This window comes from Curtobacterium sp. PhB191 (assembly GCF_004346515.1).
GTDB lineage: Bacteria > Actinomycetota > Actinomycetes > Actinomycetales > Microbacteriaceae > Curtobacterium.
The window spans coordinates 54,832-162,583 of record NZ_SMBV01000011.1 but is presented as its reverse complement, the minus strand read 5'-3'; the positions used below and the strand labels follow the sequence as shown (position 1 = coordinate 162,583).

92 protein-coding genes and 1 tRNA gene are annotated in these 107,752 nt (G+C 71.5%); 34 read left to right on the top strand and 59 right to left on the bottom strand.

Going from position 1 to position 107,752, the window contains the following annotated elements; translation table 11 throughout:
• Nucleotides 1-442: 442 nt before the first annotated feature.
• The 13 genes from EDF48_RS17190 to otsA all read right to left on the bottom strand — a co-directional run bounded on the left by EDF48_RS17190 (nt 443) and on the right by otsA (nt 15,013).
• A complete protein-coding gene (locus EDF48_RS17190) occupies nt 443-1,213 on the bottom strand; it encodes a fumarylacetoacetate hydrolase family protein (protein WP_123292275.1) in 771 nt (256 codons plus the stop codon).
• A gap of 30 nt (nt 1,214-1,243) precedes the next feature.
• Nucleotides 1,244-2,353 (bottom strand): branched-chain amino acid aminotransferase, encoded by a 1,110-nt coding sequence (locus EDF48_RS17185; protein ID WP_131881492.1) that lies wholly within the window; start codon nt 2,351-2,353, stop codon nt 1,244-1,246.
• Between the two features lie 15 nt (nt 2,354-2,368).
• Nucleotides 2,369-3,439: a 3-isopropylmalate dehydrogenase gene (locus tag EDF48_RS17180; protein WP_123938754.1), complete on the bottom strand. Its 1,071-nt coding sequence runs from the start codon at nt 3,437-3,439 to the stop codon at nt 2,369-2,371.
• Nucleotides 3,439-5,028: a phosphoglycerate dehydrogenase gene (gene serA, locus EDF48_RS17175; protein ID WP_123938753.1), complete on the bottom strand. Its 1,590-nt coding sequence runs from the start codon at nt 5,026-5,028 to the stop codon at nt 3,439-3,441. Before serA ends, EDF48_RS17180 begins: the two co-directional genes overlap by 1 nt.
• A 78-nt stretch (nt 5,029-5,106) precedes the next feature.
• Nucleotides 5,107-5,487, bottom strand: a complete 381-nt coding sequence (locus EDF48_RS17170; RefSeq protein ID WP_123292271.1) for a hypothetical protein — start codon at nt 5,485-5,487, stop codon at nt 5,107-5,109.
• The gene (locus EDF48_RS17165) at nt 5,484-5,948 is read right to left on the bottom strand and encodes a hypothetical protein (protein ID WP_111085937.1); all 465 of its coding nucleotides are present in this window, start codon (nt 5,946-5,948) and stop codon (nt 5,484-5,486) included. The genes EDF48_RS17170 and EDF48_RS17165 overlap by 4 nt, the downstream gene beginning before the upstream one ends.
• Before the next feature lie 61 nt (nt 5,949-6,009).
• Nucleotides 6,010-7,200: a mannitol-1-phosphate 5-dehydrogenase gene (locus tag EDF48_RS17160; protein WP_123292269.1), complete on the bottom strand. Its 1,191-nt coding sequence runs from the start codon at nt 7,198-7,200 to the stop codon at nt 6,010-6,012.
• Between the two features lie 212 nt (nt 7,201-7,412).
• Nucleotides 7,413-8,438: a ketol-acid reductoisomerase gene (gene ilvC, locus EDF48_RS17155; RefSeq protein ID WP_111085939.1), complete on the bottom strand. Its 1,026-nt coding sequence runs from the start codon at nt 8,436-8,438 to the stop codon at nt 7,413-7,415.
• Between the two features lie 51 nt (nt 8,439-8,489).
• Complete coding sequence (gene ilvN, locus EDF48_RS17150; RefSeq protein WP_022907763.1) at nt 8,490-8,990, bottom strand: acetolactate synthase small subunit; 501 nt, start codon at nt 8,988-8,990, stop codon at nt 8,490-8,492.
• Nucleotides 8,987-10,810, bottom strand: a complete 1,824-nt coding sequence (locus EDF48_RS17145; protein WP_123292268.1) for an acetolactate synthase large subunit — start codon at nt 10,808-10,810, stop codon at nt 8,987-8,989. Before EDF48_RS17145 ends, ilvN begins: the two co-directional genes overlap by 4 nt.
• 47 nt (nt 10,811-10,857) lie before the next feature.
• On the bottom strand, nt 10,858-12,552 hold the full coding sequence (ilvD, locus tag EDF48_RS17140; RefSeq protein ID WP_123292267.1) for a dihydroxy-acid dehydratase: 1,695 nt from the start codon (nt 12,550-12,552) through the stop codon (nt 10,858-10,860).
• A 93-nt stretch (nt 12,553-12,645) separates the two neighbouring features.
• A complete protein-coding gene (gene otsB / locus EDF48_RS17135) occupies nt 12,646-13,428 on the bottom strand; it encodes a trehalose-phosphatase (RefSeq protein WP_131881489.1) in 783 nt (260 codons plus the stop codon).
• Complete coding sequence (gene otsA, locus EDF48_RS17130; RefSeq protein WP_123292265.1) at nt 13,421-15,013, bottom strand: alpha,alpha-trehalose-phosphate synthase (UDP-forming); 1,593 nt, start codon at nt 15,011-15,013, stop codon at nt 13,421-13,423. Before otsA ends, otsB begins: the two co-directional genes overlap by 8 nt.
• A gap of 135 nt (nt 15,014-15,148) precedes the next feature.
• On the opposite strand from otsA, the gene EDF48_RS17125 reads away from it, so the two are divergent.
• A complete protein-coding gene (locus EDF48_RS17125; RefSeq protein WP_131881487.1) occupies nt 15,149-17,653 on the top strand; it encodes a hypothetical protein in 2,505 nt (834 codons plus the stop codon).
• A 68-nt stretch (nt 17,654-17,721) separates the two neighbouring features.
• The gene (locus EDF48_RS17120; protein ID WP_123292263.1) at nt 17,722-18,693 is read left to right on the top strand and encodes a magnesium transporter CorA family protein; all 972 of its coding nucleotides are present in this window, start codon (nt 17,722-17,724) and stop codon (nt 18,691-18,693) included.
• 43 nt (nt 18,694-18,736) lie between these two features.
• Here the strand turns inward: EDF48_RS17120 and EDF48_RS17115 are convergent, their stop codons facing one another.
• A complete protein-coding gene (locus EDF48_RS17115; protein ID WP_123339000.1) occupies nt 18,737-19,888 on the bottom strand; it encodes an SLC13 family permease in 1,152 nt (383 codons plus the stop codon).
• A 93-nt stretch (nt 19,889-19,981) separates the two neighbouring features.
• Here EDF48_RS17115 and EDF48_RS17110 point away from each other — a divergent pair, with 93 nt between their 5' ends.
• Entirely contained in the window at nt 19,982-20,173 is a 192-nt protein-coding gene (locus EDF48_RS17110) for a hypothetical protein (RefSeq protein ID WP_111085947.1), read from the top strand.
• Nucleotides 20,174-20,255: 82 nt separating this feature from the next.
• On the opposite strand, the gene EDF48_RS17105 is transcribed toward EDF48_RS17110, so the two are convergent.
• From EDF48_RS17105 to EDF48_RS17090, 4 genes are all read right to left on the bottom strand, one after another.
• Entirely contained in the window at nt 20,256-21,419 is a 1,164-nt protein-coding gene (locus tag EDF48_RS17105; protein WP_123338999.1) for a mechanosensitive ion channel domain-containing protein, read from the bottom strand.
• 109 nt (nt 21,420-21,528) lie between these two features.
• Entirely contained in the window at nt 21,529-22,452 is a 924-nt protein-coding gene (locus tag EDF48_RS17100) for a glycine betaine ABC transporter substrate-binding protein (protein ID WP_131881485.1), read from the bottom strand.
• A 14-nt stretch (nt 22,453-22,466) separates the two neighbouring features.
• Complete coding sequence (locus tag EDF48_RS17095; protein ID WP_131881483.1) at nt 22,467-23,456, bottom strand: ABC transporter permease subunit; 990 nt, start codon at nt 23,454-23,456, stop codon at nt 22,467-22,469.
• Nucleotides 23,453-24,727 carry a glycine betaine/L-proline ABC transporter ATP-binding protein gene (locus EDF48_RS17090; RefSeq protein WP_131881502.1) on the bottom strand — a complete coding sequence of 425 codons (1,275 nt, stop codon included), beginning with the start codon at nt 24,725-24,727 and terminating at the stop codon, nt 23,453-23,455. Before EDF48_RS17090 ends, EDF48_RS17095 begins: the two co-directional genes overlap by 4 nt.
• Nucleotides 24,728-25,266: 539 nt before the next feature.
• On the opposite strand from EDF48_RS17090, the gene EDF48_RS17085 reads away from it, so the two are divergent.
• Together EDF48_RS17085 and EDF48_RS17080 are read left to right on the top strand one after the other, a co-directional pair.
• Complete coding sequence (locus EDF48_RS17085; RefSeq protein WP_131881481.1) at nt 25,267-26,829, top strand: amino acid permease; 1,563 nt, start codon at nt 25,267-25,269, stop codon at nt 26,827-26,829.
• A gap of 70 nt (nt 26,830-26,899) precedes the next feature.
• Entirely contained in the window at nt 26,900-27,217 is a 318-nt protein-coding gene (locus EDF48_RS17080; RefSeq protein ID WP_131881479.1) for a hypothetical protein, read from the top strand.
• A 19-nt stretch (nt 27,218-27,236) separates the two neighbouring features.
• Here the strand turns inward: EDF48_RS17080 and EDF48_RS17075 are convergent, their stop codons facing one another.
• The 8 genes from EDF48_RS17075 to EDF48_RS19220 all read right to left on the bottom strand — a co-directional run bounded on the left by EDF48_RS17075 (nt 27,237) and on the right by EDF48_RS19220 (nt 33,162).
• Nucleotides 27,237-28,076 (bottom strand): VOC family protein, encoded by an 840-nt coding sequence (locus EDF48_RS17075; protein ID WP_131881477.1) that lies wholly within the window; start codon nt 28,074-28,076, stop codon nt 27,237-27,239.
• Nucleotides 28,077-28,196: 120 nt separating this feature from the next.
• The gene (locus EDF48_RS17070) at nt 28,197-28,841 is read right to left on the bottom strand and encodes a PepSY domain-containing protein (RefSeq protein WP_131881475.1); all 645 of its coding nucleotides are present in this window, start codon (nt 28,839-28,841) and stop codon (nt 28,197-28,199) included.
• Nucleotides 28,842-28,889: 48 nt separating this feature from the next.
• A complete protein-coding gene (locus tag EDF48_RS17065) occupies nt 28,890-30,206 on the bottom strand; it encodes a HAMP domain-containing sensor histidine kinase (protein ID WP_207913287.1) in 1,317 nt (438 codons plus the stop codon).
• A gap of 34 nt (nt 30,207-30,240) precedes the next feature.
• On the bottom strand, nt 30,241-30,918 hold the full coding sequence (locus EDF48_RS17060; protein WP_123938742.1) for a response regulator transcription factor: 678 nt from the start codon (nt 30,916-30,918) through the stop codon (nt 30,241-30,243).
• A 68-nt stretch (nt 30,919-30,986) separates the two neighbouring features.
• Nucleotides 30,987-31,199, bottom strand: a complete 213-nt coding sequence (locus EDF48_RS17055) for a hypothetical protein (RefSeq protein ID WP_111085956.1) — start codon at nt 31,197-31,199, stop codon at nt 30,987-30,989.
• Between the two features lie 141 nt (nt 31,200-31,340).
• Complete coding sequence (locus EDF48_RS17050; RefSeq protein WP_131881471.1) at nt 31,341-32,267, bottom strand: hypothetical protein; 927 nt, start codon at nt 32,265-32,267, stop codon at nt 31,341-31,343.
• Nucleotides 32,264-32,725, bottom strand: a complete 462-nt coding sequence (locus EDF48_RS19225) for an ImmA/IrrE family metallo-endopeptidase (RefSeq protein ID WP_165932448.1) — start codon at nt 32,723-32,725, stop codon at nt 32,264-32,266. The genes EDF48_RS17050 and EDF48_RS19225 overlap by 4 nt, the downstream gene beginning before the upstream one ends.
• Entirely contained in the window at nt 32,722-33,162 is a 441-nt protein-coding gene (locus EDF48_RS19220) for a hypothetical protein (protein ID WP_165932447.1), read from the bottom strand. The genes EDF48_RS19225 and EDF48_RS19220 overlap by 4 nt, the downstream gene beginning before the upstream one ends.
• 70 nt (nt 33,163-33,232) lie before the next feature.
• On the opposite strand from EDF48_RS19220, the gene EDF48_RS17040 reads away from it, so the two are divergent.
• Entirely contained in the window at nt 33,233-33,889 is a 657-nt protein-coding gene (locus EDF48_RS17040; RefSeq protein ID WP_131881499.1) for a YigZ family protein, read from the top strand.
• A 103-nt stretch (nt 33,890-33,992) separates the two neighbouring features.
• Here EDF48_RS17040 and EDF48_RS17035 read toward each other — a convergent pair.
• Nucleotides 33,993-34,068, bottom strand: a tRNA-Lys gene (locus EDF48_RS17035).
• A 93-nt stretch (nt 34,069-34,161) separates the two neighbouring features.
• Here EDF48_RS17035 and bcp point away from each other — a divergent pair.
• Nucleotides 34,162-34,632: a thioredoxin-dependent thiol peroxidase gene (gene bcp, locus EDF48_RS17030; protein ID WP_131881467.1), complete on the top strand. Its 471-nt coding sequence runs from the start codon at nt 34,162-34,164 to the stop codon at nt 34,630-34,632.
• Nucleotides 34,633-34,706: 74 nt separating this feature from the next.
• On the opposite strand, the gene EDF48_RS17025 is transcribed toward bcp, so the two are convergent.
• Nucleotides 34,707-35,129, bottom strand: a complete 423-nt coding sequence (locus EDF48_RS17025) for a hypothetical protein (protein WP_131881465.1) — start codon at nt 35,127-35,129, stop codon at nt 34,707-34,709.
• A 260-nt stretch (nt 35,130-35,389) separates the two neighbouring features.
• Here EDF48_RS17025 and EDF48_RS17020 point away from each other — a divergent pair, with 260 nt between their 5' ends.
• A complete protein-coding gene (locus tag EDF48_RS17020) occupies nt 35,390-35,638 on the top strand; it encodes a WhiB family transcriptional regulator (RefSeq protein ID WP_017888820.1) in 249 nt (82 codons plus the stop codon).
• A gap of 226 nt (nt 35,639-35,864) precedes the next feature.
• Here EDF48_RS17020 and EDF48_RS17015 read toward each other — a convergent pair whose 3' ends face one another.
• Nucleotides 35,865-37,364: a PAS domain-containing sensor histidine kinase gene (locus EDF48_RS17015; protein ID WP_111085963.1), complete on the bottom strand. Its 1,500-nt coding sequence runs from the start codon at nt 37,362-37,364 to the stop codon at nt 35,865-35,867.
• 118 nt (nt 37,365-37,482) lie between these two features.
• On the opposite strand from EDF48_RS17015, the gene EDF48_RS17010 reads away from it, so the two are divergent.
• Nucleotides 37,483-37,923: an Rv3235 family protein gene (locus tag EDF48_RS17010; RefSeq protein WP_123938738.1), complete on the top strand. Its 441-nt coding sequence runs from the start codon at nt 37,483-37,485 to the stop codon at nt 37,921-37,923.
• A 151-nt stretch (nt 37,924-38,074) separates the two neighbouring features.
• Here EDF48_RS17010 and secA read toward each other — a convergent pair whose 3' ends face one another.
• From secA to mtrA, 6 genes are all read right to left on the bottom strand, one after another.
• Entirely contained in the window at nt 38,075-40,855 is a 2,781-nt protein-coding gene (gene secA, locus EDF48_RS17005) for a preprotein translocase subunit SecA (protein WP_131881463.1), read from the bottom strand.
• 171 nt (nt 40,856-41,026) lie between these two features.
• A complete protein-coding gene (gene raiA, locus EDF48_RS17000; protein WP_123338985.1) occupies nt 41,027-41,728 on the bottom strand; it encodes a ribosome-associated translation inhibitor RaiA in 702 nt (233 codons plus the stop codon).
• A gap of 160 nt (nt 41,729-41,888) precedes the next feature.
• Complete coding sequence (locus EDF48_RS16995; RefSeq protein WP_131881461.1) at nt 41,889-42,557, bottom strand: phosphoribosyltransferase family protein; 669 nt, start codon at nt 42,555-42,557, stop codon at nt 41,889-41,891.
• A gap of 100 nt (nt 42,558-42,657) precedes the next feature.
• Nucleotides 42,658-44,352 (bottom strand): GerMN domain-containing protein, encoded by a 1,695-nt coding sequence (locus EDF48_RS16990; protein WP_123292247.1) that lies wholly within the window; start codon nt 44,350-44,352, stop codon nt 42,658-42,660.
• Nucleotides 44,352-46,073, bottom strand: coding sequence for an MtrAB system histidine kinase MtrB (mtrB, locus tag EDF48_RS16985; protein ID WP_243692441.1), 1,722 nt, complete (start codon nt 46,071-46,073; stop codon nt 44,352-44,354). Before mtrB ends, EDF48_RS16990 begins: the two co-directional genes overlap by 1 nt.
• A gap of 5 nt (nt 46,074-46,078) precedes the next feature.
• Complete coding sequence (gene mtrA, locus EDF48_RS16980) at nt 46,079-46,753, bottom strand: MtrAB system response regulator MtrA (protein ID WP_123292246.1); 675 nt, start codon at nt 46,751-46,753, stop codon at nt 46,079-46,081.
• 316 nt (nt 46,754-47,069) lie between these two features.
• Here mtrA and EDF48_RS16975 point away from each other — a divergent pair, with 316 nt between their 5' ends.
• The 5 genes from EDF48_RS16975 to EDF48_RS16955 are packed head-to-tail and all read left to right on the top strand — an operon-like array spanning nt 47,070 to nt 52,534.
• On the top strand, nt 47,070-48,290 hold the full coding sequence (locus EDF48_RS16975) for a glycerophosphoryl diester phosphodiesterase membrane domain-containing protein (protein WP_165932446.1): 1,221 nt from the start codon (nt 47,070-47,072) through the stop codon (nt 48,288-48,290).
• The gene (locus tag EDF48_RS16970; protein WP_131881457.1) at nt 48,287-48,928 is read left to right on the top strand and encodes a DUF4129 domain-containing protein; all 642 of its coding nucleotides are present in this window, start codon (nt 48,287-48,289) and stop codon (nt 48,926-48,928) included. The genes EDF48_RS16975 and EDF48_RS16970 overlap by 4 nt, the downstream gene beginning before the upstream one ends.
• Nucleotides 48,925-50,157, top strand: coding sequence for a DUF4350 domain-containing protein (locus tag EDF48_RS16965; RefSeq protein WP_131881455.1), 1,233 nt, complete (start codon nt 48,925-48,927; stop codon nt 50,155-50,157). The genes EDF48_RS16970 and EDF48_RS16965 overlap by 4 nt, the downstream gene beginning before the upstream one ends.
• The gene (locus tag EDF48_RS16960) at nt 50,154-51,182 is read left to right on the top strand and encodes a MoxR family ATPase (RefSeq protein WP_131845592.1); all 1,029 of its coding nucleotides are present in this window, start codon (nt 50,154-50,156) and stop codon (nt 51,180-51,182) included. Before EDF48_RS16965 ends, EDF48_RS16960 begins: the two co-directional genes overlap by 4 nt.
• Nucleotides 51,182-52,534 carry a DUF58 domain-containing protein gene (locus EDF48_RS16955; RefSeq protein ID WP_131881453.1) on the top strand — a complete coding sequence of 451 codons (1,353 nt, stop codon included), beginning with the start codon at nt 51,182-51,184 and terminating at the stop codon, nt 52,532-52,534. Before EDF48_RS16960 ends, EDF48_RS16955 begins: the two co-directional genes overlap by 1 nt.
• Before the next feature lie 13 nt (nt 52,535-52,547).
• Here EDF48_RS16955 and EDF48_RS16950 read toward each other — a convergent pair whose 3' ends face one another.
• Nucleotides 52,548-53,546 (bottom strand): stage II sporulation protein M, encoded by a 999-nt coding sequence (locus EDF48_RS16950; RefSeq protein ID WP_111085975.1) that lies wholly within the window; start codon nt 53,544-53,546, stop codon nt 52,548-52,550.
• Between the two features lie 42 nt (nt 53,547-53,588).
• Here EDF48_RS16950 and EDF48_RS16945 point away from each other — a divergent pair, with 42 nt between their 5' ends.
• On the top strand, nt 53,589-54,458 hold the full coding sequence (locus tag EDF48_RS16945) for an RDD family protein (protein ID WP_131881451.1): 870 nt from the start codon (nt 53,589-53,591) through the stop codon (nt 54,456-54,458).
• Between the two features lie 16 nt (nt 54,459-54,474).
• Here the strand turns inward: EDF48_RS16945 and ahcY are convergent, their stop codons facing one another.
• Together ahcY and EDF48_RS16935 are read right to left on the bottom strand one after the other, a co-directional pair.
• Complete coding sequence (gene ahcY, locus EDF48_RS16940; RefSeq protein WP_131881449.1) at nt 54,475-55,953, bottom strand: adenosylhomocysteinase; 1,479 nt, start codon at nt 55,951-55,953, stop codon at nt 54,475-54,477.
• 104 nt (nt 55,954-56,057) lie between these two features.
• Entirely contained in the window at nt 56,058-56,273 is a 216-nt protein-coding gene (locus tag EDF48_RS16935) for a DUF3499 family protein (protein ID WP_131881447.1), read from the bottom strand.
• Between the two features lie 78 nt (nt 56,274-56,351).
• Between EDF48_RS16935 and EDF48_RS16930 the strand changes: the two genes are divergently transcribed.
• Complete coding sequence (locus tag EDF48_RS16930) at nt 56,352-56,792, top strand: metallopeptidase family protein (RefSeq protein ID WP_123938728.1); 441 nt, start codon at nt 56,352-56,354, stop codon at nt 56,790-56,792.
• Nucleotides 56,793-56,829: 37 nt separating this feature from the next.
• Here EDF48_RS16930 and EDF48_RS16925 read toward each other — a convergent pair whose 3' ends face one another.
• The 5 genes from EDF48_RS16925 to manA all read right to left on the bottom strand — a co-directional run bounded on the left by EDF48_RS16925 (nt 56,830) and on the right by manA (nt 63,931).
• The gene (locus EDF48_RS16925; RefSeq protein ID WP_123938727.1) at nt 56,830-58,233 is read right to left on the bottom strand and encodes a DUF5719 family protein; all 1,404 of its coding nucleotides are present in this window, start codon (nt 58,231-58,233) and stop codon (nt 56,830-56,832) included.
• A complete protein-coding gene (locus tag EDF48_RS16920) occupies nt 58,230-61,067 on the bottom strand; it encodes a glycosyltransferase family 2 protein (protein ID WP_131881445.1) in 2,838 nt (945 codons plus the stop codon). Before EDF48_RS16920 ends, EDF48_RS16925 begins: the two co-directional genes overlap by 4 nt.
• A gap of 96 nt (nt 61,068-61,163) precedes the next feature.
• Nucleotides 61,164-61,487 (bottom strand): WhiB family transcriptional regulator, encoded by a 324-nt coding sequence (locus EDF48_RS16915; RefSeq protein WP_111085981.1) that lies wholly within the window; start codon nt 61,485-61,487, stop codon nt 61,164-61,166.
• Nucleotides 61,488-61,684: 197 nt separating this feature from the next.
• Nucleotides 61,685-62,647, bottom strand: coding sequence for a UDP-glucose 4-epimerase GalE (gene galE, locus EDF48_RS16910; protein WP_123292353.1), 963 nt, complete (start codon nt 62,645-62,647; stop codon nt 61,685-61,687).
• Between the two features lie 75 nt (nt 62,648-62,722).
• Nucleotides 62,723-63,931: a mannose-6-phosphate isomerase, class I gene (gene manA / locus EDF48_RS16905; RefSeq protein WP_131845599.1), complete on the bottom strand. Its 1,209-nt coding sequence runs from the start codon at nt 63,929-63,931 to the stop codon at nt 62,723-62,725.
• A 65-nt stretch (nt 63,932-63,996) separates the two neighbouring features.
• Here manA and EDF48_RS16900 point away from each other — a divergent pair, with 65 nt between their 5' ends.
• Nucleotides 63,997-65,376 (top strand): O-antigen ligase family protein, encoded by a 1,380-nt coding sequence (locus EDF48_RS16900; RefSeq protein ID WP_131881443.1) that lies wholly within the window; start codon nt 63,997-63,999, stop codon nt 65,374-65,376.
• 44 nt (nt 65,377-65,420) lie between these two features.
• Here the strand turns inward: EDF48_RS16900 and EDF48_RS16895 are convergent, their stop codons facing one another.
• Nucleotides 65,421-66,779, bottom strand: a complete 1,359-nt coding sequence (locus tag EDF48_RS16895) for a hypothetical protein (protein ID WP_131881441.1) — start codon at nt 66,777-66,779, stop codon at nt 65,421-65,423.
• Nucleotides 66,780-66,910: 131 nt separating this feature from the next.
• Between EDF48_RS16895 and EDF48_RS16890 the strand changes: the two genes are divergently transcribed.
• The gene (locus EDF48_RS16890) at nt 66,911-68,197 is read left to right on the top strand and encodes an O-antigen ligase family protein (protein WP_123938722.1); all 1,287 of its coding nucleotides are present in this window, start codon (nt 66,911-66,913) and stop codon (nt 68,195-68,197) included.
• A 256-nt stretch (nt 68,198-68,453) separates the two neighbouring features.
• Here EDF48_RS16890 and EDF48_RS16885 read toward each other — a convergent pair whose 3' ends face one another.
• Nucleotides 68,454-69,200: a polyprenol monophosphomannose synthase gene (locus tag EDF48_RS16885; RefSeq protein ID WP_123938721.1), complete on the bottom strand. Its 747-nt coding sequence runs from the start codon at nt 69,198-69,200 to the stop codon at nt 68,454-68,456.
• On the bottom strand, nt 69,197-71,686 hold the full coding sequence (locus EDF48_RS16880; protein WP_123938720.1) for a glycosyltransferase: 2,490 nt from the start codon (nt 71,684-71,686) through the stop codon (nt 69,197-69,199). Before EDF48_RS16880 ends, EDF48_RS16885 begins: the two co-directional genes overlap by 4 nt.
• 137 nt (nt 71,687-71,823) lie before the next feature.
• On the opposite strand from EDF48_RS16880, the gene EDF48_RS16875 reads away from it, so the two are divergent.
• Entirely contained in the window at nt 71,824-73,140 is a 1,317-nt protein-coding gene (locus tag EDF48_RS16875) for a glycosyltransferase (protein WP_165932445.1), read from the top strand.
• A gap of 173 nt (nt 73,141-73,313) precedes the next feature.
• Here the strand turns inward: EDF48_RS16875 and EDF48_RS16870 are convergent, their stop codons facing one another.
• Together EDF48_RS16870 and EDF48_RS16865 are read right to left on the bottom strand one after the other, a co-directional pair.
• Nucleotides 73,314-75,863: a hypothetical protein gene (locus EDF48_RS16870; RefSeq protein ID WP_131881437.1), complete on the bottom strand. Its 2,550-nt coding sequence runs from the start codon at nt 75,861-75,863 to the stop codon at nt 73,314-73,316.
• On the bottom strand, nt 75,863-76,456 hold the full coding sequence (locus tag EDF48_RS16865; protein ID WP_131881435.1) for a hypothetical protein: 594 nt from the start codon (nt 76,454-76,456) through the stop codon (nt 75,863-75,865). The genes EDF48_RS16870 and EDF48_RS16865 overlap by 1 nt, the downstream gene beginning before the upstream one ends.
• A 190-nt stretch (nt 76,457-76,646) precedes the next feature.
• On the opposite strand from EDF48_RS16865, the gene EDF48_RS16860 reads away from it, so the two are divergent.
• The 5 genes from EDF48_RS16860 (at nt 76,647) to EDF48_RS16840 (ending at nt 81,920) form a co-directional block, all read left to right on the top strand.
• On the top strand, nt 76,647-77,549 hold the full coding sequence (locus tag EDF48_RS16860) for an ABC transporter permease (RefSeq protein WP_131881433.1): 903 nt from the start codon (nt 76,647-76,649) through the stop codon (nt 77,547-77,549).
• A gap of 3 nt (nt 77,550-77,552) precedes the next feature.
• On the top strand, nt 77,553-78,782 hold the full coding sequence (locus EDF48_RS16855; protein WP_123292226.1) for an ABC transporter ATP-binding protein: 1,230 nt from the start codon (nt 77,553-77,555) through the stop codon (nt 78,780-78,782).
• Nucleotides 78,701-79,840, top strand: coding sequence for a glycosyltransferase family 2 protein (locus EDF48_RS16850; RefSeq protein WP_207913286.1), 1,140 nt, complete (start codon nt 78,701-78,703; stop codon nt 79,838-79,840). Before EDF48_RS16855 ends, EDF48_RS16850 begins: the two co-directional genes overlap by 82 nt.
• A 74-nt stretch (nt 79,841-79,914) precedes the next feature.
• Nucleotides 79,915-81,069: a glycosyltransferase family 1 protein gene (locus EDF48_RS16845; RefSeq protein WP_243698132.1), complete on the top strand. Its 1,155-nt coding sequence runs from the start codon at nt 79,915-79,917 to the stop codon at nt 81,067-81,069.
• Entirely contained in the window at nt 81,066-81,920 is an 855-nt protein-coding gene (locus tag EDF48_RS16840) for a glycosyltransferase family 2 protein (RefSeq protein WP_131881429.1), read from the top strand. Before EDF48_RS16845 ends, EDF48_RS16840 begins: the two co-directional genes overlap by 4 nt.
• 424 nt (nt 81,921-82,344) lie before the next feature.
• On the opposite strand, the gene EDF48_RS16830 is transcribed toward EDF48_RS16840, so the two are convergent.
• The 3 genes from EDF48_RS16830 to rfbC are packed head-to-tail and all read right to left on the bottom strand — an operon-like array spanning nt 82,345 to nt 85,694.
• Nucleotides 82,345-84,192 carry a glycosyltransferase gene (locus tag EDF48_RS16830; RefSeq protein ID WP_131881427.1) on the bottom strand — a complete coding sequence of 616 codons (1,848 nt, stop codon included), beginning with the start codon at nt 84,190-84,192 and terminating at the stop codon, nt 82,345-82,347.
• An 8-nt stretch (nt 84,193-84,200) separates the two neighbouring features.
• The gene (gene rfbA, locus EDF48_RS16825; protein ID WP_111085998.1) at nt 84,201-85,064 is read right to left on the bottom strand and encodes a glucose-1-phosphate thymidylyltransferase RfbA; all 864 of its coding nucleotides are present in this window, start codon (nt 85,062-85,064) and stop codon (nt 84,201-84,203) included.
• Nucleotides 85,065-85,085: 21 nt separating this feature from the next.
• On the bottom strand, nt 85,086-85,694 hold the full coding sequence (rfbC, locus tag EDF48_RS16820) for a dTDP-4-dehydrorhamnose 3,5-epimerase (RefSeq protein ID WP_111085999.1): 609 nt from the start codon (nt 85,692-85,694) through the stop codon (nt 85,086-85,088).
• 98 nt (nt 85,695-85,792) lie between these two features.
• Here rfbC and EDF48_RS16815 point away from each other — a divergent pair, with 98 nt between their 5' ends.
• The 6 genes from EDF48_RS16815 to EDF48_RS16790 all read left to right on the top strand — a co-directional run bounded on the left by EDF48_RS16815 (nt 85,793) and on the right by EDF48_RS16790 (nt 93,118).
• Nucleotides 85,793-86,734 carry a glycosyltransferase family 2 protein gene (locus EDF48_RS16815; RefSeq protein WP_111086000.1) on the top strand — a complete coding sequence of 314 codons (942 nt, stop codon included), beginning with the start codon at nt 85,793-85,795 and terminating at the stop codon, nt 86,732-86,734.
• The gene (locus EDF48_RS16810; RefSeq protein ID WP_131881425.1) at nt 86,724-88,283 is read left to right on the top strand and encodes a glycosyltransferase family 39 protein; all 1,560 of its coding nucleotides are present in this window, start codon (nt 86,724-86,726) and stop codon (nt 88,281-88,283) included. The genes EDF48_RS16815 and EDF48_RS16810 overlap by 11 nt, the downstream gene beginning before the upstream one ends.
• The gene (locus tag EDF48_RS16805; protein WP_131881423.1) at nt 88,280-89,965 is read left to right on the top strand and encodes a glycosyltransferase family 39 protein; all 1,686 of its coding nucleotides are present in this window, start codon (nt 88,280-88,282) and stop codon (nt 89,963-89,965) included. Before EDF48_RS16810 ends, EDF48_RS16805 begins: the two co-directional genes overlap by 4 nt.
• Complete coding sequence (rfbB, locus tag EDF48_RS16800) at nt 89,962-90,948, top strand: dTDP-glucose 4,6-dehydratase (RefSeq protein WP_111086003.1); 987 nt, start codon at nt 89,962-89,964, stop codon at nt 90,946-90,948. The genes EDF48_RS16805 and rfbB overlap by 4 nt, the downstream gene beginning before the upstream one ends.
• Nucleotides 90,945-91,796, top strand: coding sequence for a dTDP-4-dehydrorhamnose reductase (rfbD, locus tag EDF48_RS16795; protein ID WP_131881421.1), 852 nt, complete (start codon nt 90,945-90,947; stop codon nt 91,794-91,796). The genes rfbB and rfbD overlap by 4 nt, the downstream gene beginning before the upstream one ends.
• Nucleotides 91,797-91,975: 179 nt before the next feature.
• Nucleotides 91,976-93,118 carry a glycosyltransferase family 1 protein gene (locus EDF48_RS16790; protein WP_123292216.1) on the top strand — a complete coding sequence of 381 codons (1,143 nt, stop codon included), beginning with the start codon at nt 91,976-91,978 and terminating at the stop codon, nt 93,116-93,118.
• 38 nt (nt 93,119-93,156) lie between these two features.
• Here EDF48_RS16790 and EDF48_RS16785 read toward each other — a convergent pair whose 3' ends face one another.
• From EDF48_RS16785 to EDF48_RS16760, 6 genes are all read right to left on the bottom strand, one after another.
• Nucleotides 93,157-93,912, bottom strand: a complete 756-nt coding sequence (locus EDF48_RS16785; RefSeq protein WP_123292215.1) for a glycoside hydrolase family 16 protein — start codon at nt 93,910-93,912, stop codon at nt 93,157-93,159.
• A 250-nt stretch (nt 93,913-94,162) separates the two neighbouring features.
• Nucleotides 94,163-94,450 carry a hypothetical protein gene (locus EDF48_RS16780; RefSeq protein WP_123292214.1) on the bottom strand — a complete coding sequence of 96 codons (288 nt, stop codon included), beginning with the start codon at nt 94,448-94,450 and terminating at the stop codon, nt 94,163-94,165.
• Nucleotides 94,451-94,662: 212 nt separating this feature from the next.
• Nucleotides 94,663-95,175 carry a 5-(carboxyamino)imidazole ribonucleotide mutase gene (purE, locus tag EDF48_RS16775; RefSeq protein ID WP_111086008.1) on the bottom strand — a complete coding sequence of 171 codons (513 nt, stop codon included), beginning with the start codon at nt 95,173-95,175 and terminating at the stop codon, nt 94,663-94,665.
• A gap of 9 nt (nt 95,176-95,184) precedes the next feature.
• Nucleotides 95,185-96,282, bottom strand: a complete 1,098-nt coding sequence (locus EDF48_RS16770) for a hypothetical protein (RefSeq protein WP_131881419.1) — start codon at nt 96,280-96,282, stop codon at nt 95,185-95,187.
• Nucleotides 96,283-96,507: 225 nt separating this feature from the next.
• Nucleotides 96,508-98,178 (bottom strand): glycoside hydrolase family 6 protein, encoded by a 1,671-nt coding sequence (locus tag EDF48_RS16765; RefSeq protein WP_165932444.1) that lies wholly within the window; start codon nt 98,176-98,178, stop codon nt 96,508-96,510.
• Nucleotides 98,179-98,302: 124 nt separating this feature from the next.
• Nucleotides 98,303-99,439: a 5-(carboxyamino)imidazole ribonucleotide synthase gene (locus EDF48_RS16760; RefSeq protein ID WP_131881415.1), complete on the bottom strand. Its 1,137-nt coding sequence runs from the start codon at nt 99,437-99,439 to the stop codon at nt 98,303-98,305.
• A 113-nt stretch (nt 99,440-99,552) separates the two neighbouring features.
• Between EDF48_RS16760 and EDF48_RS16755 the strand changes: the two genes are divergently transcribed.
• Both EDF48_RS16755 and EDF48_RS16750 read left to right on the top strand, forming a co-directional pair.
• Nucleotides 99,553-100,038, top strand: a complete 486-nt coding sequence (locus tag EDF48_RS16755) for a GtrA family protein (RefSeq protein ID WP_131881413.1) — start codon at nt 99,553-99,555, stop codon at nt 100,036-100,038.
• Nucleotides 100,035-101,588, top strand: coding sequence for a DUF2142 domain-containing protein (locus EDF48_RS16750; protein WP_165932443.1), 1,554 nt, complete (start codon nt 100,035-100,037; stop codon nt 101,586-101,588). Before EDF48_RS16755 ends, EDF48_RS16750 begins: the two co-directional genes overlap by 4 nt.
• A 180-nt stretch (nt 101,589-101,768) precedes the next feature.
• On the opposite strand, the gene EDF48_RS16745 is transcribed toward EDF48_RS16750, so the two are convergent.
• Together EDF48_RS16745 and EDF48_RS16740 are read right to left on the bottom strand one after the other, a co-directional pair.
• The gene (locus EDF48_RS16745; protein WP_165901173.1) at nt 101,769-102,800 is read right to left on the bottom strand and encodes a lysylphosphatidylglycerol synthase domain-containing protein; all 1,032 of its coding nucleotides are present in this window, start codon (nt 102,798-102,800) and stop codon (nt 101,769-101,771) included.
• A gap of 72 nt (nt 102,801-102,872) precedes the next feature.
• Complete coding sequence (locus tag EDF48_RS16740; RefSeq protein ID WP_131881409.1) at nt 102,873-104,744, bottom strand: hypothetical protein; 1,872 nt, start codon at nt 104,742-104,744, stop codon at nt 102,873-102,875.
• A 107-nt stretch (nt 104,745-104,851) separates the two neighbouring features.
• On the opposite strand from EDF48_RS16740, the gene EDF48_RS16735 reads away from it, so the two are divergent.
• Together EDF48_RS16735 and EDF48_RS16730 are read left to right on the top strand one after the other, a co-directional pair.
• Nucleotides 104,852-106,144 (top strand): acyltransferase, encoded by a 1,293-nt coding sequence (locus tag EDF48_RS16735; protein WP_165901172.1) that lies wholly within the window; start codon nt 104,852-104,854, stop codon nt 106,142-106,144.
• Nucleotides 106,145-106,287: 143 nt separating this feature from the next.
• Nucleotides 106,288-107,310: a GH25 family lysozyme gene (locus EDF48_RS16730; protein ID WP_207913285.1), complete on the top strand. Its 1,023-nt coding sequence runs from the start codon at nt 106,288-106,290 to the stop codon at nt 107,308-107,310.
• The last annotated feature ends 442 nt before the right edge of the window (nt 107,311-107,752 follow it).

Sequence of the window (107,752 nt, the reverse complement as noted above, 5' to 3'; positions counted from 1 at the left end):
CAAAGGGCATCAGACCGAGTTGATTCTGACTGTTGACTGTCTACTGACAATCTTCAATCCAAAAGGAATTGCATCATGACCTGAACAACCGAAGCCGCCCAGGCACGAGGTCAATCAATAAATTGGCATTGACAATGTGCACGCTGTTGAGTTCTCAAGGACCAGACGCACTCCCCCGCTCGACACCCGAAGATGCTCCGCCAGAGAGGCTGGTGAATCCGCTGCCCGGGGAAGAACCGTGGCGGACAAGATCCCCGGGTAAACCCAGTGACCGTCTCAGCCGTTCCGTTCTCCGCCGCCGTGGCAACGAGTGATTACTTTACGCAGGGACGAACGGCTGCGCCAAGCCAGGCCGCATCCCGGGCGTGTCGCCCGGAACGGCGCCGAACGCGGAACGGCCCGCTCCCCCGAGGGGGAACGGGCCGTGGGCTGACGAGCCGGGTCAGTGGCGCGCGATCACCGGGTTCTTGAGCGTGCCGATGCCCGAGATCGTCACCTCGACGACCTCGCCGTCGCGGATCTGGCCGACCCCGGCGGGGGTACCGGTCAGGATGACGTCACCGGGCAGCAGGGTCCAGATCGACGACACGAACTCGACCAGCGAGGGGATGTCGTGGACCATCTCGTTCGTCGAGCCCGCCTGGCGCAGGTCGCCGTCCACGCGGGTCTCGATGCGGATGTCCGACGGGTCGATCTCGGTCTCGATCACGGGGCCGAGCGGGCAGAAGGTGTCGAACCCCTTCGAACGGGTCCACTGGCCGTCGCGGGCCTGCAGGTCGCGGGCGGTCACGTCGTTGGCGATCGTGTACCCGAGCACGACGCTCGCGAAGTCCTCGCGCCGGACGTTCTTGGCGAGCGATCCGATCACGATGGCGAGTTCGCCCTCGTGGTCGACGCGGCCGATGTCCGCCGGCAGACGGATGGGTTCGTCGGGTCCGATCACCGAGGTGTTCGGCTTGAGGAACACCACCGGGTCGTCGCCGGCGCGCTCGTCCATCTCCGAAGCGTGCTCGAGGTAGTTGAGCCCCACCCCGACGACCTTCGACCGCGGGATGACGGGGGCGAGGAGCTTGGCGTCGGCGAGTGCGACGCGCTCCCCCGTGGTCTCGAACCCCTGGTACATCGGGTCTCCGGCGAGCACCACCAGGTGCCGCTCGTCGAGGATGCCGTACCGGGGGTCTTCACCCTTGCTGCTGAACCGTGCGATCTTCACCGTTCGACCCTACCCACGACCGAGCCTCGATCAGGACGCCTCGGTCAGCTTCGTCATCCACCCGTGCGGGTCGGGACGACGGCCGTACTGGATGTCGGTGAGCTCGTCGCGCAGGGACATCGTGAGTTCCCCGGCGCCCTCGGTCGGCGAACCGATCGTGAAGCCCTCGCCGCGGAGCTCCGCGATCGGCGTCACGACGGCGGCCGTCCCGCAGGCGAACGCCTCGGTGATGGAGCCGTCGGCCACACCGTCACGCCACTCGTCGAGGGTCACCCGGCGCTTCTCGACCGTGAGCCCGCGGTCCTCTGCCAACTGCAGGATCGAGTCGCGCGTGATGCCCTCGAGGATGGAGTCGGAGTCGGGCGTGACGAGCGTGCCGTCGGACTTCACGAGCACGACGTTCATGCCGCCGAGCTCTTCGAGGTACTTGCCCTCGACCGAGTCGAGGAACATGACCTGCTGGCACCCGTGCTCGTAGGCCTCCTGCTGTGGCAGCAGCGACGACGCGTAGTTGCCACCGGTCTTGGCGGCACCGGTCCCGCCCTTGCCGGCGCGGGCGTACTGGGTCGACAGCCAGATCGAGACCGGCTTCGGGCCCGAGGTGAAGTACGCCCCGGCCGGGCTCGCGATGCAGTGGTAGGCCACCGCCTGCGCCGCACGCACCCCCAGGAACGACTCGGTCGCGATCATGAACGGCCGGAGGTACAGGCTCGTCTCGGGCGCGGACGGCACCCAGTCGACGTCGGTCTGCACGAGCTGCCGGATCGACTCGACGAAGGCCTCGACCGGCAGTTCCGGCAGTGCCAGCCGACGGGCCGACCGCTGGAACCGACGAGCGTTGGCGTCCGGGCGGAAGGACCACACCGACCCGTCCGCGTGCCGGTACGCCTTGAGCCCCTCGAAGATCTCCTGCGCGTAGTGCAGCACGCTGGCGCTCGGGTCGAGCGAGAGCGGGCCGTAGGGGTGGATCGAGGCACCGTGCCAACCACCGTCGAGCGTCCACTCGACGGTGGCCATGTGGTCCGTGAAGTGCTTGCCGAAGCCCGGGTCGGCGAGGATCTCCTCGCGCTCGGCGGCGGCGCGACGGTCCGCGGACGGGGTGGTGGCGAACTCGAGTCCGAAGGCGGTGTCGGTGCTCATGGGGAGGGCTCCTTCTCAGGCGGTGGTGGTGCGTGCCGTGGCCGCGGCGGCGATGGCGTCGCCGATCTCGGCCGTGCGACGCTGCGTGGTGCCCCGGTCTGCCAGGTCCGCCTCGACGGCCCGCGTCACCGCCGTCGCCAGGTCGCTGCGACCGATGTGGTCGAGCAACAGTGCGACGGAGAGGATGGCGGCCGTGGGATCGGCCTTCTGCTGACCCGCGATGTCCGGCGCGGAGCCGTGGACCGGCTCGAACATGCTGGGGAAGGTGCCGTCCGGGTTGATGTTGCCCGAGGCCGCCAGACCGATGCCGCCGCTGATCGCGCCGGCCAGGTCGGTGATGATGTCGCCGAAGAGGTTGTCGGTGACGATGACGTCGAACCTAGCAGGATCCCGCACCATGTGGATGGTGACCGCATCGACGTGCTGGTAGTCCACCGTGACGTCCGGGAACTCCGCCCCGACGGCCGCGACCGTGCGTTGCCACAGGGCCCCGGCGTGCACCAGGACGTTGCTCTTGTGCACGAGCGTGAGGTGCTTCCGTGCACGACGGTTCGCCAGGTCGAAGGCGTAGCGGACGACCCGCTCGACACCGAACGCGGTGTTCAGCGAGACCTCGGTCGCGATCTCCTGGGGCGTGCCCGTCCGGATCGCTCCGCCGTTGCCGACGTACGGCCCCTCGGTGCCCTCGCGCACGACGACGAAGTCCACCGCGCCCGGGTCGGCGAGCGGCGTCGCGACGGCGTCGTGGACCTTGGTCGGTCGCAGGTTGACGTAGTGGTCGAACGCGAAGCGCAGCTTCAGCAGGAGCCCACGCTCGATGATCCCGCCGGCGAGCCGGGGGTCGCGGGGGTCCCCACCGACCGCTCCGAGCAGGATCGCGTCGTGCGACGCGATGGCGGACAGGTCGTCCTCGGTGAGGATGTCACCGGTCTCGAGGTAGCGCGTCGCACCGAGGGAGAACGGAGTCTCCTCGATGACGAGGTCGTCCGGGGTCACGGCGTGCAGGACCTTGAGGGCCTCGTCGACGACCTCTGGACCGATGCCGTCCCCGCGGATCACCGCGAGCTGGAGCGTCCGGACGGCCATCAGAGCGTGATGTCGATCTCGCGGAGCGAGGAGGCGTCGATCGCCCGGCCGACGTGCTCGAGGATCTCGGCGGGCACCGGCGAGTCGACGGTGAGGACGCTGAGCGCCTGGCCGCCGGCGGCTTCGCGCGAGATCTGCATCGCCGCGATGTTGATGCCGGCCTCGCCGAACTCCTTGCCGTAGACCGCGACGATGCCCGGGCGGTCGACGTACTCCATGACGACGTGGTGCCGGTCGAGCGGGACCTCGACGTCGTGCCCGTTGATCTCGACGAGCTTCTCGACCTGCTTGGGGCCGGTGAGCGTGCCGGAGACGCTGATCGCGGGGCCGTCGGACTGGGCGCCGCGGATCGTGAGCACGTTGCGGTACTCGGGGCTGTCGGTCTCGGTGATGAGCCGCACGGTGACACCGCGCTGCTCCGCGATGAGCGGGGCGTTGACGTAGGAGACCTGGTCGCTGACGACGTCGGTGAAGACGCCCTTGAGCGCCGCGAGCTTGAGCACGCTGACGTCGTACTCGGCGAGCTCGCCGTGGACCTCGACGTCGATGCTCGTGACGGGCGACGTCGCGAGGGCCGTGAAGACCTGGCCGAGCTTCTCGACGAGCGGGATGCCGGGGCGGACGTACGGGTCGATGACGCCGCCGGCGACGTTGACCGCGTCGGGCACGAGCTCGCCGCCGAGCGCGAGACGCACCGACTTGGCGACCGAGACGCCGGCCTTCTCCTGCGCTTCGTCCGTCGAGGCACCCAGGTGCGGCGTGACGACCACGTTGGGCAGCGCGACGAGCGGGGAGTCCTTCGGGGGCTCCGACACGAAGACGTCGAGACCGGCACCCGCGATGGTGTTCGCGGTCAGTGCACGGTGCAGGGCGTCCTCGTCGATCAGGCCGCCGCGGGCGACGTTCACGACGAACGCCGTCGGCTTCATGAGCGCGAACTGGTCGTCCGAGATCATGCCGAGGGTCTCGGGGGTGCGCGGCATGTGGATGGTGACGAAGTCGGCACGCCGCAGCAGGTCGTCGAGGGAGACGAGCTCGACCCCGAGCTGCTGGGCGCGGGCCGTCGTGACGTAGGGGTCGTACGCGATCACCTGGACGCCGAACGCCTGCAGGCGCTGCGTGATGAGCGCGCCGATGCGGCCGAGACCGATGATGCCGACGGTCTTCTCGTAGAGCTCGACGCCGGTGTACGACGAGCGCTTCCACGCACCGGCGGCCAGCGACGCGTGCGCGGCCGGGATGTGGCGGGCGAGCGACAGGATGTGCCCGACGGTGAGCTCGGCGGCGGAGATGATGTTCGACGTCGGCGCGTTCACCACCATGACACCGGCGGTGGTCGCCGCCTTGATGTCGACGTTGTCCAGGCCGACACCGGCACGGGCGACGACCTTGAGGTTCGGGGCCGCGGCGATCGCCTCGGCATCGACCTTGGTGGCGGAACGCACCAGCACGGCATCCGCGTCGGCGAGGGCCGACAGGAGCGCGGGGCGGTCGGTGCCGTCCACGTTCCGGATCTCGAAGTCGGGCCCGAGGGCGTCGACCGTGGCGGGCGAGAGTTCTTCGGCGATCAGGACGACCGGCTTCGACACAGCTGCTGTTTCCTCACGAGAGACGGTTGGTATCCCACCATGCTATCGACGTGCGCGGCCCGTTACGACCGCGGGCGCCTAGAACTGCAGCAGGCTCGGCACGAACAGCTGCAGGTCGAGCCAGAGGGCGCCCGCCGCCGCGAAGGCGAGGACGAACACGGCGAGGGTGACCGCGAGCCGCGCACGGCGCGTGATCACCAGGGCGACCACGAAGGCGACCGGGGCGATCAGGATGTCCAGGACCAACCACACCCAGGGCGTGCTGGCCTGCAGCGACTCGCCACCGGAGGTGGTCGCGAGGAACGCGTTGAACTCGTCCACCCGCTGCGAGATCTGCGTGAGGTTCCCCACCGCCTGCACCGTCATGTAGGCGAACAGCACGGCGAACACGAGCCAGACCGCGATGCGGCCGACGACCGGGCCGCGCGACCGGCGGCCGACCGGCGTCGCGGCGGTCACCCGAAGCTCCGCGTCAGCAGGAACGGCCACGGGAACAGCACCACGGCTCCGAGCAGCATCCAGAGCAGTCGTGTCCGGGTCCGGCTGCCGCGGGCGGCCCACAGCACCACCGTGAACCACAGCGCCGGCGCCAGGATGGCGAGGAACCGGAGCACCTCGACGAAGACCGTCAGGACGGTGTCGACACCCGAGACGTACGAGGTCGACGCCGTCAGCAGCCAGGCGACCGTGTAGAGCAGGTAGAGCCCACCGAACACGCCGAACCCGACGAGGGCGCCGGAGGTCTCCGGCGCCTCGGGGTCGCGGTCGCCACGGTCCTTGACGGCGACCGGGTTGTGCGCGGCGTCGACGTGGGTGGCGTCGTCGGCGTCACCCCAGCTGAGCGCCTCGTCGTCGTGGTCGACGGCGTTCGTCACGTCCGGGTCGACCGACCCGTCGGGTGGGGATGCTGCCGTGTTCATGCCTCGATCCTACGAGGGACCGGCGCACGGGGAGACCACGGGTTCCCGGTGGGACGTGCGCTCAGGCGTCGGCGGGCTGCGTCGCGAGCACCTCGGCGACGACGTCCCGCACGGCGGGGAAGAGCGGGTGGCTCTCCATCAGGCCGGTGAGGATCTCGGTGAGCGCGTGCGCCGTCGCGCCGGAACGGAGCAGCGCGTGCAGCTCGATCGACTCCGGGTCGTTCTCGTCGTCGAACGCGAGCGCGACGCGGACGGCCCCGAGCAGGTGCTCGACCGGCAACCCGCGTTCGGCGAGCTGCGCGGCGGGACCGACGAAGCGCTCGCGTCGGCCGAGCTTGCGGAGCGGGTTGCGGCCGACGCGCACGGTGGTGTCGGGCAGGTGCGGGTTCGCGATGCGCGACAGGTTCGCCGCGACGTACCGAGCGTGGTCCTCCGGGTCGAAGCCGTGCTTCGCGACGAGCAGCGCGGTGGTCTCGGCGAGCACGCCGTCGACCTCGGCACGGACGGCGTCGTCCTCGAGGGCTTCGCGGATGAGCCGGATGCCCCGGACGTAGCCGTGGTAGGCGGCCGTCGCGTGCGCGGTGTTCACCGTGTAGAGCTTGCGCTCGACGAAGGGCTGCAGGTCGTCGACCCAGGTGACGCCCTCGATCGTCGGGGGTTCGGCGTCGGAACCGAGGAACGGCGTGCGCTCGATGACCCACTCGTAGAAGGGCTCGAGCACGACGTCGAGGCCGCCGGACTGCCCGAGCACGCCGGACTGGTCGGGGACGATGCGGTCGATCGCGCAGTTCGCGAAGACCGCGGCGATGTCGCGGTCCTCGAGCACCGGCGCACGCCGGATGCTCGCGTGCAGGGAGTCGGTGGCGTTGAACGCGTTCTCGCACGCCACGATCGTGACGTCGCCGCGCTCGAGCGGACGTGCCGCGAGTCCCTCGGCGATGAGCGGTGCGACGAGCGGGAGCGTCCGGGCACCGACGGCGGTCGTCACGACGTCCGCCTCCGCGATCGCCTGGATCACGCGGTCGCGGTCGGTCTTGCTGCTGAGCGCCCGGAAGCCGTAGACGAGGTGCTCGACCGGCATCTCGCCGACCTCGTGCACCACGAAGCGTCCGGCTTCGTTCAACGCGGACACCACACGGTCGTCGACGTCGACGAAGGTGAGCTCGTAGCCGCTCGCCACGAGGAACTGGCCCACGAACCCACGCCCGATCTTGCCGGCGCCGATGTGGACCGCTCGTTTCGTCACCGCCATCCGATGATCATCCCATGCTGGTCGGTCCGCCCCTGACCGCTCGTGCGGACCGCGGACGACGGCTGTCGCACATCGTCCGGGCGCACGCCGACGGGACGCCGGTCCACGGCGTCGGGGCTGGAGAAGAGCTGCTGCATAACGTTCGGGTCACGTCGCGAGGCGGCGGTGCAAGGGCTGCACCGCCGCCTCGTCATCGAGTGTTCCTCGGAAGACTACCGCGCTGCCGAGCCGTCCACGTAGTCGCCGTCGTTCTGCTTCCACGCGAAGAGCGCGCGGAGCTCGCGGCCGGTCGCCTCGATCGGGTGGCCCTCGCCCTTGGCGCGGAGCGCCTTGAACTCGGGTGCGCCGGCGTCCTGGTCGTCGATGAAGCGCTTCGCGAAGGCACCGTTCTGGATGTCCGCGAGCACCGCCTTCATGTTCTCCTTGACGTCGGGCGAGATCACGCGCGGGCCGGAGACGTAGTCGCCGAACTCGGCGGTGTCGGAGATCGACCAGCGCTGCTTGGTGAGGCCGCCCTCCCAGATCAGGTCGACGATCAGCTTGAGCTCGTGCAGGACCTCGAAGTACGCGATCTGCGGCTGGTAGCCCGCCTCGACCAGGGTCTCGAAGCCGTACTGGATGAGCTGCGAGGTGCCACCGCACAGGACGGCCTGCTCGCCGAACAGGTCGGTCTCGGTCTCCTCGGTGAAGGTCGTCTTGATGCCGCCGGAGCGCAGACCACCGATGGCCTTCGAGTACGACCAGGCGAGGTCCCAGGCGGAACCCGACGCGTCGACCTCGACGGCGACGATGACGGGGACGCCGCGGCCGGCCTCGTACTCGCGACGGACGGTGTGACCCGGGCCCTTCGGGGCGACGAGCGACACGTCGACGCCCTCGGGCGCCTCGATGTAGCCGAAGCGGATGTTGAAGCCGTGGCCGAAGACGAGCGTGGCGCCCGGCTTGAGGTTCGGACGGATGTCGTCGGCGTAGACGATGCGCTGGACCTGGTCCGGCGCGAGGATGACGACGACGTCGGCCCAGGCGGTGACGTCGGCCGGGGTGAGGACCTCGAAGCCGGCCTCTTCGGCCTTCTGGCGGCTCTTCGAGCCCTCCTTGAGGCCGATCTTGACCTCGACACCCGAGTCACGGAGGTTGAGGGCGTGGGCGTGGCCCTGCGAGCCGTACCCGATGACGGCGACCTTCTTGCCCTGGATGAGCGTCAGGTCGGCGTCGGCGTCGTACACGATGTCAGTCACGAGGGTGTGTCTCCTTGGTTCTGGTGGATTGTGGGGGTGGCGGACCGCTGGTCAGCGCACCCGGTCGGTGATGCTCTTCGGTCCGCGACCCATGCCGAGGAGTCCCGCACGGGCGAGCTCCTTGATGCCGTAGGGCTCGAGGACGCGGAGGATCGCCTGGATCTTGCCGGGGTCTCCGGTCACCTCGACGATGAGCGAGTCGTTCGCGACGTCGACGACCTGTGCGCGGAACAGGTTCACTGCCTCGAGCACGGCCGACCGTGTCTGGTTGTCGACGCGGACCTTCACGAGCATGTGCTCGCGCTGGACGGACTGCGAGAAGTCCAGTTCGACGATCTTGATGACGTTGACGAGCTTGTTGAGCTGCTTCGTCACCTGCTCGAGCGGGAGGTCCTCGACGTCGACGACGACGGTGATCCGGCTGAGGCCGTCGACCTCGGTGTTGCCGACGGCGAGCGACTCGATGTTGAACCCGCGGCGGGCGAACAGGCCCGCGACGCGGGTCAGCAGACCGGGCTTGTCCTCGACGAGGAGGGACAGGACGTGGCTCATGCGGTTTCCCCCGTCATGTCGGCGTCCTCATCGTCCCAGGTGGGTGCGAGGGCCTGGGCGTACTCGATGGACGAGTTGCTGACTCCCTGCGGGACCATCGGCCAGACCATCGAGTCACGGCTCACGACGAAGTCGATCACCACGGGGCGGTCGTTCGTCTCGAGTGCGAGCTGGATGGCGGCGTCGACCTCGTCGGCCTTCTCGACGCGGATGCCGAGGGCACCGTACGCGTCCGCCAGCTTCACGAAGTCGGGCACTCGGCGCGAGTCGTGGCCGGTCTCGAGGTCGGTGAACGAGTGACGACCGTCGTAGAACAGCGTCTGCCACTGCCGCACCATGCCGAGCGACGAGTTGTTGATGATCGCGACCTTGATCGGGATGTCGTTGATGACGCAGGTCGCGAGTTCCTGGTTCGTCATCTGGAAGCAGCCGTCGCCGTCGATCGCCCAGACCACGCGGTCCGGCTGGGCGACCTTCGCGCCCATCGCGGCGGGGACGGAGTAGCCCATCGTGCCCGCGCCGCCGGAGTTCAGCCAGGCGTTCGGGCGCTCGTACTTGATGAACTGCGCCGACCACATCTGGTGCTGTCCGACACCCGAGGCGTAGACGGCCTCGGGTCCGGAGAGCTCGCCGATGCGCTTGATGATGGCCTGCGGGGCGAGCAGCCCGTCGGTCGGCTCGGCGTACCCGAGCGGGAAGTCGACCTTGAGCTGGCGGAGCTTCGTCCACCAGTCGGCCGTCGAGGCGCGGTCGTCGACGGCTATGCCGCCCCACGCGTCGAGCAGGTCGACCAGGACCTCACGGGCGTCGCCCACGATCGGGACGTCGGCGAAGCGGATCTTCGAGATCTCGGCCGGGTCGATGTCGACGTGCACGACCTTGGCGTTCGGCGCGAACTCGTCGGCCTTGCCCGTCACGCGGTCGTCGAAGCGGGCACCGAGCGCGATGATCAGGTCGCTGTCCTGCAGACCGAGCACCGCCGGGACGGTGCCGTGCATACCGGGCATGCCGAGGTGCTGCGGGTGCGAGTCCGGGAAGGCGCCGCGTGCCATCAGCGTCGTCACGACGGGCGCACCCGTCGCCTCGGCGAAGCGGAGCAGCTCGGCGGTCGCACGGGAGCGGATCACGCCGCCGCCGACGTAGAGCACCGGACGCTCGGCCTCGGCCAGGAGCTGCGCGGCCGCGGTGATCTGCTTGCCGTGCGCCTTGGTGACCGGTCGGTAGCCGGGCAGGTCGATCTTGGGCGGCCAGACGTAGGGCGCCGACTTCTGCTGGGCGTCCTTCGTGATGTCCACCAGCACGGGGCCGGGCCGACCGGTCGTCGCGATGAGGTGCGCCGCGGCCAGGGTCGCCGGCACGTCGGCCGGGTCCGTGACCAGGAACGAGTGCTTCGTGATCGGCATCGTGATGCCGACGATGTCGGCTTCCTGGAACGCGTCGGTCCCCATCAGCGTCGAGAACACCTGGCCGGTGATCGCGATGAAGGGCACCGAGTCCATGTAGGCGTCGGCGATGGCCGTGACGAGGTTCGTCGCACCGGGGCCGGACGTCGCGATGGCGACACCGACCTTGCCGGACGCCGAGGCGTAGCCCTCGGCGGCGTGGCCGGCGCCCTGCTCGTGGCGGACGAGGATGTGGCGGATCGTCTTCGACGCCATGAGCTCGTCGTAGAACGGGATGATGGCACCGCCCGGCAGGCCGAAGACGTCGGTGATCCCGAGGTGCTCGAGCGTCCGGAGGACGGCTCCCGAGCCGGTCAGGATCTCCGGCGACCGGCGTGCACCGGCGGCCGCGGACAGCGGAGTTGCTTCCGTGGGCATGAGGTGGTCCTTGCCTGGAGAGGTGGCGATGGTGCGTGTGTCGAACGCTAGCCCGTGACCGCGCCCTGGGCGGCGGACTTCACGAGCTTGGCGTACTTCGCGAGGACTCCGCGGGTGTAGCGCGGGGGCAGCGGGGCCCAGCCGTCACGGCGGGCCTCCAGCTCGGTCGGGTCGACCAGTAGGTCGAGCGAGCGAGCCGCGATGTCGACACGGATGCGGTCGCCATCGCGCACGAAGGCAACTGGACCTGCGTCCACTGCCTCGGGTGCGATGTGGCCGATGCACAGGCCGGTTGTGCCGCCTGAGAATCGTCCGTCGGTCAAGAGTAGTACATCCTTGCCGAGGCCCGCGCCCTTGATGGCTGCGGTGATGGCGAGCATCTCGCGCATGCCCGGGCCGCCCTTGGGGCCCTCGTAGCGGATGACGACGACGTCGCCCTTCTGGATCTTCCCCTCGGTGAGGGCGTCCATCGCGGCACGCTCGCGGTCGAACACCCGCGCGGGGCCCTCGAACACCTCGGCGTCGAAGCCCGCGGTCTTCACCACGGCACCCTCGGGGGCGAAGGTCCCCTGCAGGACGGTCAGGCCGCCGGTCTCGTGGATCGGGTTGTCGAGCGTGCGGAAGACCTCGCCGTCGAGCGCCGGCGGGTCGATCTCGGCCAGGTTCTCGGCGACGGTCTTGCCCGTGACGGTGAGGCAGTCACCGTGCAGCAGGCCGGCGTCGAGCAGCGCCTTCATGATCACCGGGATGCCGCCGTTGCGGTCGACGTCGACCATGACGTACTTGCCGAAGGGCTTCATGTCGGCCAGGTGCGGGACCTTCGAACCGATGCGGTTGAAGTCGTCGAGCGACAGCTCGACCTCGGCCTCGTAGGCGATGGCGAGCAGGTGCAGGATGACGTTGGTGGAGCCGCCGAGGGCCATCGCCACGGCGATCGCGTTCTCGAAGGCTTCCTTCGTCAGGATCTGGCGGGCGGTGATCCCGTGCTCGAGCATGTTCACCACGGCCTCGCCGGAGCGGTGCGCGTAGTAGTCACGGCGGCGGTCGGCGCTCGGCGGGGCGGCGGAGCCCGGCAGCGACATGCCGAGGGCCTCGGCCACGCTCGCCATGGTGTTGGCCGTGTACATGCCACCGCAGGCGCCCTCGCCCGGGACGATGGCGCACTCGATCTTCTTCAGCTCTTCCTCGGACATCGTGCCGGCCTTGCAGGCACCGACGCCCTCGAAGGAGTCGATGATCGTGACTTCCTTCATCGTGCCGTCGGCCTGCTTCACGTAGCCCGGCATGACCGAACCCGCGTACAGGAACACGCTCGCCAGGTCGAGGCGCGCGGCGGCCATGAGCATGCCCGGCAGGGACTTGTCGCAGCCGGCGAGCAGGACGGTGCCGTCCAGGCGCTCGGCGTTGACGACGGTCTCGACGCTGTCGGCGATGACCTCGCGCGAGACGAGCGAGAAGTGCATGCCCTCGTGGCCCATCGAGATGCCGTCCGAGACCGAGATGGTGCCGAACTGCAGCGGGTAGCCACCGCCGGAGTGGACGCCTTCCTTGGCGCCCTGCGCGAGGCGGTCGAGCGAGAGGTTGCAGGGCGTGATCTCGTTCCACGAGGACGCGATGCCGATCTGCGGCTTGCTCCAGTCCTCGTCTCCCATACCGACGGCCCGCAGCATGCCACGCGAGGTGGTTGCTTCGATCCCGTCGGTGACGACCCGGCTGCGCGGCTTGACGTCGATATCAGGCATGGAGCGAGTCTAGGACCGATTGGGATACCAGTCGCGCACCTTCATGCGTTCGCATGCTTCCGCGTGGCGGACGGGAGGCCCGGATCACCCTGGTCAGCGCGTCGCACGAAGGCGCGCGAGCTGCTTCAGGACGCCGGTCAGGGCCTCCGGGTCCGCGATGCGGTACCCGGCACGGGTCTCCCCCGGGCCCACCTTCACGCCGACGTCGCCGTCCCCGAGCACGCGGAAGCCGTCCTCGTCGGTGACGTCGTCACCGGCGAAGAACACCGCGTCGGCACCGTGGAGCTCGCGCAGCCGGGCGATCGCGTCGCCCTTCGTGACGTGCCGGACGGCGAACTCGACGATGTCCTTGCCGCCGCGCTCGAGCACGTCGGCGTCGGCCTCGTGCGCCGCACGGCTCGCGTCGGCGTTCGCCTGCGCGGCGACCTCGGCGCTCACCCGACGGGTGTGCACGCCGTGGCCGGCCGGCTTGTGCTCGATGACGACGCCCGGGTACCGCGCGCCGACCTCGTCGAGCGCCGCACCGATGCGTGCGACGCGGGCGACCTCGTCGTCGGTCAGGGCGGCCTCGTCGTGGCCGTCCACGCGCCACTCGACACCGTGCGACCCGACCAGCGCCATGTCCTGCGGCGCGTGCGACACGGCCGCGAGGCTCCCGAGCGGGCGACCGGAGACGAGCACGACCTCGGTGTCCTTCGCACGGTGCAGGGTCAGGACCGCTGCCCACGAGCCCGGCAGGGCGCCGACCTGCGACGGCTCGTCGGCGAACGGCGCGAGCGTGCCGTCGAAGTCGAGGGCGACGATGAGTCGCGGCGCAGCCGCGAGCGTCTCGAGAGCCGCGTCGATGGCGGTCTGGTCGGTGGTGGTCTCAGTCATCACGTGCCTCCCGGGTGTCCTCGGCAGCCCTGGCGGACTGGGCGTCCTGGTCGAAGATCGACATGTTGTCGGTCTGCGCCTCACGGTGTCGGTCCGCCGGGTCGGTGGCGGACGGGTCGAGCTGGGCGTTCCGCGGCGCGTGCCGGTCGAGCGCCTCGAGGAACGAGCGCGACCAGCGCGCCACGTCGTTGTCGCGCACCCGCTTGCGGAGCGCACGCATGCGTGTCGAGCGCTCGCGGCGCGGCATCTCGATCGCGCGCTCGATGCTGTCCTTCAGCGCGCCGATGTCGTGCGGGTTGACGATGACGGCCTGCTTCAGTTCGTCGGCGGCACCGGCGAACTCGGACAGGATGAGCACCCCGTCGCTGTCGAAGCGGGCCGCGACGTACTCCTTCGCTACGAGGTTCATGCCGTCGCGCAGTGCGGTGACGAGCATGATGTCGGCGGCCAGGTAGAGCGCCACCATCTCCTCGCGCGGGTAGCCGTGGTGCAGGTACGAGATCGGCTGGTGGCCGATGACCCCGAGGTCGCCGTTGATGCGGCCGACGCTCAGCTCGATCTCGTCGCGGAGCGTGGCGTAGGTGTCGACGCGCTCGCGGCTCGGGCTCGCGACCTGGATGAGGGCGGCGTCCTCGACCTTGATGCGGCCGTCCTCGACGAGCTCGCCGAAGGCCTTGATGCGGTGCCGGATGCCCTTGGTGTAGTCGAGGCGGTCGACCCCGAGCAGCACCGTCTTCGGGTTGCCGAGGCTCTCGCGGATCTCGCGGGCACGCTCCTGCACCTCGGGACGGCGCGCGATGTCCTCGAAGGCCTCGGCGTCGATCGAGATCGGGAAGTGCCGGGCCTCGACGTGGCGGACCGTGATCCCCTTGCGGCTGCGCGGTGCATCCGGGTCGTCGACCGGGACGTCGATCGTCTGGCCCTTCGTCGTGTAGCCCTTGATGTGACGGACCGCGCGGAGGAAGTCGCTCGCGTCGTCGTGGCGCTGGAAGCCGATGACGTCGGCGCCGAGCAGGCCGTCCAGGATCTGCGCGCGCCAGGGCAGCTGGGCGTAGATGCCGACCGGCGGGAACGGGATGTGGTTGAAGAAGCCGATCGTCAGGTCGGGACGCTTGGCCCGGAGCAGTGCCGGCACGAGCTGCAGCTGGTAGTCCTGCACCCAGACGATGCCGTCCTGCTCGGTGATCTCGGCGATCTGGGCGGCGAAGCGCTCGTTGACCCGCTTGTAGGCGTTCCACCAGTCGCGGTGGTAGCTCGGGTGCTCGATGACGTCGTGGTACAGCGGCCAGAGGGTGTCGTTGCTGAAGCCCTCGTAGTACTCCTCGACGTCGTCGTCGGACAACGGGACCGGCACGATGTGGATGCCCTCGTTGTCGAACGGCTCGACCTCGACCTCGGGCTGGCCGACCCAGCCGACCCAGGCCCCGTCGTTCGCGCGCATCACGGGCTCGAGGGCGGTGACGAGGCCACCGGGCGAGTGCCGCCATCCCTCGTTGCCGTCCTGGTCGACGACCCGGTCCACCGGCAGGCGGTTCGAGGCGACGACGAAGGCGTACTTGGTGGAGGAACGAGAAGGCGCAGACACGGTGGGAATCTACCAGCGCCCGGACAGCGGATTCACGGCGGATCGGCGGGTTCCGGTACGCTGCGGGTGCGTGTCGGGGGGACACGGGTGCTGGCGTGCGGCATCGGCCTCCCGGTCGGAGAGGACCCACCAGCCATGAGCGAGAACCCGCCGAACCCGCCCGTCCCGCCCGTCCCGCCGGGGCAGCCCGGCCCGCAGTCGTCGGATGCGTTCGGTCGCCTGCTGCGGTCCGTGTCCGGCCGTGACTGGCTGGCCGCCGTGCTCGCCGCCGTCGGCGGCTGGGTCGCCGCCTACGTGGTCGCTGCGATTTCACTGCTCCTCACCGTCGCCGTGCTGGCAGCGGGCGGATCCGGTTCCGTCGGGTCGGGGTCGACCGGCACCGGGACCGACCTCGGCGCCGGGAGCACCCCCGACGTCCAGTCGCTGCTGTCCGGGGTCAGCGTCCTGCTCGGCACCCCCGCCCAGCTCGTCGCCCTCGCCGACCTCGGCCGTCTGCACCTGTCCGGCTCGATCGGCTTCCTCGGGTCGGGGTCGGGCGCACTCGCGGTCGTCCCGGCGCTCGTGCTCGCCGCGCAGGTCGTGCTGGCCGTCGTGCTCACCCGTCGCATCCGCACCCGCGGCCTCGGGCGCACCCCGATCCTGCTGACCGCCGTCCTGTCCGGGCTGGTGACCACGGTGCTGACCAACGCCGCCGCGGGCATCCTCGCCATCCGGTTCCCCGCCGTCTCCGGCGCCTCCATCGACCCCGTGCACGCGGTCGGCCTCGGCAGCATCCTCGGGGCCTTCGTGATCGGCGCACTCGCCGCGGTGCTCGCACGCCCGTCGGCCCTGCTCGGCCGGAACGTGTTCGCCGGTCGCGTCCTCGGCACGCTGCGCGTCGCGGCGTCGCAGCTCACGGTGCTCGTCGTGCTGGTGACGGTCGTCGTCATCGTCGTCGCCCTGGTCGCACAGCCCTCATGGGGCGCAGCGCTGCCGGTGCTCGTCGGCAACGTCGCGGTCGGCCTCACCGCCCTCGGCTTCTTCGGCGGCGTCGGGCTGTCCGGCTTCGGGTCGGCGGGCAGCACGGCGTCGGTCTTCGGCGGCGCCGGCGGCTGGACCTGGCTCGTCGTCCTGCTCGTCGTCGTGACCTCGGTCGTCGCGGGCCTCGCACTCGCTGTCCGCCGCAACGACCGGTTCCGCACCACGCTGGACTGGGTCGTGACCCCGGTCGTCTGGTTCGCCCTCGGGCTCCTGCTCTTCGTGCTCGGCACCGGGCTGGTGTCCTACCAGGCGACGGGCATCAGCGCCGTCAGCGGGACCGGTTCGATCGGGATCGCACCGTGGACTCCGCTCGTGTTCGCGCTGTGGGGCGGCGCGATCGAGGCCGTGGCACGGTACCTCGCGCCCGTGCTGCTCCCCCGCCTCGGCGGTGGCGTCGTGCTGCGGACCTCGCGCCTCGTCGGAGCGGACCCGCGCCCGGCGGCCGCACCGACCTCCCCGGCAGCGACTCCGGCGTTCCCGCCGGCCGACCCGGCGTTCCCGCCGGCCGACCCTACGTTCCCGTCGGCCGACCCGGCGTTCCCGTCGGCGGCGCCCGCGGGCGACCCGGCGGCAGCAGCGTGGGCGGCGACGCCCGGCGTCGGCCACCCCGGTCAGCCGGAACAGCCCTTCGTCGGCGGCGGCGCTCCCACGCCCGCTCCGATGTCGCCGCGCGCCAAGAAGGTCCTGGTCCGCTCGCTCATCGCCGGCGGCGCCGTGGTCGTCGTCGTCATCGCGGGAGCCGTCACCACCGGTGTGCTCCGTGCCAACGTGTGGGGCCCGGCGCCGACCGTGAAGTCCTACGTGCAGGCCATCGCGAGCGGGGACGCCGACACCGCCGCCCGACTCAGCGAGGTGCCGTCCGACGCCGCCATGCTCGACACCGCGGTGCTGAAGAGCGCGAAGGACCGCCCGTCGGACATCCGCGTCGGCCGCGTCTCGACGAGCGGAGACAGCGCCCTCGCCACCATCAGCTACACCCAGGACGGCAAGAACCGCTCCGGCCAGGTCAGCCTCCGGCGCACCGGCACCTCGTTCCTGGTGAAGGACGAGTGGCGCGTCACCGAGCCGCTCGCCCAGACCGTCACCCTGACCGCGTCCGAGGTGCTCGAGGGCGCCCCGGTCACGGTCGGCGGCAAGGAGATCGGTGAGATCAGCGACGGCCGGTTCACCTCGCTCGCCTACCCCGGCACCTACGAGGTGCAGGTCGGCGGGACGAAGTACTTCACCGGCGGCACCGAGCAGGTGTCGGTCGGCGCGACGTCGTCCGGGTACGTCGACTTCACCCCCACCGCCACGAAGGCGCTGCAGCAGGACGCCGAGCAGTACGTGACCGACCTGATCGACGACTGCGCCACGAAGACCGACCTCAGCGCGCTGAGCGGGTGCCCCTGGTACGGCCCGTACGACGCTGATGGTGCCGTGCGCTACGACGTCACGACGATGCCCGAGGTCGAGGTCGAGGCCTCCGGTTCGGGCACGGTCATGGTGCAGAGCACGAAGGACGGTGTCGTCGAGTACGACTACACCTCGTACTTCGGGGACGAGGAGCACGGCGAGGACAGCTTCGATGTGTACCAGTACCTGAAGGTCGAGGACGGGAAGCTCGTCTCCGCCTACTGACGCACCACCGAACGCGACGACGGCCGGCCTGGGATCCCCGGGCCGGCCGTCTCACTAGGCTGACGCGCATGGTCAGGACACGGGCGTGGCGGAACGGCGACGCGGCGGAACGGGACTTCCCGGTCGACCGGGTCTCGGACCTCGTCGCCGACGCGGACACCTTCGTCTGGGTCGACTACACCGACCCGGTGCACGACGACCTCGTGCAGGTCGAACAGGAGCTCGGCATCCACGCCCTCGCCGTCGAGGACGCCGTCGAGCAGGGCCAGCGCCCGAAGCTCGACCGGTACCGCGACAGCCTGTTCCTCGTGGTCTACGACGTCGGCGGTCTCGGCGAGGACGGTGAGCTCGTCACCCACGAGGTGAAGGCGTTCGTCACCGAGCACGCCCTCGTCACCATCCACGGGGCCGACGTCGACACCGCCGCGATGGAGCACCGGCTCGACGCGAACGCGGACGTGGCCGAGCACGGTGTGCCGTGGCTCGTCTGGGCGTTGCTCGACGCCGTCGTCGACCACGCCACCGAGACCGTGGAGGACATCGAGCGACGGATCGACGACCTCGAGGACGACCTGTTCGAGCGGGGCAACGCCCGCGAACAGCAGATCCAACGCCGGTCGTTCCGCCTCCGCAAGGCCCTCGGCGTGCTGCGGCGGCTCGTCGTCCCGACCCGCGACAGCGTCGCATCGCTGCTGCACGGCGACGCGGAGACGATCTCGGACGGCATCCGGCCCTACTTCCGCGACGTCGAGGACCACCTGGTGTCGATCTCGGACTCCGTCGAGCAACTGCGCGACGCCGTCTCGAGTGTCCTCGACACGAACCTCAACCTGGCGTCGAACCGGCAGAACACCGTGATGAAGAAGGTGACGAGCTGGGCCGCGATCATCGCGATCCCCACCGCCATCACCGGCTTCTTCGGGCAGAACGTGACGTTCCCGGGCGAGGGTGCGTGGAGCGGGTTGTACGTCTCGCTCGCGCTCATCGTCGCGTCGTCGCTCGTGCTCTACCGCGTCTTCAAGGCCCGCGACTGGCTCTGACCGCGACCGCGCGTCGGAGCGCGAGCACCCCAGCGGCCCCGCGTCAGAGCGCCAGCGCGAGCACCCCGGCGACCACGGTGAGCGGCGCCGCGATGCACCCGAGCAGCATGTACTTGCCCCACGACAGGTGCACGCCCTCGGCCGACAGCCGTGCGTGCCACAGCAGGGTGGCGAGGGAGGCCCACGGCGTCACCAGGCACCCGGCGTTCACGCCGATGAGGAGCGCCGCGTACCGCACGGCCTCGTGACCGGCAGCGGGCTCGAGCACCAGGTACGCGGGCAGGTTGTCGATCGCGTTCGCCGCCACCGCTCCCCCGGCGCCGAGCAGCAGGAGCGGTCCGGTCCCGGTGCCGTCGCCGAGCGCCCGCACGATCGGGTCGGTGAGCCCGGTGCTGTGCAGGGTCTCGACCACGACGAAGAGCCCGGCGGCGAACAGCAGCGTCGACCACGGCACCCGCGACGGCCGGAGCTCGGCGGGCGACCGGAACGCCGCGACGACGACGAGCACGAGGGCACCGGCCACGGCGGCGATCCAGACCGTCACCCCGGCGGTCAGCGCCACGACGAGCGCGACGAGCACACCGGACGCCGCCCAGAACGACACCGGGTCGGACGGACGCCGCACCGACACCGGCGTGTAGCGCCCGAAGAGCTTGCCGCGGAACACCACGAGCAGGACGGCGCACGGCACGACGACCCCGGCGACGGCCGGCCAGGCCATCAGCCCGGCGAAGGGCAGCGGGCCGCCGAGGCCCATCCGGTCGACGGCGAGCAGGTTCGTCAGGTTCGACACCGGCAGCAGCAGGGACGCGGTGTTCGCGAGCCAGACGGTGGTGAGCGCGAACGGCATCGGCGGCAGCCCGACCCGGCGCGCCAGTGAGATCACGATCGGGGTGAGCAGCACCGCGGTCGTGTCGATCGACAGGAAGACGGTGCAGAGCACGGCGAGGACCACGACCGCGCCCCACAGCCCGATGGTGCGTCCGCCGCCGACACGTGCCGCGACGTCGGCGAGCCGGTCGAACACCCCGGCGTCCGCGGCTAGCTCGGCGACGATCGTCAGCCCGAGGACGAACCCGAGGACAGGCAGGACCCGTTCGGCCAGGACCCCGAGGTCGTCGAGCGGCAGCAGGCCGAGCGCGACGCACACCGCGCCGATGACGAGCAGCACTGCTCCGATGACGGCCTGACGCACGGGCGTTCCTCCACGAGTGCGCCGGGCAGGGTGTCCGGCGGCGCTCCAATGTACTGACCGGTAGCGTTGGCAGTACGACGACAGGAGGCCTCTGTGCGCAAGTTCATGTTCAACGGTGCGGTGTGGAGTTCGCTCATCAGCGGCTACAGCGTGCTCCAGACCACCCGCCAGGGACCCCGCGACTGGCGGCTCGCCCTGACGTGGGTCGCGTGGATCGCGACCACGATCGTGGCGATCGGCACGGTGGTCGAGGACGACCGCGCCGTCAAGGCGCGCCAGCCGTAGGTCGCGACCATCTGACGGACGGGAGGCCCGGTGCCAGCTGGCACCGGGCCTCCCGTCCGTCCCGTGTCGGGTCCGGAGCCCGTCAGCGCTCCGCAGGCGGGATGTCGGACGTCTGGATCGGACCGGTGAAGAGGGCCGCGCGGTCCTCCTGCCCCGGCGCGAACAGCGCCGAGTCGGCGGCGGTCGACGCCGTGCGCCGCCGCGGTGCGGTCTCGTCGACCATGAGCACGCGCTGGACCGGCAGGGCGTCGGGGTGGGTGCGCTGGATCCACTCGACGAGCTCCTCGCGGATGTAGCAACGCAGGTCGAACAGCGACGGGGCGTCGTGCGACGTCGCGAGGACCCGCACCCGCACGTACCCCTGCACGGCGTCGGTGACCTGCAGCACCTTGACCCGGCGGTCCCACAGCTCGGTGCGGTCGAGGATCCGGTCGAGTTCCTCGCGCATCTCGCCCGGACGGACCCGCCAGTCCAGGTCCATCTCGACGGCACCGAGCAGTTCGCTGTTGGTGCGCGTCCAGTTCTCGAACGGGGTGCTCGTGAAGTAGGTCGACGGCAGCACGAAGCGCCGGTCGTCCCAGAGGTGCACGACCACGTAGGTGAGGGTGATCTCCTCGATCCGCCCCCACTGCTGCTCGACCACGACGACGTCGTCGACGCGGATCGACCCGGAGAACGCGAGCTGCATGCCCGCGAAGACGTTGCCGAGCGTCGACTGCGCCGCCAGACCCGCGACGACCGAGATGAGTCCGGCGCTCGCGAGCACGCTCGCGCCCGCCGCCTCGACCCCGTCGAAGGTGAGCAGGATCGCGCCGACGGCGATGATGACGAGCACGGCGACGGTCAGCCGCCGGATGATGAGGACCTGTGTGCGGATGCGGCGGGCCTGGCGGTTGTCGGGGACGTCGATGCGGAACCGGTGCAGGCCGAGGTCCTCGAGGAAGATCGCGATCTGGCACGCCAGCCAGCAGCCCACCGCGATCGTGACGATGAGGAACCCGTGCACGACCTCGTCACGCCACGGGTACGCGTCGGCGTCGCGCGGGACGCTCGAGGTGAACGCGATCCAGAGCAGGACCACGAGCAGGGTGGTGCGGAACGGGTGCTTCGCCCGGCGCGAGAGCACGCCGGCCCACCGTTCCCGTCGCGCGACCGTCCGCAGCACCAGGTGCAGGACGACCGCGGCGACGGCGGTGATGAGGAGGGCGAACCCGATCGCGACCAGGAGTCGGAGGAGGATGTCCATCCCTCCATGCAAGCAACGAAACGACAGGCGTCGTTCAGAAAACCGGCCCAGGACGCGACCGAGGCCCGGTGCGCACGACGCGCACCGGGCCTCCTGTCCGACCTGCTGACTACTTGCCGGACGTGAGCGAATCGACGAAGTCCTGGTGCTCGGAAGCCCACTTCTCCGTGATCGCGGGGTACTCGCTGGCCTTCGCGCCGCTGTTCACGAGCGCGTTCTCGAGCGAGTAGAGGGTGTCGGAGTCCATCGAGAAGTCCTCCATCCACTTCGACGCCTGCGGGAAGTCCTGCTCGAAGTCCTTCTTGGCGATCGTGTGGATCTCCTCGTTCTTGCCGAGCGCACCCTTCGGGTCCTTCAGGTCCTTGATCGGGAAGGCGTCGTACGCCCAGTGCGGACGCCACAGCGTCACGACGACGTCCTCCTTCTTCGCGATCGAGGCCTTGAGGTCGGCGAGCATCGCCGGCGTCGAACTCGTGATGAAGTCCATGCCGTCCAGGCCGTACTGCGGGATGACCTGGTCGGACACGACCTTCGTCTCACCGGCGGCCGGCTCGATGCCGATGATCTTGTTGCCGAACTCGGACGCGTGCGCCTTGAGCTCGTCGATCGAGTCGATGTCCGAGTACTTCGGCACCGCCAGTTCCAGCGACGCCTGCTCGTTCCAGGCGCCGAGGTCCGTCAGGTCCTTGCCGTAGGTGTCCATGTACTCCTTGTGCGTGTTCGGCAGCCAGGTGTCGAACACCACGTCGTAGTCGCCGGACGCGAGGCCGGTGTAGGCGGGTGCGACGTCGGAGTTCGTGAGCTGGACGTCGTAGCCCTTCTGCTCCAACACGTACTTCCAGAGGTAGCTGGCGGCGGTGTCCTCGTCCCAGCCGTTGAAGACGACGACGTGCATCGACTTCTGGTCGCCGTTGTCGACGGTGCCGGAGGCCCCGTAGTAGCCGGGCGGCATGCAGGCGGACAGGCCGACGGCGGTGGCGACGGCGAGGACGGCCGCCGCGAGGGTGCGCTTGGTTCGCTTGGTTCGCTTCATGGTCTGGTCCTTCCTCACGCGCTGGTCGTCTGCGGCTCGCGCCGGCGGTCGGCCGGGGCTGCCTCGGTGGTGGCGGCGGTCTGGGCGGTCGCCGCGTTCGGCGTCGCGGTCACGGTGGGCTTGCGCTTGCGCTTCCACGGCCGGGAGGCACCGCTCGCGTCGCCGCCGAGCGCTGCGGTCAGGCGGTCCAGCAGGATCGCCAGGACCACGACCGACAGGCCGGCTTCGGCCCCGAGCCCGACGTCGATGCGGTTCAGCGAGGCGACGATCTGCTCGCCGAGGCCGCCGGCGCCGACCATGCCGGCGATGACGACCATCGACAGCGACAGCATGATGACCTGGTTGACGCCGGCCATGATGCTGGCCTTCGCCAACGGCAGCTGGATCTGACGGAGGATGCGCCACGGGCTCGACCCGAAGGCGGCACCGGCCTCGACGACCTCGCTCGGGACGCCGCGGATGCCGAGCTCGGTGAGCCGGACGCCGGGGGCCATCGCGAAGACGATCGTCGCGACGATGCCGGGGACGACACCGACGCGGAACAGCAGCAGCGCCGGGATCAGGTAGACGAACGCCGGCGTCGTCTGCATGAAGTCCAGGACCGGGCGGATGATCCGGCTCGCGGCGTCGGACCGGGCGGCCCACACCCCGAGCGGGATGCTGAGGACGACGGCCAGGCCGGCGGCGACCACGACGAGCGCGAGGGTGTTCATCGCGTTCGTCCACTGTCCGACGCTGACGATGAACAGCAGACCGATGGCCGCGCCGAGCGCGAGTTTCCAGCCCTTCGCCAGGAACGCCAGCACGACGAGGACCGCGACGACGACCCAGAACGGCGGGGTGGACAGGAAGTACTCCATCCACGCGTCCATCCACGTGAACACGTAGCGGACGACGTCGAAGAAGCCGGACAGGTAGGTCGTGATCCAGTCGACGACCGCAGCGACCCAGGTGCCGAGGGGCAGGTGGAAGTCACCGAAGGAGTTGGTACCGGGGGTGATCATGCGTGGTCTCCTTCGATGGCGGGCTCGCCGGTGTGGGCAGGCGTCTCGCCGGTCGCGGCGAGGGTCGAGTCCATGTCGGAGTCGGAGATGCGCGTGACCGGTTCGAGGACCGGGATCGGCATCGTCGCGGTCGGCACGTTGCCGAGCGCGGCCAGCAGGGTCACACGCGGGACGACGCCGAGCAGGCGCTCCTCGTCGTCGACCACGGCGATCGGCAGGGGTGACTCGACGGCGAGCTCGAACAGGTCGGTCAGCGCGGTGTCGGGGGCGACCCGGGCGTACTCGGTGTTCACGATCGCGTCGAGGTTCGTGTCGCCGGCCTTCACCTGGCGCATCACGTGCCGGTCGCGGACCCAGCCCTCGAGCTTCCGGCCACGACCGGTGACGAAGAGCGCGGCGGTCTGCAGGTCGCGCATGGTGCGCAGTGCGCCACGAGGACCCACGGTCAGCGGGACGGTGGCGCGGGCCGGTTCCATGACGCTCGCGGCGGTGAGCACACGGGCACGGTCGACGTCCTGCACGAACTGGGCGACGTAGTCGTTCGCCGGGTCGGTGAGGATGTCCTCCGGCGACCCGATCTGCACGATCCGGCCGTCGCGCATCACGGCGATCCGGTCGCCGAGGAACATCGCCTCGTTGAGGTCGTGCGTGATGAAGACGATGGTCTTGCCGAGCCGCTGCTGCAGGTCGACGAGCTGCTCCTGCATCTCGCGGCGGATGAGCGGGTCGAGCGCGCTGAACGCCTCGTCCATGAGCAGGACGTCGGTCTCGGCGGCGAGGGCGCGGGCGATGCCGACGCGCTGCTGCATGCCGCCGGACAGCTCGTCGGGCTTCGCGTCGGCCCAGACGTCCAGGCCGACCAGGTCGATGACCTCACGGGCCTTCGCGAGGCGCGTCGTCTTGTCGACGCCGTTCACCTCGAGGCCGTACGCGACGTTCTCGAGCACGGTGCGGTGCGGCAGCAGGGCGAAGTGCTGGAACACCATCGACACGCTGGACCGGCGGATGTCGCGGATCCCCTTCGGCGTCGCGCCGGTGACCGTGCGGCCGCCGATCTCGACGCTGCCGGCGGTGGGCTCGAGCAGGCCGTTGAGCATCCGGATGAGGGTCGACTTGCCGGAGCCGGACAGCCCCATGACGACGAAGATCTCGCCGGGTCGGACGTCGAAGGACGCGTCGATGACCGCGGCGGATCCCTGCTCGCGGACCTCGTCGCGGGTGGCACCGGCGGCGAGGCGGCGGACGGCCTCGGCCGGTCGGCGGCCGAACACCTTGTAGACGTCGCGGACGCTGACCGCCGGCGACGTGGTGGGGTCCGGGGACGTGCCGGTGGGGTCCGGCGACGGGGTGTGCCGGCTCTCGGGTGGTGCGATGGACAACTGGGCTCCTCGCGTCGCCACGGCGAACGAGCGCGCGTGCGGCGACGGTGTGGTTGCGGACGGGTCGTCCGGGACGGTGCGCGCGGCCACGTCGAGCCCCGCGCAACGGCGCAGAGCGAGCGATCACGCACGCAGGGACCACGCTCGGGGCGGTCCCGGTCCGGCCGACCGTACGGCCCCGGCACTACTGGCCGTGGACGCGTCCTGGTCGTCGTGTCCCCGACCATCGGGCCTGTGGGGACGTTCAAACCTAACGGTGTCTTGTCCCCCGATCACAATCGACGTCCGCCGGAATCCCGGCACCGCTGTACCCCGTCGTCGGCGTGTCGCCCACGCACATGGGGATCGCGATCGTGACCGTCTCGTTACAGATCAGCTCGTTCGGAGGTTTGTGTGCCGCCCCGGTTCCGTGCGCATGTAGGTTGGCGCGCATGACAGCGCAGAACGACACGGGCGTGAACCGTGCTCCGGCGAACGACTTCTCGCACGAGCAAGAGGGCTACCAGCACGGTCTGAAGCCCCGGCAGCTGCAGATGATCGCGATCGGTGGGGCCATCGGCACCGGACTCTTCCTCGGTGCGGGTGGACGACTCCACACCGCGGGCCCCGCGCTCGCGCTGACCTACCTGATCTGCGGCATCTTCGCGTTCTTCATCCTGCGCGCCCTCGGCGAGCTCGTGCTGCACCGTCCGTCGTCGGGGTCGTTCATCTCCTACGCCCGCGAGTTCTACGGCGAGAAGTTCGCCTACGCCGCCGGCTGGATGTACTTCCTGAACTGGGCGATGACCTCGATCGTCGACACCACCGCCGTCGCGATCTACCTGCAGTACTGGTCCGCGTTCACCGCCGCACCGCAGTGGCTCCTCGCGTTGATCGCCCTGGTCGTCGTGCTCGCCGCCAACATGGTCGCGGTCAAGGTGTTCGGCGAACTCGAGTTCTGGTTCGCGCTCATCAAGGTCGCGGCACTCGTCGCGTTCCTCGTCGTCGCGATCATCTGGCTCGTCTTCGCGTTCCCGGTCGAGGCCGGCGGCGAAGCCGTCCGCACGGGCTTCTCGATCTGGGGCGACAACGGCGGACTGTTCCCGAACGGGCTGCTCCCCGCGGTCATCGTGATCCAGGGTGTCGTCTTCGCGTACGCGGCGATCGAGCTCGTCGGCACCGCGTCCGGTGAGACGCAGAACACCGAGAAGGTCATCCCCCGCGCCATCAACTCCGTCGTGTTCCGCATCGCGGTCTTCTACGTCGGGTCGATCATCCTGCTCTCCCTGCTCCTGCCGTACACGGCGTACAAGGAGGGCGAGAGCCCGTTCGTGACGTTCTTCTCGTCGCTCGGCAACCCGCAGGTCGGGTCGATCGTCGGCGGCATCATGAACTTCGTCGTGCTCACGGCGGCACTGTCGTCGCTCAACGCCGGCCTGTACTCGACCGGTCGCGCCCTGCACTCGATGGGCATGAACGGCTCGGCGCCGAAGTGGACCACCAAGATGTCGAAGGGCGGAGTGCCGTACGCCGGCATCCTGCTCACCGCCGGCTTCACCGTCGCCGGCGTCGTCCTGAACTACTTCGTCCCGAGCCAGGCGTTCGAGATCGCGCTGAACATCGCGAGCCTCGGCATCATCACGGCGTGGGGCACGATCATCCTCTGCCAGATGCGGCTCCGGTCGTGGGCGAAGCAGGGACTGGCGAAGGAGCCGTCCTTCAAGCTGCCCGGCGCCCCGGTGACCGCGTGGCTCACGCTGGCGTTCCTGGCGTCGGTCATCGTGCTGATGGCGATCGACTACCCGGTCGGCACCTACACGATCGCGTCCCTCGTGATCGTCATCCCGCTGCTTGTCGTCGGCTGGTTCCTGCAGCGCGACCGCATCCTGCGCATCGCCTCGCTCCGACAGGGCGTCACCGGTCCGTACCCGATCGGTGTCCGTGACCCGGCGAACCAGGTCCGTCGCGACGGTGAGGACGGCGGCGAGCAGAAGGGGTCCGACGACACCGTCTGATCTGTCCCCGGAGCGCAGCACGTCGCGCGCCGAGTGCAGTGGGTCCGGCACCCGTCGGTACGATCGGCGGGTGCCGGACCGCTCTGTCTCCCCCGCGTCAGTCCCACCCACCCTCGATCTCCGGCTCAGCTGGCGAGGCGCGTACGGACACCTCCGGGTGTTCCCCGACCGCCTCGAGGCCGAGACCGACTACGAGCGCGAGGCGCGGGTCTCCGTGCCGATGGACGCGGTGTCGGGGTGGCGCCTCGGACCGTGCGACGAGGACGCCGTCTGCGTCGAGTTCGTCACGGAGCCGGAGACGTTCCGCGTGCTGCTCGACACCTCGGACGAGCAACTCGCCGCGCTGGCGATCCAGAAGGTGCTCGGACCGCCGCTCACCACCGGCTGACGGTCCACGGGCGCTGCGCTCAGCCGTCGCCCTCCGGGGCGAACTGCGTGACGCGGAACGTGGCGCCCTGCGGGTCCCGCAGCTCGGCCGCACGCGTCCACGGGCCCTGCCAGGTGCCGAGCACAGTCCCGCCGAGCTCCTCGGCCCGTGCGGCGGCGGCGTCACGGTCCGCCACGCTGAACGACACGTGCCAGTCGTCCGGCCCGTCGTCGAGTCGGGCGAGGGCGCCGATGACGTCCGCGAAGCCCTCCGGTGCGCCGACCTGCCGCTGCCGGATGTCGGGGTCGGAGGTGGCCGCGAGGTGGTCCCCGTAGCCGGGCAGCCGGACCATGGCGCTCGGGCCCTCCTCGATGCCGGAGACCCGCCAGCCGAACAGCTGCTCGTAGAACGAGATCGCCTGCTCCGGCTCGGTCGAGCGGAGGTCACTGAAGACCCAGCCGCCGGGCGCGTTGATGTGCTGCGACCCGAGCCGGTCGCGCGCTTGCCAGAGTCCGAACGCCGCACCGCGCGGATCGACGCAGTCGACGCTGCGGCCCGCGGCGCCACCCGGCCCGGCGTCCTCCGCCGGAGCGGCGGCGCCACCGAGCTCGACGACCCGAGCGGCCACCGCCTCGGCGTCGTCCACGGCGATGTACGTCGTCCACGACGCCGGCTCGTCACCCGAGGCGATCGCGCCGACCTCTTGTCCGTCGATGCTCACGATCCGGTACGAGCCGGGGGCACCGGGCGGCAGGCGCTCCTCGAAGTCCCAGCCGAACAGACCGCCGTAGAACGCCTGGGCGGCGTCCGGGTCCGGGTGTCGTCCGTCGATCCAGCTCGGCACGCCCTGCGGGTAGGTGCGAGGGGTCTGGTCCGTCATGGTGTCTCCCGAGGTCGCCGACGCCCGGGTCGGATGCCCCAGGTCTACCGGTGACCGCCGACGTCGGCCGGGTCGGTCGCCGAGCCGGTCGCCGGGCCTGTCGTCGGGTCCGTCGTCGGATCAGTCGTCGGTGTCGACCTGGTCGGTGACGACGTCGCCCGAACCGGCGTCGATCCGGACGCTGTGCTTGGTGCCGGACCCGTCGACGACGTCACCCTCCCAGACCACCTTGCCGAGGTGGTCGTCGAGGCCGAGCTCGGTGATCGCACCGGCGTGCAGGTCCTCGAAGGCGCTGACGGCCTTGCTGACGTCGAGGTCGGCCGCTGCGACGAACCGGTCGTGCTCGGGACGGTCGTCGGTGTCCGCCGCCTCCGTCTGCGGGGTACCGGTCACCCCGGTGCCGGCGGCGTCGGTGTGCACCTCGTGCTCGGTGCCGTCCTTCGTCACGACGAGGACCTCGTACGCGCTGCCACGCTGCTCCTGCTCGACCGAGATGACGGTGCCGGAGCCGACGCTCCCGCGTGCGGTCGCGACGGCGGCGAGCAGGGCGTCGTTCGACGTGGCCGAGGCAGCGGTCGCGGACGCGCCACCCGACGTGCCGGTGGTGGCGCCCGTCGCGGCCGATCCGTTCGAGGACGACGCCGCCGAGTCGGACGACCCGTCGGTGGAGCAGCCGGTGAGGGCGAGCGCGGCCACGACGGGCAGGGCGGCGAGGGCGGCGACGCGGCGGGCGGAGGGCTTCTGGAGCTGGGTGCGGAAGGTCATGGGACGAGCATGTCGGCGGGGTGCTGAAGCAGACCTGAAGCCGCCTGTTCAGCCGCCGAGTGCGATGCGCACGACGAACCGCGCCCCGCCGAGCGGCGAGTCCGCGACCGTCGCCTCGCCGCCGTGCGCCCGGACGGCGTCCCGCACGATCGCCAGTCCGAGGCCGGCACCACCGGCGTCGCGGCTGCGGGCCTCGTCGAGCCGGACGAACCGCTCGAACACCCGGTCGCGCTCGGCCGCCGGGATCCCGGAGCCGTCGTCGTCCACGGTCAGCACCGCCGCGCCGTCCTGCTCGACCAGGGCCACCGCGACGCGCGACGTGGCGTGCCGGACGGCGTTGTCGACGAGGTTCCGGACCACGCCGGTGAGGAGCCGTTCGTCGCCGAGCACGCGTGCGGCGGAGATCCCGGAGCCGTCGACCCGGATCGCACGGTCACCGGTCGCACCAGCCGGCACCCGGGCCCGCGTCCGCGCGACGGCGTCGAGTGCGAGGTCGTCGAGGTCCACGGGACGACGGACACCCGCGCCGCCCTCGTCGAGCCGTGACAGCTCGAGCAGCCCGGTGACGAGGTCCTGCAGGCGCACGGCCTCGGACCGCACGACGTCGGAGAACTCGGCCACGTCCGTCCGGTCCGGGTACGCGACGGCGACCTCGGCGTGCTGGCGGAGGGACGCGATCGGCGACCGCAGCTCGTGCGAGGCGTCGGACACGAACTGCCGCTGCCCCGCCGCGGATCGGTCGAGCCGGTCGAGCATGGCGTTCATGGTGGTCGCGAGCCGGGCGATCTCGTCGCCGGTGTCCGGCACGACCACGCGGGCATCGGGCTGCGCGGCACGGATCGTCTCGACCTCGGTGCGCATCCGTTCCACGGGCCGCAACGACCGCCCGGTCACGGACCAGGTCACGATCCCGAGCACGAGGACGAGCACCGGCACCCCGACGGCGAGGAGCACCACGGCGGTCCGGATCGCGGTGTCGGTCTGCTCGAGGGAGACGCCGTACACCAGGGTCGCCTCACCCCCACCGGGCAGGTCGACGTCGTCGGCGACGAGCAGCCAGCGTTCGCCGTCGTGCGACCACCGGGACTCGTCGGCGGTCGACAGGGCCGGAGCGTCGGCGTCCTCACCGTGTGCGAGGACCGAGCCGCCGTCACCGACCACCTGCACCAGGACGTCCTCGTAGTCGGTCACCGCACCGGCACCGTCGGACTCGACCCGTGACGACACCTGTTCGAGTCCGGCCTCGGCGGACGTCCGCACCCCGTCGAGCAGCACCAGGCGGAGCACCACGACGAACCCCACGGCGCCGACGACCAGGGCGGCGAGCACGACCACGCCGGCGCCGAGCGTGGTCCGCGCGCGCACGGACCGGAAGCGGCGTGTGCGCCCCGTCCCCCGGTCAGCCACCGTCGGCCGCCAGTCGGTAGCCCGCACCGCGGACGGTCTCGAGTGACGTCCGTCCGAACGGCCGGTCGAGCTTGCGCCGGAGGTGCCCGACGTACACCTCGACGATGTTCGGGTCGCCCTCGAAGTCGACGTCCCAGACGTTCTCGATCACCTCGCGCTTCGAGCACACCTGCCCGGAGCGCCGCGCGAGGTACTCGAGCACCGCGAACTCCCGGCTCGTCAGGTCGACGGGGGTCCCGGCACGCGCCACGGTCCGTGCGGCCGGGTCGACGACCAGGTCGCCGAGGGTCAGTACCGCCGGGCGTTCGCGCGCACCACGGCGGACGAGCGCGCGCAGCCGGGCGACGAGGACCGGGTGCGAGAAGGGCTTCGTGACGTAGTCGTCGGCGCCGGCGTCGAGGGCCTCGACCTGGTCCCACTCGCCGTCCTTGGCGGTGAGCATGAGCACCGGCGTCCAGTCCTGGTCGGCCCGGAGCTGGGCGCAGACCGCCCATCCGCTCATCCCGGGCATCATCAGGTCGAGGACGATCGCGTCGTAGCGGAACTCGCGGGCGTGCCACAGGCCGTCGACGCCGTCGTGGGCGACGTCGACCGCCCACCCCTCGGCCTCGAGGCCGCGACGGACGCCGTCGGCGAGCCGCACCTCGTCGTCGACCACCAGGACACGCATGGCGACGATCCTGCCGTGCCGCCCTGAAGCAGCGCTGAAGCGACGCCCGACGGCGAACGCCGAACGGCTCAGACCAGCAGCAGGATCCCGGCGACGACCGCGGCCACGGCGATGGCGAGCGCGATGAGCAGCAGCACGAGGTGCACCGTGTAGAACGTCGTCGGCTTGCCAGCAGCGTCACGCGCGCGGGTGTCCTTCGCGACGCGCTGGAAGAAGCGCGGCCAGGTGACGACGTTGAAGACGGCACCGATGAACAGGACGACTGCGGCGAAGACGAGCACCGTCCGAGTCTAGACAACGAGTGTCGGTGGTGCTCGGCCGCCCCCAACGCGGCCGAGTCCCATCCGACGAGCCACAGGATCTGTAGCACTTGCTACAAACCCTACACGGGCGTCGGGAGACCGTCGAGTCACCCCTTCGGGCTACGCGGAGTCGAGCGCCGACTCGGCCTCGGCGAGGACGGCTCGCTCGGCATCGGTCAACGGCGCACGCGTCCGCCGGAGCCCGTCGTTGACCTCGACGATCGCGCGGCTCAACCGCGTGGCGGGATCCTCGGTCGACGGGTAGGCGTTGTCGGCACCGATCCGCGCGTGCAGCGGCGCGAGACGCCGCAGCGCCGCGTCGACCCGCCGGGTGCGCCGACGTCGCGAGACCCGGTGTCCGACGACGAGCAGCAGCATCCCCGTCGAGACGCAGATCACGGCGCCGGGCGTCGTGACGTCGTACGGCAGCGCGAGGGAGCGCATCCGGTCGAGGTCCCCCGTGACGTGCGCCAGGTCCATGACCACGACGACGACCATCCGGACGACCCCCAGCACGCCGCCGAGCACCAGGACCCACAGTCCGACCAGGTCCGTCGTCGTCCGGGCCTCGCGCAAGCGGAGGACGCAGATGAGGCCCGTCGCGCCGAGCGCCACCCCGAGGTACACCGTCTGCGCGATCGAGTAGACGGTCGCGGCCGGGTGCGACCCGGCGTCGAGCATGAACGTCGTCGTGGTGGCGGGCTTGTCCAGCACCGAGAAGGCGACGACCACCACGACCACCACCGCGGCGCACGACACCACGATCGCGTTCCGGAGCCACGGCCGGGCTGCCCCGACCGCCTTCGCCACGCCCCAGAGCAGCGTGCTCGTACCGGCGACCATCAGGCAGTCGCTGACCACGGTGACCACGTTGAAGCCACCGAGCAGTGGGTCGAGCCACCGGTACAGCGGATCGACGTTCGTGACGATGGTGCCGGCGAACAGCAGGAAGGTCACCGCCAGGGTGCGGTCCTGCCCGCGTTGCAGGACGAAGAGCGCGATCGTCCCGGCGATGAGCAGCACCGCCTGGACGACGGCGACGATCACCCGAAGACCCCGCGGAAGGCGCTCGGGCGGCCGCGGTGTCGCCGGATGAGCGACGCGAGTGCGTCGGCGAAGACCTCGGCCTCGTGTTCGTACGCGTTCGAGAACATCCCCCGCGCCAGCGCCCGCTCGACCTTGTACTCGGGCAGGTCCGGGATGACGTCGCGGATGTAGGCCGACTGGGGCGCGTGCTCCTGGTGCCGGTGCAGGACGTGGCCGAGCTCGTGGCCGATGACGAACGCCCGGAAGGTCGGCGACGCGGTCGGTGAGATCATGATCAGGTGGGCGTGCTCGAGCGTCGCGACGAAGCCGCACACGGGCTCCGTCGCCAGGAACGCCTCTTCGCGGACGACGATGGGCTTGTCCACGACGACGGCTGCGGCTGCGACGGCCTGGTCGACGTCGGACCACCCCTCGACCGCACCGCGTGCCCAGAAGGACTCGAGCAGCGGGTCGGTCACGCCACGGTCCCGCGCTGTGATTCCTCCTCGAGCACCTCGGCGATGCGCCGCAGCGCCTCGGGTGAGAGCTCGCCGGGGAAGGTGCGTGCAGCGAACCCGCTCACGCGGGCGGAACGCAGGGAGCGGACGAGGGCGAGCTGGGCGCCGATGCGCTCGGGGACGTCGCTGTCCTCGAGCAGGAAGCGCTCGTCGACCTCGAAGAACCCGGCGAGCAGCCGCAGGAGCTCGGTGTCGCGGTTGCGTCGGCCGTCGCCGGAGAGCATGTAGGTCCACTTCGCCCGCGAGAGCGAACCGCCGTGGGCGGCGACGTACTCCTCGATCGAGGCGAACGGCACCGGAGCACCACGCTGGGACTCCTCGAAGTCGAGCAGCAGGTTGATGCGCCGTGCGAGTTCGGCGGCGTCCAGGACCCCGCCCCTCGGATCACCTGTCTCCATGTCGGACTCCTCCCCAGCCGTGCGTGCACGACATCGTAGCGCGGCGGACACGGTGCACGCCGTTAGCCTCGTGGGCATGGCCCGCAGCTTCCCCGCGACGATCGCCGAGCCGGTCGAGCACGAGATCGTCATCACGAAGTCGCGGTTCATCACCACGGTCACCCCCGTGTCGGACGTCGCGGACGCCGAGCGGGTCATCGCCGAGGTGAAACGCCGCCACTGGGACGCCCGGCACAACTGCACCGCGATGGTCACCGGCACCCTCGGCGACCAGGCCCGGTCGTCGGACGACGGAGAACCGTCGGGCACGGCGGGCGTGCCGATGCTCGAGGTGCTCCGCCGCCGCGACCTCACCGACGTGGTCGCCGTCGTGACGCGCTACTTCGGCGGCGTGAAGCTCGGCGCCGGCGGACTCGTCCGCGCCTACTCGACCTCGGTCTCCGAGGCCCTCGACACCGCCGCGCTCGTCCGACGCGAGGCGCTCACGCAGGTGCACTTCGACGCCCCGCACGCCGAGGCCGGCCGGCTCGACAACGTCCTGCGCGACTGGGTCCGGCACCACCACGCGACCCTCGGTGCGACGGCCTACGGGCGCGCGGCGACGTTCGAGGTCTGGGTGCCCGCCGACGCGCTCGCGATCCTGACCGCGGACCTCGCAGCGGCCTCCGCCGGCGCCGTCGACCTCGTCGTCGGTGCGGAACGGATCGTCGACGTCGCCGCCGACTGAATCCGACCGCCGGGAGCACCTCGGGCGTGTCCCGTTCGGAACGCGTGCACACTCCCGGAACGCACGAAGGCCCCGACTCGATGAGTCGGGGCCTACGTGGTCGTGGTGCACCCCCTCGGACTTGAACCGAGAACCCACTGATTAAGAGTCAGTTGCTCTGCCAATTGAGCTAGAGGTGCATGTTCCGGCTTCCGTGCCGCAACGGGAATCAACAATAGCATGGGTTCTGCGCGCTCACGACCACTCGTGGGCACCAAGCGAACAGGAGCACCATGACCGACCGTCTCGCCGCCGGCGACACCGCCCCCGACTTCACGCTGCCGGACCAGGACGGCGTCGAACACTCGCTCGCCGCACTGCGGGGCAAGAAGGTCATCGTGTACTTCTACCCGGCCGCGTCCACCCCCGGGTGCACCACCGAGGCCTGCGACTTCCGCGACAACATGTCGTCGCTGCAGGCAGCCGGCTACGAGGTCCTCGGCGTCTCGAAGGACGAGCAGTCGAAGCTCAAGACGTTCCAGCACGAGCAGGCACTCACGTTCCCGCTGCTGAGCGATCCTGACCTGGCGGTGCACCAGGCCTACGCCGCGTGGGGCGAGAAGAACAACTACGGCAAGATCGTGACCGGCACGATCCGCTCCACGATCGTGGTCGACGAGGACGGCAGCGTGCGGCTGCCGCTCTACAACGTCAAGGCGACCGGACACGTGGCGAGCCTGCGGAAGAAGCTCGGCCTGGTCTGAGGACCGGACCACAGGGCGGACGGGAGGCCCGTGGCGGCGTCGCCACGGGCCTCCCGTCCGTCTTTCGGTCGCGTCTACTCGGCCGGACGCGCGAGCGCGGCCGTCACCGACCGCGACAGCACGAACGTGATGCCGAGCAGGGCGGGGATCAGCAGGACCCAGCCGACCGCCGGCTCGCGGAAGACACCCTGGAACGCGCCGATCGCGATCGCACCCTGCAGGACCTGCCAGACGATGATCCCCGAGCGCACCCAGGCACGACGCTTCCACAGGCCGTTCAGGAGCGCACCGAGCCAGAGCGCCGCGACGGCCGACAGGATCGTCAGGGCAATCCCGGACGCCAGGCTCGACGCCGGCGCGACGATCAGCTCGACGACCAGGACGACGGTGACCACGACGAGCGCCGCGAACTCGAGGCCGACCACCACCAGCAGGCCGATCAGCGCGCGTGAGCGTCGCTCAGGACGGTCGACCGCGGTCGGGTCGTCATCGTGCACAGTGATCCTCCAGCATCGGAACCCTTGATTTGCCCCTACCAGTATGGAACGATATTCGAGGTCGTTTGGACGGCACGATGTGGTGTGCGTCTCCCGTGGTTCGTCGCTCCTCCCCCGAGCGTCACGCGGGCGTCAGACTCGCTTCCAGCGGACTCCTCCCCACAGTTGTCCCCTCATGCCTCATGCATGATCAGCGTTCCGATCCCCCGAACCCCGGCCCCGGCCTGCCGTTCGAGCATCGACATCAAGGAGCACCACACATGGACTGGCGTGACAAGGCAGCTTGCCTCACCGCGGACCCCGAGCTCTTCTTCCCCGTCGGGAACACCGGGCCCGCCGTCGATCAGATCGAGAAGGCCAAGTCGGTCTGTGCACGCTGCACGGTCACCGAGATGTGCCTGCAGTACGCACTCGAGAACAACCAGGACTCCGGTGTCTGGGGTGGCCTCAGCGAGGACGAGCGTCGTGCGCTGAAGCGTCGCGCCGCCCGCGCCCGCCGCGCTTCCTGACCCAGGTCGGTTCCCGCAGGACACACCGACGCCCGTCGTCCCTTCGGGGGCGGCGGGCGTCGTCGTGCGCGTGGAGCGCGGGGGCGCGGGGCGGCACGCCGTGCGCTGGTCCTCGGGGTTCCACAACATGCCGCGCGCTGACCGTCGAGGTTCCAAAACACGCGCGATCGCACGCCGAGATGCGCAGATTTCGGAACCTCACGAGCGGGCGCGGCGCGCCCAGGGGCTAGGCGGGAGCGGTCAGCCAGCGGAACGGGATGGTGATCGTCACCTCGGTGCCGCTGCCGGTCAGGGTGTGCCAGTCGATCGTGCCGCCGAGCTCGCCCTGGATGAGCGTGCGGACGATCTGGGTGCCGAGGCCCGACCCGACCTTCCCCTCGGGCAGACCCACGCCGTTGTCACGGACCTCGATCTCCAGGTGGTCGTCGAACCGGCGGGCGACGATCTCGACCTCGCCGTCGCGGCCGTCCAGCCCGTGCTCGACGGCGTTCGTGACGAGCTCGGTGAGCCCGAGTGCGAGCGGCGTGGCAGCCTCGGACGGCAGCACCCCGAACTCGCCGGTCTTCTTCGGGTGCACGGTCGTGTTGTGCGACGCGGCGACCTCGGTGACGAGCTTGAGCACCGAGTCGAAGACGTCGTCGAAGTCGACCGTCTGGCTCAGGCCGCTCGACAGCGTGTCGTGCACGACCGCGATGGCTGCCACGCGGCGCATGGCGTTCTGCAGCGAGGTCCGTGCCTCGTCGGAGTGCGTCCGACGAGCCTGGATGCGCAGCAACGACGCCACCGTCTGCAGGTTGTTCTTGACGCGGTGGTGGATCTCGCGGATCGTCGCGTCCTTGGTGATGAGCTCGCGCTCCTGGTGCCGGAGCTCGGACACGTCGCGGCAGAGCACGATCGCGCCGATGCGGTCGCCGTGGTCGCGGAGCGGGATCGACCGCAGCGACACCGTCACGCCCTTCGACTCGATGTCGGCCCGCCACGGAGCGCGGCCGGTGACGACGAGGGGCAGGGATTCGTCGACGTCGAGCTGCGCGCCGATGAGCTCGGTGGTGACCTCGGCGAGGGACTTCCGTTCGAGCTCCCCCTCGAAGCCCATCCGGTTGAAGGCGCTCAGGCCGTTCGGGCTGGCGAACGTCACGATGCCGGCGGTGTCGAGGCGCAGCAGACCGTCACTGGCGCGCGGGGCGCCGCGGCGCGGACCGGCCGGGGCACCGAGGTCGGGGAAGTCGCCCGTCGCGATCATGCCGAACAGGTCGTTCGCACTCGCGGTGAAGTTCAGTTCCTGACGGCTCGGCGTCCGCATCTCGTCCTGGTTGGAGTGCCGCGTGACGACGGCGATCGGACGCTCGGTGGTCTCTGCGCTCTTGGCGCTGAGGCGTCGCAGCACCGGGATCGCACGGACCCGGGTGGGGGTGTCCTCGTACCAGTCGGGCTCGGCCGAGTCGACGACGCGGGCGCCGGCGAAGCTCTCGGTCACCTGACCGCGCCACTCCTCGCGGATCTCCTGCCCGACGATGTCGCGGTAGAACAGCGTGGCGGCGGAACTCGGTCGGGCGTGTGCCACGGCGACGAACGAGCCGTCCTCGGCAGTCGGCACCCACAGCACCATGTCGGCGAAGGACAGGTCGGCGAGGAGCTGCCAATCCCCCACGAGCAGGTGGAGCCACTCCACGTCGGCTTCGGAGGAACGGCCTTGCGCGAGGACGAGGTCACTGAGGGTCGACACCCAGCCAGTCTAGGTGCGCCGACTTGTGGAGAACGTCGTCCTTTCCACAGGCCCAGCAGCTTTGCATTTCTCATGTTGCACGCCCCATACGCTCGCTCCAGCAACGGAAGGGGCAGGGGTGGCGGAGCAGGCACGCCGGATCGACCACACGACGACGACGGCACACTCGCCGCCACTGACGATCGTCGAACCGCAACCGGTCGAGGAGCCGGCGAGCGGCCCACCGGACCCGGCGGACACCGCACGCGCCCTGGGACTGTGCGTCGCCGAAGTCCTGACCGGGGCCCGCGAGGTCGACAGCATCGCCCGCTGGATCACCGACGACGTGCACCGACACCTGCAGCAACGTGCAGCCGTGGCCGCGCACGCCCGCTCGGTGCGCCGACGGTCGCGGAGCCGAGCGGTGCTGCGGGTCGGCAGCGTGCTCGTCTGCCGACCGGCGGACGGCGTCGCCGAGGCGACCGTCGTCGTGCACACGCGCAGTCATGCACGCGCCGTGGCGATGCGGTTGGAGACGCGGGACGGGAGGTGGCGGGCGACCGCGATCGGCGTCCTGTAGGTGCCTGACGCGGACGGGAGGCCCGTGGCGGTGTCGCCACGGGCCTCCCGTCCGTCGTCGGTGCGCGTGGTGCGCTTGGTGAGCAGCAATGGTCGGGTCCCGACGCGGGACCCGACCATTGCTGCTCACGATGCGCTCGCGCGCACGCGGACTACTTCTTCGACGCCCGACGACGCTCGGCACGGTTGCCGGCCGCGGCAGCCTGGCCGGAGGCCGTGGCCGCGTTGCCGAACGCGGAGCCCTGCTCGGGCTCGGCAGCTGCCTCGGCCTCGGCCTGGGCCTGCTGCGCACGCGCCGTGGCGGCCTGCTCGAGGCGGCCCTTCTCGTCGCGCACCTCGACCTCGCCGTCGATCGACGGTGCCGAGTACTCGAGGCCGGAGACCTCGTCCTCGCCGAGACCCTTGGCCTCGATGACGGCGTTCTCGCCGTCGGACTGCACCTGGACCTCGAGGTTGAACAGGTAGCCGACCGACTCTTCGCGGATCTGGCCCATCATCGTCTGGAACAGCGCGTAGCCCTCGCGCTGGTACTCGACGAGCGGGTCACGCTGCGCCATCGCGCGGAGGCCGATGCCGTCCTTGAGGTAGTCCATCTCGTACAGGTGGTCGCGCCAGCGGCGGTCGATCACCGACAGGACGACACGACGCTCGAGCTCGCGCATCGCCTCGTCGCCGAGGAGCTCCTCACGCGTGGAGTACGCCAGCTTGGCGTCGGAGAGGATCTCGCGGCCGAGGAAGTCACGCGATGCCTTGCCCTTCGAGCCGGCCTCGGTGATGACCTCGTCGATCGAGATCGAGATCGGGTAGAGCGTGCCGAGCTCGGTCCACATGGCGTCGAGGTCCCAGTCGTCCGGCGAGCCCTCGCCGGTGTGGGTGTCGATCACGTCGTCGATGACGGCCTTGAGGAACGACTGCGCGCGGTCGTGCAGGTCGTCGCCCTCGAGGATGTGGCGGCGGTCGCTGTAGATCGCCTCGCGCTGCCGGTTCAGGACGTCGTCGTACTTCAGGACGTTCTTGCGGATCTCGGCGTTCCGGCCCTCGACCTGTGCCTGGGCGGAACGGATCGCGCGGCCGACGAGCTTGTTCTCGATCGCCAGGTCGTCCGGCACGTTCGAGCGGCCCATGAGGCTCTCGGCGGCACCGGAGTTGAACAGACGCATGAGGTCGTCGGTGAGCGACAGGTAGAAGCGGCTCTCGCCCGGGTCACCCTGACGACCGGAACGACCGCGCAGCTGGTTGTCGATGCGGCGCGACTCGTGGCGCTCGGTGCCGAGGACGTAGAGCCCACCGGCCTCGCGGACCTTGTCGCCCTCGACCTCGACCTCAGCCTTGACGCGGGCGAAGACCTCGTCCCACTCGGCTTCGTACTCGTCGGGGGTCTCGGTCGGCGACAGGCCCTTGGCGTGCATCTCCTGCACCGCCAGGAACTCGGAGTTGCCGCCGAGCATGATGTCGGTGCCTCGGCCGGCCATGTTCGTCGCGACGGTGACGGCGCCGAGGCGACCGGCCTGGGCGACGATCGCGGCTTCACGCGCGTGGTTCTTCGCGTTGAGGACCTCGTGCTTCACGCCCTTCTTGGCGAGGAGCTTCGACAGGTACTCGGACTTCTCGACGCTCGTGGTGCCGACGAGGACGGGCTGCCCCTGCTCGTGGCGCTCGGCGATGTCCTCGGCGACCTGCTCGAACTTGGACTTCTCGTTCTTGTAGACCAGGTCGGTCTGGTCGATGCGCTGCATCGGCTTGTTCGTCGGGATCGGGACCACGCCGAGCTTGTAGGTCGACATGAACTCGGCCGCTTCGGTCTCGGCGGTACCGGTCATGCCGGAGAGCTTCTGGTACAGCCGGAAGTAGTTCTGCAGCGTGACCGTGGCGAGGGTCTGGTTCTCCGCCTTGACCTCGACGTTCTCCTTCGCCTCGATCGCCTGGTGGATGCCCTCGTTGTAGCGACGGCCCATCAGGATGCGGCCGGTGTGCTCGTCGACGATGAGCACCTCGCCGTTCATCACGACGTAGTCCTTGTCGCGCTTGAACAGGGCGACGGCCTTGATGGAGTTGTTGAGGAACGAGATGAGCGGGGTGTTCGCCGACTCGTACAGGTTGTCGATGCCGAGGTAGTCCTCGACCTTCTCGATGCCGGGCTCGAGCACGCCGACGGTGCGCTTCTTCTCGTCGACCTCGTAGTCCTCGCCCGGGGTCAGGCGCTTGGCGATCGAGGCGAACTCCGTGAACCACCGGTTGGCCTCGCCCGAGGACGGGCCGGAGATGATGAGCGGCGTGCGGGCCTCGTCGATGAGGATCGAGTCGACCTCGTCGACGACGGCGAAGAAGTGGCCGCGCTGCACCATGTCGGAGGCCTGCCACGCCATGTTGTCGCGCAGGTAGTCGAAGCCGAACTCGTTGTTCGTGCCGTAGGTGATGTCCGCGGCGTACTGCTCGCGGCGCTCGGCCGGCGTCTGGTTGGCGATGATGCAGCCGGTCGTCATGCCGAGGGCGCGGAAGACGCGACCCATGATCTCGGACTGGTACGACGCCAGGTAGTCGTTGACCGTGATGACGTGGACGCCGCGCGACGGAATCGCGTTGAGGTAGGCCGCCGTCGTCGCGACGAGGGTCTTGCCCTCACCGGTCTTCATCTCGGCGATGTTGCCGAGGTGCAGGGCCGCCCCGCCCATGAGCTGCACGTCGAAGTGCCGCATGCCGAGGGTGCGCTTCGCTGCTTCCCGCACGGCGGCGAACGCCTCGGGGAGCAGGTCGTCGAGGGTCTCGCCGTTGGCGTACCGCTCGCGCAGCTCCTTCGTCTCGTCCTGGAGTTCCTCGTCGGTGAGGCTCGAGAAGTCGTCCTCGAGGTCGTTGATCGCCGAGGCATACGCCTTCAGCCGGCGGACGGTGCGTCCTTCGCCGATGCGGAGGACCTTCTCCAGCACGTTTGCCACGTGAGCTCCTTACAGGGTCGTCGTGCGCGACCTGCGCGCCCGATCGACCAGTCATGCTAGCAACCCCCCGGTGCCGTGCGCTGTGAGGGGCGTCGGTGTGGGGGCAGCGGTGTGCGCGGCCCGCGAACGGACCGCGCACACACGGGTCGGACGGTGTCCGCAGCGATCGCGTCAGGCGAGCGCGGCGGCCGGCTCGGCGTCCACCGATGCCGCGGCACCGGTCTGGTCGTCGATGCCGATCACGCCGTAGTCCCAGCCCTTGCGTCGGTAGACGACGCTCGGGCGGTGGGTCTCGGCGTCCACGAACAGGTAGAAGTCGTGTCCGACGAGCTCCATGAAGTACAGGGCGTCGTCGACGGTCATCGGGGCGGCCTCGAAGACCTTGTGCCGGATCACCACGGGGCTGTAGACCTCGTCGTCCTCGTCCTCCGGTGCGTCGGCGTCGACGACCGGGACCGCGCCGGTGGCGACGTCCTCGATGAGGCGGCCGTCAGCGGGGACCACCCCCATGCCGTCGAAGCCACTGCCGGCGGCCTCGGCCACCGAGGTCGGGCGGTGACGACCGCGGTGCACCTTGCGCCGGTCACGAGCACGACGCAGCCGTTCCATGATGCGGGCGAAGGCGAGGTCGAAGGCGGCGTACTTGTCGGACGCCGCGGACTCCGCCCGCACGAGGGGCCCGGGACCGATGAGCGTCAGCTCGATGCGGTCCTCGCCCTGGCTGCCGCCCGACTTCTCGTGGTGGCGGCTGATGCGCACCTCGAAGGCGAGCGCACGGTCAGCGAGCACGTCGATCTTCTCGGACTTCTGTTCGACGTAGGTGCGGAATCGGTCGGTGACCCCGACGTTCCGGCCTGTGATCGTCACGTCCATGTCGCGGCTCCCATCGAGCTTCGGCGCGTCGCCTCCATCCGGCGAACCCGAACGCCTTGCCGCGAGGCTAGACCCGCCGCAGGCCCCGCGTCACGGTGCGTCGGCGAGTCCGCCGGACACCCACCGGACGCACAGCGGTCACCCGGTGTTCACTGAGCCGTCAGTCCTCGACGCTCGCGACGGCCACGCACCGGACGACCCGGCCGCCCGCGGCGCGGACCGCCCGCACCCCCTCGGCCATCGTGACGCCGGTCGTCACGACGTCGTCCACGAGCACCACGTCCCGCCCGTCGACACCGCACGCCCGCAGCGTGCCGACGGTCGCGGCGACCCGCTCGATCGCCGTCCGTTCCTTCTGCCCCGGCCCCGCGCTCGCCGCTCCGCCCCGGACCCGCACCCGTCGGAGCCGCCCGGTGCCACGGAAGCCGCCGCGGGCGAGCAGCAGCACCACGGGGTCGAACCCCCGACGCCGTGCCCCCTCCCGCGACGGCGGGACCCGCAGCACGACGGTGCCCACGGGTGCCTCGGCGAGCGCGGCGCGCACGAGCGAGCCGAAGCGAGCGCCGAGCGGTCGTGCGACGTCCACCCGACCGCGGAGCTTCAGCTCGAGCAGCAGGGTCCGGACGAGTCCCTCGTACTCGAAGGCGGCGTCGAGCCGCACGCCCGCGACGAGTCGGACCCGACGCGGGCGTGCGGCCAGGGCGGTGCGGCAGGCCCGGCAGAGCGCACGGTCCGGCCGTCCGCAGCCCAGGCAGTCCACCGGCAGGAACAGGCCGAGCACCGCGAGCACCGCGTCGCGCCACGGCGTGAGCGGGTCCTCGGTGCGCATGCGACGAGTGTGGTGGCGACCGGACGGCGGTCGTGGGCCGACCGTGCGGACGGTGGACGGGCCTCCCGGCCGGGGTGGGTGTGCAGGGGTGACCGCGACGTCAGCGCTGGACGCCGAGCACGTCCGCGGTCACGCCGGTGGTGTCCCAACCGCCGCCGGTCGACTGCAGCACCGACCCGCTCGACATCCGGAGCAGCAGAGCACCACCGCTCCCGCCGCTGATCGAGGTCGCACGACCGTCCGGCTTCGGCAGGGTGCTCGACTGCCCGCCGATGGTGGTCCGGACGACGTTCGGCCCGGCCGTGGTCTGCCCGACCGAGGCCACGTCGGTGTCGTTCACCCACGTCGCCCCGACGGCGTCGCCGGTGGCCGCCTGCACCCGGACGGCCGCGCCGAACGACGTCGGGGACCGGTCGGACCCGCGGATGATCGCCATCACGTACAGGCCGGGGCCGTCGGCGGTCTGGATCAGGGCGAGTGCCCGGGTCGAGTCACGGGACACCTGGAACGACACGAGGTCGCCGCGCGGCAACGACGTCGCGACCTGGTGCGGGTCGCCGCCGAGGCCGTAGGCGGTGATCCGGCGGGTGTCCGACGACTGGCCGACCCAGACGAACCCGAGGTCGTCGATCGCGGGGGCGACGAGGTCCTCGCGGGCGTCGACGCGCAGGTGGTCGTCGCCGCGGACGACGACGGCACCGTCGCGGTTGCCGACGGCGGCCGTGGTGCCGGAGGCGGACAGCGAGATCGAGGTCGGGTCGAGGCCGGCCACGGTGTCGCCGACGCCGCCGCCGAGCTTCGAGACCTTGCCGGTGCCCGTGGCCGCGTAGCCGACCACACCGTCCTCGTCGACGAGGGGGCGGGGGTCGACGTCCGGGTTCTGCTGCGCGTTCGCCCCGCTCGAGTCCGGGACGGACAGGCTCGCGCCCTCGATGGTCATCGACACCGACGAGATCGTGGCGACCGAGGCGAGCGACTTGCTCAGCTGCTCGCGCATCCGGACGCGGTCGACGGTGCTGGCCCGCAGGGCGTCGCTGGACAGGTCGACGAGTGCCGTGCCGCTGTCGATGGTGACCGCGTTCAGGGAGAGCTGGGTGCCCTCGGGGAACGACGAGACCACGGCGCCCTTCAACCAGTCGGCGGGACCGGCCATCAGGGCGCTGGCGATGCGGGTGCTGGTGGACGAGCGGGCGAGGAACCAGCGCTCGTCGGGCACGAGGAACCGGAACGTCGGGTCGTAGAAGTACAGGGCGTGCTGCTGGAAGACGGAGTCGAAGCTCACCGGGGACAGGATGATGCCGTCCGGGGCGTAGGCGATGCGCCACTCGCCGTCCTCGCGGGTGAACTGGAACGTCAGCGTGGACGAGGTCGGGCGGACCGCCTGGGTGTACTCCCCCTCGGAGTCCACCGTCGCGCTCGCGGTGAGCGTGTACGTCAGCTCGCGGTCGTCGGCGCGCTCGACGGTGCCGCTGCCGTCGCGGATCGTGACGCCCTGCCGCGGGTTCCACTGCTGCGAGAAGTCCGAGGCGAGGAACTGCCGGGCGATGGCGTAGTTGTCCTGTGCACCGGTGGCCGCCGCGATGAACCCGCGCAGGATCGCCGTCTGGTCGGAGCCCGTGATCGGCTTGTCCGGCCGGAAGTCGACGCCGGACAGCGACTCGTCCTTGATCGTCTGCCCGGTGCGGACGGCACCGTCGACGGGGATGGCGGCGCAGGCGGTGAGCGCCAGCACGCTGACGGCCGCCAGCGCCGCGGCGACGACGTGCCGGAAGCGGGGACGGAGACGGGGGCGCATCAGGACTCCTCTCGCACGGCGCGGGGGCCGTCGTACGACTCGTCGAGCTCGGGCAGCGGGATCGCCGACGTCGCGGCGGTGACCTGTTCGTTGCGGGGCAGCGTCAGCACGAAGGTCGATCCCTGACCGGGGCGCGACCACACGTCGATCCGACCGCCGTGCAGCTTCGCGTCGCCCAGGCTGATCGCGAGCCCCAGGCCGGTGCCGCCGATGGTGCGCTTGCGGCTCGGGTCGGCGCGCCAGAACCGGTCGAACACCCGTGCTGCGTCCTCCGGCGGCATGCCGACGCCCTGGTCGCGCACCGCGATGGCGACCGTGCGGGCGTCGCTGTCGACGACGACCTGGACGGGCTTGGCGTCACCGTGCTCGATCGCGTTGCCGACCAGGTTGCGCAGGATGCGGCGGACGCGCTTGGCGTCGAGTCGCATCGTGGTGTGGCCGCCGGGCGTGGCGAGCTGCAGGTCGATGCCGGCGCGTTCGGCCAGGGGGCGGAACTCCTCGACGATGTCCGCGGCGAGCGCCGCCGGCACCGACGGCTCGGTGTCGAGCTGCACGGCCTGGGCGTCGTAGCGGGAGATCTCGAGCAGGTCGGCGAGCAGCAGCTCGAACCGCTCCACCTGGGCGTGCAGGAGCTCGGCCGATCGCCCGACCGAGGGCTCGAACGCGTGCCGCGAGTCGAAGAGCATGTCGCCGGCGAGGCGGATCGTGGTGAGCGGGGTGCGGAGCTCGTGGGACACGTCGGACACGAACCGCTGCTGCACGCGGGAGAGCTCGGCGAGCTGGGTGATCTGGCGGCTCACCGCCTCAGCCATGCCGTTGAAGCTGCGCGCGAGGGTCGCCAGGTCGTCCTGGCCGCGCACCGGGATGCGTTCGTCGAGGCGTCCGGCGGCGATCTTGCGGCTCGTCTCCGCCGCCTCGCGGATCGGGACGACGACCAACCGCACCACGAGCGACGTCACCAGGGCGATGAGCACCATGAGCGCGACGCCGCCGATCGAGAGCGTCTGCGACACGAAGTCGAGGGTCTGCTGGGCATCGGACAGGTCGTAGACCAGGTACAGCTCGTACTGGCCGGCGCTCGGGATCTGCAGCGTCGAGCCGACGGCCAGCCCGGGCACGCGGCGGCCGTCGTCGTCGAGCTGCACCGGCTGCAGGCTGAGCTTGCCGGTGTTCGCGCCGACCTCCTTGCGCAGGGCGTCCGTGATGACGGCGTCCGGGAAGTCCTGGCTCGCGATGGTCTGCAGCGTCTGCGGGGTGGACTGGTCCGGGCTCCGCTCGATCGCGATGCTCGTGCCGCCGGGGCTCGTCGTGTTCGACAGGATCGCCTGCTGCGCCTCGTTCTGCAGCGTCTCGAGCTCGGACTGGTTGTTGTCCTCGGCCGCGGTGGCGGCATCGAAGATCCCCTGCGCGACGATGGTCGCGCGGGCCGACTCGGACTCGATCTGGTCGCGGCGCTGCGAGTAGACGTTCGTCGAGATGCTCACCATGACGGCGGTGCCGATGATCCCGACCGCCAGTCCGGTCGTCATCACGGTGATGGCGACCGAGCGGAACATCAGGGACCGACGCCACACGTAGGCGACGGGCCGCCAGCCACGGCGGACCCAGCGGCGCATCCGTCGTCGGCCGCGGCCGACCACGCCGATCGACACGGTGGCCGTGCCGGGGGCGGCACCGGCTGCCGTGCCGGGAGCGGTGCCGGCGGGCGGGGCGGGCGGCACGGTGGTCAGGCTCCTCCGGCCCGGTACCCGACGCCGCGGACCGTGGTGACGGTCTTCGGGTTGTCCGGGTCGTGCTCGATCTTCGCGCGCAGGCGCTGGACGTGCACGTTCACCAGGCGGGTGTCGGCCTTGTAGTGGTAGCCCCAGACCTGCTCGAGCAGCATCTCGCGGGTGAAGACCTGGTTCGGCTTCTCGGCGAGCGCGCGGAGCAGGTCGAACTCGAGCGGAGTGAGCGCGATGACGGTGTCACCGCGGCGGACCTCGTGCCCGGCGACGTCGACCGTGACGTCACCGACGTGCAGGACCGTGGCGTCAGTGGCGCTCGGCCGCAGCCGCGTGCGGATGCGGGCGACGAGCTCCTTCGGGTTGAACGGCTTGACGACGTAGTCGTCGGCACCGTTCTCGAGGCCGAGGACGACGTCGGCGGTGTCGCTCTTGGCGGTGAGCATGATGATCGGCGTACCGCTCTCGGCACGGATGCGCTTGCAGACCTCGATGCCGTCGATGCCCGGGAGCATCACGTCGAGCAGGACGAGGTCCGGCTTCGTGCTGTGGAACGCGTCGACGGCGTCGTTGCCGTCAGCGCTGAACTCGGGTTCGTAGCCCTCCGAGCGGAGGACGATGCCGATCATCTCGGCGAGGGCCTGGTCGTCGTCGACGACGAGGATGCGCGGTGTCATGTGATGTGGACTCCGTGTGGCGTGCGGGTGGTGCCGGGTCGGCACGTGTCCCCACACGATAGCCGAGGCCCCGTCACGCGGCGTTTTCCGCCAGGATGGACGTGGACCGCGCGTCGCAGCGCGGACCGACACGACGAAGGGGGCCGAGGTCATGTCCGATTGGCAGACGCCTGGCGGTGGTCAGCAGGGCGCCGGGCAGCAGGGTGCGTGGCAGGGACAGCCGGGAGGCCCGCCCCGCTTCTCCGCGCCGCCGCCGCCCGCCCCGGGGCCGGGTCGACCCCCCGGCGGTCGTGCGCCGTCCGGCTCGCGTCCGGTGATGCCCCTGCGGCCGCTCGGGTTCGGTGACGTGCTCGGCGGCGCCTTCACGGTCTTCCGCCGCAACGCCCGCGTCCTGCTGCTCTGGAGCGTGCTGCTGAGCGGCGTGCTCGGGCTGCTCTCCACCCTCATCAGCACGTTCGGCCAGCAGGCGCTGCAGTCGCGGATGATGACGGCGTTCGACGGCAGCGGTGGTGGCGACACGATCGTCGCGGGCTCGGTGACGCTGTGGATCCTGCTGACGATCGGCCTGCCGTTCCTGGCGTACCTCGGTCGCGGCTTCCTGGTCGCACCGGTCGCCGCGGACACCGGCCAGCGGGTGCTCGGCCGTCGCGCGACCTTCCGGGGTCTCTGGGCGTTGCTCGCCGGGCGGCGGTGGCCGGTCGTCGGGTGGATGTTCGTGCAGATCGGCGCGGGGCTCGTCGTCGGGATCATCGTCGCGGTGGTGTTCGTCGGGTTCTTCGCGGCACTCGGTGCCGGGGACGCCGGCGCCGGGTGGTTCGTCCTGGCGGTCTTCGTGATGGTCCTCGGCTTCGGCGTCGTGCTGACGTGGCTCGGCATCCGCTTCGCCTTCACCGTGCCGACCATCGCGCTCGAGGGCCGACCGGTCTTCGCCGCCGCCGCGCAGTCGTGGCGGCTGACCCGCGGTGCGTTCTGGCGGACCTTCGGCATCCTGCTGCTCGTGCAGGTGATGTTCGGGGTCGCGGCGTCGATCGCCACGGCGCCGCTCACCATCGGGGCCGTGCTCGTCGGCGGCGTGTTCGACCCGCTCGGGCAGACCGACGCGTCCTCGGGCATCGGTGCGGGCGCCCTCGTCCTGATCGTCATCGGCAGCCTGCTCGCGATCGCGGTGCAGTGCGTCACCGACGTGCTGAGCGCGGCGGTCGTCACCTTCCTCACCGTCGACCGGCGGATCCGGACCGAGGCCCTCGACCAGCGCATCGCGTCGCACCTCGACACCGGGCAGCCGGCCGACCCGTTCGCACCGTCCGCACCGGTCGCCCGACCGCCGTGGCCGCCGCAGCAGTGGGCCGGGCAGCAGCAGCCCTGGGCCCAGCAGCAGCCGTGGGCCCAGCAGCAGCCGCAGCAGTGGCCCGGGCAGCCCCCGCAGGCGTGGCCCGGACAGCAGCAGGCACAGCAGCCCTGGCCCGGTCAGCAGCAACCGTGGCCGCAACACCCGCCGCAGCAGGGGCAGCACCGCCCGCCGGACGGGACCGCATGACCGAGGTCGACCCCGACGAGGCCCGCCGTCTGCTCGAACGCGAACTCGACCGGCCCGCGTACGACGGCGCGCACGTGACGTGGTGGGACCGGGCGTCACGGACGTTCCTGGACTGGCTCGGGTCGCTCCGTGCCGACGGACTCGACTCCCCCGTCGCGGCCCGCACGGCCCTGGTGATCGCGATCGTGGTGCTCGTCGCCGTCGTCGTGCTCGTCGTCGTGGCCCGCGGGCTCCCCCGACGTCGTGCACGCAGCGGCGCGGACGACGCCGGCGGGGTGTTCGACGACGACGACCTCCGGTCCGCCCGGGAACTGCTCGACGCCGCACAGTCCGCGATCCGCCGGGGCGACTGGTCGGCCGCGGTCCTCGACGGCTTCCGTGCGACGGCCCGCGGCCTCGGCGAGCGCGACCTGGTCCCGGACGTCCCCGGGGCCACCGCACGCACCATCGCCGCCCGCGCAGCCGTGCCCTTCCCCGCCGAGGCCCCGGCGCTCGACGACGCCGCGACGGCCTTCGACGCCGTCCGCTACCTCGGGCTCGACGCCGACGAGGCCACCGCTCGCCGGGTCCTCGACACCGAGCGTGCCGTGCGCCAGGCTCGTCCGGCCAGGTCCTCGGGGCCGGTGGTACCGGCATGACCGCCAGCACTGCCACCGCCGCCGCGCCGCGCACGGGTGCGCCGTCGCCGGACCAGCCAGAGGGCCGCCGGCTCCGGTTCGGATTCTGGGTCGCGATCGTGCTCGTCGGGCTCGTGCTCGCCGTGCTCACCGCCGTGGTGCAGGGCGCCGAGGGACCGGACCGCCGGCCGCTCGACCCCACCTCGACCACCGCGAGCGGATCGGCGGCGCTGGTCCGTGTCCTGGAGCAGCGTGGCACCTCCGTCCGGGTGACCGACCGGGCCGACGGGATCGACGGTGGCACGGTGTTCGTCGACGACTCCGACGGCGTCCTCGACCCAGGCGTCGCCGAGCGCATCGCCCGGACCGCCGACCACGTGGTCCTGGTGGGCGTCTACTCCACGCCGTTCACGTCGTTCGGCCTCGACGTCACCACGGCCACCGCGCCCGAGGGCGACGACACCGTGTCCACCGCGTCCTGCGCGATCCCGGCCGCCGCGTCGGCTGCGCGGGTGTCCACCGCCGGGTACGGCTACATGGTCGACGACCCCGACGCGGACCGCTGCGCGCCGTCCGGCAGCGGCGACGACCGAGCCTGGGGACTCGTCCGCACGGCGACGCCCGGCGGCGACGTCACCCTCGTCGGCACCACGTCGGCGTTCCGCAACGACACGATCACGACCGCCGGGAACGCCGCACTCGCCCTCGGCCTGCTCGGCTCGGACGACCGCCTCACCTGGTACACGCCGACCGTCGGCGCCCCCGACGCCGCCCCGACCCTCGGCGAGCTCGCACCACCGTGGGTGCCGAGCGGCCTCGCGCTGCTCGCCCTGGTGGCCGTCGCCGCCGCGGTGTGGCGGGGCCGACGTCTCGGGCCGCTCGTCGTCGAACGGATGCCCGTCGTGGTCCGCGCCGCCGAGACCACCGAGGGCCGTGCCCGGATGTACGCCCGCACCCACGACCGCACCCACGCCCTGGACACCCTCCGCGTCGCCGCGGTGCGCCGGATCGGCCGGCTGCTCGGACTCCCCCGGTCCGCGCACGTCGACGACGTCGTCCGCGCAGCGGCCCGCGCCACCGGCATCCCGCACGACCGCGTCGGCGCCGTCCTCGTCGGCGGTCCGACCTCCGACGACCGCGCCCTCGTCGACGGCACGAGGGCACTCGACGACCTCGAACGGGCCGTCCGACGATCCACCTCGGGCGACCGTCCCAGCACCGACCACGACCGACCAGGAGCACGACCGTGACCGACCTGCCAGCTGCCCCCGACCAACACGTCCCCGCACCGGGCGACCGCGCCCCGCACGACCGGAACCAGCACGACCCCGGGCTCCGCGACGCCTTCGGGCGGGTCCGGGCCGAGGTCGCCAAGGCCGTCGTCGGGCAGGAGGGCGCGGTGTCCGGCATGATCGTCGGACTCCTGGCGCAGGGGCACGTGCTGCTCGAGGGCGTGCCCGGCGTCGCCAAGACCCTGCTCGTCCGCAGCCTGGCCGCCGCGATGTCCCTCGACACGAAGCGGATCCAGTTCACGCCGGACCTGATGCCCGGCGACGTGACCGGTTCGCTCGTGTACGACGCCTCCACCGGCACGTTCCCGTTCCGCGAGGGCCCCGTCTTCACGAACGTGCTGCTCGCCGACGAGGTGAACCGCACGCCCCCGAAGACCCAGTCCGCCCTGCTCGAGGCGATGGAGGAACGCCAGGTCAGCGTGGACGGCGACGCCCGGCTGCTGCCCGACCCGTTCTTCGTCGCCGCGACCATGAACCCGATCGAGTTCGAGGGCACGTACACGCTCCCCGAGGCGCAGCTCGACCGCTTCCTGGTGAAGCTGACGCTCGACATCCCGCCGCGCGACGTCGAGTGGCAGGTCCTCCGCCGGCACGCCGACGGCTTCGTGCCGCGGGACGTCCGGTCGGCGGGCATCACCCCCGTGGTCGGCGTCGACGAGGTCCTCGCCGCGCAGCGCGCCGTCCGGGCCGTCGGTGCTCGTGACGACGTGCTGGCGTACATCGTCGACCTCGCCCGTGCCACCCGTCAGGCACCGTCCGTCCGCGTCGGGGTCAGCCCGCGCGGTGCGACGGCCCTGCTCGCCGCCGCGAAGGCCTGGGCGTGGCTCACCGGCTACGACGCCATCACGCCCGACCACGTGCAGGCGATGGCCCTGCCGGTCTGGCGGCACCGGCTCCGGGTGGCCGCCGACGCCGAGCTCGAGGGCGTCGGCGCAGACGGGGTGCTCCAGCAGGTGCTCGAGCAGGTGCGGGTGCCGATCTAGTGGCGGTCTCCGGCCGGTTCGTCGCGCTGCTCGCCGTCGCCGTCGTGCCCACCGTGCTGCTCGCCAGCGGGTGGGCCGGCCTGGCGTGGGTCGTCGTCGTGCTGCTCGCCGCGGCCCTCGACGTCCTGCTCGCCGCCGACCTGGCACGCGTGCGGGTCGAACGGCGGATGCCGCGACTGGCCCGCCGGGACAGCACCGCCGACGGCACGCTCGTGCTCGCGAACGACGGCGGGCGGGTGCTCCGGGGCATCGTCCGCGACATGTGGGAGCCCTCGGCCGGACACCGGCCGCGCCGGGTCCGGATGACGGTGCCCGCGGGCGAACGACGGACCGCCCGCATGCGGTTCACCCCGTTCCGCCGCGGTCGACGCCGCACGGCCGGCGTCGCGGTCCGGGCGTTCGGTCCGCTCGGTCTCGCCGCCCGGCAGCGGGTCGTCACGGCGCCGGGCGAACTCGTCGTCACCCCGCCGTTCCGCTCGCGACGGCACCTGCCGTCACGGCTGGCCCGGTTGCGCGAACTCGACGGCGAGACCACCCTGCAGCTCCGCGGCCACGGCACCGAGTTCGACTCGCTGCGCGACTACGTCCGGGGCGACGACGTCCGCTCCATCGACTGGCGAGCGACCGCCCGACGGCAGGACCTCGTGGTCCGCACCTGGCGCCCGGAGCGCGACCGTCGGGTCGTGGTCGTCGTCGACGCCGGACGCGCCGGCGCCGGCAGGGTCGCGGACGAACCGCGCCTCGACACCTTCATCGAGTCCGCACTGCTCCTCGGTGCCCTGGCCGCGGCCGCCGGCGACCGGGTCGACCTGGCGGTCCTCGACGACACCGTCCACGACCGTGTGCACGGGGCGACCCGCACCGACGTGGTCCAGCGCTTCGGGGAGGCCCTCGCGATGGCGGAACCCGGGCTCGCCGCCACCGACTGGTCTGCCGTGCCGGCGCTCGTCGACTCGATCACGACCTCGCGGGCGCTCGTCGTGCTGGCGTCGAGCCTCGACTCGGTCGGTGCCTCCGGCGACCTGCTGGCGGTGCTGCCGCGGCTCACCCGGCGGCACGCCGTCGTGGTGACGAGCATCGAGGACCCGGCGGTGCAGCGGACCGCACGCGGCGGGGTGGACCCGGCCACGACGATCCGCACCGCGCGGGGCGGACGCGTGCCGGGCCTCCCCACCGGCGCGGAGCACGACGTGTACCGGCGGGCCGCCGCCGAACGCACCCTGCTCGATGCCGACGGCGTCGCCGACGTCGCACGCCGGAGCGGCGCCGAGGTCGTCCGTGGCGCACCCGAGGACGTCCCACCGCTCGTGGCCGACGCCTACCTGCGCGCGAAGGCGACCGGCCGGCTCTGAAACCGGGCGGACGCTACCCGGCGACCAGGGCGGAGGTGCCGCGCTCGAACTCGTCGAGGTCGCCGCGCTCCCCGGCCCGGTACGCGCGACCGCCGAGCACCCACTGGTACGCCAGGACCGCAGCGAGGGCGATCGTCCCGATGCCGATCTTGACCGGCCACGGCCAGTCCTGACGGGTGACGATGCCCTCGACCAGGCCGGACAGCAGCAGCGTCAGCGTCAGGCCGACCGCGATCGTGATGAGGGCTCGGCCGTCCTCGGCGAGGGCCTGCGCACGGGTCCGGTGCGGTCCCGGAGCGACCCACGACCAGAAGATCATCAGGCCCGCCCCGCCGGCGAGGAAGACCGAGTACAGCTCGAGCTGGCCGTGCGGGGCGATGTAGAGGAAGAAGTCGGCCAGGCGGCCCTGCGAGTGCATGATCGCCGCGGAGACCCCGAGCCCGACGGCGTTCTGCATGATCGAGAACGGCACGAAGACGCCCGTGATGCCGAACGCGACCATGGTGGCCGCGATGTAGGCGTTGTTCGTCCACACCTGGGCCGTGAACGCACCGAGACCGTGGTCGGAGTAGTAGTCGACGAAGTCCTGCGTGGCGTACTGGCGGAGCGCCTCCGGCGTGCCGAAGGTCGCCGTCGCCCCCGGTGTCGTCGTGATCCAGACGGCCACGATCGCGCCGATCGCGACGGTGGCCAGCGCCACCCAGATCGTCACCCAGCGGATCCGGTACAGCGCCGCGGGCAGCTGCCGGGTGAAGAACAGGGCGACCGCGGTGAGCGGGTCGACCGGGGTGCCGGTGAAGCGCAGGCGGGCGCGGTACAGGGTGAGGGACAGCCGGTCGCCGGTCGCGGTGCGGGGTGCGGCACCCCGGATGCGGGCGAGGTCCGTCGCGGCGGCCTGGTAGCCGGAGACGAGCTGGTCGACGTCGGCACCGGTGGTGTGCCGGGCGCGCGCGAGGCGGTCGAGCTCCTGCCACCGGTCGCGGTGCACCTCGGCGTAGGCGTCCAGGTCCACGTGTTCCCCCTCGTGTCGGCCGACTTCCGACAGAATGATCCCATGTCGAAGCCCCGCACGCCGCGCGACCTCGCCGATGCCCGGTTCTCGCTCGCCCTGGACGAGACCGCCGACGAGCTCGTGGTCGGCGAGGCGGTCGCGCTCGACGTGCAGCCGGCCGGACTCGTCCTGCGGTTGGCGTCGGCGCTCCTCGACGGGGTGTGCCTGCTCGTCCTGTACCTGCTGCTCATGTTCGGGGTGTCCCGGCTGTGGCCGAGCGGCCTCGACGAGGCGTGGGGCGCCGCGCTGAGCATCGCCCTGTTCGTCGCCGTGCTCGTGCTGGTGCCGGCCGCCGTCGAGACGGTCACCCGGGGCCGCAGCGTCGGCCGGTACGCCGTCGGCACGCGGGTCGTCCGGGTCGACGGCGGTGCGATCGGGTTCCGGCACGCCTTCACCCGCGCACTCGTCGGGCTGTTCGAGCTGTGGATGACGTTCGGGTCGGTGGCGCTGCTCGTGGCGTTGTTCGGCAGTCGTCCGCGGCGCCTCGGGGACCTGCTCGCCGGCACCGTCGTGCAGCACGAGCGGCTGCCGAAGCAGCGCGACCCCCAGGTGGTGCTGCCACCCGAGCTGACGGCCTGGGCCACGGTCGCGGACGTCTCGGCGCTGCCGCAGCGGCTCGAGAACCGGCTCGGCGCGTTCTTCCGCGGGGCCGCCGTGATACGCCCCGAACTCCGGGAGTCCGCCGCCCGCGCGCTGGCCGCGGACATCGCACCCTTCGCCCACCCGGTGCCGCCGGTGCCTGCCGAGGTGTTCCTCGCCGGGGTCGTCGTGCTGCGCCGTGGGCGGGACGTGCAGGCGCTGCGCTCCCGCGTCGGGTTGCTCACCGAGGCGGGAGCGTCGGCGTCGGCGCGGCCCCCGGGCTTCCCGCGCTAGCGCGGTGCGCCCCGGCTCAGTACCGGTAGTGCTCGGGCTTGAAGGGGCCCTCGACCGGCACGCCGATGTAGGCCGCCTGCTCCGGGCGCAGCGTCGTCAACGCCACCCCGAGGGCACCGAGGTGCAGGCGCGCAACCTTCTCGTCCAGGTGCTTCGGCAGCACGTAGACCCCGGTCGGGTACTCGTCATGACGGGTGTGCAGCTCGATCTGCGCCAGGACCTGGTTCGTGAACGAGTTGCTCATCACGAACGACGGGTGCCCGGTGGCGTTGCCGAGGTTCATCAGTCGCCCCTCGGACAGCACCAGGATCGAGCGGCCGGTCGGCAGGCGCCACTCGTGCACCTGCGGCTTGATCTCGACCTTCTCCACACCCGGCAGGGACTCGAGCCCGGCCATGTCGATCTCGTTGTCGAAGTGGCCGACGTTGGCGACGATCGCCAGGTGCTTCAGCCCGAGCATCTCGTCGACACCCACGACGCCGAGGTTGCCCGTGCACGTGATGACCATGTCGACGGTCTCGATGACATCGGCCAGACGGGCCACCTGGTAGCCGTCCATCGCGGCCTGCAGCGCGCAGATCGGGTCGACCTCGCTGACGATGACCCGGGCGCCCTGGCCACGCAGTGCCTCTGCCGCACCCTTGCCGACGTCGCCGTAGCCGACCACGAACGCGACCTTGCCGCCCATCAGGACGTCGGTCGCGCGGTTCAGACCGTCGGGCAGGGAGTGGCGGATGCCGTACTTGTTGTCGAACTTCGACTTCGTCACGGAGTCGTTCACGTTGATCGCGGGGAACCGCAGCTGTCCGTTGCGCGACAGCTCGTACAGGCGGTGCACGCCCGTGGTGGTCTCCTCGGTGACGCCCTCGATGTCCGCGGCGATGCGGGTCCAGCGGTCGGACGACGTCTCGAGCGACGCCGCGACGGTGTCGAGCACGATCTTCCACTCGGCACTCGCGTCGGCCCCGGCGACCGGCGCAGCACCAGCGGCTTCGGCGTCGGCTCCGGTGTGCACGAGCATGGTGGCGTCACCGCCGTCGTCCAGGATCAGGTTCGGACCGGCCCAGTCGGCTCCGACGGCGGCGGCCTCGGCGGTCCAGTCGAAGATGCGGCTGGTGCACCACCAGTACTCCTCGAGCGTCTCGCCCTTCCACGCGAACACGGGGACGCCGGCGGGCGCGTCCGGCGTGCCGGTGGGCCCGACCGCGATCGCCGCGGCGGCTTCGTCCTGCGTGGAGAAGATGTTGCAGCTCGCCCACCGCACCTGCGCACCGAGGGCGACGAGCGTCTCGATCAGGACGGCCGTCTGCACCGTCATGTGCAGCGAACCGGCGATGCGCGCGCCGGCCAGCGGCTGCGACGCACCGAACTCCTCGCGCAGGGCCATCAGGCCCGGCATCTCGTTCTCGGCGAGGCGGATCTGGTGGCGGCCCGCCTCGGCGAGCGAGAGGTCGGCGACGCGGTACGGTGCTGCGGTCTGGGCTTCGGTGGGCATGCCCATCAGTCTTCCATGCCGGGAGGCGCGGGTCCCCAGCCGACGTCGGTCACGTTCCACGGGCCTCCCGTCCACCACCGCTGGTGCGTCGCGGACGCGAGCCGTCAGTCGGTCTCGCGCTGCAGCGGCTCGCGCCGCACCACGTGCCAGCCGCGCGGGACGCGCAGGCCGGCCGCGTGCCGGGCGCAGAGGTCGTAGCCGTGCGGTTCGACCCGCGTGGAGAGCGGCCCGACGACGACCATGGAGTCCCCGTAGTCGTAGGTCAGGGTCGCCGAAGCGCTCGCGGCGCACGCGACCTTGCTGCAGATCCTCACGTCCATGTCGTCAGGGAGCCTAGCGGAGCGCGCACGAGCGACCGGAGCGACCGGGAGTGACGACGGCACGCGTACGATGTGGGGATGCGTCGCAAGCCCCGCCTCGTCACTCCGGTCGACCGCGGTCGAGGCCGCTCCCGGCACGGACGCGGCGGGCGGTCGAGCGTGACCGGTCCCGAGCTCGCACCGATCACCACCCGCGCCGAGGCCTTCGACCGCATCGTCGGCGACAGTGCCCACTACCTGATCGGGCTCTGGCCCGACGAGCTGTCGGGCGTGGTGTTCCAGGTGGCCGACATGCCGACCGACGCCACCCTGCCCGACGCGATGCCCCGCTGGCGCATCGACCGCGACACCCGCAGGGTCACCGTGTTCCGGATCCCCGTCGAGCGGGTGAACCGCAGCCCCGAGAAGGACGACGCGGACCGGCGGATCATCATCGAGACGGCCGTGTTCCGCGCCGTCGGCGAGCTGATCGGCAAGGACCCGTGGGACCTGGCGCCGGACCGCTACCGCCACTGGTGACGACGCGGCACCCGGGGGCACCGCACCGACGTCACCGTCAGGGGTAGACGCGCACCGGCGTGGACACCTGGGTGGACGGTCGGACCGGGAACCCGGCGATGCCGTCGTCCCCGCGGTAGGTCACGCCCACCACGACCCCTTCGGCGCCGGAGATCGAGAGCTGCTTCGCGGTCTGCACGGGCATGGTGGCCGTGGCACCCGACAGCACCGTGATGGTGCGCTTCTCGTCGCCGGAGCGGATCGTGATCGCACGGTCCTCACGCGTCGGGTTCACGAAGTTCATGCGGACGCCCTCCCCCGGTGCCACCGCGGTGATGACCTGGTCACCCAGCGGCTCGGCCGAGGCGAACCAGCCGAGGTCGCTGTTGCCGTCGGCCGTCGGTGAGGTCGTGCGGGCACCGGCGACGACGGGCTGCGTCGACGTGACGGTGAACGAGTAGCGGCCGTCCGGGAAGTCGTCGAGCGCGACGTCGGTCACGACCCCGGGCTCGGCGGTGGCGTTCACGGTCGTGCCGCCGCCGTCCGCCGTGCTGATGCCGAGCGTGACGCGTGCCGACTCGGTACCGGGGACGAACAGCCGGACGACGGGCGCTGCGTCCGCCGTGTCGTCACCGCGCTGTGCCTCCTGCGCGCCGGCGAGCACGACGCCGGGGATGACCTGCGACCGCGAGGGAGCGGCGCCGCCGGAGACGATGTCGTAGCCACCAGGGGTCAGCGTGCGGACGACGGTCTCCTGCATGTGGGCGACGATCTGCCCGCCCGAGGACGACACGTGCACGACGGTGGATCCCTGGTCGGACACGAAGCCGGACAGCGGGACGACCTTCTGGGTGTTCGGGGCGACGACGATGCCGGTCGTGCCGGGGGCGCTGACCGTGCCGGTGCCGTCGTAGATCGCCAGGTCGACGGTCGCGTTCACGTCGGTCGGGTTCGACAGGGTGACGAGGCTGGTGCGCCCGGTCTCGGTCGAGCCGCCGACGAGCCAGGTCGACTGCGAGGGATCGTCGCACGACGCCGCGCCGGCACCGACCAGGTCGCCGCTGGAGACGCTCTGGTAGCTGCTGCCCGCGACCTGCGGTGTCGTGTCGCCCGCGGGGGCGGTGAGCAGGCGCGGGTCGCTGCCGCCGGTGGACGACGGGTCGAGCGAGGTCCGCTCGACGGTCGAGCCGGTCGTCGCCGTGGCCACGGTCGCCGACCCGACGGTGCTCGCCTGGGTGGCGTCGTTGCCGGAGTCGTCGGACAGGCGCAGGGCGCTGCCGGCGCAGACGCGCTCGGCGTCGGCGGGCACCGGGGTGACGGTGCGGCCGGCCGGGCGACCCGGTTCGGCCGCGGTGCCGTAGGCGTGCGCGGCCGTGACGGCGCCGGCAGCGACGACGACGGCGATCGCGGTCGCGGTGCCGCGGACGACCCAGCGTCGGACGGAGCGGGTGGTGGTGCTCATTCGTCGCGCTCCTCGTCGAAGGTGGTCGCGGGTTCCTCGGCCTCGATGACGTTCGAGGTGGCGCGGCGACGGCGCGGGGCCGTCGGCACGGCGAGCAGGGCGGCCGCCCCGAACACCACGCCGAGCACGACCAGGTACAGGACGTGCGTGGCACGGGCGGCGGCGGACCCGGTGGTGGTCCGGTCGACGTCGCCCTCGTAGTGGAACAGCTGGCCGTTCGTGGTCTCGCCGATGCTCGTGAAGAGCGCGTTCTGCCCGATCGCGCCAGCGGCACGGTCGTGCACGGTCTGCGCCTCGGGGTCGTCACCGGCGTCGTCGAGCAGGACGAAGCTGATGCCGAGTTCCTGCAGTGCCGGCCGGGGGTCGTAGCCGCTGCGGCTCGCCAGGTTGCCGGCGAGCGTCGTGAGCCGGGCGCCGGACTCGCTCAACCGCAGGGCGGTGGCGTCCAGGGTCGACTGGTCGTCGAGGGTGGCTCCCTGGCCGCGTTCGAGCGCGACCGCGAGCGACCCGTCGTCCTGCGGCACCACGACGAGCGTGCCGACGTCGGGGTTCGCCTGTGCCTCGGCGTTCACGTACGCGCTGAGCACCCGGCCGGTGGTCGGCTGGATGGCGGCGTTGCCGAGGTAGAACGCGGCGAAGGCGGGGGCCACCGCCACACCGGCGAGCACCGTCGCGACGAGTCCCGTGACCGGGGCGGCCTTGGGCAGCACGTCGATCCCGATGCAGGCAGCGACCACGATCGCGAGCCAGTACACCGACAGCCCGCTGCCCGGCCACACGATGGTGGTGGTCGACCCGACGCCGGTGACGGTCACGTGGGTGGCGGCGAACGCGGTGCCGAACCCGAGCAGTGCGACGACGAGCGCCGAGCCGGCGACGGCCCAGCGGTGTCCGAGCATCGCGCCGATCGCCGCGGCGGCGATCGGGACGGCCAGGACGGCCATCACGATCGGCAGCCACGTGCCGACGGCTGCGAGTCCGGACGTGGCGGGCAGCCACCCGCTCCAGTCCGGCAGCGGCTGACCGATGGACAGCTGCAGCGCGGACGGTGCGCGCGTGGCGGACGGGACGCCGGGGTCCGCGAAGACGGCGAGGACGTTGCCGCGCGCGACCTGGGCGAGGACGAGCGGCAGGAAGAGCACGGCGGTCGGCACCGGGATGAAGGCCCGACGGTGTGCACGGCGCCACCCGACGACGAGCGCGACGAGCCATCCGATCAGCAGGACCGGCAGCAACGACGGCGCCGAGGCCGCCACGACCGCGAACAGCAGCGAGGCGCCCGAGGCCCAGGCCCACGAGCGGTGCGCCTCGAGCACGGCGACGAACAGCCACGGCAGCACCAGGTGCGCGATGACGGCGCCGAGGTGGCCCGTCGTGACCGCGCCGACGAGCGAGGGCGCGATGGCGTACAGCGCGGCACCGATCACCGGCACCCACTTGCGCGTGGTGACCTTGCGGACCGCGAACCAGGCGCCGAGGGCGGAGACCGGGAACGCGACGAGCATCACGAGCACGACGGACGTCGAGGGCGACCAGAACACGATCGACCCGAGGACCGCCAGCACGGCGGCGAACGGGTCGGACGGACCGGTGAACCCGGTGCCGAGCGAGTGCCAGCCGTACCCGACGTTCTGCCAGAGCTGCCCGACGCTCGTGCTGAGGGGCAGCAGGCCACCGCCGGTCAGCGCCGGTGAGCCGAGCAGGGGGTAGAGCGTGACGACGCTCAGGACGGCCGCGGCCAGCACGACCCAGATCCCGCCGTCGCCGAGGAACGACGCCCGCGCGATCGGGGCGTCCTCGACCCGGGCGAGTTCGACGTCGCGCGAGGTGGTGCGGTGCTCGTGCACCCGACGCCAGCTGACCCGGAGCGGTTCGACGGCGGCCCAACCGAGCTTCTTCGTGCGGGCGAGGTTCCTGCGCGCCCGACCGGTGCCTCCGCCGAAGGCCACCGCGAACGCCGCGGCGAGCTCGGGGACGACGGCCGCGGGGTGCTTGGCGACGAGGTGGCCGATCGCCCGGCCGAGTGCGAAGGGGACGAGGGTGAGCCAGTGCAGCCAGAGCAGTCCGCCCGGCGCGTAGGTCATCCGGCGGTGCAGCTGCGCCTGCCGGTGCATGCGGACACGGCGGGCCTCGGAGACGCGCTTGCGGCCGAACTCCTCGACCGGACCGGCGGTGGTGACCTTCGCCTCGGGGACCACGGCGACGCGGTGCCCGGCCAGGCGGACCCGGACGCAGAAGTCGAGGGCGGCGTCGACGTCGGGCAGCGCCGGGTCGAAGCCGGCGAGCTCGGTCCACACCGAGCGGCGCACGAGCATGCCGCCGGCGGCGACGCCGAGCACGTCGGTGTGCCGGTCGTGCTGGCCCTGGTCGAGCTCGTCCTGCACGAGACCGATCGATCGGCCGAAGCGCGTCATGCTCTCGCCGAACGCGCGGATGAGCGAGGGGTCCTCGTCGGCGACGAGCTTCGGGCCGGCCACGACCACGGACGGCGCGATCTCGACGGCGGAGAGCAGGTCGGCGAGCGCGGTCGGCGACGGCGCGTTGTCGTGCCCGAGCAGCCACAGCCACTCGTCGACGGGCTCGTCGACGACGGCGGGCGGGGCCTCGCGCTCTCCGCGGGCGACGGCCTCGCCGAAGGGGCGTCCGGCCGGCAGGCGCAGGAGTTCAGCGGAGCCGCCGAAGGACAGGCCCGCGGTGGAACCGTCGGTCGATCCGACGTCGACGACCACCAGGTTCTCGGGGTGGCGGGTCTGGGCCGCGAGTGCGTCCAGGGTCCGGTCGAGGTGGGCCGCTCCGTTGGCGGCGACGAGGATCGCGGTGACTCTGGGCTGCATGACGGGCGTCACTCTACGGTCTGGAGGCACGGCGTCCGCTGCGGACGGCGGCGCGCCGTGAACCTGTGGGCGCGCTCACCGCGCGGTGCAGGACCGTCAGGCGCGTTTGCGCAACTTGCGACGCTCGCGCTCGGACAGGCCGCCCCAGATGCCGAAGCGTTCGTCGTTCTCCAGCGCGTACTCGAGGCACTGCGCCCGGACCTCGCACGACGTGCAGATCTTCTTCGCTTCGCGCGTGGAGCCGCCCTTCTCGGGGAAGAACGCCTCCGGGTCGGTCTGTGCGCACAGCGAGTCGACCTGCCACGCGAGCGGGTTCTCCTCGTCGTCCGTCTCCGGCCGTCGAACACCCGGGACGCCGAGCGCCACGGGGTCGACGTGCCAGTCCTCCGGAACTCCGGCGTGGAAGTCGGAACCGTTCACCCTGATCACCCCTGACGTCTCGATAACGGGACCACAACGATTGAAGTCGTTGCCTGTAATTACAGCGGTGTCATTCGCCTGAGTCAAGTCGCGGATCATAGAAGGCACTGACCGCTTCGGCGTGTCATGTCCCCCGTCTGGGCGTGTCGCGCCCGGTCTGTCGGGGTTTCGGGGGACAACTGACACGTCCTCAGCCGCTAGGAGGCGCTGCGGCGGGCCTCCCACGCACTCGTGACCATCTCGTCCAGCGTGTGGCGCATCGCCCAGTCGAGGTCGCGCGTGGCGGCCTCGCCGGTGGCCACGATGCGCGCCGGGTCGCCGGGGCGGCGGGGCGCGATCTCCGGGTCGAAGGCGATCCCGGTGCCCTTCGCCATGGCGTCCATGATCTGCCGGACGCTCACACCGTCGCCGCTGCCGAGGTTGTACGCCTGCTCGAGCGACTCCCCCGCCTCGAGCTTCTGCGCCGCGACGGCGTGCGAGTGCGCGAGGTCGGCGACGTGGATGTAGTCACGGACGCAGGTGCCGTCCTCGGTGGCGTAGTCGTCGCCGTTGATGCGCGGCGTGCGGCCGGCCAGCAGGGCGTCGAACACGAGCGGGAACAGGTTGTGCGGGCTGGCGTCGTACAGGTCGGGTTCGCCGGAGCCGACGACGTTGAAGTAGCGGAGCGAGGTCGTCGTGAAGCCCGCGGCGACCTCCATGTCGCGCAGCAGCCACTCGCCGATGAGCTTCGACTCGCCGTACGGGGACTCTGGTGCCTTCGGGGTCGACTCCACGACGACGTCGACGTCCGGGGTGCCGTAGACCGCGGCGCTCGACGAGAAGACGGCCTTCGTGACGCCGTTCTCGGCCATCGCACGGAGCAGCGTCGCCATGCCGGTGACGTTCTGCTCGTAGGTGTGCAGCGGACGCTCGACGGAGACGCCGGCGTACTTGAAGCCCGCGACGTGCACCACGCCGGTGACGTCGTGCTCGCGCAGGGTGCGGGCGACCAGCTCGCCGTCCAGGATCGTGCCCTCGACGAACGGCACGTCGTCCGGCACGAAGGCTCGGAAGCCGCTCGAGAGGTCGTCGAACGCGACCGTGTCGATGCCGGCCGAGCGCAGTGCTCGGACGACGTGGGACCCGATGTACCCGGCACCGCCGGTGACCAGCCAACTCATGGTCGCCACGCTAGCGGACGGACGGTGCACCCCGGTCGCGGTGTGCGGGACCGCGCCAGCCGGTGCGGCTCCGCGCTACCGGCCGGTCGCGATGAAGACCGTGGACGTCACGCCGTTCGACGAGTCGGCCTCGACCGTGACGTCGCCCTCGTCCGGTGTGATGAAGCAGGACTCGCCCTTGCGGAGCAACGTGGCGGACGTCGCGCCGACGAGCGTCACGACGCCCTCGGTGCAGATCGCGATCGACGGGCCGGCCAGCGGAGCCACCCCGCCGGTGCTCAGGCCGACCGGTCGTCCGTCGCCGTCGACCCGCAGCAGCGCGAACCCGACGTCCTCTGGTGCGAAGCGGTCCACGCCGGGAGCCAGGCGCTCGGGCTCGAGGACCGGTGCCGGGTAGGCCGTGAAGTCGAGCACGTGCAGGAGTTCGGGGACGTCGACGTGCTTCGGCGTCAGTCCCCCGCGCAGCACGTTGTCGGACGGTGCCATCAGCTCGATGCCGAGGCCGTCCAGGTAGGCGTGGATGTTGCCGGCGGGTAGGTACATCGCCTGTCCCGCGGTGAGCGTCACCCGGTGCATGAGCAGGGAGACGACGATGCCGGGGTCGCCCGGCCAGCTCGTCGCCAGGTCGCGGACCGTCGCCGTGTTCGGGGTGAGCAGGTCGTCGTCGAGGGCGACGGCGAGGTCGCTCGCGGCCTGCACGACGGCGAGCGCGGAGTCGTCGGCCGTCTCGAGCCACCGCACGGTGTCCTCGAGGCCGTGCTGCAGGTGCACCTCGAGCGGGCCGAGCCGACCGCTGCCGGCGTCGAGCACGCGGACCTCGGCCAGGGTCTCCTCGACCGGCCGGAAGCCGCTCAGGGCCTCGAACCGCTCGCTCAGCGCGACGACGAGCTCGGGCTTCGGGAACGGGTCCTTGTAGTTGCGCGCCGGGTCGTCGATCGCGATGCCCTCGCGCTCCTCGCGCGCGAAGCCGGCCTCGGCCTGCTCCGGCGTCGGGTGCGCCTGCAGCGACAGGGGCGCCGCCGCTGCGAGCACCTTCAGCAGGAACGGCAGGCCGGTGCGGTCGCCGCCCAGGGCGTCCTGCGGCTCGGCGGCGATCCAGTCGAGCAGTGTGTCGGCACCGCCGACCATCGCCGGGTTGACGACCACGCTCGGGCTGCCCGGGTGGGCGCCGAGCCAGAGCTCTGCCTGCGGGGCGCCGGTGACGGTGCGACCGAGGAGCTCCGGGATCGCGGTGACCGAGCCCCAGGCGTAGTCGCGGGGGGTGTTCGTGATGCCGAGGAACATGGGCGAGAGCCTACCGGCGGGATCCGGGGACTCCGGTGGTCCGCCGCCGCCGGTAGCCTGACGTCGTGACGAACACCTGGCCGCGGGCACGCGGGACCGTACCCGAGCGCGAGGCGTTCGCCTTCGGTGCGACCACGATCTTCGTGCTGTTCGCCGGGGACGCCGTCCCGAACACCCTCACCTGGGTCGGAGCAGGCGTCCTGTGGGCGCTCGTCGCCGCCTGGGGCATCACGATCCTGGTCCGGGCGAGGCCGCCGCTCGTGCGCTCCCCCTGGCCGCTCTGGGCCTTCCTGGGGTGGTGCCTGCTGTCCGTCGTCTGGTCGCACTGGCGGTTCGCCACGATCTCGAGCCTGACCGTGCAGGTGATCTGCGCCGCCGTGGCATTCACGATCGCGTCCACCCTGACCTGGCGCCGGATCCTCGACGCGCTCAGCCTCGCGCTCCGCTGGGTGCTGCTGCTCTCGATCCTGTTCGAGGCCGTCGTCGCCGTGTTCGTGCGGCACCCCATCGCGCCGATCTGGACCGACTACGGCGACGCAGACATCCCGGACGCCTTCTACTTCTCGCGCGCCGAGCTCTTCACCGGTGGCCGCATCCAGGGCCTGCCGGGCAACGCGAACCTGCTCGCGATGGTCGCGCTGCTCGTCGCGATCGTCGTCGTGCTGCAGCTCGCCGAGGGCCGGATGCGCCGGCAGCGGGCCACCGGCTGGCTCGTGGTCGCCGCCCTCGGGTTCGTCCTCACCCGGTCCTCCACGGTCATCGCGGCCGCGCTGGTCGTCGCCGTCGTCGCCCTGGTCGCCGTGTGGATGCGCCGGGTCCCGACCGAGCGACGCACCCCGCGCTACCTGCTGCTCGCGGTCGGCGCGGTCGTCGTCGCCGGCGCGGCGTTCGTGCTGCGCGGCCCGGTCTCGGAGCTGCTCGGCAAGGGATCGGACGCGACCGGCCGCGGCGAGATCTGGGCGAAGGTGCTCGGTCTGATCGACCAGCACGCCGTCGTCGGCTGGGGCTGGATCGGCTACTGGTGGCCCGGCATCCCCACCCTGGCCGACCTGGCGCACCGCAAGGGCGTCACGTACCTGCAGGCACACGACGCCTACCTCGACGTGTGGATGCAGACCGGCATCATCGGCCTCGTCCTGTTCCTGCTGTACGTCGTCACGACGCTGTCGCGCTCGTGGGCGTGCGCGACCCGGATCGGCTACGACGCCGCACTCCGTCCGCGCACGTTCGACCCGGTGTCGCTCCTGCCGCTGCTCGTCGTCGTCGCGCTGCTCGTGCAGTCCGTCGCGGAGTCCCGGCTGCTCTACCAGGGGAACTGGGTGCTCTTCGCGCTCATCGCCATCAAGACCCGGATCGTCCTGACCGGCGAGGAACCGACGTCGACCGGCGACGGCCCGCGCACCCCGCCCGCGAAGCGCGAGTTCCGCTGGGCCACCACGCGCTGATCGTCAGCGGCCCGCAGTGGGCGGTCCCGCGTCAGCGTCCCGCGTCAGCGGAACAGCCACGCGCACGCGACCGGTGACGACCACGGGTTCGAGCGCACCCGCACGACCTCGAGCGTCGGGTCGGCGCGACACGCCTCGGCGGCCGCGGGCAGCTGCTCCGCCCACACCGGCCCGTCGCTGCGCCGGGTGTCCGCCGGCGCGACGTGCAGGACGGCCGACGCGACGACGGCGGCGACCACGCACCAGGCGGCCAGCGCCCCGACGAGGCGACCCGTGCCTCCCGTCCGCTGCGCGACACGCGACCACCGGTCGGTGTCCACCAGCGCGGCGGCGGCGACCACCGCGGCGCTGACGAGCAGCAGGCCGGACGCGGCTGCGTACCGCTGCGGCGGGATCGCCGCCATGGCGGCCGTGGGGTTCGCCCACGGCTGCCCGGCACCGTCGTTCGCCAGCAGCGCCGCCCACCACACGGCACCGGACGCGACCGTCAGCGCGACGACCATCCACCGGGAGCGGGCCGGCCCGACGACGACACCGGCGACGAGGACCAGCACCAGTGCGCTGACGGGCACCAGGACCGGCGCCCAGCCGTGCTCGACGACCGTGGAGACCACGACGCCGAGGTGCGGGTCCCACGCGCCGGCGACGGGCCGGAGCAGGAACCCGGCGAGCACGTCGTGGAACGCGGGAGCGCCGGGGGTCAGGTCGCGCGGGTGGGTGAGCGTCGTGACGACCTGCACGACGGCCCCGGCGAGCGCCGCGACCGTGACGGGCAGCGGGAGCAGGCGCGCACGGCGAGACCCGTCGCCCCCAGGACGACGCAGCGGCCACGCGAGCAGGAGCAGCGGCGTGAACAGGATCGTCTGCGGTTCCGTGAGGACCGCGAGTCCGGCGACGACGGCGAGCCCGACGGCTCCCCACCAGGTCCGGCTGCGGTGCGCGAAGACCCACGGCACCAGCACGAGCAGGTACCAGTGCAGGTTGGCGGCGTTCCCGCTGATCTCGTACGGCGCGAGCGGCAGCACGACGGGCACCGCGGCGAGCACGAGGCGGAACGGCCACGGTCGGACCACGTCGCGGGACAGGACGAAGACCAGCGCGCACACGGCCCCGACCACCAGGCAGGACGACAGCGAGACGACCTGGGCGTACCGCGCGGTCGGCAGTGCGTACCCGAGGTCGACCACCATCCGGGGCAGCAGGTGCACGTACCCGGCGTACGGGTGCAGCAGGGTGTCCACGGGGCCGAGGGCGATGCGCTCCCGCAGGAAGACCCCGCCGTCCTCGGCCCAGACGGTGTTCCGGGGCACGGGGCCGAGCCGGTACCAGGCGAGCGCGCCGGCGGCGAAGCCGATGACGACCGCGACCAGCGGCAGGCCGGCGGCCCTCCGCAGGGGGTCCATTGCAGTGAAGCTAGGTCAGCATCGCGCATCGTCGATGACGCCACACCGCGGATCGTCGATACAGCCGTTCCGCGATGCGGGCGACTCGTCACAAGGTCGTACGCCAAGATGGACGCGTGACGGACGGCCGGGTGAGCAGACACGTGCTCGGGCGCCGGTACCTCTCCGCCTGGATCGGCTTCTCGGCCGGTGGACGGTTCAGCCAGGCGCTCGCGACGGTCATCGTGCTGTTCGGGTTCGGGCAGCCGACCGTCCAGGCCCTCGTCGGCAGGTCGGGCACGTGGGCCGTGCTCGTGACGCTGTTCGTCCTCGCCGGGCTGAGCCTGCTCGGGCAGCGGTACCGGATCGAGTGGCACGGCGTGCTGCCCCTGTCGCTGCTGGCGTTCGTCGGGTACTGCGCGTTGAGCGTGCTCTGGAGCGAGTACTCGTGGGTCGCCCTGCGCGGTCTCGTGCAGACGGTCTGCTTCATCGGACTCGGCCTCTACCTGGCGCTCGGGCGGGACCTGGTGCAGGTGATCCGGGCGTCGGGTGACGCGTTCCGGATCCTGCTCGTCGTCGCCCTCGGCCTCGAGGTCCTGTCCGGACTGGTGCTCGACGTCCCGCTGCCGGCCTTCGGGATCCGCGGCGACATCGCCTACGGCGGCCCGATCCAGGGCATCGGCGGCACCCGCAACTTCATGGGGTTCATCGCCGCGATGGCCCTGGTCACCTTCGTCGTCGAGTTCCTCACCCGCTCGGTCACCATGTGGCGGGCCATCGGCTCCACCGCCCTCGCCGTCATCGCGCTGATGCTCGTGCAGTCCCCCATCACCGGCCTCGCGATGATCGCCCTCGCCGTCACCGCGCTGGCCCTCTGGTCGCTCCGGCACGCACGGCCCGCCACCAGACCGGTGGTCAACGGCGTCCTCGGCGGCGCGGTCCTGCTCACCCTCGTCGTGGCCGTGTTCGCGCGGCACCGGCTGCTCGCGGAGATCGGCGCGGCTGGGGGCACGGCGACGCGCATCGACCTGTGGTCGCAGATCCGCGTCCTGACCGAGCGCTACCCGATCCAGGGCTGGGGGTGGGTCGGGACGTGGCCGACCGAGCCCGTCGTGCCGTACGTCACACTCATCGACCCGTCCGGCGCGCGGTTCACGTCCGGCCTCAACGCGTTCGTCGATGCGTGGCTGCAGCTCGGGGTGGCCGGCACGATCATCCTGGGGATCGCCGCGCTGCTGGCCTTCGCTCGGGCATGGGTGACGGCGACGACGTTCCCCGGGGTGGCCTACGTGTGGCCGGCCGCGGTGCTGGTGCTGCTCGCGGTGACGAGCACGGCGGAGAGCTACCTGCTGCACGGTGCGGGCCTGATGTTCTTCGTGACGGTGCTCGTGATCGCGGCGCGGCGGCGCTCGTGGCGCCGGCACCTGCCGCGGGCGTAGGTGCCGCGGGGGCGCGCAGGCACGGCGAGTGACGCACTTCGTGAGCAGGAATGGTCGAGTCCGCCGCGGCGACCCGACCATTTCTGCTCACGAAGCGCCGGCCACCGCGGTCGTCATGCCTGCTCGTGCGCAGACCGCCGAGGTTCCACGACACGCCGCCCGTGTGTCGCCGAGGTTCCACGGAGCGGCGGTGTGAGCGCCGAGGTTCCGAGATCTCGGAACCTCGGGGCAGCGCGAGCGGGCGCGGGCGCGAGCGCTAGGGGCGCGTCGGACGACCCAGGCGGCGCTGCAGGCCCCACTGCGTGACGCGGAGCATCGCCTCGACGACGATGGACCGGCTCATCTTCGAGACCCCGTGCACGCGGTCGCGGAACCGGATCGGCACCTCGACGATGCGGCCGCCCAGCGCGTCCACGCGCAGCGTCATGTCGACCTGGAAGCAGTACCCCTTCGAGTCGATCGAGCCGAGGTCCATCCGCGCGATCGCGTCGGAACGGTAGACGCGGTACCCGGCGGTGATGTCCCGCACGTGGATCCCGAGCACCAACCGCGCGTAGGTGTTCGCGCCGCGGCTCAGGGCCTGACGACGGAGCGGCCAGTCGACGACCGACCCACCGGGCACCCAGCGCGACCCGATCGCGAGCAGCACGTCGTCCGACGAGGTGACCGCGTCGATGAGCGCCGGCAGCCGGTCGGCCGGGTGCGAGCCGTCGGCGTCCATCTCGACCAGCAGCGGGTAGCCGCGCTCCAGGCCCCACCGGAACCCGGCGACGTAGGCCGTGCCGAGCCCGAGCTTGCCCGACCGCTGCAGCAGGTGCACCCGGTCGTCGTCGGCCGCGATGGACCGCACGATGTCGCCGGTGCCGTCCGGGCTGCCGTCGTCGACCACGAGCAGGTGGGCACCGGGCGACGCCGTCAGGATCGCGTCGGCGATGGCTCGGATGTTCTCGGCCTCGTCGTACGTCGGGACGATGACGAGGGCCGTGGTCTCGGCTGGGTTCACCGGTTGCCGAGGCGTCGCTTGATCTTCCCCGCGACGCTGCGCGGGCCCTCGGTGCGGAAGTAGTGCACCGCGCGCCCGACGTCGTAGCGGACGCCCGAGAGCTTCTTGCGGTCCGGCACGCGCACGCGCATCGTGTGGGGCGCGAGCTTCGTGGTGGTGTCGCGCACCGACTTGTCCGCCGCGCGGATCGGGTTCCGGCAGAACTCGACGAGCGGTGCCAGGACGTTCTCCCACGTGAACTGCTCGCGCACGCGGTCGACGTTGGCGATGAACTGTGCCCGGGCCTTCTTGTCGAAGAGCGCGGTCTCGAGCGCCGTGGCCAGGCCGTCGACGTCCTGTTCGTGCACCGCGACGCCGAGCTGCTGCTCGGCGACCAGGTCACCGAAGGAGTCGCCGGCCGTCGTGACGATCGGCAGGCGCGCCCACAGGTAGTCGAGGATGCGGGTGCGGAACGAGAACGTGGTCTCGAGGTGCTCGTAGTGCGTCGAGACGCCGGCGTCGGCCTCGAGCAGGTAGGCGCCGCGCTCCTCGTACGGGATCCACGAGTCGTTGAAGAACACGTGCTTGCCGGTCAGACCGAGGGCGTCGGCCTCGGCGCGGACCTTCGCGACGATGTCCATCTCGGGCACGTCGGGGTTCGGGTGCTGCACGCCCATGAAGAAGAGCTTCACCGACGGCCGGCGGGCGGCGAGCTGGGCGATCGAGCGGACCAGGGTGATCGGGTCGAACCAGTCGTAGATGCCACCGCCCCAGACGACGAGCTTGTCGTTCTTGCCGATGCCCGGCACGACTCCCTTGACCCGCGGCTGGTCGTGCACCGGCGGGGTCGAGGACAGCCCGAACGGCACGACGCCGATGAGCGAGCGGAGGTCAGCGTCGCGCGAGTACGTGCGGGCGTTCACCCGGCCGGAACCGGCGAGCTGGCCGAGCCAGAACATGCGCTGGCGCTCCGAGGCGCAGATGAAGTAGTCGCCGAGCTCGAGCTGGTGGTTGAGCGTGTCCGAGGCGTCGAGGATCTGACGGTTCCACTGGTCGACGTCGTCGCTGCGGCCCTGCTCGAGCTGCTCGAGGTGCAGCGGGTCGTACACGTCGACGACCAGGATCTTGCTCGTCGACTCGAGCACCGGGAACAGCCGGAGCGCGTGGCCCTGCACGATGATGACGTCGGCCCAGCCCTCGTGCTCGACCATCTGACGGGGGTGGCGGTGCGGCACGGTGACGACGTCGTACGACGGGTCGATCTGCGACGAGCGGGTCAGGCTGACCACGCGCACGTCGTGCTCGGACGCGAGCTGCTTCGCCATCTGGGTGGCGCGGATCGCGGGACCGGCCATCTTCGCGCCGATCGAGTCGCCCGTGATGATGAGGATGCGACGACGGGTGCCGACCTCGAGCACACCGAGGGAGTGCACGATCTTGTCGTAGCCGGCCAGGTAGTTCTCGATCGGGTACGCGGGCTCGTCGCGGTTGCCGAACAGGCGCAGGAGCTCGCGGTCGCTGCGGACACGCGTGGCCTGGATCGCGCGGCGCGACTCGGTCATCGACGGCAGCTGCTCGACGAACTGGTCGACGCCGTAGATGCCGGCCATGCTCGTCTTCGGCACCGGGATGGTGGGGACGCTGTCGTCGCCGGGGTTCCGCAGGTCGAGCTCCGTGGAGTCGAGCTCCCCGCGGCCCACGGCACGGCGGACGGCGAGCGCCAGCGAGCCGGGCAGGGCTGCGGCGAGCTGCTCGTCGCCGAGGTTCTTGTACAGCGTGAAGAGGGCGTTCCGCTCGAGCAGGTAGGTCTCGCGGAAGTCGCCGAACTTGTTCATCGACGCGTGGTGCTTGTGGAACGCGACCGACTTCGGCTGGTAGCGGAAGCGCCAGCCGAGCAGGTTGAGCCGCCAGCCGAGGTCGACGTCCTCGTAGAACATGAAGTAGCGGTCGTCGAAGCCGTCGAGCTGCTCGAAGAGCTCGGCGCGGATGAACATCGCGGCGCCGGTGCCGAACAGGACGTCGGTCTCGCTCTCCCAGCGGCCGGTGTCCGGTGACCCGGCGAAGGGCTTGTAGCCCATGCCGTACCAGGTCATCGCGGCCTCGGTGAAGTCGATGTTGACGCCCTCCCAGTCGAGGACCTTCGACGCCACGGCACCGATGTCGGCGCCGGACGCGAACGTGGCCATCGCCTCGCGCACCCAGCCGGTGTCGGGACGGGCGTCGTTGTTGAGGAACGCGACGACCTCGCCGGAGGACTTCTCGACGCCGAGGTTGCACCCGCCGGTGAAGCCGAGGTTGGCGGCCGCGTCGATCAGGGTGAAGTCGAGGTCGGAGGCCTGCAGCCGACCGAGGTGCTCCGGACCGGAGCCGTTCTCGACGACGATCACCTCGAGCTTGTCCTGCGGCCAGTCCTGCTTGCGGAGTTCCGCGATGCTCGTCAGGGTGTCGTCCGTGCCCTTGTAGTTCACGAGGATGACGGACACGACTCCCGGCTTGCGCTCTGTCACGCGAGTTCCTCCAGCAGCTGCCGCGCACGGCGCGGATCGGTGGCTCGGCCCACGGGGTGCCGCGAGCCGATGACACCCTACAAGGCGCGCCCCGCCACTCCCCTGTGGCCGTCGCCGATTCGTGCAGAATGGGCCGCGTGACTGCCGCAGTGATCCCGAACACTCCCCTGTCCTCGCCCCTCGCACCGGAGTACGCGGCCATCGCGGCCGGTGCGCACGCCGAGGGGCCGCGCGGCACCGTCCGGTTCGCCGTGTCGACCGCCGACCCGACCGAGGGCAAGGGCGACCTGTTCGTCGCACTCGGGCTCGCACGGGCGCTCCGTGCCGAGGGCTGGGGCGTCGCGATGTGGCCGCTCGAGCGCTGGGGCGAAGCGGTCCCCGCCGACACCGCCGTCGTGGTCAGCATGATCGAGTCGTTCGTCCCCGGGTACGTCCCCGCCGGCACCGCCCTGGTCGCGTGGGTGCGGAACTGGACCGCGAAGTGGGCGGCCCTGCCCTACCTCGGTGAGTTCGACGCGGTGTGGACGTCGTCCGGCATCGCCCGCGACGCCGTCGCCGCGCAGTACGACGGTCCGGTCGAGGTCGTCCCGATCGGTGTCGACCTGGACCTGTTCACCGACGAGCGCCCGCACGGGGCCGGCACGACCGCGGCCGCCACGGCGTCCGAGCGCACGGACCGTGCCGTCACGACCGTCAACTTCTGGGGCGTGCGCCGCCGCGTGCAGGACGTGCTCGCCGAGGTCGCCCCGGCTGAGCCGATCGTGTGGTTCGCCGCGAACGTCGACCACGTCGAGGCCACGGCCGGCGTCGAGCTCCGGCCCGCGGTGTCCTACTTCGCGCTGCCCGAGGTGTACCGCGCCGCCGGCTTCGTCGTCGACGACGTGATCGCCCCGGCCGCCGAGTACGGCACCCTGAACTCGCGCCTGTACGAGGCACTCGCGTCCGGGGCGCTGCCGGTGACGGACTGCGCGCTCGGCCTGGACGAGCTCGGCCTGTCCGACGTGCCGGTCTTCGACGACGCCGCGTCGCTCGAGCGGGTGCTCGCGATGCCCCGCGCCGAGCGCACGGCCCTGACGGCCCGACTCCGTGCCGTGGTGGTCGAGCGGCACTCGTTCCGTGCGCGCGCCGAGCAGGTCGGTCCGGTCCTGGACGCGGCCGTGGCGATCGCCTCGGGTCGGTCCGGCGAGCGGAACGCGTTCCTGCGCTGGGCGACCGCGCAGCGCGAGGTCCTGCGGCAGGCCGAGCACGACCGTGACGTCCACCTGTCCGGGGTGCAGGACATCAACCGGCGGCTCGTCGCGTCGGAGCAGCAGGTCGGCGCGTACGACACCGCCCGTCGCCAGGCCGAGGCGGAGCGCGACCAGATCGCGGCGCGGTTCGCGGGCCTCACCCGCTCCCCCGAGTACCGGTTGCTGCACGGCGTGGGCCTGATGGCCCGGCGCGTGCGCCGCTGACGTGGGACCAGCACCGACGTTCAGCGCGCTCACTTCGTGAGCAGGAATGGTCGGGTCCGTCCACCGGACCCGACCATTGCTGCTCACGATCCGCCGCCGTGGGCGCGACCACAGGACGGACGGGAGGCCCGTGGCGGATCCGCCACGGGCCTCCCGTCCGTCTCGGCGACCGTCTACTGCACGGTCACCGTCTTCGTCCCGAAGCTCTTGTACGTCCCGCTCGGCAGGTCCTGGTAGTAGACCCGCACGGTGTGCGTGCCGGGCTGCAGCCCGGTGAGCACCCGCGACAGCCCGACGTCCGAACCCCAGTTCGGGTAGTTCTTCTGCACGTCGGCGCGGGTCGCGTTCACCGTGCCGGGGGTGATCGCGACGCCGTCCAGGTGCATCTTGTACTTGACCGGGTCCCACACGTCGGGGTCGATCGCCCACCCCTTGACGGTGATGGTCCCCTTGCCGCCGGTGACGGAGTCGAACGACCCCTTCACCGCGCCGGTGTTGCCGGTCTTGCCCGTCGCGGGCGGGTCGATGACCGTGAAGGACTTCGTGCCGAAGCTCTTGTACGTGCCGCTCGGCAGGTCCTGGAAGTACACACGGACGGTGTGCGTGCCCGCGCTCAGACCGGTGAGCTGCACGGACAGGCCGACGTCGGAACCCCAGCCCGGGTGGACCGCCTCGACGTCGGTGCGCTTGGCGTTCACCACGCCCGGGTCGATCGCGACGCCGTCCAGGTGCATCTTGTACTTGACCGGGTCCCACACGTCGGGGTCGATCGCCCACCCCTTGACCGTCGCGCTGTAGACGCCGCCGGTCACCGACTCGTACGAGCCCGTCACCGCGCCGGTCTTGCCGGTCTTGCCGGTGGTGCCGGACGACGGGGCGGTGGCCGACGTCACCTTCACGGTCTTCGTGCCGAAGCTCTTGTAGGTGCCGCTCGGCAGGTCCTGGAAGTAGACCCGCACGGTGTGGTTGCCGGCGCTCAGCCCGGTCAGGCGGAGTGCCAGGCCGACGTCGGAACCCCAGGACGGGTGCTTCGCCTCGACGTCGGTGCGGGTGGCGTTCGCGGTGCCGCTGTTCGTGCTGACGCCGTCGACGTGGACCTTGTACTTGACGGGGTCCCAGACGTCCGGGTCGATCGCCCACGCGCGCACCGTGGCCGTGCCGGCGCCGCCGGTGACGGAGTCGTACGTCCCGCGGAGTGCTCCGGTCTTGCCGGTCTTGCCGGTGGTGGGGGCGCTGACGGTGACGGACTTCGACGCGACCTTGACGTAGTCGGTGCCGGGCTTGTCCTGCGTGTACAACGCCACGGTGCGGGTGCCCGGCGTGATGCCGCCGATCGTCTTCGAGAACCCGAGGGTGCTGCCGACGCCCTTGTAGACCTTGGCGACGTCGGTGCGGGTGCGGTCGGTGGTGCCGGTCGCCTTGCTGACGCCGTCGACCAGGATCTTCCACGGGGCGGGCTTCGCCGAGTCGGGGTCGAGCGCCCAGCCGGTCGCGGTGATCGTGCCGGCGCTGCCGGTGACGGTGTCGAGTGCACCCTTCGGGGCTGCGCTCACGACCGTGCGGGTGTAGCAGCCGAGCAGCGTGTTGCTGCCCTTGCCCTGGTTGATGGCGTAGGTGCACACCGAGTGCTTGCCGACGCTCAGCCCGGTCAGCTCGGTCGAGAACCCGTGCTTGAGGTTGTTCGCGCCGAGGGTGGCGGACAGGTCGGGCCGGTTCACGTTCGCGGTGACGGTCTTCGCCCCGGCACCGTCGACGTAGAACGCGACGCGGAGCGCGCTCGTGGTGTCCGGGTCGACGGCCCAGCCGCTGACCGTGATCGACGAGGTCGAGCTCGGCGTGACCGCGTCGACGTTGCCGTACGGGTTGCCGCCGCCGGTCGCCGAGCCGAACCAGTCGGTGTACATGCGCCAGAAGTTGCGGTTGCCGTACGCCGAGCAGCCGTCGCCGGTGCCGTAGAGGTTCGACATCGCGGCGGTGTTCGGGGTGTACGGGGTGTAGATGTACAGCCCCGCGGTCGCCTGGTTCTGGATGTAGACGGACTTGCGACCGCAGGCCGCGTTCGGGTTGAGGAGGATCGAGTTGGTCCGACCCGCCTGGTACGCCCACGAGGTCGGCGACGACTGGTAGCGCTTGAACTGGAGCGCGGCGGCGTAGACCTGCTGACCGAAGCCGAAGTACGCCGGGTCGCACGGGGCGGTGTCGGGGCACGCGAAGCCGGTGGCGTGCAGGTACATGTACGACGTCGGCGAGGACGTCGTGACGATGCCCTGCTCCTTCTGCAGGAGCACGAGGAGCACCTTCTGGCTGATGCCGCACGCGGCGCCGACCTGGGCGATCATCGTCGCGGCGGACTTGGTGCCGCCGGCGATGGCGCTGCACCGGCCGGAGACGGCGCCGATCGCGCTCATCTTCTGCGAGAAGTCCTTCAGGCAGGCGGGTCCGCTCGACGACTTCCGGCAGTTCGGGGCGACGCTCGTCAGGAACGACTGCACGGACGCGGCGTTCATCGCCGAGCCGTTGTAGAAGTTCGCGTCGCTGATGATGTTGCCCGGGTCGAAGTCGCCGGCGACGGCGGCCGAGGCGGACTCGGTCGTGGTCTGCTCGGACAGGATCGTGCCGAAGGTCAACCCGCTGACGGCGACGGCGAGTGCCGCGACGATCGCGAGGGAGGTCCGGAAGGGTCGGCGACGGCGCCCGTCCGACTCGGTCTGGATGGAACGCATCACGGCACCTCCGCCGGCATCGGGTCGGACGTCGTCGACGCGGAGCCGACGGCGTAGGTCAGGGTGACGGACCAGGTGCCGCTGGGGACCTGGGCCGCGGGGAACGCGACCTGCGCGCAGTTGACCGAGGAAGCGCTCGCCTGCGCCGCGCTCGTGGCGGTGCGCGTGACGCTCCCCTTCTTCGCGGTGAACGTGCAGGTCCCGCTGGTGTCGGTGGTGCCCGAGACGAGTCCGCCGGCCTGCAGCGACTTCGAGGCCGTGTCCCAGCCGCTGTAGGTGACGACGGCGGTCGCCGGGAAGTCCGACGGGTCGGTGTCCGGCTCGTTGGTCGAGCCGCTCCCCGGGAAGGCACCGGGGGTGTCGTCGTCCGAGGCGGTGGGGTCGTCGGTGGCCTCGGACGCGGGCGACGACGCGGTGCCGGTGGGCTCCGTGGTCGCCGAGTCGTCGGCGGTCGGGGTCGGACTCGCGGTGCGGGTCGCGGACGCGGACGGCGACGGGGTGGCGTCGTCGCCACCACCGGAACAACCGGCCAAGAGAACACTGAGGGCACCGACCACCGCGAACGCAGCGATCGGCCTGGATGCGAGGAGCATGCTGACGGGCCGTCCTGTGGATGTTGACAAGGGTCCGGGTTGCGACAACGGTAACCCCAAAGTGAAGGTTGAGGGTTGGATCGGTCCGGAATCACCCCCGCTCGGGGTGCACGACGGCCGTCGCCCATCCCTGCCGCGCGGGCCCGGTGAGTATGCTGTTCCGGTCCTGCCCCCACGAACGAAGAGACGTATGGTCGATCAAGCCCGCATGGCGGCGCTCGCGAAGGAACCCCTCGTCGTGATCGGCGCTCCGACGAGCGCCTTCCGCGGAACCTGGCGAGAGCTGCGCGACGTCTTCCGGCAGCGCGAGATGCTCGGGATGCTCATCCGACGCGACCTGAAGGCGCGGTACAAGGACTCGGCGCTCGGGTTCGTGTGGACGCTGGTGCGCCCGCTGACCCAGCTGCTCATCTACTACTTCGTCATCGGCAAGGTCCTCGGCGCCGCCAACGGCATCGACAACTTCGCGATCTACGTCTTCACCGGCCTGACCGCCTACACGCTCTTCAGCGAGATCGTCGCCGGGTCGACCGGCTCGATCGTCGGCAACTCCGGGCTGATCAAGAAGGTCTACGTCCCGCGCGAGGTCTTCCCGCTCGCCAGCGTCGGCGCGGCCCTGGTCAACTTCACCATCCAGTTCGCGATCCTGCTCGCCGCGACCGTGGTCATCGGCGTCTTCCCGTTCCACGAGGGGCTCGTCTACCTGATCCCGTCGCTCGCGGTGATCCTCGTCTACGGCGCGGCCATCGGCCTGGTGCTGTCCGCGCTCAACGTGTACCTGCGCGACGTGCAGTTCGTCATCGACGTCGGCCTCATGGTCCTGCTCTGGGCCTCGCCGATCGTGTACTCGTACGCGCGGGTGGTCGCCACCGTGAACACCGACTGGCTCATCACCGCCTACACGAACAACCCCCTGACGCTGGCCGTGCTCGGCATGCAGAACGCGATCTGGCTGCACGACCCGGCCGACGTCACGTACCCGGACCACCTGATGCTGCGCCTCGGCATCGCGTTCGTCATCGGTGTCCTCTGCCTCCTCGGCGCGCAGCGGGTGTTCTCCCGTCTGCAGGGCAACTTCGCGCAGGAGCTGTAGACCATGGCCATCAGCACCCCCGTCGCCCCGACGCCCACCGAGGGCACCGCCGAGCGGCCGGACGTCATCGTCATCGACCACGTCCGCAAGCGCTTCACGGTCCGCAAGGACAACACCCTGCGCGAGCGCATCGTCACGCTCGGTCGCGCCGGCCGCAAGCACCGCCAGGACTTCTGGGCCCTCGACGACGTCACCGTGTCGATCCAGGCCGGCTCCACGGTCGGCCTCATCGGCCAGAACGGCTCCGGCAAGTCGACCCTGCTCAAGGCCATCGGCGGCATCATCCAGCCGACCTCCGGCACGGTGGCCCGCCGCGGTCGCCTCGCTGCCCTGCTCGAGCTCGGCGCCGGCTTCCACCCCGACCTGTCCGGGCGCGAGAACGTCTACCTCAACGCGTCGCTGCTCGGGCTGAGCCGCAAGCAGACCGACGAGAAGTTCGACGACATCCTGGCGTTCTCGGGGATCGGCGACTTCATCGACACCCAGGTGAAGTTCTACTCATCCGGCATGTACGTGCGACTCGCCTTCGCCGTCGCCGTGCACACCGACCCCGACGTCCTGCTCGTCGACGAGGTGCTGGCCGTCGGCGACGAGGCGTTCCAGCGCAAGTGCCTCGACCGCATCCGCACCTTCCAAGAGGCGGGCAAGACGATCATCATCGTCACGCACTCGCTCAGCCAGGTGCAGGAGATGTGCGACCGGGTGGTGCTGCTCAACAAGGGCAAGGTGCTGCACGACGGCGATCCCGTCCAGGCCGTGAGCATGTTCCGCGAGGTCCTCGAGGAACGCCGCCAGGGCGAGCTCAGCACCGACGTCGCCGTCGGCCGCGGCAAGGTCCTCGGCGCGAGCGTGCACGTCGACGGCAAGGAGCCCCGCGCCGAGGTCATGCCCGGCGACGACCTCGTCGTGGACATGGAGTTCGAGCACCTGGACGGCATCGCCGACTGGGAGGCCGCGGTGCAGATCAACAACGCCGGCGGCCAGGTCGTGTACGGCACCACCACCGGCATCATGGGCCTCGAACTGCAGCCGCTGCACGGACGCCGGAAGCTCCGCCTGCGGATCGCCGACACCGCGTTCGGCACCGGCAAGTACTTCATCAACGTGTCGATGATGGACTCCGCCGGCCGCCACCTGCACGACATGCCGGAGTGCGATTCGTTCGAGGTGCCCGGATTCGAGAACGCCGTGGGCACGGTCTACGCGCAGCCCTCGATCGAGGAGCTGGACTGAGCCCGACCGACGACGGCACCGACGTCCGGACCCCGGGCGTCCCGCGCACCGCGGTCGTCGTCGTCAACTGGGAACGCGCCGACCTGACGACCGCGGCCGTCCGCGCCGTGCTCGCCGAGGGCGCGGCCGACCAGGTGGTGGTCGTCGACAACGGCTCGTCGGACGACTCCGTCGCCGTCCTCCGCCGCGAGCTGCCCGACGTCGACGTGGTCGCGCGGGAGCACAACGGTGGGTTCGCGGCCGGCGCCAACACCGGCATCCGGCACGCGGACGCCGACGTCATCGTCCTGCTCAACAACGACGCGGTCCCCGCGCCGGGCTTCGTCGCGGCGCTCCGCGACCACCTGGCGCAGGCGCGGCCCGAGGTCGCGGCCGTGACGGGCCGCATCGTGCTCGCCGGACGCTGGACGAGCCTCCCGGTCGGCGCGACACCAGCACCCGGCCAGCGCGTGCTGCAGGGCCACGACGGCCGTCTGTGGACGCCGTCGCCCGACGGCGAGGTGCGCCTCAACTCGACCGGCGTGCGCATCGACCGCGACGGCAACGGCATGGACCGCGACTGGTTCGCGCCCGTCGACCGCGTCGCGGACGTCGACGTCTTCGGGTTCTCCGGTGGGGCCTCCGCCCTGCGGCGGAGCGCGCTCGACGACGTCGGCCTGCTCGACGAGTCGCTCTTCATGTACTACGAGGACACCGAGCTCGCGTGGCGACTCCGCCGACGCGGCTGGCGCGTGGAACACGCGGCCGACGCGGTCGTCGAGCACGACCACTCGGCGTCGTCCGGGGTGCAGAGCGACCTGTTCCTCTTCCGCAACGCGCGGAACCGGATGGTCGTCGCGCTCTGGCACGCGCCGTGGGGCACCGTCCTGCGGGCGAGCGCCCGGACCCTCTTCCGCGGCCTGCGCGGGCTGCTGGCCGCTCCCACCCGACGGGAGGCCCGGCTCGTCCTGGCAGCGTTCGCGGACGTCGTCGGGGCGCTCCCGTCGCACCTCGCGCGGCGGCTCCGCGAGTCGCGGCGCGCGTCCGTCCCGCGCCGCAGCGTGGACCCGGGCGCATGAGCGCGGAGGGCTATCCTGGTCACTCCCCCGCCGACGGACCCGACCGTGGCGCCCCCGTTCGGAAGGACCCCCGCGTGCCGCAGCTCACCGTCCTCGTCGACGGGACCGCGGTACCGCGTGCACTCGGCGGTGTGGGCCGCTACGTCGAGGGGGTCGTGTCGCACCTGACCGACCCGGGGCTCGACGTCCACCTGGTGGTCCGACCCGTGCACGCTCCGCACTTCGCCGCCGTCGCGCCGCACGCGACCGTGCACACCGCGCCGGGCTGGACCGACTCGGTGCCGCTGCGGTTCCTGTGGGAGCAAACCGGGCTGCCGGCGCTCGGCCGACGACTCGGCGCGCAGGTGCTGCACTCCCCCCACTACACGTTCCCGCTCGGCTGGCGCGGCGGGTCCGTCGTCACCCTCCACGACGCCACGTTCTTCTCCAACCCGGAGTGGCACTCCCGGCTCAAGCGCACGTTCTTCACCTGGTGGAGCCGTCGCTCGCTGCGGACCCGGCCCGTCGTCATCGTGCCGAGCGCGGCGACGGCGACCGAGGCCGCGCGGGTCGTCAGCGGCATCCGCGCCGACGTCCGGGTCGCACCACTCGGCGTCGACCGTGCCGTGTTCCACGAGCCGTCCACCGCCGAGGTCGAGGACGCCCGGATCGCCGCGACGCTGCCCGAGGGTGCGCCCTGGATCGCGTTCCTCGGCACGATCGAACCGCGGAAGAACGTCACCGCGCTGCTCGACGCCTACGCCGCGGTGCGCGCCGCGCGGGCGGACGCCCCGTGGCTCGTGCTGTCCGGAGCGCGGGGCTGGGACGAGTCCGCGATCGCCCGGCTCGACGCGCTGCAGCCGGACGACCACGTGATCGAGGCCGGCTACCTGCCCCTCGAGGACCTGGCGGGCTACCTCGGCGGCGCGGAGTTCGTCGTCTACCCGTCGCTCGGCGAGGGCTTCGGGCTGCCGGTGGTCGAGGCGATGGCGTCCGGCGCCTGCGTCCTGACCACCCGGCGGCTGTCACTGCCCGAGGTCGGCGGTGACGCAGCGATGTACACCGAGCCGTCCGCCTCCGCACTGGCGTCCGCGATGACGCGGCTGCTCGACGACCCGTCGCTCGTCGCGTCGCACCGGGCGGCCGCACTGGCCCGGGCCGCCTCGTTCACGTGGGAGGCCACGGCAGCCGTGCACGTCGAGGCCTACTCGGCCGTGGCCCGGGACGCGCGGGCCGGGGGTACCCGGTGATCCGCGTCGCCGTGCTGACGGTCACCTACAACACCGGCGAGACCATCCGGCCGTTCCTGGCGAGCGTCGCGGCGGCGTCCTCGGAGCCGGTCGCCGTCGTGATCGCCGACAACGGCTCCGCCGACATCGACGCACTGCGGGCGATCGGTGAGTCCTACGGTGCCGTCGTGGTGTCCTCCGGGGGCAACCGCGGCTACGGCGGGGGCATCGACGCCGCACTGAGCGCCCTCGACGACGTCCTGCCCGACGTCCGCCCCGAGTTCCTGCTCGTCACGAACCCCGACGTCGTGCTCGCACCCGGCTCGATCGACGAACTCGTCCGCGCCGCCGACCGGCTGCCGTCCGGCGGGTCGTTCGGGCCGCGGATCCTCGACGAGCAGGGTGAGACGTACCCGTCCGCACGCCAGCTGCCGTCGCTCCGGACCGGGCTCGGCCACGCGGCGTTCTCGCGGCTCTGGCCCGCCAATCCGTGGAGCCAGCGGTACTGGTCCACCACGCAGGTCGTCGAGCGCGAGGCCGGCTGGCTGTCCGGCGCGTGCTTCCTCATCCGGACGTCGGTGTTCCGCGAGCTCGGCGGGTTCGACGAGTCGTACTTCATGTACTTCGAGGACGTCGACCTGGGCCAGCGCGTCGGTCGCTCCGGCCGCGCGAACGTGTACGTGCCGACGGCCGTGGTCACCCACACCGGGGCGCACTCGACGTCGTCCAACCGGCGCCGGATGGAGATCGAGCACCACCGCAGCGCGTACCGGTTCCTGTCGCGGAAGTACCGGGCGTGGTGGCTCTGGCCGCTGCGCGTCGCCCTGCACGCGGGCCTCTCCGCCCGCGCCCGCTGGGTCACACGCAAGTAGCCCGGTCGGGGTCTTTGCGCGCGGGGTTCTGCCATCGCGCCCCCGCACGGTCGTGGGGGCCCCCCCCCCCCCGGCGCCCCCCCCCCCCCCCCCCCCCCCCCCCCCCCGCGCCCCCCCGCCCCCCCCCCCCCCCCCCCCCCCCCCCCCCCCCCCCCCCCCCCCCCCGCGCGGGGGGGCGCCCCCGGGGGGGGGGGGGGGGGGCGCCGGGGGGGGGGGGCCCCCCCCCCCCCCCCCGGCGGGGGGGCCCCCCCCCCCCCCCCGGGCCCCCCACGACCGCAGCGGGGCGCGCACATCGGTCGCAGCTTCGGAGGCCCCGGTTCGATCGCGTTCCGCACAACCGAAGTGCACGTGAACCGCGGGATTGCACGGCTCGACCGCACTTTGGTTGTGCGGAGCGTCGCGCGGCGGGGACGCGGGCAGCGGGTCAGGCGCGGAGGCGGGCGCGTTCGGTTCGGGCTGCGTCCAGCAGCACGTCGGCTCGGGCGTCGAAGGAGTGCTCTGCGGCGATGCGCGACGCCACCGCCGCCCGCTCGGCAGCAGTCGGCCACACTCGTGCCGGGTCCAGGAGCGCAGCGAGCTCGTCACGGGAACGCGCCACCGCGAGCGTCGGGACGTCGAGCACCTCGGTCAGCCCGGCGACCTCGTCGGTGACGACGACTCCCCCGGACGCCAGCACGTCGAACACCCGGTTCGACACGAAGCCACCGGCCGCCATGTCCGCCCAGTGGTCGTTGAGCACCACGCGCGCGGAGGCGTAGGCCGTGGCGACCTCGGCCCGGCTCAGCGACGGTTCGCCGAGCGCTGCGTCGGGGACCACGCCCTGCCACGCCGGGCCGTGCACGCGAAGGTCGGCTCCGAGCGCCACGGCATCGGCGACCACCGGGCGCGCGGCGCCGCGGGTCGAGCCGACGAAGACCACCCGGTCGGCATCGGGGCTCGTCGTCGCCCGCGCGCCCGGGTGGAACACCGCGGGGTCGGTCGCCTGCAGCAGCGTGCGGACCGGGACCCCCGATCGCGCTGCGGCCGTCGCACCCCAGACCGGACCGGCAGCGAACGCCGCGTCGAACGACCGGAGCTCGGTGTCGGAGACGTCGTCGGGATGGCTGATCACCCAGAGGAGGTTCACCGACGCGGGGTTCGGCGGCACCCGGTCGAGCCCGCGGATCACGAGCGTCACGTCGTCCGAGGCGTCGTCGTCCCGCACGTGGGCGTCACGGCGGTCGATCCGGACACGCTGCCCGAGCCGCTCGAGTGCCCCGGCCAGCTCGGCGGCGAAGTGCACGTCGCCCCAACCGTCACCCTCGGGCCCGGCGGGAGCGGCGATCTTCAGCGACCAGGTGAGCGGGTCGGTGGCGCTGCTGGTCGTCCGGCGGGCCGGTGTCACCGGTCGCGCTCCCCACGGCGGCAGCGGCGGCCCGGCGGAGACTGCAGCGCCCCGGCCGTCGACCGAGTCCCGTCTCGCGTCCCGCCACGACGAGAACACGTCCACGGTGGCAGCGTCGATCGTCCGCCCGGGTTCAGCGAGTCGGACGGTCTCACCGACGTCCTTCACCAGGATCGTGGGACCCGACTGCGGTCGCTGGCGCACAGCGCACGCGTGCGTCCACCCGACGAGCGTCGTCGGCTCGTCCGTGAGCACGGGCGCAGGGACGATCGCGGCCCGGGGCACAGCGAGCACGGGTTGATCGGCACCGAACACCGAGTCCCCCGTGCCGAACGGACGGTCGTCGGACCACGGGAGTGCGCCGGGACGGATGAGCAGTGCACCGTTCCGCGCCGAACCGTCCGCCGCGCGCACCGAGGCCTGCACCAGGCGGTGGACTCCGGTCACGGCGAGTGCCCGGAGGCCGGCAGCATCGATCGTCACCGAGGTGTCGACGAGCACGAGGACCCGTCCGACCCCGGCGGCGAGGCCGGCGTTGATCGCGGACCCCAGGCCGTCGACCGGCACGGTCCGCACCCACGGCAGGCGACGACCGAACGGATCGCGCGGCGAGGCGTCGGCGACGTAGCTCACGGTGCGGACGTCAGTGTCACGGCCGAAGGCCTCGCGGGCGACGGCGACGAGGCGCGCGACCTCGGCGTGCCGGTCCGACCGGGTCGTGACGAGGACCGTGACGTCCTGGTCCGGGTGCGGCAGGGGGTCGTCGAAGCCGGCCACGCGGACGACGTCAGTCGTCGATGCGGGCGCGGGACGGGCCTCCCGGTCGGGGTGGTCGGCAGCCGTCGTGTCGCGACGACGGCGACCGAACCACCCAGAACCGGACGCCACGGGCGGTGCTAGGCGCCGAGGAGCCGCTGGAGGTAGACGCCGTAGCCGCCCTTGACGAGCGGCGCGGCGAGCTCGGCGAGCTGCGCGTCGTCGATCCAGCCGTTGCGCCAGGCGATCTCCTCGATGCACCCGATCTTGAAGCCCTGGCGGTCCTCGATGACCTTGACGTACTCGGACGCCTGCATCATCGACTCGAACGTGCCGGTGTCGAGCCACGCGGTGCCACGGTCGAGGACCTGGACGCCGAGTTCACCGGCCTCGAGGTAGCGCTCGTTGACCGTCGAGATCTCGAGCTCGCCACGGGCGCTCGGCTCGATCGTCTTCGCGATCTCGATGACCTTGTTGTCGTAGAAGTACAGGCCGGGGACGGCGTAGTTCGACTTCGGCTCGGCCGGCTTCTCCTCGATGGAGACGGCAGTGAAGTCGTCGTCGAACTCCACGACGCCGTAGGCCTTCGGGTCGGCCACGTGGTACGCGAAGATCGTCGCGCCGTCGACCTCGGTGTTCTTCCGCAGGTTCGTGCCGAGGCCGGTGCCGTGGAAGATGTTGTCGCCGAGGACGAGTGCGACGCTGTCGTCGCCGATGAAGTCCTCGCCGATGACGAAGGCCTGCGCGAGCCCGTCCGGGGACGGCTGCACGGCGTACTGGATCTCCATGCCGAAGGCGGAGCCGTCGCCGAGCAGGGCCTTGAACTGCTCGTTGTACTCCGGCGTCGTGATGACGAGCACTTCGCGGATGCCGGCCATCATCAGGGTCGACAGGGGGTAGTAGACCATCGGCTTGTCGTAGATCGGCATGAGCTGCTTGCTGATGCCCTTGGTGATCGGCCAGAGGCGCGTGCCGGATCCACCGGCGAGGATGATGCCCTTCATCGGGATCGCTTCCTTACTTCGTTACTTCGTCGTGCGGAGGGACTCGGTGTAGGCCACGCACTCCTCGTACGTCGGCAGCAGACCGGCGGCGGCGGCCGCTTCGAGCGTCGGGGCGCTCGTGTCCTTCTCGGAGAGCACCGGCTCACCGATGCCGTCCGGCAGTTCGAGCCCGACGGTCGGGTCGAGGATCGTGATCCCCTTCTCGCGTTGGGGGTCGTAGTGCGCGCTGACCAGGTAGTTCACGGTGGAGTGGTCCTCGAGCGCGACGATCGCGTGGCCGAGGCCCTCGGACAGGTACACGGCCTTGCGGTCGACGTCGTCGATGCGGACCGAGTCCCACTGCCCGAACGTCGGCGAACCGACGCGGATGTCGACGATGTAGTCGATGAAGGCGCCTCGGACGGCGGTGACGTACTTCGCCTGGCTCGGGGCGACGAGGGCGTAGTGGATGCCCCGCGCGACGCCGGCCGACGAGATCGACATGTTCACCTGGCGGAGGTCCAGCGGGTGACCGACCGTCTCTTCGAGGACGTCGGCCCGGTACGCCTCGAGGAATGCTCCTCGTGCGTCGCCGTGCTGGACGGGCGTGAACTCCCACGCGCCGGGGATCTTCAGTTCGCGGATCTGCACCGGGGAAGCCTAGCAAGGTGGCGCATCGCATAGGCTGTCCTGGTTCTGTGCCCCGCGCCCCGCGCGCTGCGACTCCCGAAACGAGACCAAGCGAGCCCGTGAAGCTATTCGTCCAGATCCCCTGCCTCAACGAGGAGAACACCCTCGCCAGCGTCATCGACTCGATCCCGCGTGAGATCGACGGCATCGACGAGATCGAGATCCTGGTCATCAACGACGGCAGCACCGACCGCACCGTGGAGGTCGCCAAGGAACACGGCGTCAAGCACTTCGTGCACCACACGACCAACATGGGGCTCGCCCGGTCGTTCCGCGACGGCGTCGACTACGCCCTGCTGCACGGTGCCGACATCGTCGTCAACACCGACGGCGACAACCAGTACCCGCAGGCGCAGATCGCCGAGCTCGTCCAGCCGATCCTGCGCAAGGAAGCCGAGATCGTCATCGGCGACCGGCAGACCCGCACGATCGAGCACTTCTCCGGCTTCAAGAAGCTCATGCAGCGCTTCGGGTCGTGGGTCGCCAGCCGCGCCGCCGGGCTCGACCTGCCCGACGCAGCGAGCGGGTTCCGCGCGTACTCGAAGTACTCGCTGATCCGCCTGAACATCGTCACGCGCTTCAGCTACTGCATGGAGACCATCGTGCAGGCCGGCTACAAGCGCCTGGCGATCGCGTCCGTGCCGATCACGACGAACCCGAAGACCCGCGAGTCCCGGCTGTTCAGCAACATCTTCCAGCACATGTTCGAGTCCGGCTCGGCGATCGCCCGGGTCTACCTGATGTACCGGCCGATGGCGCTCTTCGCCTGGGTCAGCGTGATCCTGGGCGGGCTCGGGCTCTGGCCACTCGTCCGCTACCTGGTGCTGCTCGCGATGCAGACCCCCGGCAACCACCTGCAGTCGATCATCCTCGGTGTGGTGCTGCTCATCACGGCGCTGCTCTCCATCGTGATCGGCGTCGTCGCCGACCTCACCCGCCTCAACCGCACGCTGGCCGAGGAGCAGCTCGACCTGCAGAAACTGCAGCGGTATGGCGACTGACACGGCCCCGGCCGTGTCCGGCACCGTCGCCCGCCCACGGGTCGGCCGTGCCGAGCGCGTCGTCGTCATCGCCCTGACGGTCGCGTTCGCCGCCGTCCTGGCGGTCTGGGCGATCGTGACGACCACGTACAAGGCGCCGGACGAGCCGACGCACGTCGACGCCGTCCTGCACCTGGCGATCGGTGACGCCTGGCCGGAGCCGGGCGCGATGCACTACCTCAACGCCACGCACGACACGCAGATCAGCAACCTGCGACAGCCGGCGTCCGACAACGCGACGTGGGGCGAGCTGCTGCGGGAGTTCCCCGGGGTGCACCCGACGAGCATCGACCAGATGTCGCAGCACCCGCCCACGTACTACGCGCTGGCCGCCGGGGTCCTCCACCTGGTGCACTTCGAGGACCTGCGGTGGGACCACGCCGTGATGGCCCTGCGGCTGTTCGACGCCCTGCTCGTGCTGCCCCTGCCGTTCCTGGCGTGGGCCACGGTGCGTCGGCTGACCCGCTCGCCCCGGGCTGCCGTGGTCGGCGGGGCGGCGATCCTGGCCGTCCCCGAGGTCGCGTCGATCGGTACCTCGGTGACGAACGACGCCCTGATGCTGCCCCTCGCGGGTGCGCTGGTGTACTTCGTCGTCCGGCTGCTGACGGGCGACCAGCGGGTGCGGACCACGGTGTGGATCGGCCTGCTGCTCGGCGCGATGCTGCTGACCAAGGGAACTGCCCTGCCCGCCGTCCCCTTCGTCGGGATCGCGGTGATGGCGGCGGGCTGCACCCGCGCGACCGTCTGGCGGAACGTGCTGCGCACCACCTGGACGCTGGGGATCGCCGGTGTCGTCGGTGGCTGGTGGTGGCTGCGGAACATCCTCGTGTACCACGCGATCCAGCCCGACGGCATGGCCTACGCCCGCCCGTCGATGCCGTTCCCGGACGACACCGCCGCCAGTCCGGAGGTCTTCCTGCGCGACTACTGGAACGGCGTGACCCGCACGTTCTGGGGCAGCGTCGGCGGTCTGACGCAGTTCCAGTTCGCCCAGTTCCTGATCGACGGCCTGACCATCGTGTCGATCGCCGGCATCGTCATCTGGGCGTTCCGCCGCGGCCCGTCGCTGCGACCCGCGATCGTCCTGGCGTCGTACCCCGTCATCCTGATCGCCCTGCACATGCAGAGCGGGTGGGGCGGCTACGTGCGGAACACGATCGTCGCCGGCACCCAGGGCCGCTACTACTACCCCACCCTCATCGCCCTCATCGCCCTGAGCGCCCTGGCCTGGCGGCGCGTGACCGTCACCGCGGCCGGCGCCACACGACTGGCCGTCGGCATGTCCGTCGCGGCGACGGCCATCGCCCTCTACGGCGTCGTCTACGCGCTCCGGGCGTTCGGCCGTGACGCCGCGTTCTGGATCGACGAGTTCTCGATCGTCAAGTTCGACCAGTACGGCATGCTCGCTGCCGGCGGGAACTTCACGCTGGCCACCGTGGCAGCGGTCGCGCTGATCGCCACGGCGGTCCTGCTGGTGCGTTTCGTGCGCCGGACGGCGGTGACGGCGTGACCGCCCGCCGCGAGTGGGTCGTGCTCGGCACGATCACCGTCGCGTGGCTGGGCCTGCTGCTCGGCTTCGCCCTGCTCACCCCGGCGTTCGGCGCCCCCGACGAGCCCGCGCACGTCGACGCCGCGTTCCGGCTGGCGCTCGGCCTCGGGTGGCCGCACGGCGGCGAGATGCACTACCTCGCCGCCATCCGGCAGATCGTGGAGCACCCGGTGCCCGCCGTCGACCGCCCCACGGTCGACGCGCTCCTGGCGGCGGTCCCCGGCGACTCCCCCGCGATCGACCCGATGTCGCAGAACCCGCCGACGTACTGGCTCGTCGCCGCGGGCATCCTGCGCCTGATCCGCTTCGGGGCGCACGACTGGGCCACCTCAGTGCTCGTCCTGCGCCTGTTCGACGTCGTGCTCGTGACCGCGCTGCCGGTGCTCGTGTGGGCGACCGTCCGCCGGGTGACGCGGTCGCCGCGGACCGCCCTGGTCGCACCGCTGCTGCTCTTCGCGGTGCCGCAGCTCGCGCAGGTCGGCGCCGGCGTGACGTCGTGGGCACCGATGATCCTGCTCGGCGCCGTGCTCGTGTGGCTGAGCGTGCGGGTGCTCACCGGTGACCGGTCGTGGTGGACCACGGCGGGGTTGGCCGTGGCGGTGACCGGGCTCGCGGCGATCAGCGCGCTCGGTCTGCTGGCGGTGCCGTTCGTCGTCCTCGTGTTCGCGCTGGCCCGCGACGAGCGCGGCGAGCGCGGCGAGCGCGACCGGGACCGCGACCGGGACCGCGACCAGCGCACCGCACGTCCGTGGCGCCGGTCGGCCCTGCACGCCGGCGTGGTCGTCGTCGCTGCCGCCGCGGTGTCCGGCTGGTGGTGGGTCCGCACGCTGCTCGTCAGCGGGACCCTGCTGCCGGACGCCCTGCGCGGCGTGACCGCGGTGCAGCCGTACCCGTCGGGCGGCGCGAACCCCGGCGCGTTCGCCGGTCGGCAGTGGGACGGCCTGACCGCCTCGTTCTTCGGGGACTTCGGCGCGAACCAGTGGCCGCTGCCGCCCATGGTCGTCGACGCCCTGGCGATCGTCGGTCTCGTCGCCATCGGCTGGTCGTACGCGCGTCGCGGCGCCGGACGCCGGGTGATGACCATCGCCCTGGTCTGGCCGGCGCTCGTCGTCGTCGCGACCCTCGCCTACAACTGGCGGAACTACCTCGGCACGCACCAGGGCAACGGGCTGCAGGGCCGGTTCCTGTTCGTGGCCGTCGTCGCCCTCGTGCTGTCGCAGGCCGTGGCGTGGCGTGCCCTGGTCGTCCGTCCGGAACTGCGCCGCCGGCTCGCCCGGATCGCCGCCGTCGGCTCGTTCGCCATCGCCCTGTACGGCATCGGCATCGCGTACCGCGGCGCGTGGGAGAACGTCCAGTTCCGGGTCACCCCCGGCGGCCTGTCGGCGATGGCCGGTGGCTCGCTCGCCGGGCCGCTCCCGATCGCACTGGCCGGCGCGCTGTTCCTCGCCGCCGCCGTCGCAGCCGCCGCGTTCGTCTGGCGCGCGGCCGCCGTGCCGAGCACCACGGCCGCCGTGCCGAGCACCACGACCGCCGTGCCGAGCACCACGGCCGCCGTGCCGAGCACCACGACCACCCCCGTCACCGGGCTCCCGCTAGAATCGCCGCCGACCCACGAACCGACCGTCAGGAAAGAGAACTCGTGAAGATCCTCGTCACCGGAGGAGCCGGCTTCATCGGCTCGAACTTCGTCCGCCGCACCCTGGAGGACGCGTACCCCGGCCTCGAGGGCGCCGAGGTCGTCGTCTACGACGCGCTGACCTACTCCGGCAACGAAGCGAACCTCGCACCGGTCGCCGACTCCCCCCGCTACACCTTCGTGCACGGCGACATCCGCGACGCCGCGAAGCTCGACGAGGTCGTCCCGACGGTCGACGCGATCGTGCACTTCGCCGCCGAGTCCCACGTCGACCGCTCGGTCCGCGACTCCGGCATCTTCGTCGAGACGAACGTCGTCGGCACCCAGCGCCTGCTCGACGCAGCGCTCCGCCACGGCACCGAGCGCTTCGTGCACGTCTCCACCGACGAGGTCTACGGCTCCATCAGCGAGGGCTCGTGGGACGAGGAACGACCGCTCGAGCCGAACTCCCCGTACTCGGCGTCGAAGGCCGGCAGCGACCTGCTCGCCCGCAGCTACCACCGCACCCACGGGCTGAACCTCTCGATCACGCGCTGCTCGAACAACTACGGGCCGTACCACTTCCCCGAGAAGGTCATCCCGCTCTTCGTCACGAACCTCATCGACGACGTGCACGTCCCGCTGTACGGCGAGGGCAACAACATCCGCGACTGGCTGCACGTCGACGACCACACCCGCGGCATCGCGATGGTCCTGACCCGCGGCCGCGCCGGCGAGATCTACAACATCGGCGGCGGCACCGAGCTCACCAACAAGGAGCTCACGCAGCTGCTCCTCGACGCCACCGGCAAGGACTGGTCGTACGTCGACCGCGTCGCCGACCGCCTCGGGCACGACCTGCGCTACTCGGTCGACATCTCGAAGATCCAGGCCGAGCTCGGCTACGAGCCGCAGGTCCCCTTCGAGCAGGGCCTGGCCGACGTCGTGCAGTGGTACCGCGACAACCGTTCGTGGTGGGAGCCGCTCAAGGAGCGCGCAGCGATCGCATGACCAGGTACCTCATCACCGGCGCCGCCGGCATGCTCGGCCGTGACCTCCAGGCCGCGCTCGCCGGCCGCGACGTCACGGCACTCTCGCGCGCCGAGCTCGACATCACCGACCCGGCCGCGGTGGACGCCGCCGTCGCCGGACACGACGTCGTGATCAACTCCGCCGCGTACACGAAGGTCGACGACGCAGAAGGCCACGAGGACGACGCCTTCGCCGTCAACGCGACCGGCCCGAAGCTCCTGGCCGAGGCCGCGGTCCGCCACGGCGCGAAGCTCGTCACCGTGTCGACGGACTACGTCTTCGACGGCAACGGCACCGCCCCGTACGCCGAGGACGCCCCGACCGACCCGATCAACGCCTACGGCCGCACCAAGGCCGCGGGCGAGGCGTTCGTGCGCGAGATCGCCCCGGACACGTCGTACGTCGTCCGCACCGCCTGGATCTACGGCGCGCACGGACCGAACTTCGCCGCGACGATGCTCCGGCTGGCCGGCTCGCACGACACCGTGAGCGTCGTCACCGACCAGGTCGGTCAGCCGACGTGGACCGGCGACCTCGCCGCGCGGATCGTCGAGCTCGTCGACGGCGACGCCCCCGCGGGCGTCTACCACGGCACCAACGCCGGGCAGGGGTCGTGGTTCGACTTCACCCGCGCCATCTACGCCGAGCTCGGGCTCGACCCCGAGCGCGTCCTGCCGACCGACAGCGCCGCGTTCGTCCGGCCGGCGCCGCGCCCGGCGTACAGCGTGCTCGGCCATGACGGCTGGTCGCGCGCCGGCCTCGCGCCGATGCGCGACTGGCGCGAGGCGCTGCGCGCTGCGGTGGCCGCAGGAGCGTTGACGAAGTAAGCACGGCAGTCGACCGGGAGGCCCGGATCACGTCCGCCGCGTCGCGAACGTGATCCGGGCCTCCCGTCCCGGTCTCCTGCCGCGGCTTCCAGGGGGCGGCCCACCGGCCCTGGTAGGGTCGGGCAGCCGGGCGCCGGGCCGGTCCTCGGCCCCATCACCACGACGAGGAGAGCAGCACCATGACCACCCTCCACGTCCTCGTCGACCAGGTCGTCGCACCCGTTCCGGGTGGCATCGGGCGGTACGCCGAAGAGCTCGCCCGGCACCTCGTCGCGAACGCGCCGAGCGGCTGCGACGTCGCCGGGGTCGTGTCCGCGGTCAGCTCCGACGAGATGGCGCATCTGCGCACACTGCTGCCCGGTCTGTCAGACCTGCAGCGTCTGCCGCTGGCCCGTCGTGAACTCTCGCTCGCGTGGCAGGGCGGCTTCGTCGGTGGCATCGCGAAGGGCATGGTGCACGCGCCGAGCGTCCTCGCACCCCTGGTCAAGCACGACCGGTTCCAGGACCCGGGCCGGCAGACCGTCGTCACCGTGCACGACACCGTGCCGTGGACGAACCCCGAGACCCTGACGCCCCGCGGCGTCCACTTCCACAAGGCGATGGTGAAGCGCGCGTGGAAGCACGCCGACGCCGTCGTCGTGCCCACCCACGCGGTCGCGAGCGCACTGAACGAGATCCACCGGTTCGACGACCGACTGCGCGTCATCGGCGGAGCTCCGAGCGGTCGGCTGCGGCTGCCCGTCGACGCCGACCTGCGCGCCGAGCGTCTCGGCCTGCCGGACCGCTACGTGCTGGCCGTCGGCACGCTCGAACCACGCAAGGCACTCGGGTCCCTGATCGAGGCGCTCGCGCACCCCGACGCCCCCGCCGACATCCCGCTCGTGATCTCCGGCCCGGACGGCTGGGGTGACGTCGACGTGTACGGCACCGCCGAGCGCGCCGGGCTCGCCCGCGACCGGGTGAAGGTGCTCGGGCGGATCGACGACGCCGACCTCGCCGTGGTCTACGACCGGGCGACGGTGTTCGTGTTCCCGAGCTTCGCCGAGGGCTTCGGCCTGCCCGTGATCGAGGCGATGAGCTTCGGTACCCCGGTCATCCACTCCGACGACCCTGCGGTGGCCGAGGTCGCGTCCGACGCCGGGGTGACCGTCGCCCGGAACCCACGGGACTCGTACCCGGAGCGGATCGCGCAGGCGGTGTACCAGGTGGTCAACGACCCGTTGCTCGCCGGACAGCTCGCCGTCGCCGGGCCGGACCGTGCCCGGATGTACGACTGGAGCGACTCCGCCGCCGAGACCTGGCAGCTGCACGCCGACCTCTGAGCCGGCGCGGGCGTCACGTCACCCCTCGGAGGTGTACGTCACTTCTTGTACGTGTACGTGCTGACCCAGTCGATGTACAGGTGGCCGGTGGCACCCCAGTTGCCGACCTGGAACATGTACCGGTGCGCGGTCTTCGGCACGTGCTTCGTGATCGTCTTGATCACCTTGCCGTCGAGGCGGTAGCGCACCGACTTCCCCGGGATCCACTCGATCGAGTACGTGTGCCACGAGCGCCACGAGACGCCGGTGCTCAGGCTCGTCGCGTTGACCTCCTGGCCGGGGGTCATCGAGTGGTGGTGCAGCATCGGCTGCTGCTCGAAGTTCGCCTCGGGGTAGTCGATCTCGCCGTCCGACCACTTGTCGGACGACGGCCAGAGCATGAACGCGGCGCCGTTCCCGTCGCCGCCGGTCGCCTTGGCGCGGACGATGAACTTGCCGCCCTTGTGCCCCCATGCACCCGACGGGGTGCCGAAGGTGCCGGCAGCACCGTGCTTGCCGTCCAGCTTGACGTCCATGTACCCGTTGTGCGAGCTGATCTGGGCGCCCGAGTAGTACATGCCCCCGGTGCCGTCCGGGTAGGGCTGCCACGACTTCGCGTAGGTCTTGGCGAACTTCCCCTTGGCGGCCGCCGCCGTGCTGAAGTTCTCGCGGAAGGTCTGCTTGAAGTTCCCGACGTTGCCGATCGGTGCCGAGCTGGCGGACGCTGCGGTTCCCGTGCCGAGCGGTCCTGCGACGAGTGCGGCACTGAGGAGCACGACGGTGAGTGCGGCCCGCTTGGTTGCACGTTTCTGCATGAGCTGTCACTCCCTGACGTGACGGTTCGCACCCGTTCCCGTGGGTGCCGGGCGGCCGGATCTCGACCACCCGCCGTTCACCGTAGTTGCGAAATGCAGCCCGCGCGCGGGGTTGACAGAACCGGCGCATCCCCAGTACGCGGGGGTTGCAGAACGTTCCGTCTACGTCGAAGAAGTGCTGATCAGCGCCGTGTTGCGTCCCCCGTTCTGGGGCTGCCGGCGACTCGTCGACCCCGGCAGGCGGTGGTGTTCAGACCCGCGTGCGACGGCGGCGTGACGACACGACGGCGGTGACGACCGCGGCGAGGACGGCGACGACCGCGACCACCGCTGCGACCTCGGCCACGTGCGACGCCAGGAGCCACGAGTCGAACTGTGACTTCGTCGCGACGACGTGCTCGTCCGTGCCTCGGATCCACCAGGACACCGGGTTCATCGGGCCCGCACCGCGTGCGGCGACGGCGCACACCACGGCTGCGACGACCGCGACACCGACCAGGACGAGGGCGGCGGTGTGGCGACGGAGACGAGCGGGCATGGCGGTACCGTAGCGCGCATGACCCGATGCGAGGAATGCGGCCGACCGATCACCGGCGAGGTCGTCCGGACAGCGACGCGGACGCTCGACCGTGCCTGCGCCGACCGGACGAACGCGATCGCGTACGGCGTCCTGAACGGCGGGAACCCGTTCGACGGTCCCGGGGCCACCCGCGCGGAACGCTCGAGGGAGTCGCGCAGGCGCGCGGAACGCTAGAGGGAGTCGCGCAGGCGCGCGGCCTTCTCCTCGACCAGTCGCTCGAGGCCGTCGGCGTACTCGGTCAGGCGAGCCGCGACCGCGGGCTCCGAGGTGCCGATGATCCGCGCAGCGAGGAGTCCGGCGTTCGCGGCACCGTTGATCGCCATCGTCGCCACCGGGATGCCGGCCGGCATCTGCACGATCGACAGCAGCGAGTCGAGGCCGTCGAGGCGTGCGAGCTGCACCGGGACACCGATGACCGGCAGCGTCGTCATCGAGGCCACCATGCCCGGCAGGTGCGCGGCGCCACCGGCACCGGCGATCACGACGCGGATGCCACGCTCGGCGGCGCCGCGGGCGAACCGGGTCATCTTGTCGGGCGTGCGGTGCGCCGACACGACGTCCGCCTCGAACGGGATGCCGAGCTCGGCCAGGATGTCGGCCGCAGCGCGCATCGTCGGCCAGTCGGAGTCCGAACCCATGATGATCGAGACGAGCGGCTGGACGGGTGCGTCGGTGTCGGTCACGCGACGAGCCTAGCCGAGCAGCACGCGGCGCCAGGCGTCGTCGTCGCGGCCGATCGTGCGTTCCCCCGTGACCCACCGGACCGCCCGTTCGTCGGCCGTCCCGCGCTCGACGGCGGCGCGCACCGCACCACGCCAGGACCCGACGTCGTCCGGCACCGCGACGGCCCCGTGGGCCCGTGCCACGGCGTAGGAGGGCCGGTCCGAGACCACTGCTGGCAGTCCGAGTGCGGTGTACTCGAGGAACTTCAGGTCGCTCTTCGCGCGGTTGAACTCCTCGTCACGCAGGGGCGCGACACCGGCACGCCAGCGCTCCCGGTGCGCCACGAGCCAGCGGGAGAACGCCGGGTAGTGGCCGTCCGGCACCTCGACGCGGCGGAACCAGTCGGCGCCGCCCTCGTCGGTCACCCCGATCACCTCGAGCCGGATCGGCGTGCCGTCGGTGGCCGTCAGGTCGGTGAAGACGTCGCGCAGGAGTTCGAGGTCGGCGGCGTGGGTGAGCGTGCCCATGTAGAGCACCCGGTGCTCTACCCCGGGGCGATCGTCGTCGTCCTCGGTTGCGCCGGGGGTCCACAGCCCCGGGTCGAGGGCGTTCGGCACGACCGTGACGTCGCGGGCGACCGGGCGCACGACCTCGGCGAGCTCCGGTGTGCTCACGACGACCGTGTCGGCACCGCGGACCAGTGCGTCGATCGAGGCGAGGCGGTCCGGGTCGTACTCGGCGCGGGCGAGGCGCTGGCGGCCGGACTCGGTGAAGAAGTCGTCGTCGACCTCGCCGACGACGCGGACGCCGCGGGCCGCAGCCGCCGCGAGGAAGGGCTGCACGGCGTCGCGCGGCAGGATGTCGCGCTGCACCAGGACGGCGGCGTACGACGTCGTGTCGGTCCCGTCGACGAACGCGACGGGGTCGACTTGACGGACCTCGGCCGTGCCGCTGGCCGCCAAGTGCTCGGTGCGCCGGACGACGCGCACGTGGGCGGATGCGGGGTGGGCGCCGTCACCGCCCGCGACGACGTAGCCGAGGACCGGCAGCGGAGCGGGCACGGGGGGCGTCCCGGCGACGACCCGGCGGAGTCGACGAGCGGCCCGGCGGACGAGATCACGCGGCATGTGCCCATCCTCTCGCACCGGGCGACCGGGCTCGTACGCAGTGATCGGACGCGCACCGTGCGGAGTTCGTCGCCGGGGAGCCCGCTGACCGATCCGTGCGAGCCTGCATGACCGCACCCAGCGATCAACCTCGCACCGAGTGAGCAGTGCCGCACCGTGCGACGGCAGCACCGGCACCTCGCACCTCGCACGGTGCGGGGTTGCCAGCGGAACGGGCCCGAGCGGTCAGCGCCGCGCCACCGTCACCGTCCGGCAGGGACTCGCCTTCCGGTCCTTCCCGGTGCCGGTGTTCCGCGCGACCGCGCAGACGGTCCGCTTGCCGGCCTTGAGGGCGACGGTGCCGGCGAAGCCGTGCTTCGTCCCGGACCCCCACGTCCGGTCGACGTCGGCGCGCACGCGTCCCGCCGACAACGACGTCACCCGTCTGCCGTCGACCGTGATCGCGACCGTGCTGGCGGAGGACACGGCGTCACCGTCGAAGGCCCAGCCACGGACGCTGATGCCGCCCCGTTTCCCCGTCACCGACTCGAGCGCGACGTAGGGGTCGTGCCGGAAGGCGCGGACGGTGGCGCACCCGAGCGTGGTGTCCGACCCAGCGCCGATGTTCACCGCGGTCACGCAGACCCGGCGCGCGCCGGCGGCAGTCGGGACGACGGCCTCGAAGCCGTGGGTCGCCCCGACGCCCGCGGCGGCGTCGACGTCGGTGCGGCGGAGTCCGGCGGTCACGGCTCCAGCGGCGACGCCGTCGACGGTGGCACGGACCCGGACGGGCTGCGTGGGGTCGTCCTCGTCGAAGGCCCATCCCCGGACCCGGACGCCACCACCGGTGCCGGCGACGACCTCGAGCGAACCCTGCGGCGCGAGGTCGGCAGCGGGGACCCCGAGCCGGGCGTTCGCGACGAGGGCCTGGGCGTAGGAGGACCACCACTTGCCCGCGGCGGGGGCGCCGTTGCAGGTGCCGTCGCTCGCGCCCGGGGTCTTCACCCACAGCAGGGCGTCGAGCGCGGTGCCGTCGGTGGCGACCCGGGGCGAGGTGCCGAGTCCGGCGCCAGGACCGTTGCACCAGGTCCCCCGCCAGCCCTGCCCGTTCCGCGAGGTGTCGATCACGCAGTGCGATCCCCCGGTCGCACCGGAGACCTTCTGCGCGTAGGCCTGTTCCTGCGCGGTCGGGTAGTAGTTCGCGACGTTCGTGAAGAACCCGCGGGCCTGCTGCACGCCGGCACTGTTCAGCCGTGCGGCCATCGTCGCGGGCGGCACCCAGTTCGAGTTGCCGGCGTCGAGGTAGGCGGGCACCCCGGCGGCGGTGAGCCCGGCGACGGTGCGGGACAGGATCCGGTAGCGCTGCTCGTCGAGCGTGGTGCTGCACTTCGCGTTGCTGAGCATCGCGAGGGAGTCCGGCTCGACGATCACGGCGGCGCGGTGTCCGGCGAGTGCCGCGGTGACCTGGTCGACCCAGGCGTCGTAGGAGGCCTCGGAGAACCCGCCGGCGGAGTACCCGCCGCAGTCCCGGTCCGGGATCGCGTACAGCACGAACACCGGGGTGGTGCCGGACTGCTCGGCCCCCGAGACCGCCGTGCTGATCGTCTTGGTCAGCTGGGTCCCCTGCGTCCACTCGCCGAGCCACGTCGCGACGGGGTACCGGGCGATGGTCGACGCCGCGGCGGCACCAGCGGGGTCCGAGGCGGCGAGCGCGGTGGCCGCCTTCGCTGCTTCGCTCGTGGGCGACCGGTACGGACCGGCACCGTACAGCGACGCAGCCGATGCGGAGCGGATGGTCGTCGCGGACGTCGCGGCGGTGGCGCTCGACCCGAACGCGACGGGCAGCAGCCCGCCGACGAGGGCGGTGAGTGCGACGGCGGCGCCGCAGACGGCGACACGGCGCGGACGGCGGCGCATGGACACTCCCCCTGGACGATCGGACCCCTGACCCGTCCATGGCACCATGCGCCCGCAGTGGCGGCCAGCCGCCAGTGCGGGTGGCACCCGAGCGGGTGTCGGCAACAGTGCCGACACCCCCTCGTCAGTCGTCGAAGTGCGCCGCGGCCGCGCGTGCCCGGTAGACGACGTCGTCGACGTCGTCGCCGATCACCGTCACGTGGCCGATCTTCCGACCGGGTCGAGGGGCCTTGCCGTAGAAGTGGTACTTCGCCTCGGGGAACGCCTCGAGCGCGGCCGGGTACCGGGCGGCGAGGTCGCCGTCGGCCGGTCCGCCGAGCACGTTGATCATCACGGCGGCCGGGGCGAACGACCCGGTGGCACCGAGCGGCAGGTCGAGGACGGCACGCAGGTGCTGCTCGAACTGGCTCGTCGTCGCACCGTCGATGGTCCAGTGACCGGTGTTGTGCGGTCGCATCGCGAGTTCGTTGATGAGGATGCGCTCGTCGGCGGTCTGGAACAGCTCGACGGCCAGGACCCCGGTGACCCCGAGCTCCTCGGCGATCCGGACCGCGATCGACTCCGTCACGTCGGCGATGCGTCCAGCGCTGTCGGGCGCGGGGGCGATGACCTCGGCGCAGACACCGTCGCGCTGCACGGTCTCGACCAGCGGCCACGCCACCACCTGGCCGGAGGGGCGGCGGGCGACGGACTGCGCGAGTTCGCGGGTGAACGGGACGAGCTCCTCGGCGAGCAGCGCCTGCCCGCCGCCGGCCTCGGCGACGGCGATGAACCAGTCGTCGACGTCCGACGGGTCGGACACGACCCGCACGCCCTTGCCGTCGTAGCCACCGCGGGGCGTCTTCACGACCGCGCGGCCGCCGTGCTCGTCGAGGAAGGCCCGGAGCTCGTCGGGGTCGTGCACCGCGGCCCAGTCCGGCACCGGCAGGCCGAGCTCGGAGAGCTTCGTGCGCATCGTGATCTTGTCCTGGGCGACGGCCAGCGGACCGGGTCCGGGGCGGACGGCCACACCGGCGTCGACCAGGGCGCGCAGGACGTCCTGGGGCACGTGCTCGTGGTCGAACGTCACCACGTCGACGTCGCGGGCGAACGCCAGCACCGTCGAGACGTCGTGGTAGTCGCCCTCGGCCGTGGCGGCGATGGCGGCCGACATGCCCGGCCCCTCGGCGAGGACCCGGATGTCGATCCCCAGCTCGACGGCCGCCGGCACCATCATCCGTGCCAGCTGTCCCCCACCGATGACCCCGACGCGCAACGCCATGCTGTGTGATCCTTCCGGCGTTCGCACCATCCGGGGTGAACGCGTTGTCTACAATCGCTGTTCGGGTCGCGTTGTGCACGGCCCGCGACAACTCTACGGATCCTGGAGGGCACGTGCGGCGCCTCATTGCCCAACTGGCACGCTTCGGCGTGGTCGGTGCCGTCGGCTTCGTCGTGGACACCACGGTGTTCAACGTGCTGCGCATCACCGTCCTGAACCCCGACGAGGTGCACTCCGGGCCGTTCTGGGCGAAGGTGATCTCCACCGTCATCGCCATCTTCGTCAACTGGATGGGCAACCGGTACTGGACGTTCCGCGAGCAGCGCCGAGCCGTCGCCACCCGCGAGGGCATCGAGTTCGTCGTCGTCTCGCTCGGCGGCATGGTGATCGCGCTCGCGTGCCTCGGGGTGTCCCACTACGTGATGGGACTGACCTCGGTCTTCGCCGACAACGTCGCGAACATCGTCGGCCTGGTGCTCGGCACGGTGTTCCGCTTCTGGCTCTACAAGGTGTGGGTGTACCACCCCGAGCGGACCGGCTCCGAGCCCGCGGCCGCGGACGTCGCACCCGAGGGGCGCGCCCTAGACTCGACCGGGTGACGGCCCACGAGACCACCACCAGCACCACCGCACCACCCCGCACCGCCCGCTGGGAGCGTGTGGCGATCGCCGTCGTCACGGCGACCTTCGGCCTGTGGCTCGTCGCCTGGGCGCTGATCGTCCCGGTCTTCGAGGCCCCGGACGAGACGGCGCACATCGACGCCGCCGTGCACGTCGCGCTCGGTGACGCCTGGGCCGCCCCGGGCGACCTGTACGTCACCAACGCGGTGCAGGCCGCGAAGGTCGAGCAGGCGACAAAGCCGTCCAGCGAGTGGTCGACCGTCAGCGAGCTGCTGCAGAACACCCCCGGGCCGTCGTCGACCGTCAACCAGATGACACAGCACCCGCCGACCGCCTACCTCGCCGGTGCCGCCGTGCTCCGTGCCGTGGACTTCGGTGACCTGCGGTGGGACCGGGCGTTCACCGCGCTGCGGCTCGCCGACGTCCTCGCCGTCACCGCACTGCCGCTGCTGGCGTGGGCGTCCGTCCGCCGGGTCACCCGGTCGCCGCGGGCCGCGCTCGTCGGTGGGCTCGCCGTGTTCGCGACGCCCGAGCTCGCGTCCATCGGTTCCTCGTTCTCGAACGACGCCCCCGTCCTGCTCGTCGCCGGGATCGTCGTGTGGCTCGCCACTCGGCTGCTCACCGGTGACACCCGGTGGCGCACCACCATCGCGCTCGCGGTGGTGCTCGGCGCCCTGGTCTGGATCAAGGGCACCGGACTGCCCGCCGTGCCGTTCGTGGCGGTGGTCGTGCTCTTCGCCGGCGCCGGGGTGCTGTCGCTGCGGCAACGGGTGGTCCGCACCGTGGTGACGATGGCCGTGTCCGGCGGTATCGGGGCGTGGTGGTGGGTGCACAACTGGTTCGCCTACGGCCGGATCCAGCCGAACGGCTACACGGCGATGCGTCCGCCGAAGGACTTCCCGCCCGGCGAGCACCCGACGCTCGGGCACTTCCTCGACGTCAGCTGGGGCACGCTCGCGCGCACGTTCTGGGGCAGCTTCGGCGGTCGGGCACAGGTCAGCATGGGCGACCTGCTCACGGCCGTCCTGACGGTCATCGCGCTCGTCGTGCTCGTCGGCTGGGCGTTCCGGCGCGGCCCCGACCTGCGGGTGGCCCTGTGCCTGGCGGTGTTCCCCGCTCTGCTCATCGGCATCCAGAACCGGACGAGCGCGCACTCGTACCTCACCACCACCGAGGTCGCCGCGACCCAGGGGCGCTACTACTTCCCCGCGATCGTCTGCCTGATCGTGCTGAGCGCCCTGGCCTGGCGTCGGCTGGTGCCCGCCGGACGCGCACGCTCGTGGGTCGCGGTGGCGCTGGCCGTCCTGCTGCCCGCCGTGGGCGTGTACGGGTTCGCGGTGGCGTCGGCGTGGTTCTGGAACGCCGCCCTGTTCCCGGTGACGGGGCGCGGGCTGCTCCGCTACACGGAGATCGGGCCGGTGCCGCCCGCAGTGCTCGTGGCCGTGGTCGCGCTGGTGGCCGTCGGCCTGGTCGCGTCGGTCGTCCAGGTCGCCCGTGCCGACCGTCGGTTGGACGCCCCCGCGTCGTGACCACACGTCGGGCGTGCGGCTGACGGGGTGGACGCCCCACCAGACGGACGGGAGGCCCGGTGCCAGCTGGCACGTCCCTCCAGGCTCCGTCGTCACGCGCGTCGTGTGCCCCCGGATTGTGAGCAGAAATGGTCGGGTCGCGCACCGCGGACCCGACCATTCCTGCTCACGAAGTGCGCGTCAGGCGGCGGGGGCGCTGCCCTCGACGGCCGACGGGTCGTCGGTCGGACGACCACGGCGGAACCAGGTCGGCGCTGCGGCGCAGAGCAGGAACAGGCCGTCGACCGCCAGGCTCCACACGCGGGTGACGACGACCACGACCAGGGCGATCCCCGGCGGCATGACGAGGGTGAGGAGCAGGGCCTGCACGCCCTCGCGGACGCCGAGGCCGCCGGGGGCGAACACGGCCAGCATGCTGATCGCCGAGGCCATGCTCGCGGCACCGATGACGAACGCCGCGTCGCTGAGCTTGAGCGACGGGTACACCCCGAGGGTGATGAAGTAGTACGCCGTGCCCGACAGGATCGCACCGGCGACGTACAGACCGGCGCCACCGAGGACGGTGCCGAGGTTCGGGCGGACGTCGGCCTCGAGCGGCTTGCGACGCAGGATCTTCAGCGCGATGCCGATCAGGAACACGAAGACCCGCGGGATCAGGCACACGACGCAGGCGACGAACGCCGCGATCATCAGGGCGATGAGCCACGGGCTGAGCGCGTGCGTGCGGGGGTCGATGAGCAGCAGGACGAGCGCCAGGGCGAGGGTGGCGGCGATCTGCAGCGCGCCCTCGAGTAGGCCGCTGACGCCGAGCCGGGCCTTCGAGACGCCGTGCTTCGAGGCGAAGTAGACCTTGCCGATGATCCAGGTCGCGGCCCCGGGGATGTAGCGGCCCATCCAGGACTTCGCGTACACGTAGGTCAGTGTGACGCCGCTGCCCTTGAGGCCGGTCGCCCCGAGCCGCCGCAGCAGGTAGAACCAGATGCCGACGCCCCAGTACCGGAAGCCCAGGCTGATCACGGTCGCCAGGATCACCCAGCCCCACTGCCAGTCCAGCCCGGCGAGCTGCCCCCAGTCGACGCTCCGCACGTACAGCACGAGGAAGACCGCGAGCAGCACGTAGAAGACGATGGGGATCGCCTTGCCGAGGAACCGTCGCCAGGTCGGCGGACGCTTCCCCTCGGGCGCGGGGGTGTCGCTGGTGGTTCCTGACAAACGTGGTCTCCTGCCGGGCTTCGGGACCAGGTCATCGTAGACGCTGGTGTGGCGCGCTCCCTGGAGCGGCGGCTACTTGGCGAACTTGACGATCTGGACGCGGCAGGGGATCTCGGGATCCGTCGACCGGTCGGCGCTGCACGAGATCGTCGCGTTGTACGTGCCGACGAGCTTCCCGGCCATCGAGTAGTCGCGTGCCGGCGCGTTGGCGGGGTCGAACTGCACGAAGTACTGCACGCCCTCGTCGATGAACAGCTTGCGCATCGCGTCCGAGTGGTACGTGTAGCCCTGACCTGAACGACCGTACACACGCGTGTCGGTCAGGAAGGCCAACGAGGACAGCGATCGGTAGTTCGAGCCGATGACGGTGGCGTCCTCGGGCAGGGCTCCGCTCGCCCGGATCTGGTCGGCGAGTCGCACGATCTCGGGGACGTCGGTCGGGCCGGTGACACGAAGCGCCTCGGTGCGGTTCACCGACGGGTAGAAGGGTGCCGGCGACCCGATCCAGTTCTGCGTGAACGACGCCACGGGGACGACGGCGATCGCGACGCACGCCACGATCGTCCGGACCACACCGCGTCGTCGGACCAACCGCCAGACGGCCGGCAGCATGAGCGCGCCGATCATCGCCGTCAGGTAAAACAGCGGCCAGTAGTAGCGCGCGTTCCCGCCACCGCTCGACGACGACGTGATCATGCCGTAGCCGACGAAGTAGACCAGGGTCGTCGCCGCGACGATGCAGGTGAACGCGTACCGGCGGAACCGGACCACGCCGATCACCAGGGCGGCGGCGAAGAGCAGGGCGATCGGTGCCGCGAAGGGGGCGAACGTGCTGATCTTCTGCAGGTAGTAGGGCAGCGCGAGCATGCGCTCGTGCAGGTAGTAGCCGGCGCGGGCAGCGATGCCGGAGTCCTTCGTGACCTTCGGCGCGGTGTCCTCGGTGGTCGATTCGGTCGTCGGCGGCACCACGGACGGGTCCGGGTTCTCCATCGGGCCCTGCTTGTAGACCGACGGGGTGAAGTCCTCGTTCGGGGAGAACGCGTGCGAGTTCGGCGGCACGGGCAGGAACGGCCAGTCGGTCGCACGCCCGCCGTCGTCGAACTTCGAGCCGATGTTCACCGAGAGCGACGAGCCCAGGGTCGGCGACCCGTACTTCATGGTCAGGGCACCCACCCACGGCGCGATGACGACGGCGAAGACCACGATCGTGGCCACGGGCGACGTCCACCAGTGCAGCACCGGCTCACGACGGCGTCGTGCGGACCAGACCCGGAGCAGCAGCCACAGGACCACCGCGCCGACCGCCACCGGCAGCAGGAAGAGCTTCACGAAGTACCCGATGGCCGCGACCGCGCCGAGCACCCCGCCGGAGACCAACCGGGCCCGCGTCGACCCGTGCAACGCCTGGTCGGCCCACCGGAGTGCCCACAGGTAGCCGACGACCCACGCGACGACGAGCAGGTCAGGGGTCTGCACCGACACCGCGCTCATCAGCGCCGGGATCGCGGTGACCATGAAGAGGACGGCCGGCACGATGCGGTGGTTCTGCGACCACACCAGCCAGCCACCGACGCCGAGCACGACGGCGACCGCGAAGCAGTTCACGACCGCGAAGGCCGTCTGCATGCCGAGGCCGGCAGCGATGAACGGCGCCATCATCCAGGACACCATCGGCGACCAGTAGGCGTTGATCGCGTCGGGCAGCCAGCCGTTCGCGTACTCGCGCGCGATGCCCATGTAGGAGATACCGTCGACGTTCGTCACGCCGAGGCGGTTGTGGTACGCCACGGCGGCGCTGAGCGCGACGCCGACGACGACGAGCACCGCCAGGATGACCGGCGCGACGACGTGCTTGTACCGCCTCGGAACCGCCCCCGAACGCCGGTGGACGGGCTCGTGGGTGATCTGCGTTGCGGCTGCGCTCGTCGAGGTCACGTGCTTCATCATGACATCCGAACCGAAACACCAGGCACAGGGTGCCTGATCGCGGCGCCGGGTCGGCGTGTGGGAGACTGCCTGCGACCCCGCTCCGACCACCACGAGGACGATCGTTGGCCACCGAAACCCGCGCCGCAGTACCCGCAGCCGACTCCGCTGCCCCCGCGCCCCGCGCCGGCGGCCGACTCGAGTTCCCCTACCTGGACGGACTCCGGGGGCTGGCCGCACTCGCGGTGGTCTTCTACCACGCGTACCTCTTCACCGGGACGACCGGCACCGGCCCGACCGAGCTGCCCTGGCTGCGCCCGATCATCGGCTGGGGCTACCTCGGCGTCCCGCTCTTCATCGTGCTGTCCGGCTACGTGCTCATGCTGCCGGTGCTGACCCGGTTCGACCGCTACCGTCTGCCCGGCGGGTTCTGGAAGTTCGTCTGGCGTCGCGCCCGCCGCATCATCCCGCCGTACTGGGCGTCGCTCGTGCTGTTCGCCCTCCTGATCCTGTTCGTCCCCGTGCTCGGCCAGCCCGGCGGGACGCAGTGGGACACGAAGCTGCCGATGGGCTGGGGCACGTTCCTGACGCACTTCTTCCTGGTGCACGACTTCTTCCCGCAGTACATCGGCAAGATCAACGGCCCGATGTGGACGGTCGCGGTCGAGTGGCAGATCTACTTCCTGATGCCGCTGCTGATCCTGCCGCTGTGGCGGGTCTTCGGCGGTTGGGCGACGGCGTCGAGCCTGGTCCTCATCGGCATGTGGATGGGCGCCGAGAGCCGTTACTCGTTCATGCACCCGTGGTTCGTCGGCCTGTTCGCGGTGGGGATGCTCGCCGCCGAACTGACCGTGAAGGCCCGCGACGAGCACCTGTCCGGCGTGGTCCGCGAGCGCTCGAAGCTCGGTGGCCCGCGGTGGGCGAGCGGCGCGTTCGTCGGCGCCATGGCCCTCGGGACCCTGCTCGTGTTCTTCCGCAACCGCGACTACTGGCAGCACCAGACCTGGCCGTCCGAGGTCGTCACCGGCATCCTCGCCGGCATCCTGCTCACCTGGATGGGACGCCAGGCGGTCACCGGCAACCACACCTGGCTCGCCCGCTTCTTCGCCTGGAAGCCGTTCGTGCTCGCCGGTCTGGTGTCGTACTCGATCTACCTGTTCCACAGCCCGCTGCTGGGCCTCGGCAACCTGCTGCTCCTGCCCCTCGGCCTGTACCCGAAGTACCAGTTCCTGATGATGGTGTTCGTCGTGATCCCGGTCGTGATCGGCATCTGCATCGGCTTCTGGTGGCTCGTCGAGCGCAACTTCATGAACCGCCGGCAGAAGCACGCCACGGCCGAGGTCTCGCACCGCGGCCGCCTGCCCGAGGTCGAGAGCGACGCCGCCACCCCCGACGCGAGCAGCCGCACCGCGCGCTGACGCACCCGCGGCGTACCGCAGCACGTCCTGCGCCGACGTCCTGCGCGTGGCGGACAGCACGGTCGCTCGCCAGGTAGCATCGCTCGGACCGCGGCGTGGGTGATCAGGGGCCCACGGCATCTCGACAGGGAAGACGAGACCACATGCGCGCACCGATCACCAAGATCCTCGGACTCGGCACCGCTGCCGCCGTCGCCGGGGCCATCACCTTCGGCAGCGGGACGGCGGTCGCCGAGACCGCCCCGGCCACGCCGGCACCGACTGCCACGACGACAGCGGCGGCGACCCCGGCCCCCACTGCGTCTGCTGCACCTGCTGCACCTGCTGCACCCGCACCCGCTGCCGAGCAGCTCTCCATCGCCGAGATGGACCGCACCGGGAACCACACCATGGGGGCCGGCATCGCCGCCCACGCCGGAGAGTCACACGTCACGGTCACCGCGCCGGACAGCGCCGCCGGTGGCGTGAGCGCCCAGTCGCTGAGCACCTCCTCCGCCGCCACCGCCTCCGGCCCACCACCGGGACGCGTCCAGGGCTTCGACATCAGCGCCTGGCAGCCGAGCGTCAACTTCCTGCAGGCGTACCGCAACGGCGCCCGCTTCGCCTACGTCAAGGCGACCGAGGGCACCTCGTACGTCAGCTCGACCTACAAGGAGCAGTACGCCACCGCCAAGCAGCGGAACCTGTACCGCGGTGGCTACGTGTACGCGCAGCCGAGCCAGGCGAGCGGCGCCGCGACGGCGAACTACTTCTTCGCGCACGGCGGGCAGTGGAGCAAGGACGGCAAGACCCTGCCGCCCCTGCTCGACATCGAGTACGGCAGCGCGGCCCAGGGCACCTGCTACGGCAAGAGCTGGGGTCAGATGCGCAGCTGGATCAAGGACTTCTCGAACACCGTCTACAAGAAGATCCACCGCTACCCCGCGATCTACACGACCACCGACTGGTGGAAGCGCTGCACGAACAACAGCAACCAGTTCTCGAAGAACCCGCTGTTCGTCGCGATCTACCCGGTCAAGAACTTCACCACGCCGGGCACGCTCGGGCGCAGCTGGTCGAAGTGGACCTTCTGGCAGTGGGCGTCCAGCGGGGTGCTCCCGGGTGACCAGGACGTCTACCGGAACGACATCACGTACCTGAAGCGCTTCGCGGCCAAGACCGAGTGACGCGCGTCACGCCCTGAGCGGGTGCGGATGACGGACGGGAGGCCCGTGGCGGTGTCGCCACGGGCCTCCCGTCCGCCGCACGGTGCGGACTCCGACACCCGGTGCGCCGTTGCACGCCCCGTGCCGACACACAACCGCGCACCAAGCGGGCAAGCCCGCACCAGACGACGACGCACGCACGGTGCGCAGCCCACGCACCACGTGTCTCCCGTCCGCCGCACGGTGCGGACTCCGACACCCGGTGCGCCGTTGCACGCCCCGTGCCGACACACAAACACGCACCAAGCGGGCAAGCCCGCACCGGACGACGACGCACGCACGGTACGCAGCCCACGCACCACGGGCCTCCCGTCCGCCGCACGGTGCGGACTCCGACACCCGGTGCGCCGTTGCACGCCCCGTGCCGACACACAAACACGCACCAAGCGGGCAAGCCCGCACC

Excerpts from the sequence above, each read along its gene's own strand:
- EDF48_RS16765 (WP_165932444.1), bottom strand. The coding sequence starts at position 98,178 with ATGCGCCGCCGTCCGCGCCGTGTCGCCGTCTGCGGCGCCGCCGTCGCA.
- rfbA (WP_111085998.1), bottom strand. The coding sequence starts at position 85,064 with ATGAAGGGCATCATCCTCGCCGGTGGATCCGGCACGCGCCTCTGGCCG.
- EDF48_RS16860 (WP_131881433.1), top strand. The coding sequence starts at position 76,647 with ATGGTCGATCAAGCCCGCATGGCGGCGCTCGCGAAGGAACCCCTCGTC.
- EDF48_RS17165 (WP_111085937.1), bottom strand. The coding sequence starts at position 5,948 with ATGAACACGGCAGCATCCCCACCCGACGGGTCGGTCGACCCGGACGTG.
- EDF48_RS16935 (WP_131881447.1), bottom strand. The coding sequence starts at position 56,273 with ATGGACGTGAGGATCTGCAGCAAGGTCGCGTGCGCCGCGAGCGCTTCG.
- EDF48_RS16965 (WP_131881455.1), top strand. The coding sequence starts at position 48,925 with ATGACCGCCAGCACTGCCACCGCCGCCGCGCCGCGCACGGGTGCGCCG.
- EDF48_RS17060 (WP_123938742.1), bottom strand. The coding sequence starts at position 30,918 with ATGCGTGTCCTGGTGGTCGACGACGAGGTGCGGCTCGCCGACGGCGTC.
- EDF48_RS17075 (WP_131881477.1), bottom strand. The coding sequence starts at position 28,076 with ATGACGGACCAGACCCCTCGCACCTACCCGCAGGGCGTGCCGAGCTGG.
- bcp (WP_131881467.1), top strand. The coding sequence starts at position 34,162 with ATGACCGACCGTCTCGCCGCCGGCGACACCGCCCCCGACTTCACGCTG.
- ilvD (WP_123292267.1), bottom strand. The coding sequence starts at position 12,552 with ATGCCTGATATCGACGTCAAGCCGCGCAGCCGGGTCGTCACCGACGGG.
- EDF48_RS16810 (WP_131881425.1), top strand. The coding sequence starts at position 86,724 with ATGGCGACTGACACGGCCCCGGCCGTGTCCGGCACCGTCGCCCGCCCA.
- EDF48_RS16925 (WP_123938727.1), bottom strand. The coding sequence starts at position 58,233 with ATGAGCACCACCACCCGCTCCGTCCGACGCTGGGTCGTCCGCGGCACC.
- manA (WP_131845599.1), bottom strand. The coding sequence starts at position 63,931 with ATGTTCCTCGGCATCACGAACACCCCCCGCGACTACGCCTGGGGCTCG.
- EDF48_RS16855 (WP_123292226.1), top strand. The coding sequence starts at position 77,553 with ATGGCCATCAGCACCCCCGTCGCCCCGACGCCCACCGAGGGCACCGCC.
- EDF48_RS17105 (WP_123338999.1), bottom strand. The coding sequence starts at position 21,419 with ATGGACATCCTCCTCCGACTCCTGGTCGCGATCGGGTTCGCCCTCCTC.
- EDF48_RS17185 (WP_131881492.1), bottom strand. The coding sequence starts at position 2,353 with ATGAGCACCGACACCGCCTTCGGACTCGAGTTCGCCACCACCCCGTCC.
- EDF48_RS16990 (WP_123292247.1), bottom strand. The coding sequence starts at position 44,352 with ATGCGCCCCCGTCTCCGTCCCCGCTTCCGGCACGTCGTCGCCGCGGCG.
- EDF48_RS17095 (WP_131881483.1), bottom strand. The coding sequence starts at position 23,456 with ATGATCACCCCCGGTACCAACTCCTTCGGTGACTTCCACCTGCCCCTC.
- EDF48_RS16790 (WP_123292216.1), top strand. The coding sequence starts at position 91,976 with ATGACCACCCTCCACGTCCTCGTCGACCAGGTCGTCGCACCCGTTCCG.
- galE (WP_123292353.1), bottom strand. The coding sequence starts at position 62,647 with ATGAGTTGGCTGGTCACCGGCGGTGCCGGGTACATCGGGTCCCACGTC.
- EDF48_RS16970 (WP_131881457.1), top strand. The coding sequence starts at position 48,287 with ATGACCGAGGTCGACCCCGACGAGGCCCGCCGTCTGCTCGAACGCGAA.
- EDF48_RS17085 (WP_131881481.1), top strand. The coding sequence starts at position 25,267 with ATGACAGCGCAGAACGACACGGGCGTGAACCGTGCTCCGGCGAACGAC.
- EDF48_RS17180 (WP_123938754.1), bottom strand. The coding sequence starts at position 3,439 with ATGGCCGTCCGGACGCTCCAGCTCGCGGTGATCCGCGGGGACGGCATC.
- EDF48_RS16895 (WP_131881441.1), bottom strand. The coding sequence starts at position 66,779 with ATGGACCCCCTGCGGAGGGCCGCCGGCCTGCCGCTGGTCGCGGTCGTC.
- EDF48_RS16945 (WP_131881451.1), top strand. The coding sequence starts at position 53,589 with ATGTCGAAGCCCCGCACGCCGCGCGACCTCGCCGATGCCCGGTTCTCG.
- EDF48_RS16785 (WP_123292215.1), bottom strand. The coding sequence starts at position 93,912 with ATGCAGAAACGTGCAACCAAGCGGGCCGCACTCACCGTCGTGCTCCTC.
- EDF48_RS16930 (WP_123938728.1), top strand. The coding sequence starts at position 56,352 with ATGCGTCGCAAGCCCCGCCTCGTCACTCCGGTCGACCGCGGTCGAGGC.
- otsB (WP_131881489.1), bottom strand. The coding sequence starts at position 13,428 with ATGACTGAGACCACCACCGACCAGACCGCCATCGACGCGGCTCTCGAG.
- EDF48_RS16975 (WP_165932446.1), top strand. The coding sequence starts at position 47,070 with ATGCCCCTGCGGCCGCTCGGGTTCGGTGACGTGCTCGGCGGCGCCTTC.
- EDF48_RS17125 (WP_131881487.1), top strand. The coding sequence starts at position 15,149 with ATGAGCGAGAACCCGCCGAACCCGCCCGTCCCGCCCGTCCCGCCGGGG.
- EDF48_RS16770 (WP_131881419.1), bottom strand. The coding sequence starts at position 96,282 with ATGCCGCGTGATCTCGTCCGCCGGGCCGCTCGTCGACTCCGCCGGGTC.
- rfbD (WP_131881421.1), top strand. The coding sequence starts at position 90,945 with ATGACCAGGTACCTCATCACCGGCGCCGCCGGCATGCTCGGCCGTGAC.
- EDF48_RS17070 (WP_131881475.1), bottom strand. The coding sequence starts at position 28,841 with ATGACCTTCCGCACCCAGCTCCAGAAGCCCTCCGCCCGCCGCGTCGCC.
- EDF48_RS16780 (WP_123292214.1), bottom strand. The coding sequence starts at position 94,450 with ATGCCCGCTCGTCTCCGTCGCCACACCGCCGCCCTCGTCCTGGTCGGT.
- EDF48_RS17160 (WP_123292269.1), bottom strand. The coding sequence starts at position 7,200 with ATGGCGGTGACGAAACGAGCGGTCCACATCGGCGCCGGCAAGATCGGG.
- EDF48_RS16865 (WP_131881435.1), bottom strand. The coding sequence starts at position 76,456 with ATGCTCCTCGCATCCAGGCCGATCGCTGCGTTCGCGGTGGTCGGTGCC.
- EDF48_RS16995 (WP_131881461.1), bottom strand. The coding sequence starts at position 42,557 with ATGCGCACCGAGGACCCGCTCACGCCGTGGCGCGACGCGGTGCTCGCG.
- mtrA (WP_123292246.1), bottom strand. The coding sequence starts at position 46,753 with ATGACACCGCGCATCCTCGTCGTCGACGACGACCAGGCCCTCGCCGAG.
- EDF48_RS16760 (WP_131881415.1), bottom strand. The coding sequence starts at position 99,439 with ATGGCGTTGCGCGTCGGGGTCATCGGTGGGGGACAGCTGGCACGGATG.
- EDF48_RS17020 (WP_017888820.1), top strand. The coding sequence starts at position 35,390 with ATGGACTGGCGTGACAAGGCAGCTTGCCTCACCGCGGACCCCGAGCTC.
- ahcY (WP_131881449.1), bottom strand. The coding sequence starts at position 55,953 with ATGCCCACCGAAGCCCAGACCGCAGCACCGTACCGCGTCGCCGACCTC.
- raiA (WP_123338985.1), bottom strand. The coding sequence starts at position 41,728 with ATGGACGTGACGATCACAGGCCGGAACGTCGGGGTCACCGACCGATTC.
- EDF48_RS19220 (WP_165932447.1), bottom strand. The coding sequence starts at position 33,162 with ATGGAGACAGGTGATCCGAGGGGCGGGGTCCTGGACGCCGCCGAACTC.
- EDF48_RS16740 (WP_131881409.1), bottom strand. The coding sequence starts at position 104,744 with ATGAAGCACGTGACCTCGACGAGCGCAGCCGCAACGCAGATCACCCAC.
- EDF48_RS17145 (WP_123292268.1), bottom strand. The coding sequence starts at position 10,810 with ATGCCCACGGAAGCAACTCCGCTGTCCGCGGCCGCCGGTGCACGCCGG.
- EDF48_RS17120 (WP_123292263.1), top strand. The coding sequence starts at position 17,722 with ATGGTCAGGACACGGGCGTGGCGGAACGGCGACGCGGCGGAACGGGAC.
- EDF48_RS16730 (WP_207913285.1), top strand. The coding sequence starts at position 106,288 with ATGCGCGCACCGATCACCAAGATCCTCGGACTCGGCACCGCTGCCGCC.
- ilvN (WP_022907763.1), bottom strand. The coding sequence starts at position 8,990 with ATGAGCCACGTCCTGTCCCTCCTCGTCGAGGACAAGCCCGGTCTGCTG.
- EDF48_RS16870 (WP_131881437.1), bottom strand. The coding sequence starts at position 75,863 with ATGCGTTCCATCCAGACCGAGTCGGACGGGCGCCGTCGCCGACCCTTC.
- EDF48_RS16920 (WP_131881445.1), bottom strand. The coding sequence starts at position 61,067 with ATGCAGCCCAGAGTCACCGCGATCCTCGTCGCCGCCAACGGAGCGGCC.
- EDF48_RS17100 (WP_131881485.1), bottom strand. The coding sequence starts at position 22,452 with ATGAAGCGAACCAAGCGAACCAAGCGCACCCTCGCGGCGGCCGTCCTC.